We start from the raw sequence: 113,410 nt of genomic DNA, 5'->3' as shown, positions 1-113,410 counted from the left end.
CTGGACGGCCGGACGACGGCCCTGGACCAGCAGGTCCGGACCCTCGCCGCCGGAGCCCAGCAGGTCGCCGACGGCAACGCCGCACTCGCCACCTCCGCGGACGCCTTGGTCGGCGGGATCACCGCCGCCGACAAGGGCGCCCAGGACCTGGCCGCCGGCACCGCGAAACTCTCGACCGGCGCCACGGCGCTGTCCGCGGGCACCGGGAAACTGGTCGATGGCTCCCAGCGGCTCGCCGACGGATCGCGCACGCTCGCCGACGGCGCGGGCACCCTGGCCACGGGAGCCACCGACCTGCACGACGGAGCGGTCGCCGCGGACTCCGGCGCCACGGACCTGGCTACCGGGCTCGACACCCTCGCCGGCGGCGCCCACGCGCTGGCCGACGGGACGCACACCGCGCACACCGGTGCGACCACCCTGCGCGACGGGTTGGGCACCCTCGCCGACGGAACGCACGCCCTGGCCTCCGGCCTCGTCGACGCGGTCGGCCGGATCCCCGCCCTCGACAGCGGGGCCCAGCAGGCCAACGCCGACGTGATCAGCGCCCCGGTGTCGCTGGACTCCGCCTGGGTGCACCAGGCCGAGTCGAACGGCGAGGGGTTCGCGCCCTACTTCATGGGCCTGGCCCTGTACGTGGGCGTCCTGATCACCTGGATGCTGCTGCGCCCGGTCTCCGACCGCTCGCTTGCCGCGCCCGCCCCCGCACTGCGAGTCGTACTGTCCAGCTGGCTGCCCGGCGCCGTCGTCGCCGTGGTGCAGGTCGGCCTGCTCCTGGCCGTGCTGGTCGGCGCGCTCGGCCTGCACCTGGCCCACCCGCTGGCGACGGTCGGGTTCACCCTGCTGGTCGCGCTGGCCTTCCTGACGCTGCAGCAGACGATCAACATCCTCGTCGGCCCGGCCGTCGGCCGGGTGCTGGTCCTGATCCTGCTGATGCTCCAGCTCACCTCTGCTGGTGGCACCTACCCGGCCGACACCAGCCCCGCCTTCTTCCGGGCGATCCATCCCTGGCTGCCGATGACACACGTGGTGAACGGGCTACGCGGCACGATCACCGGGGACCTCGGTCCCCAGGTGCACCTCGCGGTGGCCTACCTTGGCGGGGTGATCGCACTCAGCCTGCTCGTCAGCACCTGGGGTGCCATGCGTCGCCGGGTCTGGACGATGCAGCGCCTCCACCCCGCGGTGACCGTCTGATGACCACTAGTCCGGGCAGTGCCGCGGAGACCGGCGCCGCGGAGACCGGCGCTGTGGAGACCGGCGCTGTGGGCGGTACCGCGCCGACCGGCGACGGGCGTACGGCCCGCCGGCTGGCGACGCGCGAGCGGCTGCTGGACGCCGCACTGGAGCTGTTCGCCGAACGCGGCTACAGCGCCACCTCGATGGACGACGTCGCCGATCGTGCCGGGGTCAGCAAGGGCACGGTGTTCTACAACTTCGGCTCCAAACAGGCCCTCGGCCTCGCGGTGGTCCAGCAGGCGGCGGCGAGGATCTCCGCGGTGGCCGACCAGGCGCGTACACCGTACGCCGGCTGGGAGGCACTGAACGCCACGATCCTGGCCATGCTGCGCGCCTTCGACGCCGACCCGGCCACCTGCCAGGTGCTGTTCACCGAACTGTTCCGGGCCGAACGGCCCTGGAGCGACCAGCTGCCCGCGGCGCGGGCCACCCTGGTCGCGCCGGTCGCCACGGTGATCGCGGAGGTGCACGCGGAGCGGGCCACGGCGGGACGGACCACCGCCACGCCCGACGCCGCCCAATTCGAGATGATCGCCGTCGCGGTGGTCGGCGCCCTGGTCTTCTCCGCCCTGGACCGGGCGACGTTCCATCCGGGGCGCAGCGTGGAGGACGTCCAGGCCGCCCTGATGGCGACGATCAGCGGCCTTCAGGCCTGACTCAGCCGGCAGCCAACTTCCGGCAAGCGCTACCGTGAACCATCGGAGCCGCCAGTAGCGTTTCGCACTACATCCGTCTGCAATGGAGGCCGCGGCATGCTTGTTCCCTGGTGGGGCCTGATCCCCTTCGTCATCATGCTCGCGAGCATCGCGGTCATGCCCCTGGCCCCGCAGACCCAGCACCTCTGGGAGAACGTACGGTTCCAGCTGGGCCTGTCCCTGGTCCTCGGCCTGCCGGTGGCGATCTGGATGTGGTTCCTGCTGGGGCCCACCGTGGTCTTCCACACCGTGGTCGAGTACGTCCAGTTCATCGCGCTGCTGTTCGCGCTGTTCGTGGTGGCCGGCGGCTTCTTCATGACCGGTGACATCCGGGCCACCCCGCGCAACAACACGGTCGCCCTGGCGATCGGCGGCGTGCTGGCCTCGTTCATCGGCACCACCGGCGCCGCGATGCTGCTGATCCGCCCGCTGCTCAACATCAACCAGGAGCGCAAGCTCCGGGTGCACACGGTCGTCTTCACGATCCTGGTCGTCGCCAACAACGGCGGCCTGCTGACGCCGCTGGGCGACCCGCCGCTGTTCCTGGGCTTCCTGCGCGGGGTGCCGTTCACCTGGACGTTCACGATGCTGCCGGAGTGGGCCTTCATCAACGGGATGCTGCTGCTCACCTACTTCGCCCTCGATCGTCGCGCCTACCGGGCCGAGGGCCTGGCCGACCTGGTGTACGACGACACGAACATCGAGCCGCTGCGCTTCCGCGGCCGGCGCAACCTGGTCTGGTTCGCGGTGATCATCCTGGGCGTCGCCCTCGTCCCCTCCCTCGACCTGCACGCGATCGAGGAGGGCCATGCCGCCTGGACGGCGTACGTCCCCTGGCGTGAGCTGTTGATGGGTGGCGCTGCCGGCGCGTCGTACTTCCTGGGCAGCCGGACGGTCCGCTACGACGACAACAAGTTCACCTGGGGCCCGATCGGGGAGGTCGCCGCCCTCTTCGTCGGCATCTTCCTGACCATGATCCCGGCGCTGCACTACCTGGGCGACATCGCCCCGAAGCTGCCGCTCAACGAGATCACCCTGTTCATCTTCACCGGCGGCCTCTCCTCGGTGCTGGACAACGCCCCGACGTACGCCACCTTCTTCGAGATGGCCTCCAAGCTGCCGGGCGAGACCCTGGTGGCCGGGGTACCCGAGATCTACCTGCTGTCGATCAGCCTCGGCGCGGTGACCTGTGGTGCCATCACCTACATCGGCAACGGCCCGAACTTCATGGTGAAGTCGGTGGCCGAGAGCGCCGGGGTGGGCATGCCCTCGTTCGGCGGCTACATCGTGTGGACCTTCCGGTACCTGGTCCCGGTGCTGGTCGCGATGGTGTGCCTGTTCATCGCCCAGCCGCTGTGGGCCAACGTCCTTGGCCTGGTGGTCACCGCGCTGGTCGTGCTCCAGGCGGTCGCCAACATCCGCGGCACCAAGGGTGCGGCGCGGATCCCGGCCGGTGTGGGCGTCGGCCGGACCGACTGAGCCCGAGCGCCAGGACGCCCCCTGCTCAGTTGAGCTCGAGGCCCTCCAGCGCGGCGGCGTCGAGGTTCCCCTTGGGCGGGGTGATGTCGCGAAGGGCCGCGGCGGTGTCGGAACGGATCGGGAAGCCCTTGTCGCGGGCCTGCCTCAGGTAGGTCTGGACCAGCAGCAACTGGTCGCCCCGGGCCCGGGCCGAGTCGATGTCGGACTCGGCGACCAGCCCGCGCAGGTCACGCTCGAGCAGTTGGGCAGCCTCGCGGTAGATGGACATGCCCTCATCGTAGGAGTCGCCGGGCCATCCCGGCAGAGCCACGCGGGCCCGTGCCGCAGCAGCCCCACGGGCCTCACCTGTGGCGCCTCACCAGCTGCCGCCGCCCCCACCGCCGACGCCACCGCCGACGCTGCCCCCGCTCATCCCGGACAGCCCGCCGGCGCCTCCGGAGCCGGCGGCCCAGACCCCGCTGTGGGAGGCGGCGTCCATGAACGATCCCTGCGCGCCGAAGAAGGCGTTGTCGCCGGCGAAGACCGAGACGCCCGCCCAGCTGTGGTACCAGTACGGCTCGGGCACCGGCCGCCCGGACGCGGCAATCTCGCGGAACACGCCGACCCAGTGGGACTCCGCCCCGAAGGCGATGGCCCAGGGCAGGTAGCGCGAGAAGACGTCCTGGTCCTCCTCGACCCTGATCTGGTCGGCCTCGGCGGTCAGCAGGTACTCCTTGAAGCCCTCGGCCTGGGCGAGCACGGCACTGCCCTCAGCGGTCCGGGAGGAGACGAAGAAGGCAGCGACGAACACGGCGATACCGGCCACGATCGGGCCGATGCCGGCCAGCCCCCAGCCCAGGCCCAGGCCGAGCGCGATGCCGAGCAGGACGCCGAGGGCGATCAGGCCGACGCCCGCCAGGAGCCAGATACCCTGCTGGACGGCCGGGTTCCGCCGGTACCAGCCGCGGGCCACCATGTCCTTGAGCAGCGCCGACTTGCTGGACATCATGATGCCGGCGATCGCCTGCTGCAGGTCGTCGCGCAGCAGCGGGTCGGGCTTCTTCCTGAACAGCTTCTCGTCCAGCACCTGCAGGTGCCGGGGCAGCACCGTACGATCCGCCTGGAGGCGGACCAGGCGCCAGTCGGTGTAGGTCCCGGCTGAGCCCTTCATGCCTGCGAGCGCCTTCTTCAGGGTGTTGTCGTCCTCACTCAGCGGAGGCGCCGTCTCGTCGATCCGCAGGTAGCCGCGGACCGCCAGGTCGACGATGCCGGCGACGACGTCGTTGGTGCCGGCCCGGCCGTCGACCAGCACGCCGATCTCGCCGGCGGTGACGCCCTCGGGCGGGGTGAAGCGTACGGCCACGGGGGTCCTGCGACGCGGTCCGATCGACGTCTGCTGGCCGGGTGCGGGCATCAGGCCAGGGGTCAGGCCGACGTACGCCTGGTCCCGGCCGAACCGGCGGAAGGCGAGCAGCGCGAGGGCGCCGAGCACCGCCAGGCTGCCCAGGCCGACCCCGAACGCCCCGGCGGTGGGCCGCAGGTAGTCACCGGCGGTGTGCCGCGCGACGTAGACCGGCTCGGCGCCGACGAAGGTACCGACCGGCCACTGGCCGACCACCGTCAGGCCCTGCCCGGCCCCGAGGCCGGCCTGGCTGAAGACGGCGCGGTTGCCCTCGCTGGCTGTCGCGGTGCAGGGTGCGCCACTCTGGGGGTCACCGGCGTAGCAGGCGGTGCCGGTCACGGCTGCGGGGCCCTCGATGGTGACGGTGACGTCCTGCATCGGGACCTCCCAGCCGGTGCCGATGACGTTCCAGTTGACCTCGTCACCGGCGCCGCCGGTGGCGTTCGGGTTGACCACGCCGGACAGGTCGTACGTGAGCACGTAGCGCTGGGTGCCCTTGACCGTCCGGTTCGGGTCTCCGATCCGGACCCCGTAGGTCGAGGCGGCCTTCTCGACCGTGACCTTGGCGGGCGCGCCGGTGGGGCTGGTGACCTTGGGGTTGCTGACCTCCAGCACCCGCCAGCGCGAGTCGTCCCCGGCGATGGCCTGCCGGGTGACCAGGTAGACGAAGGGCCCGTGGTCGCCGCCACCGGTGAACTCCATGTCGAAGTCCTGGGTGACGTGCAGGGTGCCGCCCTGGCGGTCGGCGACCGCGGTAACGTCCATCCGCCGGATGGGATCGGTGTCCGCGGCGTGCGCGGGTGCTCCAGCCAACAGGGGCGAGACCAGCAGCGGCCCGGCGACGAGCAGCAGGGCGGCCGCCAAGCGGCTCAGGAGGCGCAGGTGGACGTGGACAGGAATCCGGCCGAGCGACGTTGCCATACCTCCAAAGTAGGCTCGGCGGGGGGCAACCGGCTGCCCGACGCCGATGTCCCGCGGCAGCCGGTGGGCCGGTGATCGACGTCTCAGCGGTCCTGCGGCCTCCAGTGTCGCGACACCCAGCCGTACGCATCATCGACGTCCTGCAGCACCCGCAGCCCGGCCACCATCGGGGGCCGGGCGATCATCACCACGAAGATGCCCAGGTCCTCGGCCACGCGCAGCTTCGGAGCGTCCAGGGGGCCACCGGTGTCCCTGGTCACCATCACGCCGATCCGCCGGCTCGACAGCAGCGCGAACTCCGCTGCGTACGCGTGCGGCTCCCCGGAGCGGATCACCTCCCACCGGGAGGGGACCTTCCAGCGGGGCAGCCGGGCGACGCGGGCCAGCACGTAGCGATCCCGCCAGTCCAGGTAGGCGGCCAGCGCCTCGCTCCCGACGCTGAGGAAGGGCCGGACCACCCCGAGGGCCTCGACGATGGCCTTGGCATGCTCGTCGTCCTCCGCCCAGCGCCAGCGCGCGGAGCCACCTTGGGCGAGCCAGGTGGGTGGCGCCAGCCGGACGATCGGCACCGCGGCCGCCGCACTGGCAGCGGACGCCTCGTTCGCTGCCTCGGTGGCGAACGGATGGCTGGCGTCGACCACGCCGCGGATCCCGCGGGACTGCAGGAAACCGGCCAGGCCCTCCACTCCCCCGAATCCGCCACGGATGACCTCGACCGGCAGCAGCGGATGCGGGTCGTCGGAGCCCAACAGGCCGCAGACCACAGGGATGCCTGCCAGCTGCAGCCGGACGGCCAGCTCGCGGGACCAGGTGGTGCCGCCCAGGACGAGGAAGGTCACGGGAGCTCCAGCGGGCGCCCGGCGACCATCAGCACCAGCCGGTCGCTGGCCGCGGCGAGGGCCTGGTTGGTCCGGCCGAGCAGGTCGGCGAACGTACGACCCGAGGGGTAGGACGGCACGACGCCCCAGCCGACCTCGTTGGTGACCGCCACCAGGGTCTGCTCGCTCGCGGTCCAGGCGCCGAGCAGGTCGTCCAGGCGGTCGAAGAAGTCGTCCTGCCACTCGTCGCGGGGGACGTCCCAGGTGCCCAGGTCGTCGATGGTCCGGGTGACCCAGGTGCCCAGGCAGTCGACCAGCACCGGGGTCCGGGCCTCGCGGATCGCTGCGGCGACATCGGCGGTCTCCACGGTGGTCCAGGTAGCAGGACGCCGGGAGCGGTGGGCGGCGATCCTGGCCGCCCAGTCGGGGTCGGAGCCGGGATCGGGGACGGGGCCCGGAGCGACGTACGTCACCCGCGGCTCGGCCGACAGCAGGGCCTCGGCATAGGTGGACTTCCCGGACCGGACGCCCCCGGTGACGATGGTGCGAGGCACGTGCTTCAGTCTAGGGAGGCCGCGACAGGAGGGGACCGATGACCCAGCAGGTGGGCGTCCCGATGGAGGTGGTGTTCCTCTGCCTGGGGAACATCTGCCGTTCCCGATGGCCGAGCGGGTGGACCGGACGCGTCTGAGCGGCGTCGATGTCCCGCTTCCGGGGGAACGTCACGGTAGCGTGGTGTCGTCCTGCCCGCACCACGAGGGAGACCAGGCAGTCATCGTGTCGCACTCTCATTCCCATACCCACAGCGAGCCCTCGACGGTCGAGGGCCGCCTGCGCCAACGTCGCGCCTCACAGATCCTGATCGTCATCCTGGTGCCACTGGCCATCTGGACGCTGGTCGGGCTCGTGCTGCTGTGGCCGACGAACACGTCCCAGCACATCCAGAAGGACGTCGCCCAGTTCTCCGTCCCGGGCATGACCATGCCCAAGGGTGAGGTGATGGCGGTCAACGAGATCAGTTGTGCCGGGCTGGAGGGCTCGACGTCCTCGGCCGCCCAGACGTGCGCGGCCCTGACGGTCCAGCTGCTCGAGGGCGAGGACAAGGGCAAGGACGTCCAGGTCAACACGACCTCGGCGATCTTCAAGTCAGGGGTCCAGCCCGGCCAGCGGGTCGTCGTCTATCGGGTGCCGACCCTGAACGGCCAGGCGAACTACCAGTTCGCCGACTTCGCGCGGACCGGACCCGTGGTGTTCTTCGCGATCGCGTTCCTGCTGGTCACCGTGGCGGTGGCACGCCGACGAGGCCTGTTGTCGGTGATCGGCCTGGCCTGGGCGGCGTTCATCATGGTCGCCTTCATCTTCCCCGCGCTGATCTCCGGGTCGAACGCGATCCTGGTCACGCTGATCGGGGCCTCGGCCATCATGTTCGTGGCGCTCTACTTCACCCATGGCTTCAACACCCGAACAACCACGGCCCTGTTGGGCACATTGTTCGGGCTCGTGCTGGCGGCCGTGCTGTCGTACGTGGCGCTCAGCTGGGGGCACCTGACCGGCGTGGCCTCCGAGGAGGACTACACGCTGTCGGCCGCTGCCCCGGACATGAAGCTGACGGCGGTCGTCCTGTCCGGCATGATCATCGCCGCCCTGGGTGGCCTCAACGACGTGACGATCACCCAGGCCTCTGCGGTGTGGGAGCTGGCCGACGACCCGCGCCGGACCGGCCCGCAGATCTTCCGCCAGGCGATGCGGATCGGCCGGGACCACATCGCCTCGACCGTCTACACCATCGTCTTCGCCACGGCCGGTGCGAGCATGTCGGTCCTGCTGCTGCTGGCGATGTACGACCGCCCGCTCTACTCGACGATCATGACGGAGCAATTCGCCGTCGAGATCCTGCGGACCCTCGTCGGCGCCATCGGCCTGACCCTGGCGATGCCGTTGACCACGGGCATCGGCGCGCTGCTGGTCAGCCGCCGCGGGACCCCGTCCGAGGAACTGGACTCCGGCAAGGTGTACGCGCTGAACACCAGCGACGAACTGGTCGACGTGGACGACTACCACCCGCGGCCGGAGGGTTCGCTCTCGACCGACTGAACAGGTACGGCCATCGATCGCCGGGACCCGGGGTTGTCCACAACGACCCGGGGTCCCGGCGATCTGGCCTTGGGACAACGCCGACCCTTTCGTCACATTCCGGTCACGCGACGTTCATCTGGAGGGCGCAATTGCGTGGGCTATGGCGGGATGAGGCAGGCACCGCCCGTCCACACCACCCGCAAAGTTGTCCACAAGGGTTATCCACAATGTGGAGAATTACACCGGTGTCATCTGCTGTTCACGCGGCCGTCACCACCCCGCAATTCGGTCGCCGTCGCTGGTGCGAACCCTGCACGCCGCGGGCCTGGTCGACCGCTACACGCTGGTGATCTGCCTGCTGACCCTGGGCAGCGGCAGGCGGCTGTTCGAGGGTGCTGCCCTGCCGACCGAACTCGACCTCACCAGCAGCGTGGCGACCACCAAGGGCGTGATCATCGCGCACTGCCGCCGCCGGTGAAGGAAGGCACCGGTCCCACGTTCTCTTTCGGCCCCAGGACCGCTCGCGTTCTCGTCGGGAGAGGGCCCTGGCCCGTCCCGATCACGCGGTTGCCGAACAGGTAGGGAGACATCCCCACCGCTAGGATCGCCAGCGTGAGTCCGAACGCGGTAGTGACCACCCGGGACGGCCTCGAGGCCATCCGCCGGGCCCCGACGTTGTTGGCAGGGCTGGGGCTGGTCGAATCGCTGATCACAGCGGCACGTGCCGACGGGCCCACCGCCGAACCCCTCCTGGCCGCGGCCATCGCCGACTCCTCCGACCAGCTGACCGCGATCGCCGCCGTCCATGCCGCCGCTGCCGCAGGGACCACCGCGGCGTCCGCGCTCGTCGTGCCCCTGCTGGGATCGGGCCCGTCCTTCCTCCGCGACCACGCGGCCTGGGCGCTGGCGGCCTCGCCGCGCCTCCCCGAGGCCGTGGACGTGCTGGCCACGATGGCCGCCGCGGGGGACTTCACCGGCACGCTGGCGGAGGCGACCCTGGAGGCCTGGGGGGACGCGCCGGCCGAGCCGGATGGCCGGGAGCCCGATGACCTGGACGTCCCCGACGACCTGGACGCCCTCGATCACGACGGTGTTCGCGGCCTCACCGTCGCCCAACTGTTCCTGCACGCCGACATCGACGGCGACCTGCTGCACTCCGGCCAGGGTGACACGGGCGGCATCGCGACGCTCCTGGTCCACCTGGGCGATGCCCTGCTGGCCGAGGACGGGATCGGCCGGGTGCTCACCGTGTCCCGCGGACCCGCCGCAGCGGACCGCCCCCACCACGTCCCCGCCGGGCCCGGCCACCGGTACCTGTCCGTACCGCTGCCGGGGCCGGTCCGGGCCGCCCCGGACAGCTGGGCCCTCCGCGTCCCGGTCCGTCGCGGCCTGCGGCGGATCCTCCGCGCCGAGCGGGTCGACGTCCTGCACCTGCGGATGGCGGACGTCGGGTCGTGGGCCGCCGCCGACGTGGCCCGTACGCTCGGCATCCCGACCGTCCTCACCCTGGCCCCCGACCCGCACGCCCTGATCGCCTCGCGTGAGGCGTCCGGCGCCCTCACCCGTGGCACCTTCGGTGCGGCCGACCTGGCCGAGCACCTGGTGTTCCGGGTACGGCTGCTGCGCGACCTCGCCGAGCAGGCCGCCCACCTCGTGGTGTTCCCGCGGACCGACCTGGCCCGCGACCTGCGCGACCTGCTGCAGCTCGACCCCGACGACAGCAGGCACCGGGTCAGCGTCGTACCGGAGGGCGTCGACCTGGCCCCGCTGGAGCGCGCGTCGCGCGAGGTCCCGGACTCCCTGCACGGCGTCCCGGTGCCGGCCGCCACTACCGGGGCCCTCGCCTCGCTCGACGCCCTGCTGTCGGCCCTGCCGCCCGAACGCCGAGGTCTGCCGCTGGCGATCACCGTGGGCCGGCTGCACCGGGTCAAGGGCATGGCGACCCTGGTCGAGGCATGGGCCGCCCACCCCGGTCTTGCCGCCCGATGCAACCTGCTCGTCGTCGGCGGCGACCTGGACCGGCCAACCGACGACGAGGCCGGGCAGCTGGCCCGGATCGATGCCGCCGTCCCCCGCGCGGACGGGCCCGCCCGGGGCCTGCTGCTCGCCGGGCACCGCCCGAACGCGACGGTCGCCGTGTGGCTGGCGGCCGTCCGCCACGGCCGCCCGGGACTCAGTGCGCCCGCCGGCGTCTACGTATCGGCGAGCCTGAAGGAGGAGTTCGGGATCGCCATCCTCGAGGCGATGGCCTCCGGCCTGGTCGTGGTCGCCCCGCTGGAAGGGGGTCCGGCGACGTACGTGGACGACGGGGTGACCGGGTTCCTGGTCGACACCGGGTCGCCGACCGCCCTGGTCGCCGGAACGGCGTCCGCGCTGGACCTCGCCTCCGCCCCCGCCGCGGGCGAACGGGCCGACCGCGCCCGGCGCCTGGTCGCCGAACGCTTCAGCATCGAGGCGATGGCCTCCGCCCTTGCCGCCATCTACCTGGAGGTCACCCGTGACCCTGCTCGTCATCAGTCCTGACTACGCCTCGCACCTGTACCCCCTGGCCACGCTGGCGACCGCCTGGCAGCAGGCCGGCGAGCGAGTGGTCGTGGCCACCGGCCCGGCGACGGACGCCATCGTCCGCGGGTTCGGCTTCGAGCGCGAGCACCTGCAGCTGGGCCGGGGGTCCAACCCCGGGGTGATCCGCGCGGAGGACCAGCCACGCGGCGAGGACGAGTCGCTGCGCGGCTTCTTCGAGGCCACCCGGCGCGGCGCCGTCGAGACGCTCGCGTTCCAGGCCGCCGCCCGCGGCGACGACCTGCTGTGGGACCCGCTCACGGTGGCCCGGCAGGTGCAGCGGGTGGTCGAGCACGTACGCCCCGACCAGGTGATCGTCGACCACCTCGCGTTCAGCGCCCGGCTCGCCCTGACCGGGGCCGGCGTCCGCCACGGCGACGTCGTGCTCGGGCATCCGTCGGCGCTCACGGTGGGCGAGGAGGTGTACGGCTACCCGCCCGCGTGGCCGCGCGGCCTGCACCCCGACGCCGCAGCGCTCGCCGACCTGCACCGGCTCTGCACCCGGGTCCGGGACGACTTCACCACGCAGTGGAACCGGGCCCTGGCCGCCCTCGACCCGGCGGCACCCGCCAGTGCGGACGCCTTCGCCGAGACCGGGGACGTGCTCCTGCTCAACTACCCCGGCGAGCTGCACCCGCCGGCGCGTACCGCCCTGCTCGGCCGGCACGCCTTCCTCGGCTCGGCCGTCCGCACCGAGGATCCGGACCCGGAGGTGGAGGCCTGGCTGGCCGCCGGCGACGCTCCGGTCGTCTACGTCAGCCTCGGCAGCTTCCTGTCGGTGCGCTCCGACGTCCTGGCCACCATCGCCGAGGCCCTGCGCGGTCTCGCCGTCCGGGTCGCGCTCGCCAGCGGCTCCACGCCGCCGGAGGCCCTGGGGCCGGTCCCCGAGTCCTGGCTGGTCCGTGCGGTGCTGCCGCAGGTGACGCTGCTGGCGCACTCGGCGCTGGCGGTGTCCCACGGCGGCAACAACAGCGTCACCGAATCACTGACCGCCGGCGTCCCGCTGCTGCTCCTGCCGCTGTCGACCGACCAGTTCGCCGGCGCCGCGGCCCTCGAGGACGCCGGCCTCGGGGAGGCCCTCGACCCCAACACGGCCTCCCCGGACGAGTTGCGGGCAGCAGCCGTCCGGCTGCTCGGCCTCGGGCCGGACCCCCGCGACCGGCTCACCCGACTGGCCGACGAGCTGACCACCACCCCCGGGGCCCAGCGGGCCCGGGCCGCGATGCTGGCCACCGATGAACCCGACCCCGACCCCGACCCCGACCCCGACCCCGACCAAGGCGGTGCACGATGAGCACGACCACCCATCCGGTCGACGAGATCCCGGCAGCACCGAAGCTGCTCGCGCTCGGCCTGCAGCACGTGCTGGTGATGTACGCGGGCGCGATCGCCGTGCCACTGATCGTCGGCCGCGCGCTGGGGCTGGCGCCGCAGGACGTCGCCTTCCTCATCTCCGCCGACCTCTTCGCCTGCGGCATCGCGACCGTCGTCCTGCTCACCGTCGTGCTCATCGCGCGCTTCGGCAAGGGTTTCGTGGCCAACATCTCGGTGCTGCTCGGCATCGTGGTCGGCAGCATCATCGCCACCTTCGCGGGCAAGGTCTCCCTGGCCAAGGTCGTCCGGGCCGACTGGTTCGCCCTCGTCACGCCCTTCCACTTCGGTACGCCGCTCTTCGACCCGATCATGGTGGCGACCATGTCGCTGGTCATGGTGGTCGTGCTGATCGAGTCCACCGGCATGTTCCTGGCGCTCGGCGAGCTCACCGGGCGGCCCGTCACCCCGAGGATGCTCTCGGGCGGCCTGCGCGCCGACGGGCTCGGCACCCTGATCGGCGGCGTGTTCAACACCTTCCCATACACCTCGTTCAGCCAGAACGTGGGGCTGGTCGGGGTGACCGGCGTACGCAGCCGCTTCGTCTGCGTCGCCGGCGGCGGGATCCTGGTGGTCCTGGGGCTGATCCCCAAGATGGGCGCCCTGGTCGAGGCCCTACCCACCTCCGTCCTGGGCGGCGCCGGCATCGCGATGTTCGGCATGGTCGCCGCGAGCGGCATCCGGATCCTCTCGGGCGTCGACTTCGCGGCCAGCCGCAACAGCCTGTTCGTCGTCGCGATCTCGCTGGGCATCGGCATGATCCCCTTGGTGGCGCCGAACTTCAGCCAGTGGATGCCCGCCGAGATCCGTCCGCTGGTCGAGTCCGGGATCCTGCTCGCCGCCTTCTCGGCGGTGACGCTCAACGCGGTCTTCAACGGGCGCGGAGCCGGTACCGGCGCGTCGGCGGGAGCCGGCGCGCAGCACGAGGACCGCTAGTCCGCTGGGTCCGTACGTCGCAGGTCCTCGCCTCAGCCGACCACGGACCTGATCCAGGACACGGTCCCGTCGGTGAACCGGATCGACTCGGAGTCCCAGTCGCTGGTGCCGCCCTCGTTGGGACCGCCGGTCAGGCCACGGAGAACGCCATCGGCGCCGTACCACGGCGATCCGCTCGTCCCGTCCGGCAGGTTGCACGAATCGACCGAGAGCCCGTCGGCCGCCGCGCTCACCGTCAGGGCGTCACAACCGGTCAGTTCTCCGGTGGCCGACGGATAGCCCCAGATCGACACCATGGCGCCGTCCGCGGGCGCGGTCCCCACGACGAAGCCACCGCCGACAGCGGCCTCGATGTTCCCGTCCACCCGCAGGAGCCGGAGGTCCTCGGTGTCGGCGCCGGCGGAATCTACGTCAGCGGTGGTGACCTCGTCCACCACCGTCCAGGTCCGTCCCGCGGCCTGGACCGAGTCGCTCGCACCGCAGTGGGCGGCGGTGAGCAACCAGGATCCGGACGGGCTGTCGAGCACGTCGGCGGTGCAGGACGCCTGCACGATCCAGGCATGCATGTCCTTCAGCGTGCGCGTCGGCGTGGGGGTGGCGGATGCGGTCGGGGTGGATGCGGCCGGGGTGGATGCGGCCGTGGCGGCAGCGCCCCCCGGAGTGGGAGTCGTCGAGGCGCGAGCCGCGGTGTGGGTGGGTGGCCGCCGGAAGGCCGAGGGGAGGTGGCCCTGGGCGGCGATTGGAGCCACGTACGCCACCGAGACCAGGACGACGGCGACCGCAACGGTCGTGAGCAGACGCCTGTCCATGCGCAACCTCGTCAAACCAGCCCCCTTCGTCCCCCGCTTCTGGGAACAGTTTCGCATGCGTGGGAGGTGGCCGCCCGTGCCCGGGACGCGGGTCTCAGCGAGCGGTCGCCTTCTCCTGGGCGACCTTCTCCTGGTCCGCGTTGGGGACGGTGAGGGCGATGGCGACCAGCACGAGGATGGCCGCCAGCACGACGAAGCCCAGTCCCAGCATCGACCCGAATCGTACGGGGCCGGCAGCGACCGTCCACCCGCTGAAGATCCCCCATCGCTCGACCACACTGGCGGGCACCGCGGCGCCGACTGCCACGAGGGTCGCAGCGATCGTGACGCCGATGGAACCACCCAGGGACGAGCCCATCTTGAAGATGCCGGACGCGACACCCACCTCGGACTCGGGCACCGAACTGATGGCCGCGTCGGTTGCCGGCGTGGCGAACAGCCCCAGCCCGACCCCGAAGAGCGTGAAGCCGATGACGACGGCCACCACGTACAGGTTCTTGGGCAGGAACGTCAGGCTGTTCAGCACGATGCCGACCAGCAGGATCGAGGTGCCCCACCACATCGGCTTCTTGGTGCCGAACCGCTGCAGGAGCTTCTCACCCACGCGGATCATGCTCAGGATCGCCACGACGTAGCCGAGGGTCAGCAGCCCGGCCTCGAAGGAGTTCCACCCGCCGCCCTTCTGCATCAGGCCGAGGGTCACCATGATCGCCGCCACGCCGGTGTTGATCAGGAAGTTGGCGAGGACCGGGCCGGTGAAGCGCAGGTTCCTGAACATGGAGAGGTCGATGAACGGGGAGCGCCCGATCCGCTTGGCCTCGACCCTGAAGAACGCGACCGCGCCCACGACCGTGACGAGCAGCAGGACGAGGGACGGCAGACTCAGCCAACCGAGCTGCGCTCCCTCCGCGATGAAGACGTCCAGGGCGACGAGGGTGATGAAGAACGTGACCAGGCCGCCCCAGTCGAAGGCGCGCGCCGGGGCGTTCGGGGCGACGACGGCGCGGGACTCGGGGGTCTTGCGGGTCAGGAAGAGGGCGACGAGGGCCACCACGATGCTGAGCACGAAGATCGACCTCCAGCCGAGGAAGGTCGCTGCCAGTGCACCGCCGAAGAACGCGGTCAGCCCCGATCCCCCGAAGGTGCCGATCGAGAAGAACGAGACGGCCCGCTGGCGGTCGGCACCGTCGTTGAACGCCTTGATCAACGCCAGTGCCGTCGGCATGATGCAGGCGTAGCTGAAGCCCTGCACGATGCGGCCGCCCAGGATCAGCGTGGTCGTGAGGCCGCCCATCCGGGCCGGCGCCAGGACGACGAGCAGCGAACCGAGCATGCTCAGGACCAGGCCGATCCGGAAGATGCGGACCCGGCCCCACCGATCGGCGATACCTCCGGCCACCACGATGAAGATGCCGCCGAAGAGGGCCGTGATCGACACCGCCAAGGTGGCGATGGTGGATTGCAGCCCCAGCGACTTCGAGATGCCCGGGATGACGTTGAGCAGCGTCTGGGCGAACAGCCAGTAGGTGAGGACCGCGAGCACGATCCCTGCCAACCACCCGTTGCCGGGTCGGAATGCGAGGTGCTCTGCTGATGCTTTGGACATGGTGACTCCTAGGGCTCAGGACGCCTGTGTCCTGACGACACGACAGTACGAGCCCGGGGCGGGTCCCGGCGAGGGGGGGTGGGGCTACTCGGCGCGGGAGAACTCCGATGCCCGGGCGACCTGCTCGGGAGTCAGAGCCACCCCCGTGTAGCGTTCGAACTGCCGCGCGGCCTGCAGGGCGACCACCTCGGCGCCGGTGACCAGCTGCTTCCCGGCGTCCCGACCGGCCCGGACCAGCGGTGTCTCGGCCGGGAAGGCGACGACGTCGAACACCACCTCGGTCGCCTCGATCGCCTCCGGGCCGAACGACAGCGCATCGGAGTCAGGGCCGTTCATCCCCAGCGGGGTGACGTTGACGATGACCGCGGCCCCTGGGGCCGGGTCGTGGTCGGTCCAGGCGTACCCGTACTTCTCGGCCAGCGCCGGGCCGGCGGTCGCATTGCGGGCGAGCACGGTCAGGTCGTCGAAGCCTGCCCCGCGGAAGGCGGCGACCACCGCCTTCGCCATGCCGCCCGAGCCGCGGACCAGGACCGAGGAGGAGGGATCGACGGCGTGCCGCCGGAGCAGTTCGGCGACGGCCTCGTAGTCGGTGTTGGACGCGGTCAGGTGTCCGTTGTCGTTCACGATGGTGTTGACCGACTCGATCGCCGCCGCGGACTCCTCCAGCTCGTCGACCAGCGGGATCACCGCCTCCTTGAACGGCATCGACACCGAGCAGCCGCGGATCCCGAGCGCCCGTACGCCACGGATGGCGCCCTCGATGTCGTCGGTGCCGAAGGCCTTGTAGATGAAGTTCAGGCCGAGCTCGTCATAGAGGTAGTTGTGGAACCGGGTGCCGAGGTTCGATGGGCGACCCGACAGCGAGATGCACAGGGTCATGTCCTTGTTGAGAATCGGCACCTTGGTACTCCTGCGATAGGCCGGTCGGTCGGTACGACTCTACGGGCCGGACCCGATAGCCCCCAAGGACAGGTGGCGTACGCCGGTCAGCGGCCCATTGCGGCAGGGCGTCGCCATCGCACTCCCATGCAGCCAGATGGGGAAACTTGCAACTCTGGCACTTGGACCACTTTCAACGCCAGGTCTGAGACTTTTAAACTTTTACAAGTCTTGTTAGTCTTCAGTCCTGCCATGGAGTAGCGAACAGCTCGGGGACTTGCTTCTGCAACTCCAAGGTCACGGTGGTGACTTGACCGAGGTCGAAGTCAAGCTCGGCGCGGGCGGAGTACCGAGCCTCGGAGAGACCCTCTGCGCCTTCGGCAACATGCCCAACGGGGGAACAATCATCGTGGGCCTTGATGAGCGCGCGGGCTTCGCCACCGTCGGAGTGAGCGAGCCGGCGGCTCTCGAGGCCAGCATTGCCAGTCAGGCCCGCAATGGCATTTCTCCACCATTGCAGGTGGCCTTCGAGGAAGCCGAGGTGGATGGGGCCGTCCTGGTGGTCGCTACGGTGAACGGGCTCCCATCCGACCAAAGACCCTGCCGCTACGGGGGCAAGGCATATCTTCGGCAAGCCGACGGCGACTATGTCATGAGTGAACAGGAGGTCCAGCAGATCCTGGCACTACGCCAACGCCCCCGCCATGAAGCGGTCGCCATTGATGGCACGACGCTCGCAGACCTCGACGACGAGTTGCTTCACAACTTCCTCACGACCGCCAGATCAACGTCTCGGAGACTCTCCACTCAGGCGGACGAAGACGTCCTTCGGAGAAAAGCCGTACTGGCACCGGATGGCAAGAAGCTGACGCTGGCGGGACTCTACGCCCTGGGCTCCTATCCGCAGCAGTTCCTTCCCAGTCTGTCGATTACGGCCGCGGTCCAACTTGACCCACGCAGCGGGCAACGCACGAGAGACCTCGTCCACCTGGACGGCCCTGTTCCCGCACTGCTGGAAGGAGCCATGGAATGGGTTCAACGAAACACCAGGACGGCCATCCGCTTCGGTCCTGACGGTCATGGCCACGACGAGGCAGAGATTCCCCTGGTGGCCGTAAGGGAGCTTGTCGCCAATGCACTCGTCCACCGCGACCTTGGCGTACACACCCGGAGCAAGCGCGTCGAGCTGAGGTTGCGCGACGACCAGCTGATCATCGGCAACCCAGGGGGCCTGTACGGGGTCAGCCGCGAACAGTTGGGAACAGAGGGCGGCAAATCCGCAGTCAACGAGTTCCTCTACGACATCTGCAAACTCACTCGGACCAGTTCCGGTACGCGCGTGATCGAGGGCGAGGGAGGTGGCATCCGGGAAGTTCAGCGCGCACTGCGATCGGCCAGTATGCGACCACCCACCTTCATCGACAAGGGTGTCAGTTTCACAGTTCTTGTCCCCCGCCACGCCCTTCTGGCAACCGATGACATCACGTGGCTGGGCGAGACCAAGGCTGCGGCGCCGCTATCTGACGTGCAGAGGCAGATCGTCACGTCCATGAGACATGGGCAGACATGGACGAACAGCTTGGTCCGCAAAGAGTTCGCACCCATCGATTCCATCCAGGCTCGTTCCGAGCTCCGAGGTCTGGTGACGGCAGGGCTTGCTCAGACAAGTGGCCAACGAGCGCAGACGACCTACTCCATACGTCCGGAGTTCTTGGCTGCCCCTCCCGGATCACCTGTACCGCACGTCATCGTGCGTCCTCCGCACATCGCCGATGAGCCGGACCAGGACACCCTCCCCATTCCCGAGCTGTCTGGCGGTCCCGGCTCACATGTCAGCAGGAATGCGCCGGTCGTCTGGGAAGCGCTCGGCCACGGACCGGCGACGCTCGACCAGATCATGCAACGAGCCGGACTCTCGGAGTCGCAGACTCGCTACGCTCTCAGGACCATGATGGATGCAGGCTTTGTCTCAGTTCGAGGCGGGCAAGGGGTGAAAGGGACTCTGTACACACGGGGACAGGCCATCACTGGCACATGACGTGCGAACCTCCACGGCGAGCCGGCTACAGCAGCATGGCCCTCTTTCTGTATCCCTTGCAGTGAGTTCTCCTCCATGCGGTCTGAGTGATCTCACCCGGCGACCCCCAGCGCCAGGGGAAGCACACCCGGCGCCCCGGCCCGCCGCAGCAGCCTGCCGGCCACCGCCATCGTCCAGCGGGAGTCGACCAGGTCATCGACCAGCAGCACCGGGCCGGCGAGGTCGGCGAGCCGCTCCGCGAGCTCGGCCGGCACCTCCCACCGGTCCCACACCGAGGCCAGCCGGAAGGCGCTGTTGCCCGTCGTGGTCGGCCCCGCACCGGCATGGAGCGGCAGCACCCCGAGGTCGAGCAGCCGCCCCACCCGGGCCAGCCCGGCCACCGTGGAGGCGACCAGCTCCGGCCGGCCGACGGAACCGACCCCGATCACCGCGACGGGGCGGGCCTGCCAGTTCCACCCGCTGAGCACCTGGATGCAGGCCGTGGCGAGCTCGGTCGGGAGCGGCCGATCGACCGGGCGTCCCTCGGTGTCGGGGGCGAACATCTCCCGGAGACTGCGGCCGTGGCCCAGGTCGGTCAGCCGGGCGATCGCCCGCCCCTCCTCGAGGGTCTCCCCCGCCGGGATCCGGCCCTTGAGCGGGATGCCAAGCCGATCCATCCCGGAGGGCCACTGGCGGCGCGGCTCGATCGGTACCCCGGCGTGGGCCAGCTGGGCGCCGGCCTCGGCCAGCACCTCCCCCGGCACGTCCTGCGGATACCAGGCCGGCTCCCCGGCGGCGCGCAGGCAGACGTCGCACCGCCCGCACGGGTGTGCCTGGGGGTCGTCGAGCTGGGCGGTCAGGAACTCCATCCGGCAGACCGCGCCGGCCTCGTACTCGACCATCGCGCCCTGTTCGGCGGTCCGGGCAGCGGCGATCCGCCCGTACCGCTCGGCGTCGTACGTCCACGGCACACCCGTCGTCCGCCAGCCCTGCTGGACCTTCTCGGCCGATCCGTCCACCGCGAGCACCTTCAGCAGCAGTTCCAGCGGGGTCCGGCGGATGTCGACCCGGGCCTCCAGGGCGGCTGCGGACAGCGGCCGGTCCGCCTCGGCGAGGGCGGCCAGCACGGCGGAGGCCCTGGCTTCGCTCGGCATCGACGCGGAGGCGAAGTACTGCCAGATGTCGCGATCCTCCGGGCCCGGGAGCAGCAGCACGTCGGCCGTCTCCACGGCGCGACCCGCCCGGCCGACCTGCTGGTAGTAGGCCACCGGGGAGGAGGGCGCGCCGAGGTGGACGACGAAGCCGAGGTCCGGCTTGTCGAACCCCATGCCGAGGGCGCTGGTCGCAACGAGGGCCTTGACCTCGTTGTCCTTCAGCGCCTTCTCGGCGGCCTCGCGGTCGGCCGGGTCGGTCCGCCCGGTGTACGAGCGCACCCGGTGCCCGTGGTCGGCCAGCAGCCGTGCGGTGTCCTCGGCGGCGGAGATGGTCAGGGCATAGATGATGCCGCTGCCGGGCAGGTCATCGAGGTGGGCGAGCAGCCAGCCGAGCCGGTGCCGGGCGGTCGGCAGCCGGAGCACGCCCAGGCGCAGCGAGTCGCGGGCGAGCGGTCCCCGGACCACGAACACCTCCTCGGGGTCGGCCGGCCCGTCGCCCACGAGGCGTACGCCCAGCTGCTCGGCGACGTCGGTGATCACCCGGCTGTTGGCGGTGGCGGTGGTGGCCAGGATCGGCACACCGTCGGGCAGCTGGGCGATCAGGTCGCGGATCCGCCGGTAGTCGGGTCGGAAGTCGTGACCCCAGTCGGAGATGCAGTGCGCCTCGTCGACCACCAGCAGGCCCATGTTCGCGACCAGGGTCGGCAGTACGTCCTCGCGGAAGCGGGGGTTGGTGAGGCGTTCGGGGGAGATCAGCAGCAGGTCCACCGCACCGGTCCGTACCGCCTCGATCGTCTCGCCCCACTCGGTGGCGTTGGCGGAGTTGATCGCCGCGGCACGGATGCCGGCCCGCTCCGCCGCCGCGAGCTGGTCGCGCATCAGGGCCAGCAGCGGGGAGACGATCACGGTGGCGCCGGCCCCCTGCCGGCGCCGCAGCAGGCAGGAGACGAAGTAGACCGCGGACTTGCCCCAGCCGGTGCGCTGTACCACAAGGGCGCGGCGACGGTCGGCCACCAGCGCCTCGATCGCCTCGTACTGACCGTCGCGGAAGTCTGCCTCCGCGACCCCGGTCAGGTCACGCAGGATCGTACGGGCATCGTCACGCAGCGTCATGGGTCCAGTGAACCCGATGGGACAGACAACCCCGAACCTCACGTACGTCCGGGGCGCGGGACGGCGCTCCCGACTAGGCTGGCGGACGAGCCGGCGCCCCGGCCGACTCGACACCCGTCAGGAGACGACATGGGCTACGCACTCAGCACCACCGTGGACAAGGGCTTCGACGAGACGCTGGCCGCGACCCGGGAGGCGCTCGCCGGCCAGGGCTTCGGCGTACTGACCGAGATCGACATGGCAGCCACCCTGAAGAAGAAGCTCGACGTCGACATCCCCCCGCAGGTCATCCTCGGCGCCTGCAACCCGCCGAGCGCGTACGAGGCGCTGCAGGCCGAGCCCTCGATCGGGCTGCTGCTGCCGTGCAACGTGGTCGTCCGGGCGGCCGAGGGCGGGACCACGATCGTCGAGGCGATCGACCCCCAGACCATGCACGTGATCACCGGCAATGCGGCGATGCAGCCGGTGGCCGACCGGATCAGCGGCATGCTCGAGGCGGCCCTGGCCAGCCTGAACGGCTGACCCGGGTCCGAGCAGCCGCCCTCGATCAGGCGGCTCCTCGATCAGGCGGCTCCTCGATCAGGCGGCTCCTCGATCAGGCGGACACCGCCCGGTCCAGCTCGACCACCTTCGGGAACAGCACGTTGTTCTCCTTGTGCACGTGCAGGTGCAGGTCCTGCTCCATCTGCTGCAGGCCGGCCAGCATCGCCGCGTACGAGGCGCAGCCGTCCTCGGGGGTGGTGTAGCCGCCGGTGGTCCGGTTGATCTCGGCGAACAGGTCACCGACCACGTCGTGCTCCTCGACCAGCCGCTGCACGGCCTCGCCGAGCGAGCCGTCGCCGAGGCGCACCGGCGCCTGGGTCCGCTCCAGCCGGGTGATCGCGGGGAAGACCACGCGCTCCTCGCGGGTCAGGTGCGGGTCGAGGTCGGCGACGGCCCGGGCGTACAGGTCACCGACGTGGGCCAGCTCGGGGTGGCGTCCACCGTGGACACCGACCACCTTGGTGACCAGGGCCTCCAGCCGCGGCATCTCCTCCCACAGGTAGGCGTGGTGGGTGTCCACGATGTCGTGCGCCAGCCCGGACAGGTCGGAGGACTCCCAGTGCAGCGGCGCGGTCGCGCCCTCCAGTTGCAGGTCGGCGGCGACACGATCCGGGTCCAGGCCCTGGGCGGTGGCCGCCTCGGACAGGCTGCGCTGCCCCCCGCAGCAGTAGTCCAGCCCGTACGACTCCAGGACGCGGGTCCGGCGGGGGTCCTCGGTGACCAGGTCGCCGATCAGTGCTGCGGTGTCGATGCTCATCGCTCTTCCTTCATCCGTGGCGCCGGCCGGTCCGCCGGCGCTGCTCAGGTCCGTCCCCACGACCGATCCGTGGGGGGATGGACCCAACGTACGGAGCCGTGGCCGATGGCTCCTTGACGCGGATCAAGTCGGTGCCCGGCCGGGTGGGGGCCCTAGGATCAGCGACATGGAGATGGTCATCACCATCGGTCTGGTCGCCCTCGTCGTCGTCGCGACCTCCGTCGTGGCCGACCGCCTCCACGCCTCCGCCCCACTCCTGCTGATGCTGGTGGGTCTGGTCGGATCGGTGCTGCCGTTCGTCCGTGTCCCGGCACTGTCACCCGAACTGGTGCTGGTCGGGCTGCTGCCGCCGCTCCTGTACGCGACGGCCGTCAACACCTCATTGGTCGACTTCCGCCAGAACCTCCCGTCGATCGGCCTGTTGTCGGTCGGGTTGGTGCTGTTCACCGTCGCCGGAGTGGGGCTGGTGGTCCGCCTGGTGCTGGACGTGCCGTGGGCCGCGGCCTTCGCCCTCGGCGCCGTCGTGGCTCCGCCCGATGCCGTGGCCGCGTCCGCCGTCGCCCGCAGGGTGGGCCTGCCCCGACGGATCGTGACCGTGCTGGAGGGTGAGTCACTGGTCAACGATGCCACCGCCCTGACCAGCCTGCGCAGTGCCACGATCGCCCTGACGGTCTCCCTGAGTGCGGTCAGTGTAGGGCTGGACTTCCTCTGGGCGGTGCTCGCCGCCGTCGCCGTCGGGCTGGTGGTCGCGAGGCTGGCCGGGCTGGCGTTCCGGCACCTGGACGAGGCGCCGGTCACCACGGCGCTGTCGTTCATCGTGCCCTTCGCCGCCTACGTCCCCACGGAGCTGGTGCACGGCTCGGGGGTCCTGGCCGTCGTGGTGGCCGGCCTCGCGCTCGGCCACCGGTCACCCCGCGACCAGGGCGCCGAGGAACGGCTGGCCCAGCGGATCAACTGGAGCACCGTCCAGTTCCTGCTCGAGAACGCGGTCTTCCTGCTCATCGGCCTGCAGGCGACGAGCATCGTACGGGCTGCCGCGGACTCCGGCCACGACGCCAGGGTCGTGGTCCTGTCGTGCGTCTCCGCCCTGGCCGCCGTGATCGTCCTCCGGATGGTCTGGGTGCTCGCGACCCGCGCGATCCTGCGCGGACGGACCGCGTTCACACTGCGGGAGAGCCTGGTGGTCGGCTGGGCCGGGATGCGCGGTGTGGTGACCCTGGCCGCCGCCCTCGCCCTGCCCGCGACGACGCCGGGCCGACCGGTCCTGGTGCTCGCCGCGCTGGTGGTGACGGTGGGCACCCTGCTGCTCCAGGGGGCGACGCTGCCGCTGCTCGCGCGCCGGCTGGGACTGCGCGGCCCGGATCCTCGCGAGGACGCGATCAGCACCGCCGTCGTCCTGCAGAAGGCCGCCGGCGCAGGGATCGCTGCGGTCGAGCAGCTGGCCGGCCCCGAGGACCGGGCAGTGGTCGACGAGTTGCGCGCCGAGGCCCGCCGCCGGGTCAACGGCGTCTGGGAACGTCTCGGCCGCCCCAGCAGTGAGCACGGAGCATCCCCCCAGCGCACCCGGCACGACCTGCGCCTGGCAGGCCTGGCCGCCGAGCGGGAGGAACTGCTGCGGATCCGCGACGAGGCGAGGGTGGACCAGAGCGTCGTGAGCAGCATCCTCAACGGCATCGACCTGGAGGAGTCCCTGGCCGGTTACCTGAACGGTGAGGACCTCGCCACGTCCGAGGTCCCGTTCCATGCTCAGCTCCCCGACGAGCCGTGCGAGCACCTTCGTTCAGCCCCGCAGGTGGTGGCGCCCAGCTCGCTCACCGGCTGCCCGGACTGCCTGCGGGCCGGTCTCACCTGGGTCCACCTGCGGATGTGCCTGGACTGCGGCAACATCGGCTGCTGCGACTCCTCACCGGGGCGACACGCCGCCGCGCACTTCCGCGCCACGGGGCACCCCGTGATGCGCTCGTTCGAGCCCGGTGAGTCGTGGCGGTGGTGCTTCGTCGACGAGATCCTCGGCACCGAACCGACCGAGGAGACGCCCACGTCACTGGGGTGAGCACCTGATCCGCGCGGCCCGGGACGCGAACACGCCCCGCGGGCGGGAGCCGGCGGGGCGTGGTGGGAAAGAGCCACGAGAGGGGACCGGGGTGGCGGACGATTCGCCACCCCGGTCAACGCCTGTCAGGTGAAGATGCTGACGCCACCGGGGCCGACGAGCAGCCCGACGACGATCAGGACGATGCCCCACAGGATCTGCCTGCGGAACAGCGCCAAGATGCCGGCAATCACGAGGACCGCGGCGATGATCCAGAGGATCGTACTCATGTCATGCCTTCCTGTTGATGCCTTTGAAACCCTGTCGAAGCGGCCCCGATCGGCCGCCCGGATACCCAAAGTCTACTGTGACAGGCCAAGACTGTCGACAATGCCAAGCGGCAGTCCTGACGCCCGGCCCGGCGTGACCGGCAGGAGCGGGCCGCCCGACAACGCCCGGCAACACAGCGGGCGCACAAGCTCTCCGGCGTAGATTCGCGGGTCCGTACCAGAGAAGAAGACTCGCGTCCGCGGCGGCTCGTCCCGGCCGGCGAGGTGCAGCCCCCACGGGGGGCATCGCTCCCCGCCGGCCGCCCGGGTGGGGCGCGCGGAGAGGATGCCCACGTCATGCACACCCACCCCACCCCGGCCGTCGGGGCGGCACCTCTCCGTTTCCGTGCGGTCGGCCGCGGCGGCGCCACCGGTCCACTGTCGCCGTACGCCCTGGGGCGTGGCCTGGTCGTGGGGGCCGCCTACGGCTTCTTCTGCGTCGTCGCCTACCTGCTGTCCCACCAGGTGTCGCTGGGTGCCTCCCTGTTCCCGGCGGCAGGGGTCTCGCTCGCCGGGCTCCTTCTCTCGCGGCGCCATGCGTGGCCGGTCATCCTGCTCTGTGTCGGGCTGACCGAGTGGGGCGTCGACCTGTGGCACGGCGCACCGTTCACGGTCGCCGTCACGTTCGCCGTCGCCAACACCGTCGAACCGCTGGTCAGCGCCCTGATCGTCGAACGCCTGGCGGGACGTCCGTTCTCCTTCCTGCAGGTGCGGTCGATCCTCACCCTGACCTTCGCCGCCTGCCTGTCCCCGGTGATCTCGGCGACCATCGCCTCCGCCGGCGTCGCCGCCGCCGGCCTGGCCCCGTTCTGGACGTGGTGGGAGCGCTGGTGGGCGGGCGACCTCCTCGGCGGGCTCGTCGTCACCGCGGCGCTGGTCACCTGGGCGGAACGCGAACCGACCAAGAAGATGCGACCCCGGGCCGCCTTCCTGATGTGGATGTCCATCATCGTCGGCGCCACGGCGTACGTGGTGGGGGGCCAGCGGATCCCGGTGGTCTTCCTGGTCGCACCGCTCATCGTGCTGCTCGCCGTGCAGGGCGGCGCCAAGGGCATCGGGGTGGCGGCGCTGACCCTGGGGGTCCTGGGCGAGTTGGCCGCCTGGGCCCACACGGGTCCTTTCTGGGTCGGCTACTCACGCCCGGTCGGGGTCCAGCTGGACCAGCTCTTCGTCGGCGCCTCACTGTTCACCATGCTGGTCCTGCACGCCGCGTCGGCACAGGCCCGCCGGGCGGAGTCCCAGGAGCGTGACCTCGAGACCATCGGCCGGGTCGCCAACCAGGTCGCCCACGACATCACCCACCTGCAGTCCCTGATGCTGGCCAACTGCGAGCTGCTCTCGGTCCAGCTCGATCCGCGCGGACAGCACTGGGGCGCGCTCGAGCGGATCGTCCAGGGCGCCAACCACACGGCCGAGCTGACGGCGCAGCTCCAGAGGGTGATGGCGCCCTCGTCCGACGCCGGCGCCACCGATGTGAACGGGGTGCTGCGTTCGATGGAGCCGTTGTTGCGCACCGCCGCCGGTCGCCACGACCTCACGGTGGAGACATCGACCCGCTCGGACCTGGTGGACGTGCCGGCGACCAGCGTCGAGCAGATCGCCCTCAACCTGGTCCTCAACGCACGTGACGCGATCGGTTCGGAGGGCCACATCGGCATCGCCACCCACCTCGAGGGACCAACGGGCGGCTCCCCCGCCCGGCTCGTGCTGGTCGTGGCGGACGACGGGCGGGGGATGGACGAGCGCACCCTCACCCACGCCTTCGATGCCTGGTTCTCGGACAAGCCCGGCGCCTCGCGAGGCGTCGGCCTGGCCGGTGTGCAGCGCATGGTGGCGGCCTCGCACGGGACCGTGGGGATCAGCAGCATGCTCGGCCAGGGAACGGTCGTACGGATCGAGTGGCCGCTGGCCGGCCCCGCCGCGGAAGCCCCGATCGACGGCCCGGTCGACGGTACGGCGGGTCCCGGGGGGAAGGCGCCCGCTCCACCCTCCGGCCCGCAGCGCGGGAACGTCCTCGTCCTCACCTCCCACAAGGAGCTCGAGGACCAGCTCACGGGGGTGCTCGGCGCCGTCGGCTACACACCGCACGTCGCCTCGAGCACCGGCCAGGCCCTCGAGCTCAACCGTTCTCTTCCGTCCCTCGAGGCGGCACTGGTCGAGTCGACGCTCACCGGTCTCAACGGAGCCTCGGTCGCGGTCCGGCTGGACCACGACCGCTCCGGCCTGCCGGTCCTGCTCCTCGGCGACGTCCCCCCGGCGATCGGCTACGAGATGCCCGACCTCACGGCACACTGCCCCCTGCCGGCAGCGGACTCGAGCATCCGCCAGTGGCTGGGGGCAGTGGTACCGGAAACGGGTGTGCGGTAGCAGGTCGGTCAGACCGTGGAACCCTCGCCGGAGGCCCGGTGGCCGTCGTCGTCATCCTCGGCCCCATGGACGTACGCCCGCTCCAGCAACTCGGAGATGTCGAGCCCCTTGCTCTCCTGCTCCAGGGAGACGCGCAGCCCCATCGTCCTGTGGATGGCGAAGGCGATGACCAGGGTCAGCACGAAGGCGAAGGCGAACACCACGGCGACCATGAGTGCCTGGACCCCGAACAGATGCCATCCGCCACCGAAGAACAGGCCGTTCTCGATCCCGGGACTCATCGCGGAGTCGGCGAACAACCCGACCGCGATCGTGCCGAACATGCCGCCGACCAGGTGCACCGCGACGACATCCAGGGCGTCGTCGTACCTCAGCACGAACTTCAGGCCAGTGGCGTAACAGCAGATCGCACCGGCCAGGATGCCGATCGCCAGCGCGGAGAACGGATCGACGTAGCCGGCTCCCGGGGTGATGGCGGCCAGACCCGCGATGGCACCCGAGGCCCCGCCCAGGCTGGAGATCGAACCTTCCTTGATCTTCTCGACGATGAGCCACGCGGTCATCCCGGCCGCCCCCGCCACCTGCGTGTTGACCAGGGCGTGTACGGCGTGCGGATTCGCCCCGAGGGAGGATCCGGCGTTGAAGCCGAACCAGCCGAACCACAGGATGCCGGTGCCCAGCAGGACGAGGGGCATCGAGTTCGGCCGCTGCACGCGCCACTTCACCGGCCAGCCGGTGCGGGGGCCGATCACCCACAGCAGTGCCAGTGCGGCCGCTCCGGCCGTGGTGTGGACGACAGCGCCGCCGGCGAAGTCGAGGCCACCCATCTTCGCGATCCATCCGACCGGGCTGAAGATCCACTTGACCACCGGCGGATAGACGACGATCGACCAGATGGTCACGAACACGGCCCAGCTCGTCAGCTTGAGCCGGTCCGCGGTGGCACCGGTGATGAGGGCCGGCGTGATGATCGCGAACATCATCTGGAAGTGGAAGAACGCGAAGTTGGGCACGGTGAGCGCGAGGCCGCCGACGAAGCCGGGCAGGGTGATCGTGTCGAGCCCCTGGACGCCGAACTGCGACAGGTCACCGATCAGGCCGCTGGAGCCGGCGAAGGACAGGCTGAAGCCGATCACCAGCCAGGTGACCGTGACGATCCCGATGCACAGGACGTTCTGCAGGATCATGTGCAGCATGTGCTGGCTGCGGACCATGCCGCCGTAGAAGAGGGCCAGGCCGATGACCATGAACAGGACGAGGCCGGTGGATATGAGGACCCAGGCGGTGTCCCCGGTGTTGAAAACGTGCACAGTCGTGCTCCTGTGGTGCGTGGGGTGCTGCGGGCGTGACGATCAGCGGCTGCGGGATGCAGCCGGGGTGCCGAGCAGGTGGAGGTGGACCGGCGGCGCCGGTCCCGAAGGTGCTAGCGGCCGTCCGAGAGCCTGCCGCCGCGCCAGCGGCGGAGGTTGTCCTCCGGGTAGGTCGAGTCAGCCGGATCGATCGGGACGACCCCGAGGAAGCCGGCCTTGGCGAGGATGAAGAACCAGCCGACGATGACGAAGGCCGAGGTGAAGGTCGGCATCCCCAGGGGACTCAGCAGGACGCTCATCGTCGCCCACGCCCACACGGTCACCAGCGTGCCGAAGAGCGTGTAGAGCGCGCCCATCCGGTTGAGGACGAAGAAGACGCCGCCCAGGGCCATCGCGGTCAACGCCGCGTTGAAGCCGTAGAGGCCGAGCGCGACGGGAGTCTCGCTCGCCCCGTAGAGCAGGGCCACGGCGACGCCGGAGAGGGAGCCGAGCAGCCCCATCAGGGCACTGACCCGGCTGTTCAGCGCGATGCCGATGACGATGACGATCCCGCTGAGGGCGTTGTCCTGGAAGAAGATCTCGGCGATGCCCTTGAACGTTCCCTCGTACCAGGTCTCGATGGTGACGGGTTCGGTCGCGATGAGGTGGGAGGGCAGGATGGCCTGCAGGAGCGGGCCCGGGTGGAAGTCGCCGAACTGCAGGGTGGCGAAGATGAACATCCAGGCGGTGAAGACGAACGGTGCGGTGAGCGCTGGTACCTTGCGGGAGCCGAGCAGGGACGAGATCGCGGCGAGCATCACCGTCGTCATGGCCGCGCCGACGACGATGTAGACGTACAGCAGGGCGTCGGGCCACTGGCCGGCGGTGAAGTCCTGGCTCAGGTAGGCGTTCAGGCCGATGCCCAGCAGTACCCCGTTGAAGCCACACAGCCCGGCGTCGACCAGACCGCGATCCATCCGCAGCAGCAGGGCGGTGCCGGTGGAGGCAACGACGCCCACGAGGGCGGCGACGAGGTAGACGCGGGAGTTGATGCCGATCGCCACCAGGATGAACAGGCCGGTCAGCCAGTTGCCCTGGAAGACGACCTGGCCGGTGCCGCGCAGCACCCGGTCGACCCACCGGAGGGCGATGTTGCTGCCCGCGCCGGGGAAAGGTGCCCGCAGCACGTCGAGCATGGTGTCGAGAGCCGGTGTCCTGATCGGCTCGTTGACTGTCGTTGGCATCGTGTTCGTGTTCTCCTAGTCCTGTTCCCGCTCGTGGACGGCCGGCGGGAAGCCGTGCTTGGCCACGTGGATCGGCGCCACCGGTGCGTCCAGCAGTACCCTCCGGACGCCTTCCCAGCAGCGGTGCAGGGCACCTTCGACGTGCCGGGTGGCGCTGCCGAGGACGCGTACGTGCACGCCGCAGCCCGAGGGCATCACGCTGGCCGCTGCGGCCACGTCGGCCAGCCGGTCCAGCCGGTCGTTGAGCTCACCGGCCAGCACGGTCGGGTCGGGCAGGTCCTGGGCGATGACGTACATCGTCCCCACGTCGGTGTGCGGGCCGAGGATGCCGGCACGCTGCGGATGGGCCCGGTCGGGCTCGAGCACCGTGGTGTCCGCGACGACGAGCCGGCCGTCCTCGTCGGTGCAGCGCATCCGGGTGTAGAGGCAGTCGTACGCGAACTCCTCGCCGAGCGCGACCCGGCCCGGAGTGACGTGGTCCTGGTAGACCAGCACCGCATCGCGAGCCACGGTGAAGTTCAGCTCGGTGTAGACGCGGGCGCCCCGGTAGGGGATCAGTGCGTCGAGCAGTACCTCGCAGTACGCGCCCGAGCCGACCACCAGGTCGATCCGTTGGGTGGCGTAGTTCGCCTCCGTCGTGTACGCCTTGCTGGCCGCCTGCGTGGTGACCAGCACCCGTGCCCCCTCGCCGACGACGATCTCGGTGCGGAGGCGGTCGCCCTGCAGGATGCCGGCCCCGACCGACTGGATGAAGACGACCGCCATGTCGTCGAGGTACTCGTCGAGGTACAGCGCCCGGTGGACGACCTGGGGCCCCGAGCAGAAGGTCTCCGTCATCCGCGTACGGCCGTCGATCGCCTCGAAGCACAGCCGCAGGAAGCCGGTCTTCCCGCGGGAGGCGGCCGGCAGCTGGCGGAGTTCCTCCTCGTAGCGGGCGAACTCCGCAGGCAGCCGCTTCACCTCCGGCCAGTGCTCCGGCGCCAGGTCCTCAGGCGCGATCAGGTCCGTGGCCATCGATCAGGCGCTCGGCACGCGGTCGGGCAGGTCGGTGAAGAGGGTGTCGTGGGCGATCGTCCGGACGACCTCGAGGATCCCCTCACCGGTGTGGCAGTTGGTGAACAGGAGGGGGCGGTCGCTCGGGCGCATCCGGCGGGCGTCGCGGTCCATCACGGCGAGGTCGGCGTTGACGTACGGCGCCAGGTCCATCTTGTTGATCACCAGCATGTCGGAGTGGGTCACGCCCGGACCGTTCTTGCGCGGGATCTTGTCCCCCGCCGCGACGTCGATGACGTAGATGAAGTAGTCGACGAGCGCCGGGCTGAAGGTCAGGGTCAGGTTGTCGCCGCCGCTCTCGATGAAGGCCATCGAGGCGTCGGGGAAGGCGCGCTCCAACTCCTCCAGGGCCCCGAGGTTCATCGTCGGGTCCTCGCGGATGGCGGTGTGCGGGCAGGCGCCGGTCTCGACACCGACGATCCGGCTCGGGTCGAGGATCCCGTCCAGGTTCGCCCGGACGTGCTTGGCGTCCTCCTGGGTGACGATGTCGTTGGTGATCACGACGGGGTTGTAGCCGTAGCTGAGGAAGACCGGGATGATCGCCTCCAGCAGGCTGGTCTTGCCGGACCCGACGGGGCCCCCTACTCCGATGCGCGGCATGCTCATGGTGGTCGGCTCGATTCTGTGACGTGGTTCTTGGAGAAGGTGTGGTGTTCCGGTGGCCCCTCGTGGGAGCGGCCGGGAGGGCGGCTCAGCTGGCGAAGAGCCGCATCCGGGAGCGTTCGTGCCGCATCTGCATGATGTCGATGGTCGGCGCGAAGGCGCGCATGTCCTGGTAGGGCATCCGGAGGGCGAGGTCTGCCGAACGTACGATCGCCGGCTGGATCCGCCGCAGGATCACCTGGGCCTCCAGGTGGTCCAGCCGCATCAGCCGCAGGGCGGCTCCGAGCAGGGCCGCCGTGTAGGCGTACAGCTCGCCCAGCACGGCGGTGTGGGCGTCGATCCGGAAGGCTGCGGAGACGATGCCGAGCACCACCGCATGGCTGCCCACCGCACGGCCGTCGTCGATCGCGGCGCCGAACGCCGGGAGCACCGTGGAGTCCGGCGCCAGCCGCTTCCCGGTGGCGACCAGTTGGCGCCCCGTACGGACGGAGGACGAGGAGACCTCCCACGGCAGGCGCATCGCGTGGACGAGCCGGTCCAGGTCGACCAGGGTGGCGAGGTCGCCGGACCCGGTGGCCCGTACGGCGGTGGCCACGGCCACCGCCTCACAGGTCGCGACCGATTCGGACAGGTAGTCGATGACGACCTGCTCCAGTGTGCCGGCGTCGTGCACCAGGCCGCTCTCGACGCACATCTCCAGCCCGTGTGAGAGGGTGTAGCGCCCCGACGGGAAGAGGCTGTCCGCGAGCTGGAGCGCCCCGAGGAACGACTCGGGAGTGCCCGTGAAACCCGTCGGGGTCACCGGCCCGTCACTCGTGGACATGCAGCTCGTGTTCGAGGGCAGGCATCCCGGTGGGCAGGTCGCCCGGCTGCACCGGCACGAAGTCCCACTCGATGCCCTCGAACCCGTGGGTCCGGACGACGGTCTCCATCACGAGGCGATCGATGTTGACCGGCGTCAGCACCACGTCGTTCTCGACCTTGATCGGCCAGTGCTGGTTGCCGAGCATGTGGCCCAGCCGTACGCCGAAGGCGAAGAGCTCCTCGGGTGGCAGGGTCTTGCCCATCCGCAGGGCCATCGCCTCGCTCGGCGCGACGTTGACCAGGAAGAGCCGGGAAAGGTCGTCGCCGGGCACCAGGACGTCCCCGTCCTTGAGCACCTCGGTGTCCAGGTCGATGCCGACTTCGGTCGACGCGGAGGAGGTCGTCCGCAGCCGGCGCCGGCCGGCGTCCGCGAAGGCGATGTCGAGGTGTTCGACCTCACCGAGCTTCTCCCGGCGCTGGACCTCGAACTCGACGATCTGGTCGGTCGTGGTGTTGCCGTAGATACGGTTGAGCACAAGCATGCTGAATCCTTGGGGGTAGAGGGGTCTTACTTCCGGTGGGCGGCGGCGAGCCAGTCCGACCGGCGGGCGCCGAGGTCGACGCGCCCGAGGGACTTCTTGGCCCCGGGGCGTTGGGACGCCCGCAGGAAATGGCCCTCGCCGTCCAGCAGGACGGCTGAGCCGACCACGAGCTCCTCGGCGACGACACATTCGCCGAGCTCGTGCTCGTGGAAGTCACGGTTGAGGTGGGTCAGGGGGTCCACCGGCCCGGCCAGGGCGGCGATGACGCCGCCCTGGACCGTGCCGTGGCAGACCTGTTCCGCATCGATGAGGAGACCGGCCTCGTCGACGTTGCGCCGATGGGTGATGTGGCGGACATTCACGGGTGATCACTCACTTCGCTGCGTCAGACGCAGTAGTAGGCCTGCGTCAGGGGCAGGGACTGGGCGGGCTCGCAGGTGGCGATCTCGCCGTTCACCCGGACTTCGTAGGTCTCCGGGTCGATGGAGATCCTGGCGGTGGTGTTGTTGCGCACCATGTCGCGCTTGGAGATGGCCCGCGTCTTGCTGACCGCGTGCACCTTGCGCTGCAGGCCCAGCTTCTGGGCCACACCGGCCTCGACGGCTGCCTTCGACATCAGCGTCACGCTGGTACGGGGCATCGCCAGCCCGAAGGATCCGAACAGCGGCCGATAGTAGACCGGTTCGGGGGTCGGCAGGGAGGCGTTGGGATCGCCCATGATGCCCCAGTTGACGAAACCGCCCTTGACGATCATCTTCGGCTTGGCGCCGAAGAAGGCGAACGGCCACAGCACGATGTCGGCCATCTTGCCGACCTCGAGCGATCCGAGGATGTCGGAGCAGCCGTGGGTGATCGCCGGGTTGATCGTGAGCTTGGCGAGGTAGCGCAGCACCCGGGCGTTGTCGTTGCCCGAGTCGTCACCCTCGAGGGGTCCGCGCTGGTCCTTCATCTTGCTGGCCGTCTGGAAGCAGCGGATGAAGTTCTCACCGAGCCGGCCCATCGCCTGGCTGTCGGAGGAGTACATGCTCAGCAGTCCGAGGTCGTGGAAGACGTCCTCCGCGGCGATCGTCTCGGCCCGGATCCGGCTCTCGGCGAAGGCGACGTCGGAGGGCACCTTCGGGTTGAGGTGGTGGCAGACCATCAGCATGTCGAGGTGCTCGTCGATCGTGTTCACGGTGAACGGGCGCGTCGGGTTGGTCGAGGAGGGCAGGGCGAACATCTCCCCCGCGATCCGCATGATGTCGGGGGCGTGGCCACCGCCGGCACCCTCGGTGTGGAAGGTGTGGATCGCCCGTCCGTCGATCGCGTCGATGGTGTCCTCGAGGTAACCGGACTCGTTGAGGGAGTCGGTGTGGATGGCGACCTGGATGTCGTAGTCGTCGGCCACGTCGAGGGCGGCGCGGATGACGGCCGGGGTGGCGCCCCAGTCCTCGTGGACCTTCAGGCCGCAGGCGCCCGCCTCGATCTGCTCGATCAGGGTGCCGGGCAGGGAGCTGTTGCCCTTGCCCAGGAAGCCCATGTTGACCGGCAGGCCCTCGGCGGCCTCGAGCATCCGGGCGATGTTCCACGGGCCCGGGGTGCAGGTGGTCGCGGCGGTGCCGTCGGCGGGTCCGGTGCCGCCGCCGATCATGGTGGTGATGCCGTTGGACAGTGCGTCGTACGCCTGCTGCGGGCTGATCATGTGGATGTGCGAGTCGATACCACCGGCGGTGGCGATCAGGCCCTCGCCCGCGATCACCTCGGTGCCGGCGCCCACCACCAGGTCGCGGTGGACACCGTCCATCACCTGCGGGTTGCCGGACTTGCCGATCCCGGCGATCTTGCCGTCCTTGACGCCGATGTCGGCCTTGATCACGCCGAGCATCGGGTCGAGCACGACCACGTTGGTGATGACCAGGTCGAGCACGCCCTGGTCGTTGCGGAGGCCGGGCATCTGGCCCATGCCGTCACGGGCGGTCTTGCCGCCGCCGAAGACGAGCTCGTCACCATGGACGAGCAGGTCCTGTTCGATCTCGATGTAGAGCGAGGTGTCGGCGAGGCGCACCTTGTCGCCGGTCGTCGGCCCGTACAGCGCCGCGTATTCCTGCCGAGAGATCCCAGCCATGGAGTTTCCTCTTTCGTTTCTTGTCCGTTGACCGGGTTACTCGGCCTGGGCGCCGCGGAAGCCCTCGGCGTACGCGGCTCGGCGGGCTCGCCGGCCGGTGGCCCCGGCATCGACGCCACCGTCGACCAGGCCGGCGAAGCCCTGGATCCGCCGGGTGCCGCCGAAGGGCACCAGGGTGACCTCGGCGTCAGTGCCCGGCTCGAAGCGCACGGCGGTGCCGGCGGGGATGTCCAGTCGCATACCCAGGGCCGCGTTCCGGTCGAACTCGAGCGCCTTGTTCGCCTCGAAGAAGTGGTAGTGGGAGCCCACCTGCACGGCCCGGTCGCCGGCGTTCTTGACCGTCAGCGTGACGCGTTCGCGGCCGGCGTTGAGCTCGACCTCACCCTTCCCGGTGATGACCTCTCCAGCCTTGCTCATGCCGTGGCCCCCTTCTCGGAGTGGTCGGACTTCGGGGACTGCTTGGGGGGCTTCGGCTTGTGCGAGGGCTGGATCGGCTCGTGCACGGAGATCAGCTTGGTCCCGTCCGGGAACGTCGCCTCGACCTGTACGACGTGGACCAGGTCGGGTACGCCTTCCATGCACTCCTCGGCGGTGACGACCTGGCGGCCGTACGCCATCAGGTCGGCGACGGACCGGCCGTCGCGGGCACCCTCGAGCAGCTCGTCGCAGACGATCGCGATGGCTTCCTCATAGTTCAGCTTCGTGCCGCGATCGCGGCGACGACGGGCGAGTTGGGACAAGGCATAGATGTGCATCTTGTCCATCTCGCGCGGGGCGAGCATCATGATTCGGTTTCTCCTTCGCTTCGGCCATGGCCGGCGCGCATCCGCGGTGACCGGTCGTCGTGCAGACCGGTGACGGCCAGGAACGGCCGACCGGTGCTGGGCAGATGCGGTGCAAAGGCGACTGTCTCGGACGCATCGCAGAGCCCCATTGGTTTCACGGCTTCAGCTTTGCGGACCGTTGTCAAACGCGAGGGAAACTGCGGTCAACTCTCGGTCAATTCACGGAGGCCTGCCGATCGGCCGCTGCCCGCGGGGTGGAGGAACCGGCTCGGCTCAGGCCGGGTCAGTTCAGGTCAGGCCGGGTCCGGTCAGGCCGGGTCCGGGTCGAACCGGTAGCCCATCCGATGCACCGTCACGACATGGCGTTGCGCCGTGGGGCTCAGGCTGAGCTTGGTGCGCAGCCGATGGATGTGTTCCTTGACGGTCGAGGTCGACTGCCAGCCAGGTTGGGCGGCCCACACGTAGAGCAGCAACTGGTTGGCCGTGAACACGCGGCGCGGGCTCGACGCCAGGCAGACGAGGAGATCGAACTCCTTCGCCGTCAGCGGGACCAGCACGTCTCCGACCGTCACCTCGCGGGCGGCCACATCGATCGTGAGGTCGCCGAAGTCCAGCGGCGCGGAGGTCTCCGGGGTACGTGAACGACGCAGCACGGCGTTGATCCGCGCCACGAGTTCGAGAGCGGAGAAGGGTTTGGTCAGGTAGTCGTCGGCACCGAGGTCGAGGGCGACGATCCGATTGCTCTCGTCGTTACGCGCCGACAGCACGATGACCGGCAGCGAGACGGAGAGTTCGCGTACGCGCCTGATCAGCTCGTGGCCGCTGATGTCGGGAAGCCCGAGGTCCACCAGGACCACGTCCGGCTCCTCCACCTCGATGCGGGCCAGCGCGTCCTGGCCGGTCGCGGCCGACCAGACGTCGACGTTGCCGAAGACGCGCAGCGACTCACCGAGGGTCGCCTGGAACTCCGGGTCGTCATCCACCAGGAGCGCGGTCAGATGGGTGGCGTGCCTGTTTGCGCCTATGGATCCCACAGCCCGGCCTCCTCTCCGCCATGACGTACGCGTCTGGGACCACATCATCGCATGCACGTCGCCGAGGGATCCGCGTCTCCGGCGCCGGGGCCGGGGTGGCCGGTGCTGCCCCGACTCTGGCCACGGATGAGGTTGGGCTGTTAGGCTGCCCACGGTTTCACAGCCCCCAGGTCCCCTCGCCGTGCTCCGCGGCGGTCATCGGGTCCTGGTGGGGATCCTCGGATGCGCACGTTCCCGACTGAGAAACCTGGAGTGGACATGACCACTGACACGCTGCCCGCCGCCTCCCCGCCGCGCGGGCGGTGGCGCCGGATGCGTGCCGTCCTGACCCCGGCCGAGTGGCGGAGTGTGCTCGGGATGGGGTCGGTGATTCTCGCCCTCACCGTGATCGGCTGGTTCGTGGTGCTGGTCCTGGTGGCCCCGCACCACTACGCGCTCGGGCAGGGTGGGACCTTCTCCGTCGGCATCGGGCTGACGGCCTACACCCTGGGCATGCGCCACGCCTTCGACGCCGACCACATCGCCGCGATCGACAACACGACCCGCAGGTTCATGGCCGACCGGAACCGCCCGCTGTCGGTCGGCTTCTGGTTCTCCCTCGGCCACTCGAGCGTCGCGTTCCTGCTGGCGCTGCTGCTGGCCGTGGGGGTGACGACGTTGCTGGGGCCGGTCCGGGACGGCGGGTCGGTGTTGCACCGGTACGCCGGTGTCATCGGCACCGGGGTCTCGGGCGCCTTCCTGTACCTGATCGCGGCGATCAACATCGCCGTGCTGTGGAGCATCATCGGGATCTTCCGGCGGATGCGCCAGGGGAACCTGGACGAGGCGGCCCTGGAGGAGCAGCTCGACAAGCGCGGCCTGATGAACCGGATCCTCGGGCGGGCGACCCGCTCGGTCGGCAAGCCGCGGCACATGTTCGGGGTCGGGTTCCTGTTCGGCCTGGGCTTCGACACCGCGACCGAGGTGGTCCTGCTGGTGATGGCCTCGACGAGTGCCCAGGCCGGCCTGCCGTGGTACGCGATCCTGGCGTTGCCGGTGCTCTTCGCGGCCGGGATGAGCCTGTTCGACACCCTCGACGGGTCGTTCATGAACTTCGCGTACGCCTGGGCCTTCGCCGATCCGGTCCGCAAGATCTACTACAACGTCGTCATCACCGGACTGTCCGTGGCGGTGGCGCTGCTGATCGGGACGGTGGAACTCTTCGGGCTGCTCGCCCAGAAGCTGCACCTGGTGGGCCCCTTCTGGGACATGGTGCAGGGCGCCGACATCAACACCCTGGGCGGCCTCGTCGTCGGGCTGTTCGTGGTCACCTGGCTGGTGGCCATCGCCGTCTGGAAGTTCGGCCGGTTCGGGAAGGGCCGGTCGGTGCCGACCGGCCCTTCCCTCTGACGTGGCGATCGCCGGCTATGGCCGGCAGCCGTCAGCTGGCGGCCGCGACGGCGTAGTCGGTGTAGCCGTGCGCGCCGCCGAGGTAGAACGTCGCCATGTCCGGGACGTTCTCCGCGAGGGAGTCGTGCCAGCGCTCGACCAGGTCGGGGTTGGCGATGAAGGCGCGGCCCACGGTGACGGCGTCGGCCAGGCCGTCCTCGACGATGTGGCGCGCCTGCTCGTTGTCCGTGACCGCGGAGAAGCCGCTGTTGAGCAGGAAGGCACCCCCGTCGTAGCCCTCGCGCAGGTGGCGGACCAGGTCGCCGTCGATGTCCTTGTGCAGCACCGAGAGGTAGGCCGTCCCGAGACCGCGGAGGCCGGCGAGCAGGGCGTCGTACGTGGCGAGCACGTCCGTACGATCCTGCTCGAGGACGCCCTGGATGTTGTGCTCGGGCGAGATGCGCAGGCCGACGCGGCCGGCGCTGATCTCGGCCGCCACGGCGCGCATGACCTCTACGACGAAGCGGGCGCGGTTCTCCGGCGAGCCGCCGTACTGGTCGGTGCGGGTGTTCGAGGCCGGGCTGAGGAACTCGTGCAGCAGGTAGCCGTTCGCGCCGTGCAGCTCGACACCGTCGACCCCGGCATCGATGGCCCGGCGGGCGGCGGTGACGAACTCGTCTCGTACGCGCATCAGGTCCTCGGCGTCCAGGGCGTGCGGGACGGGGGCGTCAGCCTTGCCCTCGGGCGTACGGACGGGAACCCCGGCGGCGATCGCGCTGGGTGCCTCCGGCTGCTCGCCGCGGGTCAGGCCGGGGTGGGCCATCCGGCCGGCGTGCATGACCTGGATGACCAGGGTGCCGCCGCGGGCGTGGACGGCGTCGGCGACGCGGCGCCAGCCATCAGCCTGCTGCTGGTCGGCGATCCCGGCCGCGCCCATGAAGCCGCGGCTGCGGAAGGAGGGGAACGTCCCCTCGGTGACGACCAGGCCGGCGGAGGCGCGCTGGGCGTAGTACTCGACGAGCAGGTCGTTCGGGACGCCGTCCTCGGCGGCACGCTGGCGGGTCATCGCCCCGATCGTCACACGGTTGCGCAGGTGCAGGTCTCCGGCGTCGATGGGGTCGAACAGTTCGGTCACGGCAGGTCCTCTCGGGTCAACATCGGTCCGCAGGATCGACGCTGACCCGCACGGGCTCAACCACCTCGTGGGGGACGGCTATTCCCGGGGTTCCGTTCCGGTGCCCACGCCGCAACGGGCGAACGCTCAAGAACCGGTCAAAGAATCCGGTGCAGGGGTCCGTCGAGCCATCGTTGGTGTCACGATGAGGTGGTGGCGGCAGGCGGTCTGTTGCCCGTGCTGAAAGGTGAGGCTGATGCGCAAGATCTTCTCGTTCGCGGCCGGCGTCGCACTGGCAGGTTCCGGGCTGCTTGCTGCAGTGCCCGCGCAGGCTGCCGACTCGAATGCCGATTTCGGGCAGCACGTGCAGATGTGCGCCCAGATGATGGGGATCGACGGTGTGCACAACCCCGGCATGCACCAGGGCAAGTCCGGCTGGGAGGACCACACTGACATGTGTCCGATGTCCTGACACCGCCGGGGCGGCGACACGGCTCCCACCGCCCGAGAGGGGTCAGATCCTGTGGGTCACGGGCTCGGTTCCGGACGACTCTGCCGCCCGGGGGACTTGTGGCGCCGGTACTCGCGATAGGTCAGGTACAGGATGAACACGTCGAACAGCGTCAGGAGGAGCAGCCCCCACGTGTAGTGCACGACGAGTTCGTAGCTCTGGTAGCCGACGAAGGCGACCAGGAAGCCGATCAGCCACGGATAGGCCCACAGCCGGTCGCGGAGCACCGCACCGACGAGGAGGACCTTCACGACGCCGTGCACGAGGAGGTACCAGGCACCGAACAGCGTCAACGAAACGTTGAGCTGGCCGGCGTAGCGGACCAGCAGGGTGGCGACCAGATCGTTCGGGTCCTCGGCAAACTCCCCCCGGGTCACCGCAGCGACGGCCAGCTGGATCTGGCTCGGAGTCACGACCAGGAGCACCACACCCCCGATGAGCTCGAGAACACCATCCAGCCCTTTCAGGATCAGGCTGACGAAGAACGTCCGATCCAACAGCCTGTCGCCCGATGAGATTCTCACGGTCCGATCCTAGGGCCGGTGACTCGGCCCCGGCCCCCTGAACAGGCCTAGGCTGACGGGTGGTCCGACGTCGCGAGGGGAAGTCGATGGTAGTCAACAGCAGGGTGCTGGATCGCGACACGGTGATCCGCTACAACAGCCGGGCCGCCGGACCGTTCCTGATCTTCTTGCTCGTCGTGGCGTACGCCGAGCTCTGGCTCGTCGAACACACGAAGGGACAGCACTGGGGAACATACCTGGGCCAGCTGGTCGGCTCCGAGGCCGTGCTCCTGTTCGCCGTCGCCCTGGTGCTGATGAGTTCCACCCGGTGGGTGGAGTCCCTGTTCGCGGGCCTCGACCGGGCAGCCATCTGGCACCGCACCAGCGCGATCACGGGCACCGTCCTGCTGGTGGTCCACGCGCTTGTCACGCAGAGCAGCCATGCGACCAGGCTGGGCAAGCCACTGGGCGTGGTCGGAGCCTTCGGCATCTTCGGGCTCGTGGCCTGGGCCATGCTGCCCCGCTGGCGCCAGATCGTCCCGCGGTTCCTGCAGTCGCCCATCAACGCGCTGACCTCGACCCGCCCAGGACGCTGGGTGGACAGGATGTTCAACGGCTACAACCTGTGGCGCAACGTCCATCGGCTGTTGGGCCTGTTCGTCGCCGCCGGCATCGTCCACGCCGTGATGGACTCCACCGTCTTCGGCGGCAATGGCGTCCTGCGCTGGAGCCTGATCGGAATCGGCGCCGTCGGCATCGCCTTCTACCTCTACCGCGAACTCTTCGCCCGCTTCTTCATCCAGGTCCACCGCTACAAGGTCACCTCGGTGACACCCATCGTCGGGCGCGACGCGCACGTGATCACCCTGGAGCCGCAGGCCCGGCCAATCGAGTTCGTCGCCGGCCAGTGGGCGATCATCTCGATCGAGACGAAGGAGGGCTGGTCCCGCAACCCGTTCACCATCTCGAGCTCGGACCGCGACGGCGACCTCAGCATCACCGTCAAGGCACTCGGGGACTTCACCAGCACAGTGGACCAGCTGGTCAAGCCCGGGATGCCGGCCGCGGTGGACGGCCCGCACGGGCGTTTCGACCGTCAGAAGGGGACCAGTCAGCAGGTGTGGATCGGTGCCGGCGTGGGGATCACGCCGTTCCTGAGCTGGGCGCGGTCGCTGGAGGACGACCTGGGGGTCAATCGCGTCGACTTCTACGTCACCTCGCGCGGTCGCTCCCCCTTCGCCGACGAACTCGAGGCCATCGCGGCCGACCACCCGAATCTGCACCTGCACGTCATCGACACCTCCGTCGACGGGCACCTGACGCCCGAACCGGTCCTCGACCAGGTCCCAGACCCGACCCGGCTGAGCGTCTTCCTGTGCGGGCCGCAGAAGATGACCGCCCAGTTCGGCGATGCCTTCCGCCGGGCCGGCGTGATCCCGGTGAACATCCACTTCGAGTACTTCAACTGGCGCTGATCGGGGGAAGGCAGGAATCCTCCACCCCAGCCGAAGGGCCGTACGGGTGGGCCGCCGATGAGCACGGGCCGGCTCAGGACCCCTCCGATGAGGACGACCCGAGCAGGCGCACCTCCTCGGCGTCCAGTTGCGACTGGATCTCCCGCAGCACCGTGTCGTCGATGGTGTGCTCGTCGCGGAGCCGCACGATCGTCGCACGCTTCCGGGCAATGAGTTCGAGGGTGAGCCCCCGGCGCTGCTCCATGCGCGTGGCGGCCTGGGCCTCGTCCCCCTCGGATTCCTGCAACGCGGCCAGCTTCTCCTCGTACTCCTCGGTCAGGCGCTCCATCACCTCATCGGCGGCGCCGGCGGCCTGGCCGAGTTCGGGCAGCGCCTCCAACGCCTCGCGGGTGGCCGCGACGCGCGCCGTACGCAACTCCTCCACCACCGACGAGTCGTCCGGGAGCCGGGCCCAGCGAATCACCCGCGGCAGGGCGACCCCTTGGAGGACCAGCGAGACGACGACGAACGTCCCCGTCACGAAGACGATGAGGCCCCGGTCGGAGAGCGAGCCGGGCACGGCCAGGGCGACGGCCAGGGAGACCGCACCACGGAAGCCCGCGACAGTGCTGACCACCCGGGCCCGATGGGTGGTGCGCAGCGTGCGCTGGTACGGACGCCGGTCCACCAGCCGGATGACGGCGATGGACAGGTTGAGGAAGCCGTAGCGGGCGACCAGCATCGTCAGGTAGGCGGCGGCCACCAGCACCAGCGCGTGGCCGGCGGTGTCAGTCGTGAGCTCGCCGGCCGAGTGTGGCAGTTGGATCCCGACCAGGACGAACAGGGCGCCGTTGAGGATGAAGGTGCTGAACGTCCAGAAGGCAGCGCCCTGCTGGCGGGCGGGCGCAGCGATGGCGCCGGGGGTCACCTGCGACATGTACAGACCCGCCACGACGACGGCGAGGACCCCCGACGCGTGGATCTCCTCCGCCAGCAAGTAGGCCAGCAAGGGGGTCAGCAGCGAGTTCAGGTTGACCAGCGCCGGCTCGTGCAGGGCGCGACGTACGCGGAACAACAGCCATCCCGTGACGAGACCGACAGCGATACCGCCCACGAACGACAGCGCGAGGCGCCCGGCCGCGTTGGCCGGCGTGGGGTCGATCTGTCCGGTCGCCGTCCCTATGGCGAGGGCGTAGATCACGAGCGCTGTGCCGTCGTTGATCAGGCTCTCCGCCTGCAGGACCACAGAGGTCCGGCGTGGCAGGCCGTGGCCCAGGGCGGCGACCACGGTGGCATCCGTGGGGCCGAGCGCCGCCCCGATGATCCAGGCCGCCCCCCAGGAGACGCCCAAGGCATGCAGGACGACGGCGATGGCCGCAGCGGTGACCCCCACCAGCAGCGTCCCGTTCAGGATGATGCCGCGCAGCAGCCGGCGGATCTCGCGCAGCGAGGTCGTCAGGCTCTCCCAATAGAGCAGGACCGGCAGGAAGATCAACAGCACGGCCTCGGGCGGCAACCGTACGCCGGTGAGACCGGGCACGAGGCTCAGCAGCGACCCGAGGCCGACCAGTAGTACGGGGGCGGGCAAGCCCAGGCGTGGCGCCACCACGCTGCCGACACCGATGGCGATCAGCAGCGCGACGACGAGGGCGAGGGCGAGCACGGCTCTTCCTTCCCGGGCGTCTCAGGAACGCGCGAGCGCCCACTCACGGGCTCCCTGAACGTGAGCAGCAGGGCCTGATCCATCTCGGACTCCGGAGGCCGGACGTCTGGGTGAGCCATGAGGACATCTTGGCCCATCCAAAGGCATTCCAGCACCACCTGGCCGATGCGAAGCGCTGAGCCGCGACACACGCCTGTCGGCTCAGCCGTTACGAACGGTGAACCGCAAGTTCCGGTGCGCGGGTGCCTCGATCTCGTCGAGAACCGCGACGGCCATCGTGCCGGTGGTGACCCGGGAGACACCGTCCTCGTCGACGAGCAGGTCGTCTGCGCCGAGTACCGGCTCGGTCGCCTCCCCCGGCTCGAAGACGGCCGACGGGGAGATGCCGACCCAGTCGATCTCGGCGGCCCGGAGGAACTCGAGCTCGGCGAGTTGCTGGACGGGGATGTTCACCCACGCCGAGGAGCCGGGCATCTTCCGGATGTCCTCGACGTAGAGGTGCCGGTCCTCACCGGCGCGCAGACTCCCGGCGCCGAGGATGAAGAGCAGCCGCGGCGCGTCGGGGCCGAGGGTCGCGGCCTGCTCGACCAGCCGGTGTGCCAGCTCGACCTGCCGGTGGGCCTCGTCGGGTGCGGTGCCGAAGGCATCGACGACAACGTCGTACGGTGCCAGGTCCGCGGCGGTGAGCCCGAGGGCGTCACGGACGACGACGTCAGCCCCGGCGCCGAGGATCTCGTCGGCCCGCTGCCGGCTGCGGACGATGGCGGTGGGCAGGTGTCCGCGTTCGGCGGCCAGGGCGTGGATCGCACGCCCGGCCCGGCCGGTGGCTCCGATGATGCCGATCTTCATGGTTCTCCTGGGTCGGATGCGGCCGGCACGGGTGGGCCGGCCTGGGTGGGTCTGTCGCCGGGCGGTCAGGCGAAGGGAGCGGAGGCCTTGTCGAGCGCGGCGACCTGGGCGTCGGTGAGGGCGAGCGTCGCCGCGGCCATCAGGTCGGGGAGCTGTTCGGTCGTCCGGGCCGAGGCGAGCGGCGCCGTGGCGCCCTTGGCGAGCAGCCATGCGAGGGCGACGGTGGCCGGGGCAGCTCCGTGCTCGTCGGCGACGGCGACGAGGGCGTCCACGACGCCCAGTCCCTGGGCGTTCAGGTGCCCCTCGGCCCGGCCCCCGCGCACCGATTGTTCGAGGTCGGCGGGGGTGCGGTACTTGCCGGACAGGAAGCCGGAGGCCAACGCGTAGTAGGGGAAGACGGCCACACCGGCGGAAGCCGCGATCGGCGCGTAGTCGGTCTCGTAGCGGTGGCGGGCGACGAGGTTGTACTCCGGCTGGATGGCGACCGGGGCGGTGAGACCCTCTGCCGCAGCCGCCTCGAGCCAGGCCCGCATCCGCTCGGGGGTGAAGTTCGACATGCCGATCGCCCGGATGCGGCCGTCCCTGACCAGGCCGTCGAAGGTGGCAGCGATCTCCTCGATCGGCCGGTCCTGGTCGTCGTAGTGGGCGTAGTACAGGTCGATCCGGTCGGTCCGCAGTCGGCGCAGCGAATCGTCGACGGCTGCCCGGACGTTGTCGGGGGCGAGTCCCTTGCGCCCCTCGAGGGCGCCGACCTTCGTGGCGATGACGAGTCCGTCGCGGTTGCCGCGGGCGGCCATCCAGTCGCCGATGATCGTCTCGGACTCGCCACCCTTGTTGCCGGGGGCCCAGGCCGAGTATGCGTCGGCGGTGTCGACGAAGTTGCCACCGGCGGCGACGAAGCCGTCGAGAACGGCTTCTGATCCCACCCGGTCGGAGGTCCAGCCGAAGGTGTTGCCGCCCAGGTTGAGGGGGAAGATCTCTGTCTCGAGTGTCGGGATGCTTGCCATGTTCCTCACCCTGCCACACGTATTTCGGGATTCAAGCATCCAGCCTGAGGGCGCGTACGTCCCAGCCCGCCTGACCTTCCCGAGGGAGTGGACCTCTGTCATCCGCGAGTTCGAGAACGGCAGCCGCATGGTGACGTTCGCGAAGTGGCGTGATGGCGCCATCGTCGAGGCATACATCTGGGCCTGAGCCTCCCCCTGCCGCGGCATCGAAGGCGCCCTCCGCAAACACCATGTCCTTCCTCAACTCCTCGAATGGGACGCGGCGCGCTCTCTCACCACCAGCCCTGACGTTTGGTCCACCTGAGCAACCAGAGGGACATGACGGTCATCACTGCGAGCATGACGATCGTCCAGGGCCAGTCGACCGCGTTGATCTGGATGGTCTGCATACCCATCACGCCCGACACCGCCGAGACCGGCAGCGTCACGGCCGCGATGACCGCGAGCTTCTCCCCTGCGACGGCCATCTTCTGGTCGGTGCTCGCCCGGTAGTACTCGGTCACCCCGGCGAGGAACTGCAATTGGCTGTCGCTGATACGCCCGACCCGTTCGTATTGGTCCTGGAGATCGCGCAGGGTCGGCTGCAGCCAGGACGCCTGCTCGTAGAGCCTCGTCGCGCGCCCGAACACCTCCGCGCCCTGGGCGGCCATGGTGTGCACGGTGAGCAGGGAGTGACGGACCCGGAACAACTCGTCCAGGAACCCATCGCCGGCGCGGATCTGGGTTTGCGCCATCACCTTCTGTTCCAGCAGGCCGACGTCGTGGGCGACGGAGTTCACGAAGCGCTCCTCCTCCTGACACAGCCGCGACACGATGGTGTGCGCGATCTGCGCCGGCCCGGTCACGCCGACCTTGCCGGCGAGGAGCCGCTCGGCGACGACGTCGGTCTCGACCAGCATCTGCCCCACCGGCACCTGCTCGCTGTGGGGGCCGTGGGTGGTGATCAGGAAGTCCGGTGCGATGAACTGGTCGAGTTCGAGGTAGTGGACGTGGCCCTGTTCGCCCGGTTCTGGGCGGTGCAGGACGAGGAACAGCAGCGAGTCACCGAAGGCGTACAGGCGGGACACGTGGTTGCGCTGCAACACGTCCTGGATCGCCGTCAGCGGGAGCCTGAAGACGTCCCGCAGCCACGCGCCGGTCGCCGCGTCGGGCTCAGGGAAGTCGAGCCACAGCCAACCGGAGGAATCCTCCCGGAGGGCGGCGACGGCCTCCATGGGACGAACTTCTGCCGTCCCGGTCGCATGATCGACCCAGATGACGCGTGGCTCCGCCATGCCGGCAGCATAGTCGGCGGCCATCGTCGTACGGGTCCGCCGAACCACCACCCCGAACACTAGTAGCCGGGACCGCCGATGAGGAACCACATCGCCGAGGTGAGCCAGACGACCACGATGACGGTGAAGAGTGCACCCCCCAGCAACGGCACTGCCCAAGCGGGTACTCGGCGGCTGCGTAGGACCAACATCTTGGTGACGAAGACGCCGTAGAAGGCGCAGCCGAACAACGAGTGCGCGAGCACTCGGGCCGAGTAGGTGCCGAAGCCCAGCGACCAGAGGCAGTGGAACGCGACAGGCACCGAGACGAGCACAGCCGTCACTCCCGAGATGCGGTGTGTCGTGGCCACGGCGCGGGGAGCGGGCCCATGCCCGATGCGCCCGTACATGCGCAGGGCCGTGACGATCTGGACGACGCCAAGCACCGCCGCGGCGCTGGCGAGTGTCACCTTCATCGAGACCAGGCTCGGGAAGCCGAGGGTGGCGAGCGCGCGACGGGTGGGCAAGTGGAGGCCGCCGTAGACCCCCAGGGCCACGGAGACCGCCGCGCCGACCAGAATGAACGCGACCAGCAGGCGGATCCCCCCACCAGGAGCGGGGTCGGCTGGACGCCCGCCAGGCACGAGTGTGTTCACGGCACCCCCCTCCACCGACACAATCCCCCAGCCAAACCAGATCTGTCTCCGGTTCCTGGGGATTGTCATCTCCGGTCGGAGCGGTTCTCCTCACATCCAGGACCGTCCCGCCATCACATTCAGTTGACACCCCTCGTTCACCAGCAGTGTTGCTTCGAGGCCATGAGGCCGCCTTGTACCGTGGAGGGATGAAGGCCCAACGCGTGGTCCTGCTGGTCGGCGGACTGGTCCTGGTATTGGTCGGCGTCCTTTGGTCGCTGCAGGGGCTGGGCATGGTCGGGGGGAGCGTGATGTCTGGCGTGACGCTGTGGGCGATCGTCGGGCCTGTCGTCGCTGTGGTCGGCGCGTACCTCATGTGGAGGGCGCGACGCTGAAATTCGGGCACGCTTCTCCGCCTCTCCGGCTCTCCGCCCAGAAATCAGCAGTGCCTGCCCGTCGGCGTCAGGGTCATCGGGCAGTGGTCCGAGGTTTGGTCGGGTGGGGGAAAGTGCTCGGGACCTGTGGCGCCGGTGCTGTATGCGCTCCCCGCAGCTTCAGGCTCCCTCCCGCGCGCCCGGCTCAACTTCCCGGTGACCGGTCGGTCGCGTGAGGAACACGAAACTGGCGGCACTGATGGCGGACCCGGCCAGCATCACCGCGATCATCGGGACTGCCGAGTCGCCACCGCCGGAGGACGCCAGGGGCGCTGCTGCGGCCATCGCCAGCGCGCTCGCCACGCCCTGGACCGCGGCGGCCGAGCCCGCGATGTGGGTGGCCTGCATCGAGGCCAGTGCGCCGCTGTTGCCGAAGACCAACCCCTGGGAGGCCATCAGCACCAGGAAACCGAGACAGGTCAGCACCAGCGGCGTGTCCCAGACGAGCACGCCGAGGGTGAGGGCGATGACGGCGACGGCGGACGCGATGAGCCCGACCGTGATCATGGCGTGCGGCCGGAACCGTCCGATCAGGCGGGCGTTGACGACCGACACCACCACCTGCGCCAGCGCGGTGGACGCGAAGAACAGCGAGAAGGCGATCGGCGGGATGCCCTTCATGACCTGGAGTACGTAGGAGGAGTTGGCGATGTAGGCCATCATCGTGAAGCCGGAGAAGGTGGCGGTGAGGGCGTAGCCGACGAAGGGCGGGATCCTCACCAGCTGCCCCATTCCCGCGAGGGATTGGAGCACTCCCCCTCGATGGCGACGCTCGGGAGGCAGTGTCTCGGGGACGAACCAGACGGCTGTCAGCACCATCAGCGCGCCGAAGCCGGCCAGCGTCCAGAAGATGTCGCGCCAGGATCCGACAGTGATGACGAGGGCTCCCACGACGGGGGCGATCATCGGAGCGAGTCCGCCGATGGCCTGCAGCACCGACATCAGCCTGGCCAGAAGGTCACCCCTGGCCACGTCGACGACCACCGCCCTCGCCACGGCCGCAGCGATACCGCCCCCGATCCCTTGGACGACCCGAGCCACGACCAGAACGCCGATCGAGGGCGCCAGGGCGCAGCCGATCGCACCGACATGCAGACCACACCCCCGACGATCAGCGGCATCCGCCGACCGTGCTGGTCCGACCACGGCCCGCCTGCCAGTTGGCCGGCGGCGAACCCGAGGAAGAACGCGGTCAGGGTGAGCCCGACCAACGCCGCCGTCGTGTCCAGACCAGCGGTGACATGGGGAAACGCGGGCGTGTACATGTCGGTGGCGAACGGCGGCACCGCGGACTGCAGGGCGATCGTGCCGATCAGGAGCGCGGTGACCGGTACGGCGCCGGTCGGGGGCGTACGTCGGCGGGTCAGGGAGAGGCTCATCCGCGTACGCCTTCTGCCTCCGTGAGGACGACCAGCTTGCCGCTCGCCTCGCCCGCCTCCATCCGGCTGTGCGCCTCACGGATCTGCTCGAGGGCGAAGACGCGGTCGATCGGCACCTGCGCACGGCCGGCTGCCACGTCGTCCAGGAACTCCTGCAGGACGGCACCGGGCAGGTCGGCCGCATCCCCGGAGTAGGCGGTGAGGCGTACGCCCTGCGGCAGGTAGTCGATCGGGTAGAAGTCCTTCACTGTCCAGGTGTCGGAGAGCATGCCCGTGAAGCAGACGGTGCCGTGCACCCTGGTCGCCCGCAGGGTGTCGGGCAGGGTGGTGGTGCCCACCAGTTCGATCGCCGCATCCACGCCCTCGGGGAGGATGGCATGGACCTGGGCGGCGACCTCGCCATTGTCGATCAGCACGTGATCAACGACGAGCGCAGTCAATGAGCGGGCCTTGGCCGGGTTGCGGGTCGTGGAGAGGACAGTGAGGCCCCGCCGCTTGGCCAGAACCGCAGCGCACATTCCCACCGACGAGGTGCCGCCGCGGACCAGCAGCGACTGTCCCGCCTGCGCGTCCAGGACGACGGTCAGGGAGCCGTACGCCGTCCGCAGCATCTCGGGCACCGCGCCGATGACCGACCAAGGCAGGTGCGATTCGAAGGGGATCACCTGCGTGGCCGGCACGCAGGTGTACTCGGCGTAGCCGCCGTCGAACGTACGTCCCATCCCGCCCATCAGTGCCACCACCTGCTGGCCGGCCTCGAACTCGCCGGCGGGCGCCGACACGACCACCCCGGCCGCCTCGATCCCCAGGATCCGGGGGAACGTGACGTCGTCGCCGGAGTATCCGCGGCGGGTGAACAATTCGGACCGGTTGAGCCCGAAGGCCTGCACCCTGATCAGCACCCAGCCGGGCTGCGGGGTGGGGATCGGCACCTGGGTGAGCCGGAGCTTCGACACGTCCCCGGGACCGTCGAGCACCACTGCGCGCATCATGGCGTTGACTTTCAAGGCGCTCATTCGTTGCCTCCATCGGTTCCCGCAGTCACCTGTAGCTGTTCGCGGAGCCAGGCCCGTTCGGCGCGGCTGGTGGCCCGTGCGGAGATCAGGATCCCGCACCGGTAGGGGTCGGTGATGTCGTCGACCCTGAGGGGCCGGTCGCCGTCGTAGAAGAAGCTGGCCGGCTGGGACAGGAAGTCGAGCCGACGCTGCAGCACCGCGTCCCGCTCGGCCTGGTCGGGCAGCAGCGACAGGAAGGCGAGCACCACCATGAAGTGGTGGCCGTCGGTCACGTCCTGCCCGGACACCGATCGCAGCCGCCCCAGCAGCTCGGCGCGCCCGGCGTCGGTCAGGTGCAGCGTGACCGGCGCAGCCCCCGCCTTCCGTGGGCCCGACTCCTTGCGGAGCAGTCCGGCACGCTCCAGGCGATTGATCGCCGGGTACACCGTCCCGTAGCTGATCGGGCGGGCGTGGCCGAACAACTGCTCCATCCGCCGGCGCAGCTCGTAGCCGTGCAGTGCCTGCTCGGCGAGGAAGCCGAGGATCATCATCTCGATCACGGCACCAGCCTAGTCCTACGATTCGCTATATAACGAAGCGCAGGAGTTGCCCGTTCCCGCCGCGTCGCGCGCGTGCTAGCGTTCAAGTGATCGTGATCCATCGGCAGGAGGTGAGTCCCATGAACGCAGTATCCACAATGGGTGCTCCCCTGCAGTCCACGATCGCGCGGCTGAGCTAGTCGCCACCGGGAGCGCCTGACAGGCAAATCGCGAAAGACGACTCCCATGAACACCACACCTTCTTCACCTCTGCACTCCGTTTCGACGACGGCCTCCGACCGGCCGAGGTCCGACCAGGACCAGCCGCAGGTTGACCCCACCCAGCGGCCAGGCGCCGCTGGCAAGCGAGCGTTGGTCCTCGGCGGTGGCGGATCGGCGGGCAACGCCTGGCTGATCGGCGTCATCGCCGGCCTCTTCGATGCCGGATTGGATGTGACCGAAGCCGATCTGGTCATTGGCACGTCGGCGGGATCGACTGCCGCGGCCCAGCTGGCTGGCGCGACCCCGCCCCAACTACTTGCCGCCATCCTTGCCGCTGTCCCCCAGCAACGGACCGGTCCGGCAGGATCCGACCGTGGACGCGCTCCCATCGGGCGGGTGTCCGACCAGATGCGGAGGACGAGCGAGATCATCGCCTCCGCTGAGGATGCTGCCGACATGCGCCGCAAGATGGGCGCGGCGGCGCTCGACATGGTCGCGGCGTCGGACGGGTCCTGGCAGACGCAATGGCGCACCACCGTCGCCTCCCGGCTGCCCAGCCAGCACTGGCCGCAACGAACGATGCTCATCACAGCGGTCGACGCCCATACCGGTGAACCGGTCGTGTTCGACCGCCACAGCGGAGTCGACCTGGCGGACGCCGTCGCCGCCAGCTGTGCCAGTGGCCTCCCCTATGGCATCGGCGACAGCCACTACATCGATGGGGGCTACCGACGCAACGAGAACGCCGACCTGGCAGCCGGATATGAGCGGGTGCTCGTGTTGTCACCACTTGGCGGCAGAACACGGCACCCGTTGGACTGGGGCATGCAACTCGCGGCGCAGGTCGACGAACTCCGCGCAGCAGGCAGCAGAGTCGGGACCATCCTTCCGGATAGCGAATCCCTCAACGCATTCGGCGCCAATCTGATGGATCTGTCGACGCGCCAGCCCGCTGCTCGAGCCGGGTACAACCAAGGCAGCACCCTTGCCGAGCAGCTCAGCGAATTCTGGCGCTGAGGCCCGACCCGATCGACGGATTCGAGTGATCGTCGCAACACTGCCAGAAATTTGCGCGTCTCCTGGCTGGAAGACGTGAGCCTGTGTGCGCCAGCCGAGTGTCTTGCGTGGGCGGTCGTTGAGGCGCTGGGCGACGGCCTGCAGAGAATCGGCCGTGTGGAGGCGCAGGTCGGTCCCTTTGGGGAAGTACTGACGCAGCAGCCCATTGGTGTCTTCGTTGCTGCCTCGCTGCCACGGCTTACCGGCATGGGCGAAGAACACGCCCTCATCGAACAGGTCGGCGATTCGGTCATGGGCGCCCGTCTCCGTGCCCTGGTCCCAGGTCAAGGCGAACCGGGCGGCGGTCGTGTGCCCGTCGGGCAGGTGAACCGACCTAGATCAGGGGCCAGAAAAGTGACACGGGTCATATGACGCCGAAGAAGCTCACCTGGTCAGGCCTACGGAACGCCGGATCACGTCTGCTGTCCGCCCCGGCGGCAGGCGCCGAATCGTCGACGGCCGATCCCGATGGAGCCCAAGGAGACTGCGGCTGCGACGACTGGCGGTTCTGCACCCAGGGGCGGCAGCCAGCTTCCTGCGTCTCGCCCGGTCATCCGCGGGCCCCGGTACACACGCATCGAGGCGCCGTTGCCGGACGGCGGCCCGCTGAGCACTAACGAAGGGGAAGACCGATGAGCGAATCCACGACGTACGGCAACTGGACCCGGCCCCAGATCAAGGGCATCGCGGGGGTAAGCATGGCAGCGACCGCGCTGCTCGCCCTCGGAGCGGTCGCGATGATCATCGCCGCCATGACCCAGGGGTTCCTGGGCGCGGTCGTGGTCTTCTTCGCCACGGGAGCGCTCATGCTCCCCCTCCTGGCCAAGAGTCCGGCCACGGGGATGACCCTCTACGAGAAGTTCTTCGTCCGGGCCGCCAAGGCCCGGATGGCGCACACCGGATCGGCGGTGCTGCTGCAGGGCCCCTGCGGCATGACGCGTGACGGGCAGGCCCGCCTGCCCGGGCTGCTGGCCGCATCGGAACTGATCGAGGCCACCGATGCCTACGGGACCCCGTTCGGGATCGTCCACGTTCCCTCCACCGACCATTACAGCGTGGTGATCGAGGGAGCCTCCACCGGAATGGACCTGGTGGATGCGGACAAGATCGACCGCCAGGTCGCCATCTGGGGTCAGTGGCTGGCGATGCTGGGCCAGGAGCAGACCGACATCGCCGGCGCCCAGGTCTCGATCGAGACCGCGCCCGATCCGGGGGTGCGGCTGCGCCACATGATCGAGGCGCGCCGCGCGACTCACGGCCCCTCGGCCGCCTTCGCCGATCAGGTGATGGGCGAGATCAAGGCCGCCTACCCTGCCGGTCAGGCACAGATGACCACCCGGATCTCCGTGACGTTCCGCTCCCGCACGGCTCCGGGCGGCCCCAAGCGGCCGACCGAGGAGATGATCAGGCGGATCGGTAACGCTCTGCCGTCGATGCTGGTGATGCTGCGGGAGTCGGGGGCCGGCCAGCAACCCACCCCGATGACGGGCCAGGACCTGGTCGATGCCGTACGGGTCGCCTACGATCCCTCGGTCGCTACCGACGTGGAGGAAGCGCGTGCGGCGGGCGGGACGGGCCTGACCTGGCAGCAGGCCGGGCCGACGTTCGCCGATGACCGCCGCCCGGACGTCTACCGTCATGATCGCGCGTGGAGCATGTCGTGGGAGATGCTCCAGGCTCCTCGCAGCATCGTCCACTCCGACGTGCTGGCACGTCTGCTCGCCCCGCACCCGGAGATCCCGCGCAAGCGCGTCACGCTGGTCTACCGGCCGCTGACCATGGAGACCTCCGCTCGCGTCGTGGAGGGCGAAGTCCAGAACGCCCTGTTCGTGCTGAACAACAACAAGCAGGCCACATCGCGGGACTCCCTGCGGCTGCGTCACGCCCAACAGACCGCGAACGAGGAAGCGACCGGCGCAGGCATGATCCGCTTCGGCGTGATCATCACCGCCACGGTGCTCGACCCGACTGATCTGTCGAAGATCATCGAGACGATCCGCCAGCTGTCCGCGGCCTCTCGGCTCAAGCTGCGCCCCGCGACCTGGACACAGGCCGCCACGTTCGCCGCCGGACTGCCTCTCGGCTTGGTCCTGCCCGAACACACCGCGATCCCGGCCGAGTGGAAGGACGCCCTGTGATGGCCAATCTGACGTTGAGCAAGGACGAGCAGAAGGACTTGCGGGCTCCGCGCCACGCGGCCGGGCCGGCGGGCACCAAGAAGCGCCTGGGCGGTCGGCCGGGCGCGTGGGGGTGGGGTGGGCGTGGTGGCGGCGCGGCCGGGCCGATCAGCCCGACCCCCGAATACCGCGGCACCACCGTCCAGGTCTGTGGCCTCTACCCCTTCGCTGCCGGCGCCGGGACCCCGCTGGTCGGGGTGCCCCTGGGCAAGCATTTGATGAACGGCCAGACGATGTGCGCCGACCCCATCTCCTGGTTCGAACGTCGCCTGGTCGATACGCCGTCGGCGTTCGTGCTGGGCCGGCCCGGCAAGGGCAAGTCCTCCCTGGTGCGGCGCCTCGTGGTCGGCCTGACCCACGCCGGGGTCGTGCCGATGATCATGGCCGACCTCAAACCCGACTACGTCGACCTGATCGGTGCCATCGGCGGCGACGTGATCCGGGTGGGGCGCGGTGTCGGGTCCATCAACCCGCTCGACCCCGGCCCCGTCCGCGGGCTGCTGGAACAGATGAGTCCGCGGGCCAGGGAACGCGCCAGCGCTGATCTGCGGGCCCGGCGCCTGGCGATCCTGGCCAGCCTGATCGAGCTGGTCCGCCATACCGCGATCACGGCGCGGGAGCAGAACATCCTCAACGTCGCGATGCGGCTCCTGGATGAGCAGGTCACCGACCGGGAGCTCCTGGTCGGTGACGTGCTGGCCATCATCCGCGCCCAGCCCGCCGAACTGCGCTACGTCGCCCTGGACCGGGGCAGCGAGGACAAATACCAGCAAGAGACCGAGGGCCTCGAGGAAGGGCTGATGGCCCTGGGTGAGGACGGCCCCTTCGGGGCCGTGTTCGCCCGCCCCACGTCGCAGCCGCTGCGCCTGGGTGTTCCGACCTGCTTCGACGTCTCGGCGGTCACCGACGACGACACCCTGCTGCAGGCCGCCGCCCAAGCCGTCTGCTGGAGCTACGGCTCCTCAGCCGTCGCCGCCGCCCAGTACGCCGCCGACGACCACATCATCGACCAGGTCATCCACTTCCTGGTGATGGACGAACTGTGGCGGATGCTGCGCGCCTGGGAAGGCATGGTCGACCTCTGCGACGCGATCACCCGCCTGAACCGCCAGATGGGCATCGGACAAGTCATGATCACCCACACCATGGCCGACCTCAAACTGAGCCGAGACGACCTCACCCAGCGCGCGTGGGGGTTCGTCGAACGCTCCTCCATGGTCTTCCTCGGCGGCCTGGCCGACAAAGAAATGGGCAACCTGCGCGACGTCTTCGACCTCTCTGAGCGTGAGGTCGCGCTGATCGCGTCGTGGTCCGAACAGGCCAACATCGACCCCCGCACCCACACCGCCACAGCACCACCCGGCCAGGGCTGCTTCCTGCTGAAGACCGGCAAGGCCCCCGGCACCCCCTTCCAGGTCCACCTCACCGCCTCCGAACGCGCCGTCAACGACACCAACAAACGCTGGGCCGCCCTCACCCACACCCCCAAGACCGCCACGTCGAGCCATGACCAGACCAGGGGTGACCGATGACAGGGCGTCTGAAGGACAACCGGGCCCGCCGTCAGGATCCAGCCCGAGAGGACCGCTGGCTGCCGGCAGCGACCAGCACTCGACCACACCCCGCACCGAGGAGGTGAAGCCATGACGAATCGCCTGAAGGACAACCGGGCCCGCCGTCAGGATCCGGCCGGCGAAGAACGCTGGCTCTGGGCCCTCGGCGCCGTCGCCGTGATCATGGTCATCTGGGGAACCCTGTGGGGCAGCGGCCGGCTGCTGGGATCAACCAAGGCCTCCCCCGGCGCCTACCTGGCCGAACTGACCCGCGGCCTCACCCGGATCGGGCCGGGCCAGGCCGCCCTGACCCTCCTCGTCCTGACCGGAATCAGCGCAGGCGTCGTGGTGGGCATCCGTGCGCTCCGCTCCCTGACAGCAGGGCGGACCCGCGTCGATGGGAAGGCCGCCTCGATGGCCCACGAGAAAGACCTCATCAGCATGTTGCCTGCCGGGGCGCGCGCCGACGCCGAACGCCTCGGCGCGACGCGGGCCTCCGACGGCGTCCCCGTCGGCAAGCTGATTCCCGGCGGGGCCGAGTTGCGGTCCTCCTGGGAATGGGTCCAGGTCTGGATCATGGGCCCCCGCGCCGGCAAAACCTCCTGCGTCTGCGTCCCCCAACTCCTCGAAACCGCCGGCCCCGCCCTCGCCACCACCAACAAACGCGACCTCGTCGACCAGACCCGCGGCCCCCGCGCCCTCACCGGAACCGTGTGGGTCTTCGACCCCCAAAACATCATCGGCGAGGAACCGTCCTGGTGGTGGAACCCGCTCTCCTACGTCACCGGCATCGCCCAAGCCGAGGAGATGGCCGCCCTGTTCGCCGCCGCGAGCAAGGACACCGATGCGCGCACCGACGCCTACTTCGACACCGCCGCCACCAACTACCTCGCCTGCCTCCTCCTGGCCGCCGCCACCGGCGATGAGCCCATCACCACGGTTTACCGGTGGGCGTCCAACCCCGACGACGAAGATCCCGCCCTCATCCTCCGGATGGCCGGACATTCGGGCCCCGCGACCACCCTGTTCGCCATCATCGCCCTCTCCGAACGCCAACGCGACGGCGTCATCGGGACCGCCGCCAAAATGATCACCTGGCTCACCAACCCCGACCTGCTCCCCTGGATCACCCCCAGCACCGGCGGCACCGAGAAGGACCGGCCGCAGTTCCGGCCCGACCAATTCGTCCGCTCCACCCAGACCCTCTACCTGGTCTCCATGGAAGGACGCGGCACCGCCCGCGCCATCGCCGCCGCCCTCACCGTCGCCGTCGTGCGAGCCGGCGAAACCTACGCCTCCCACTCCCCCGCCGGCCGGCTCCCCGTCCCGCTGATGGTCATCCTCGACGAGGCCGCCAACGTCGTGCGCTGGCCCGACCTACCCGACCTCTACTCCCACTTCGGGTCCCGCGGCATCGTCATCTCCACGTTCCTGCAGTCCTGGAACCAAGGCGTCGCCGCCTGGGGACGCGACGGCATGGAAAAACTCTGGTCCGCCGCGAACCTGCGCGTCATCGGCGCCGGCATCGCCCAAGCCGACTTCCTCACCAACACCTCCCGCCTCATCGGGGACCACGACATCATCCGCCACGACACCTCCACCTCCGGCAAGTCCGCGGGCCTGTTCGACTCGGGCCGCTCGACCTCCACCCGCCTGCAACGTGAGGCGATCCTCGAACCCGCCGAACTCGCCTCCCTCCCCCGCGGCCGCGCGATCATGCTCTCCTCCGGCGCCCCCGCCGCCCTGGTCGAACTCGTCCACTGGAGCCAAACCGACCACGCCGAGGCGATCCGCGCCTCCGAGACCTACTACAGCAAGCTCGCAGCAGTGCAGGAGTGATCATGAGCGAGACCACGACCAACGACCAGACGACCAGCGACGAGGCCGCCAGCCAGGAGGCGACCGGGTCCCCGCTGCAGGCGGCCGAACAGGAGCTCCGCGCTGCCCAGGCCGTCCTCGACGGCGCGATCGCGACCGGGTCCTCGGCCGACGTCCTCGCAGCCCAGGACGCCCTCGACCGGGCACAGGGCAAGGTCGATGCCCTGCGGGCCGGCGCCATCGAGGCCGACGCCGAGGCGTATGCGACCACCGTCACCGACGACCTCGAACAGGCGGCCGCCGCCGACGACCGCCCCATGCTCTACGCCACCTCCGCCGACTGGCTGACCGGCTACCTCCTCCCCATGTGGCGCCGCGGACCCGAAGCCCGCTGGTGCACCAAATGGTGGCTCCACGCCGAGGCCTACACCCGCATCGAAGCCCTCTGGCGCACCTGGGAAGCCCTCCGCTACGAAGGCCCCCTCGGCATCGCCACCTGGCTCCTCACCTACGCCGACCCCCTCATGCACCAACTCACCGCCCCCACCGGCCCCTTCCGCAAATGCCACCCCATCACCGGCGAACACGACCAACTACCCCCCTGGACCGTCGAACCACCACCCGAGGGCATCTTCACGTGAGAGGGGAAGCAGCAGAAGCCGCACGTGAACGCCCAGGGAAGTCGGACTGCGTATCTTTACCGTCCGCCCGGTTTCACACCTTGACGAGACAGGAACGGATACCCGGCATAGCCGGCCTATCTGGCTTAGCTGGCTTAGCTGGCCTATCTGGCCTATCTGGCTTAGCTGGTATAGCGGGATAGCGTGTCACCCTCCCGGACCCCGACCAGGGCGTCGGCCTTCGCTGCCCGCTCACCTCGGGGAGGAGTCAGTCTGACGAGTCGAGCCAAATGCCAGCTACCGCCAGTCTGTGTCAGGCATCACCTTGATCCAGCAACGCAGTTGGACGATCGACTCACTACACTGAGGCGGGCCTTGAGGAGGCGCTCCCCCCATGCGCCTCCTCAAGGCTTAGATGTTCAGCTCGTGCATGTGTACGTCCATGCCGGGATTCAGTTCTCGTCGCGGACGAGGCGCAGCACGGGGCGCTGGTCGGCCTCGCCCAGCAGGTCACGGACCTGTCCCGGGTTGAGCTTGAGGACTTCGGCGAGAGCAGGCACTCCCCCACCATGATCCGCGGCAAGGTCGACGGCCTTCCTCAGGAGCGTCGGCACCTCCCCTGGATAGGCGCTGGTCGGGTCGGCTGAGGGATCGTCGGCCATAGCCAGGCGCTGGTAGGCCCGTCGGGCCGATGACTCGGTGGTGCGCCCCCTCTCGACCATCCGACGGACCAGCGATTGAGGCGAGACACCCCAGGTCCTCCCCAGTCGGTCCAGAGCCGCCAGGTCGAGCCGCTGCGGAAGCGCGGCATCCATTGAGGCCGCGGGCGTCAGAAACGCCGCAGCGAACTCGTCGGCTTCCCGCTCGATCGCCGCGCTGTGCTCACCGGCCTCCCCGTGCAGGAGCAGGTGCCCGATCTCGTGCGCGATCGAGAACCTGTGCCGGAAGACGTTCTGGCTCCGGCGCGGCGTGGTGATGATGATGGGGCGATCCACGATCACCACCGAGAAGGCGTCCACCGCGTCGATCTCTCCCACAGGCCTGATCACGGTGATGATGCCGTGGGACTCCGCCGCGGCAACCAGGTGCTTGACCGGCCCCTCTGGCAGCCCCCAGTGCCGTCGCAGAATCATGGCGGCATCAGCGGGTGCGGATCCGGGCTGGACCTTGGGAAGATCCACCTCAGGAAGCTTCACGAACCGCTCGAGCGCGAACGTCAGTTCCCACACCAGGGTCGCCGTGGCCAGTGCCTTCTGACGGTCGCTCACACGGGCCGACCGCAAGCTTCGAAAGTGCGCGTTCACGGTGTCGATACGTGCCAACGGGCGACCGGCGCTGAAGAACCCAGGGCGGACCTTCAGTGCCCGCGCCAGCCGCTCGAGCACCTCGGCTCGAGGCGAGTTGACGCCGGCTTCGTACTGTCCGATAGCGGCAGCCGACACGCCGACCTCGGCAGCAAGATCGGTCTTGCTCATCCCGAGGCGGACGCGGGCCTGGGTCAGCCGGGCCGGTTCGAACCGACCCTGACCCCTCCCGGTAGTCGACAGGTCAAACAGGGTGGGGGTGTCCTCACGCATCAGAGTGTGGCCCCTCCTGCTTCTGCAGTTCCACCACGGGCGCGACCGGTGTGCCGCTGTCGAACGACTCCACCTCGGAAGCCTGGCCAACGACGGCGAGCTCCGGTTCCCAGATGCTTTCCTGCCCGTACAGCTGAACCTTGCCGGCCTCGTCGAGGACGGCGATCGCCCACTGGATGGACTGCAGCTGCCGCGGCGACGAGTCGACGATCACCAGCACCAGCGTCATCGGGTCGTCGACCTGCCTCAGCACAGTCTGAGGGTTGGGCACCGACGTCTCGCCAGACTCATCGATCGACTCACCCCAGTCAGCGAAGCTGGGCTCGATCAGCATCGCCTGCGGCAGGGGCACTGCACCGAACCCGCTCTGCCGGGTCGGGCTCGAGGCGAAGTTACTCGCCGTGTCCGCGTTGCCCCGCCACACGTAGATCAAGCAGCTCCCGACGACCGGGAGCCGATATCCCGCCGGAGCCAGCTTCTGCGACCGGAAGCCGCGCGATGCGAATGCCTCATGAGCATCATCCAACAGGTCGCGCCACTGGCTGCCGAACCCCATCGCGTACCGCGACCCCGACACCTGATGCGCCTCCGCGAAGCGTTCATGAACAGAACGCACAACCTCAACGAGAACATCACGGGCACCGGCGGCGTCCGCGCCAAGAGCCTGGGCGGGCGAGTCCTGAACCATACGCGGAACCTCCTGAAGGATCGTCCGGCATCGCGGAAGGCAGCCAGAACTGACTTCAGTATGGCACATGATTCGCGCATCAATGCTTCAGCCAATCATCCGGAGCAGGCCCTCTGTGCACACTTGCCCGCCGAACCGTCGCCCGCCGGAACCTTCACCTGAACGGAGACGGCAGCAGAAGGCCCGCCGATTTGTGGTGGGGAGGCGGCGAGCCCTACGCTGCCGAAGCAAGGTTAGGTTAACCTAACTTCCACGCTTCGAGAGGACGTGCAATGAGCTCCACCAATGTGGTTGCGCTTGGCCTGATCGCCGGGCTGACCATCTTCCTGGGACTGCCCTTGGGCAGAGTCAAGGCCGCACTACCCAGGACACGCGTGTGGTTGAACGCGCTGGCCGTCGGCATCCTGGTGTTCCTGCTGTGGGACGTGCTGGCCCACGCCTGGGAGCCCATCGACAAGGGCCTGACGGACAAGGACGTCACCGGGGTCCTCGCCACCTCCATCGTCTTCGCCGTCGGTCTCGCGGTCGGACTGCTGGGCCTGGTGTACTTCGACCGCTGGGTGGCCGCACGCGCGAAGCCCTCGGGGCGCCGCGAAGGACCCGGGGCCACCACCGCGACCGGAGTGATCGCGCACACCTCCTCGGCCCACGCGCTCTCGCTGATGATCGCCGTCGGGATCGGCCTGCACAACTTCGCCGAGGGGCTCGCGATCGGCAACAGTGCCGCGACCGGCGCCACCCAGTTGGCGATCCTGCTGGTCATCGGTTTCGCCATCCACAACGGCACCGAAGGCTTCGGAATCGTCGCCCCGATGGCCGCCCAACACGAACGTCCCTCCTGGGGCTACCTCGCCCTCCTCGGCCTGATCGGCGGTGGTCCGACATTCCTCGGCACCATCGTCGGCCAGCAGTTCTCCAACGACCTGGTCAGCGTGGCGTTCCTGACACTGGCCGCGGGCTCGATCCTCTACGTCGTGATCGAGCTGCTCGCCGTCGCGCGTCGCCAGAACATGAAGATCATCACGACCTGGGGCGTCTTCATCGGCCTGTTCCTCGGCTTCGCCACCGACGCAATCGTGACCCTGGCCGGAGCCTGAGCCACGCGCAGCCCCTCCCCCTGACGAACCGCTCTCGTACGCCAGCAACATGACCTGGGCGTCGACTAACCGCCGTGGTGGGCTTCATGGTCGGCGGGGGTACTGGTCGCCGGGAGGGGTGTCTGGGGTGCGGGCCCGGTTCCCGCGCGATTGATGGCTGGTCCGATGATGAGGGCGGAGAGCAGGAACATGGCGGTGAAGACGGCGACACCGATGGCGGGTGCCTTCCAGGTGCCGAACCGCTTCCGGAGGCGGTTGAGCAGGGGGATGCTGAGGAGCAGCCCGGCGGCGTAGAGCACGGTATTGCCGAATACGCCGGTGAGGAGGGCGGCGCCGGCGAGGATGCCGATGTGGTGCATGACGTGGGGGACCAGGCCCAGCAGGGCACCGATCGCGGCGCGGATACTTGCCCAGGCGGTGCGCCACCGGCTTGGGCGGCGTGCAGTGTCGAGGGATGCTGAGGCCCCGACCGGGGTCGGTGGTCCGGAGGCGGGCGCGGTCGTGGTGTCCATGGCAGCTTCCTCTTCTGTTTCTGCGGGGGGCGGGAAGGTTCGGGGACAGGTCCGGTCCGTCATCGCGCTGCCGCCGTTACCGGAACGGGGTCCAGATCGGTGGGTGTGGGGCGAGCCCGCAGCTGGTCCCGGGTGATCAGGATCGCGCCGAGGATGATGCTGAGGATTCCGAACAGCTGGGGCTGGGTGAGGCCCAGCAGTACCGGGTCATTGATGCGCAGGAACTCGACGAGCAGTCGGGCGAGTCCGCTGAGTGCCAGGTAGGACCCGAACACCGCCACCTGGGGCCAGCGGCGTCCGAGGGCCCACAGGATCGCAGCGATCGCGAACGCGCCCGCGGCCTCGTAGAGCTCGGTGGGGTGGACGCGGAGGTAGACAGGGACCACCCCGTGGGGATAGGCCACGCCCCAGGGCAGGTCGGTGGGTTGGCCGTAGGTGCCGTCGCCGGCCAGGAAGCAGCCGATCCGCCCGATGCCGTACGCGATCGACAGGGGCATCGCCATCGCACCGGCGACCGTGCCGAGGGGGAGTTGGTGGCGACGGGTGTACACAAGGACAGCGAGGGTGCCGCCGATCAGTCCGCCGTACCAGGTGAATCCGGAACCACCGAGGTGATGCCAGGTGAAGTGCTGCCAATGTTCGGCCAGGAAGTAGATCTTCGCGCCGACGAATCCCCACAGGACCGCCCACAGGACCAGCGAGTGGGCCTGCTCCTTGTCGTAGCCGATCCGTTGGAAGGCCCGCCCCAGCAGGTACCCCCCGACGAGGGCGGCCAGGGCCTTGCTCACCCCGTAGGACTGGATCTGGACCCCGAAGATTGAGAACAGGACGGGCCACACGATTGGACTCCCTCACCGACATCGTCGCCGCCCCGACCGGGGCGAGCGATCCCACAGTGGCCCGCCCACATCAAGAGAACCGGTCGCGGATGAGCAAGGTTCGATCAAGACGCGCGTAGCCACCGCAGCGTGGACCGAGGGCGAGGGGATCTTGCCGGGATCTTGACCGTCCCGACACCGCCCGGCTATCCCCCGCACCCACGCTGGGTACCAGGAGCAGAGAGGTGGGACGATGACCCAGACCTACGGTGTGCGCGGCCTGACCTGCGTGCAGTGCCTGGTGAGCGTGATCGACCAGGTGCGGGCGCTGCCCGGCGTGGACGGGGTCCGGGTGGACCTGGTGCCGTTCGGGGAGTCACGGGTGAGCGTCGTCCCCGACGGAGCCGTCACCCGTGACCAGGTGCGTGGCACCCTGGACCGGGCAGGGTTCAGGATGGTCGGTAGGCACTCCGGGGGCCACAAACAACCACATCCCGGGACCTCCTAGGAAGAGCGGTGCCAGATGAGCCCGGACGGACTGCTGATCGCCGGCACGCTCCTCGCGCGCCGCCGGATGCATCAACGCGACCGGTGGAGCCGCGACCGAATGCTGGAGTTCCAGGGCGTCGAGCTGGACCGGCTCCTGGCGTATGCGCGGACCAGCTCGCCCTACTATCAACAGGTACTGCCAGGGGCCGCGCACGTCCCGCTCACCGATCTGCCCGTCCTGACCAAATCCATGCTGATGGATCAGTGGGATCGGATCTGCACCTCCCCAGCCCTCCGGCTGGCACAGGTGGAGGGGCGCCTGTCCGAGATGGAACGCACCGGCGCCGATCCTGGCCATCCGTGGCGTGGCCGATGGTGGTTGGCGGGCACGGGCGGCACCACGGGACGCCGCGCCGTCTTCGCCTGGGACCGGCGGGAGTGGACCCAGATCCTCACGTCCTATGCCCGGGTCAACGACTGGGCCGGAGTGGCGGTGGGTCTGCGCCACCCACTACGTACCGCGGTCGTGAGCTCACTCAATCCGACCCACCAGTCTGCCGTCGTGGGGGCGAGTCTGCGCTCGCGCCTTGTTCCGGCGCTACGACTGGACGCGCGGACTCCGGTGGCCGACCTGACAGGCGAACTGGATCGCTTCGAGCCCCGTCTGCTGGTCGCGTACGCGTCGATGATCGGCCCGCTGGCGCAGGCCCAGCTCACCGGCCAGCTGCACATCCGACCCGAGAAGGTCGTGGCCGCCTCCGAGGTTCTCACCCCGGCCAGCCGTTCGGCAGCGCAAGCCGCGTGGGGCCCATCGGTGATCGTGGACAGCTACGCGGCCACCGAAACCGCCAGCATCGCCTCGACCTGTTCGCAGGGTGGGTGGCATCTGTATGAGGACTTCGTGATCGTCGAGCCGGTGGATGAGGACTACCAGCCTGTCCCGGCGGGCGCCACCGCGGACAGGGTCCTGGTGAGCGTGCTGTTCTCCCGTACGTTGCCGCTCATCCGCTACGAGCTGACCGACTCCATCCGCCTCTCCCCCGAACGTTGCACCTGCGGACTGCCCTTCGCCCTGCTGGAGGCGGTGGAGGGCCGCACAGAAGACACGATCACCCTGCCCGGCCGCCACAGCAGCGTGCGCGTCCACCCCAACGTCTTCCATAACGCCCTGGAGGCTCTGGCGCCGAACGGTTGGCAGGTCGAGCAACAGCCGAACAAGCTGGTCGTTCGCCTCGTCGCGCCCGCGGGGGGCACCGAGCTGGTGCGTCGCCGCGTCCAGGAGGCCCTCGCCGACCTCACCATCGACCCCGTTGCCGTCGATGTGGTCAGCGTGACCGCCCTGGAACGGACCCGGCTGGGCAAGGTCCCACTGGTGAAGGCCCTGCCCGCGTAGCCGATCTGCCAGGGGCCAGCACGGGTTGAAGAACCTCCGTGTCAGATCGAGAGCCCAGTCCGGCGACGGCCTTGATCAGGCGGTCGGCGCAGCCTCGCTCACCACGGATCTTGTCAGGATCTTGACCGTTTCTTCACCGACCGGGCACTCCCCTCCAGAAACATGACCCCCGGGGGGGCCGCCCGCGTTGTCCGATTCGTCGGGCATGACAACCCGTGCCGCGACCTGCCCCCGGTCCCAGAAGAAGAAGGTGGTCATCGCCGATGCACGATTCCCGTACACACCGGGGCCCCCGTTCGGGCCGGGTGGCCCGCGCACTGGCAGCCGTCGCGCTGTCCGGCGGGCTGGTCGTCACGCTGGCCGGCTGCGGCTCCACCTCCACCCCCACCGATTCCACCCAGAGTGGGTTCGTCAGTGGTGACGGTGGCGTCACCATCCTGCCGGTGGGCAAGCGCCCCACCGCCCCGGTCGTGACCGGTCCGGTACTCGGCGCCCTCGACACCACGATGACCACCAAGGCCTCCGACGGCAAGGTCCTGGTGCTCAACGTCTGGGGGTCCTGGTGCGCGCCGTGCCGTGCCGAGGCCCCCGACCTCGTCCGCGCCGCCGCGGCGACCTCGGACCGCGCCGAGTTCATCGGGCTCAACACCCGCGACCTCGACCCGCTGCAGGCCGAGGCCTTCGTGCGTTCCTTCGCCATCCCCTACCCGAGCATCTACGACCCGGCCGGCAAATTGCTGCTGGAGTTCTCCGACCAGCTGCCACCCTCCGGTATCCCCTCCACCCTGGTGGTCGACCGCGAGGGCAAGGTCGCGGCGCGGATCATCGGCAAGACCACCGAGGCGACGCTTGTCGGCGTGATCGACGACGTCGCCGCGGGCAAGTGAGCGGGGCGACGATCATGATCCCCCTCGACATCGCCAGCTGGGCGACCCAGGCGGTGGGCGGCTCGATGCTGCTCGCGATCCCTGTCGCCGCCCTCGCCGGTCTGGTCTCGTTCTTCTCCCCGTGCTGCGTGCCGCTACTACCCGGCTACCTGTCCTACACGACCGGGCTGGGGGCCTCCGACGTCCTGACCGACGCCCGGCGTCACCGTGCGCGCATGCTGGCCGGCGCCGTGTTGTTCGTCCTCGGTTTCGGGGTCGTCTTCGTGGGTGCCGGCGTCGCCGCGGGCACCATGGGACGGGCCCTGCTCACCCACCAGGTACTCATCTCCCGGGTGATCGGGGTCCTGACGATCGTGCTGGGCCTGATGTTCGCCGGAGTGATCCCCCTGGGCAACCGCGACGTGCGGTTCACTCGCCTCCCCAAGGCAGGGCTGGCGGCCGCACCTCTCCTCGGCTTCGTCTTCGGAGTCGGCTGGACCCCCTGCATCGGCCCGACCCTGTCGATGGTGCTCACCTTGGCGATGAACGAGGGCAGCGCGGTGCGCGGGGGCTTCCTGGCCTTCGTCTACGTCCTCGGACTGGGCATCCCGTTCATCCTCGCCGCCCTCGCGTTCTCGCGGATGCAGCGGGTCGTGGCGTTCGTGCGACGCCACCAGCGAGCGGTGCTGCGGATCGGCGGGTACAGCATGGTTCTCGTCGGCATCCTGCTCGTCTCCGGCCTGTGGGAGCAGCTGATGGCCCTCCTGCGCGTGTGGGCCGCCGGCTTCGGAACGGTGCTTTGAGCTACCTGGCTGGTCACGACAGACGGGCTCGCGAACCCTTCATCGAACCTTGACCACGGGCCAAGAGTTCCGCACATGTACCCGACCTACCGTGGACCCAGAACATACCCCGTGGGGGTATGGGGTCTCGAGTGAGAGGTGTGTGCCATGGACTGGCTGATCATCGGTGGGGGCGTGGTCCTGACCGGTCTGCTGGGATGGTTCTTCTTCGGTCCCAAGCGGGCCGGACAGGTGGAGGTGGAGGACGGCGTCCAGGTCGTCCGGGTGAGTGTGAACGGAGGCTACTCACCGGATCTGCTCGAGGGGGTCCGACCCGGCCTGCCGGTACGGATGCTGTTCGACCGCCAGGAGAGCGGGGAGTGCACCTCCCGTGTGGTGATGCCCGACTTCAAAGTCAACGCGACCCTTCCCGCCTTCCGCACCACCGCGGTCGACTTCATCCCGACCCAGGCCGGGGAGTACCGGTTCGCCTGTGGCATGAACATGGTCTCCGGCACCATCCGCGTGAGCGGGGACCCGCCCGAGGAGCCCGCTACCGCGGACACGCCGGGGCACACGGACGGCCTCGCCGGGGGCCAGGTGACAGCGGAGGGCCACGGCGCGTCGCCGGACCCCGATGCCGAGGCTGCTGAGCGGGCCGTCGAGATCCGCGACCTGAATCGTCGTCTGATCCTCGGCACGGTGCTGACGGCTCCGGTGTTGTTCGCGGTCATGGGTGGTGAGCTGTTCCGCGCCGCCTGGATGCCCCAGATCCTGATGAACCCGTGGTTGCAGCTGGCGTTGATCGCTCCGGTGATGTTCTACACCGGTTGGCCGATCCACCGCACGGGGTGGCGTGCCCTGTCCCACCGGACCGCTGACATGAACTCCCTGATCACGCTGGGCACGGTGGCGGCGTTCGGTTACAGCCTGGTCGTGACCTTCCTGCCGGGCCTGCTCCCCGAAGGCCTGCGACAGGTCTATTTCGAGGCTGTCGGGGTCATCCTGACCCTGATCCTGCTGGGACGGCTGCTCGAGACGAAGGCGAAGGCCAGTACCGGTGAAGCCATCCGCACGCTGATCGGCCTGCAGCCGCGCACGGCCAGGGTGCAGCGCGACGGCCGCGAACTCGACATCGGCATCGACGAGGTCCGTGTCGGTGACGTCGTGCTCGTACGACCCGGGGAGAAGCTGCCGGTCGACGGGGAGGTCGTCGCCGGATCCTCGGCGGTGGATGAGTCCATGGTGACCGGTGAACCCATTCCGGTCACCAAGAGTGCCGGGGACATCGTGATCGGCGCGACGATCAACACGACCGGCGCGCTCAGCTACCGGGCCACCAAGGTCGGCGCGGACACGATGCTCGCCCAGATCATCAAGATGGTTCGGGAGGCCCAGGGCTCCAAGGCCCCGATCCAGCGGCTCGCCGACAAGGTGTCGGGCTACTTCGTGCCCGTGGTCATCGCGATCGCGGTGTGGACCTTCGTCGCCTGGATGCTGTTCGGGCCGCCACCGGTGTTCATCTTCGCTCTGGTCGCGTTCGTCTCGGTGCTGATCATCGCCTGCCCGTGCGCCCTGGGCCTGGCCACCCCGATGTCGATCACCGTCGGCACCGGCAAGGGCGCCACCCACGGCATCCTGATCCGGTCGGCCGAAGCACTGGAGACCGCGCACAAGCTGGATGCGATCATCCTGGACAAGACCGGCACCATCACCAAGGGTGTCCCGGCGCTCACCGACGTGTTCCCGGCCGCCGGGATCGACGAAGACCGCCTGCTCGCGACCGTCGCCGCGGTCGAGAAGGCCTCCGAACACCCCCTCGCCGCCGCCATCGTGGCAGGCGCGGCCGACCGCGGCCTGGCGCTGCCCCAGGTCAGCGACTTCGACTCGATCACGGGCCAGGGCGTGCGGGCGAGGGTGGAGGGGCAGGTCGTCCTGGTCGGCAACCGGCGCCTCCTCGACTCGTTCGAGGTGAACGTGGAGCCGCTCCTGGCCTCGCACGACTGGCTGGCCGGTCAGGGCAAGACGCCGATCCTCGTGGCCTTCGGTGGCCGGGCGGCGGGCGTGATCGCAGTGGCCGACACCCTCAAGGAGGGCTCCGCCGACGCGGTCGCCGCGCTGGAGCGTCGGGGCATCGAGGTCATCATGATGACCGGTGACAACCGTGCCACGGCCGCGGCGATCGCCGCCCAGGTCGGTATCCGACGGGTGGTCGCCGAGGTCATGCCCGAACACAAGGCTGCCGAGGTCAGCCGACTCCAGGCCGAGGGAAAGGTCGTCGGCATGGTCGGGGACGGCATCAACGACGCCCCTGCGCTGGCCCAGGCCGACGTCGGCTCAGCGATCGGCACCGGCACCGACGTGGCGATCGAGTCCTCCGACATCACCCTGATCTCCGGGGCCCTGTCGGGGATCGTCACCGCCGTCGACCTGTCCCGCGCCACCATGCGCAACATCAAGCAGAACCTGATGTTCGCCTTCCTCTACAACACCCTGGGCATCCCGATCGCCGCCGGCGCCCTCTACCCTGCGTTCGGGATCACGCTGAGCCCGATCATCGCCGCCGGCGCGATGGCGCTCTCCTCGCTGTCGGTCGTCGCCAACGCGAACCGGCTGCGCCGCTTCTCCCCCCGACCCATCCCGCCGGCCGACCGCCCCACCCTCACGCCCGTGGTCGAGATCGGCGGAACCACCGAACCGATCCATCACACCCAACGAAAGGAAACATCCATGTTCGGCAAGAAGAAGTCCACCACCGCCAAGGTCGTCGACCCCGTCTGCGGCATGAGTATCGACCCCGCCACCGCGGCCGCCACCCGCGAACACGAGGGCACCACCTTCTACTTCTGCTCCACCGGGTGCGCGCAGACCTTCGACTCCGACCCGCACCGCTACGGCCACGGCCAGGCGCACGCCGGCCACCAGCACTAGCCCGCCACCAACCGCAGGAGGTGATGAGCGTGCCCCCCATCCATGATGAGCGCAGCGCGCTCATCACCCGCCTGCACCGCATCGAGGGCCAGATCCACGCGATCGCGCGGATGATCGAACAGGACGCCTACTGCATCGACGTCCTCACCCAGATCTCGGCGGCATCAGGTGCCCTCCAGTCCGTTGCCCTGATTGTGCTCGAGGACCACCTCAGGCACTGTGTGGCCGAAGCAGCCGCCGGTGGCGGCCCTGTCTCCGACGTGAAGCTGCAGGAGGCCTCCCAGGCCATCGCCCGTCTGGTCCGCAGCTGACTCCTCCCCCGAATGGGCGCCCACCGACCGTCCGTCGGTCGTCTCAGCAGCCCGGGGGCGAGTGTCGTAGGAGTCGGTCGTGGGCGTGTACGGGTGCGGCCGGATCACGCAGAACCAGCATGGAGTGCCCGGCGGCGACGATCGCCTCCCCCGGGGACAACACCGGGCGCCGTGCCCGGCCACCGGCCGTGTCGATCTCGACGATCCCAGGCCGGGGTGTAGCCGGCAGGCGGCAACCTGAACGACACCGGGCCGGGCCCGGAGTTGAAGCACAGGAGGAAGTCAGAGTCGATCATCAGGCTTCCGGTCAGGTCGGACAGCGAATACCTCGCCCGTTCAGGTACAGCGCCAGGGCGCGACCACGGGGAAGGTCCCACTCATCGACCGTCATGGGGCGCCCGTCGGATGGAACCACACGATGTCGGGGATCTGGCTACCCGCCACAGGCACCGGTTTGCCGGAGAAGAAACGTCGGCGGTGGAAGGCCGATCGCGAACGCCGGCCGGCATCTCGTGCAGAGCGAAGGAGACACAGGCGGCGTCGAAGCTGAGGTCCTCGAAGGTGGCCGGGCGGCATCGGAAAGCGACGTTCGGGGCGCGGCCCTTCCTGCGCGCGACGCGCAGCATCGCCTCGGACAGGTCGACGCCGACCACCTCCTGCGCCACGTCCGCAAAAACGCGCGCCTGGCCGCCCGTTCCCGTGGCCACGTCCAGAAGCCGGGCACCAGGGGGCAGTTGCACGCAGCCGGCGACCCTGCGCCGCAACGTCAGGAAAGGCAGGAAGACCGCGGGTTCGAAGAAGAATGCCAGGAAGGGCCACACGCGCTTCTGGAAGGCGTGTGGCCCTTCCTCCTCGGTCCGATCAGCTTTTGGGCCGGGTCGTCCATGGCAGTTCTCCCTGGTGGTCACGCCATGCGGTTCGGATCCGACACTCACGGTGACGTGGGGGTTGGCGGCGCAGGGGTCGGCGGAGACTGCGGTCCCCTCCGCCGCCAGCATCAGTTTCTCCCGGTGCGCCTCACATCAGAGTCGGCTCTTGGCTTCCTTGAGCAGCGTGGCGGGGTCGAGCCACATGGAGGGGTAGTCCCCTTGCCAACGCTGAACTCCGTTGCCGTCGATCAGTACGAAGCCGTGGCCGGGCAGTCCTTCATGCATGCCCTTGCCGAGGGTGTCGTAGGCCTTGGACACGGTTCCGTCATCGAGGAGGTAAGGCGTCTTGACCCCGAAGGTGTCCAGGTCGGGCTGGATCTGGTCGGCCGTGTTCATCACGATGGGCAGGACGGTGATGCCTGCCGCGGCGAAGCCCGGGTTCTTCTCGATCTGGGCCATCTGCTGGGTGCAGGAGCCACAGCCTGCTCCCTCGTTGAAATACAGGATGACAGGCTTGCCGCGGAAGTCGGACAGGGAGACCGTGGTCCCTGCGGTCGTCTGGAGGCTGAACGCGGGCGCCTGTCCGGAGGCGGTGGTGTCCGTGGCACGTGCGCTCCACAGGCCGAAGGCGACCAGGGCGGCGACCACGATCACGCCGACACCCGTGAGGATACGGGTGAGGCGGCGGCGCTTGGCCTTCCGCGCCTTCTCCTCGGCCAGCTTCTCCTGGAGCAGCTGCCGGTTGGTCGCCTGGGCGGTGGTGTGTTGCTTGGTGGTCATCGTCAGTTCCTGGGGACGTCGTTGCGGTGGGCGGTGTGCTCATCGATGGGAGAGGCGTGGCACGAAGGGGTGTCGGCCTGCGGATCGGGTGTCGCGTCGGTTTCGCCGGCCTCGGAGGGCGGCACCGGTCGGCGGCGGTCGCGCAGGGTGAACCAGATGAAGACCGCCGCGAGAGCAAGGAGTCCGAGCCCGAGGACCGCGTCGGGCACCGGCGTGAGCCAGCCCAGGACGGTCTGCGCGAAGCGGGTCACCCCGGCACCGGCGGCCCGCTGGAACCAGGTCGCGTTGCCGGTCATCGTCGTGGAGCCTGCCAGCGAGATGACGCCGATACCCATCGCGATGAATGCGAGCGCCACGATGATGTTGACCGTGTTGGTGTGCACGGTCAGTGTGCCTGCGCGCAGGGTGACCGGCTTCGCGCGGCCCCAGCGTCGCCGGTCGAGGTGGGCCGCGTCCCAGACCAGGGCCATGACCAGCAGCGGGATCACCATTCCGAACACGAAGGCCAGGCCGAGCAGCAGACCGCCGGCCGGGTTGCCCGACAGTGCCGACAACGTCATCACTCCGACCAGGACCGGGGCGCAGCAGCTGGAGGCGATGCCGGAGAAGACGCCCAGGCTGAAGAACGTCGCGGAGTCGCCGCGGGTGGTGTCGGGGGCCCGTAGGACCGACGGCATGGACCACATCCGCCCGGTCAGCGCCAGCATGCCCAGACCGATCATCAGCAGGCCACCGGCCCAGTACAGCGGCCCGTGGTACTTCGCGATCGCGCCCGCAAGGATGCTGACGCCCAGCGTGATCGGGACCAGGACCAGCGCCAGCCCCCCAGCGAACACGAGCGTCAACGGCAGCAGGCGCCACCGGTTGTTCTTCACCGCCGCCGCGAGGTAGGAGGGGGCCAGGAAGACGATGCAGCACGGCGCGAACAGGGCGACCGTCCCGGCGAAGAAGGCGGCGAGGATACTGCCGGTGCCCAGCAGTTCGGCGCCCATCAGCGGGCCGCCCTGCGCGCCAGCGTCCGGTCCAGCTTGCGTCGAGGCAGCCGTCCCACGCTGAACCGCTGCCCCTCGAGAAGGACCAGCGGAAACATGCCCGGCCGGTGAGTGGTCTGGAGCGTCCGGCCGTAGGCCGACTCGACGAAGACGACTTCGAGTTCCAGCTCGCCCAGATCGGCGCGGGCGCTGAGTTCAGCCAGGGCGTCCTCGCAGTACTGGCAGCCGGTGGTGACGAGCAGGGTGACGCTGGGGGACGGCCTCACGCCGGTCTCCAGGCTGGCCTCGGAGGACTGGGATGTGTTCACGCTGTCCAGCGTCGCGCGGCCAGATGTTGCGCGCCGTCAAGGCACCGTCAAGATTCGGTGTCCATCTACGTCGCCCGTAGTATGCAGTACCTGTCGGGCGCAGTTCGCCACAGGGGGCGGCTCAGTTGTGGGTCGGTTCGTGGCGGACCACGGCGGGCAGGCGCAGGCGCTTGAGCAGGAGTGCGTTGACGGCGACGATGAGGCTGGATCCCGACATGGACAAGGCGGCGATCTCGGGACGCAGGGTGAGTCCCCAGGCGGCGAACACGCCCGCGGCGATGGGCAGGGCGATGGTGTTGTAGCCGACGGCCCAGCCGAGATTCTGGTGCATCTTGTGCAGGGTTCCGCGCCCGATCGTCAGCGCGGTCGGAACGTCGAGCGGGTCGGAGCGCATCAGCACCAGGTCGGCGGTCTCGATCGCGACGTCGGTGCCCGCCCCGATGGCGATCCCCAGGTCGGCCTGGGCGAGGGCGGGGGCATCGTTGACGCCGTCACCGACCATGGCCACGCTTCGGCCTTCAGCCTGCAGGCGGGTGATCTGGGCGGCCTTGTCCCCGGGCAGGACGTCGGCGATGACGGTGTCGATGCCGAGGTGATCGGCGATCCGGTCGGCGGTGGCACGGTTGTCACCGGTCAGCATCACCACACGTACGTCCTGCTCGTGCAACGCCCGCACCGCCTGCGCGGAGGTCTCCCGGGGTGCGTCGGCCAGCCCGATGACAGCCGCCACTGCCCCGTCCACTGCAGCGAACACGGCGGTCTGGCCGGCCTCGGCGATCCCGTCACGGATCGGGCCTGCCGCGGCAAGGTCGATGCCGAGGGATTCCATCAGGCGCCGGTTGCCGACGGCCACCCGATGCCCCTCGACCACGGCGGTGGCGCCATGGCCCGGGACGTTGCGGAACTCGCTCGCGGAGCGCACCGCGATGCCTTGCGCTGCGGCGTACGCCACCACTGCCGCGGCCAGGGGGTGCTCCGACTCCCGCTCCACGGCAGCGATCAGGTCCAGACGTGGATCGGTACCGACAGACACGACCTGGGTCACCTCGGGTTCGCCCTTGGTCAGGGTGCCGGTCTTGTCCATCACCACGGTGTCGATACGTGCCGAGGTCTCCAGCGCGGTCGCGTTCTTGAACAACACGCCACGCTTGGCGCCCAGACCGGTGCCGACCATGATCGCCGTGGGGGTGGCCAGCCCCAGCGCATCGGGACAGGTGATCACGACCACGGTGATCGCGAACAAGAGCGCCACCTGCACCGACGGTCCGATCAGCCACCAGACCACGAACGTCGCCAGGCCGCCGATGATGGCGACCAGGACGAGCCAGAACGCGGCCCGATCGGCAAGGCGCTGCCCGGGCGCCTTCGAGTTCTGGGCCTGCTGGACCAGGGCGACGATCTGGGCCAGTGCGCTGTCGGCGCCCACCTTCGTGGCCTCCACCCGCAGGGTGCCGGTGGTGTTGATGGAGGCTCCGATCACCTCCGAACCCGGGCCCTTGGCGACCGGCAACGACTCGCCGGTCACCATCGACTCATCCACCTCCGACTCGCCCTCACGCACCAGCCCGTCGACCGGAATCTTCGCGCCCGGCCGCACCATCACCAGGTCCCCGACCAGCACCTCGCTGGTCGGAACCTCGACCTCGGCACCGTCGCGGATCACGATGGCCCTGGGCGGGGCCAGGTCGAGGAGGGTACGGATCGCGTCGTTCGCGCCGCCGCGGGCCCGCATCTCGAACCAGTGACCGAGCAGGACGAATGTGGTCAGCACAGCCGCGGCCTCATAGAACACCTCACCGCCACCGGTGAGCGTCACGAACAGGCTGTAGAGCCAGCCGGCGCCGATCGCGATGGCGACCAGCACCATCATGTCCAGGGTCTTGTTGCGCAGGGCGCGGACCGCACCGTCGAAGAAGATCCAGCCGGCGTAGAAGACCACCGGCAGCGACAGGATCAGGGCGACGACATCGTCGCGCAGCCCGAACGGCGCCGCCAGGCTGAAGCCCAACATGCCCCGGCCCATCGGGGAGTACAGCGTGATCGGCACCGACAGGACGGCCGCGGTAAGGAACCTGTTGCGCATATCGGCCACCATCGCGGCCATCGACATGCCGGCGTGCCCGCCATGGCCCATCGCGTCATGCGGCGACGTCGCCGGGGCCGGGTGACCTGCATGCTCACCGTGGTCCGGCGCGACCACGACGGGGATCTCCTGTGGTGTGCCGGGCGCGCCATGGTGGCCGGCGTGGGCGCCGTGACCTTGGTGGCGGCTGGGCGCGGTGACCTGGTCTGCGGGGGCGCACACGTGGGTCGGGAGGGACTCCCCGGCACAGTGGTAGCCGCATTCACGGATCCAGCCCTGCAGGTCCTCCCGGCTCGTGTGGGCGGGGTCGAAGGTGACCGTGGCGGTCTGGGAAACCGCGCTGGCCTCGACATCGAGCACGCCCGGCCGGTCGGCGAGGGTGTGTTCGACGCCGCGGGCGGAGGTGGCCCACTGCAGGCCGCCCACGTGCAGGACGGTCGTCCGAGCCTGTGCCGGGGTCTGCTGGGTGGTCATCTTCTCCTCGATTCGTCAGGACTTCAGGGCCTCCGCAGGATCGTGGCCGCCCGGCCGCCAGCGCGCGGATGCCTCACGTTCGGCGAGGGCGCCCGGTTCAGTGCCGATGTCCGGAGGGGTGGTTGCCCGAGCTGTGGGCATCCGAGGTGTTGTCGCCCGAGCCGTGGTTCATCATGGCCATCATCACGCCCATCATCACCAGGCAGCCCACCGCATAGAGGATCGCGCCTCCGCCGACCTTGCCGGCCAGCACCAGATAGCCCACGACCAGGACCATCGGGGCGCACATCAGCAGATGCATCCAGTGGTTGTGGCCCTTGTGGTGCCCAGGGGCGGTTTCGGTTTCGGTCCCGGCCTGCGGGGGGTCGACGGGTCGGGGAAGGTCGGTGGGAGGGGTGAGGCTGCGGGCGGCGTACCTGTCGGGGTCGGTCTGGGTACCGGGGCTGTAGGGGAAGGTGGGATCGCTGTACGGGAAATCGGGATCCATGATCGCTCCTTGGTGCGATGGACTGCTTGTCCTTCGAGAGTCGCGCACGAAAGTGGTGGCCTGTGATCGGAGCGGTCAAGGTCTTGTCAAGCCTGCACCACCGGGGCGACGAGGGGGTCGCTGGCCGGTGGTGCAGGCAGATGGGTGGGGGACCGGCTAGCTGACGTAGTTGAGGCCGATCATCATGCCGGCCTCGGCGTGGTAGATGTTGTGGCAGTGGACGGCCCACTTGCCGGCATTGTCGGCGTCCAGGTCGATCGGCAGCTGTTCCATCGGCCCGAGCAGGACGGTGTCCTTGCGCAGCCCCGAGGGCAGGGCGAAGGTGTGGCCGTGCAGGTGCAGGGGGTGGGTCATCATCGTCATGTTCATCACGTTGATGCGCAGCCGCTGGCCGGCCTTCACGGTCAGGGGCGTGTTCTTCCCGAACGGCGCGCCGTTGATGGCCCAATGGTAGGGCTGCATGGAGCCCTCCAGGTTCAGTTGGACGGTGGCATCGGGTGACTTGGCCGGCAGCTTGGCCGACTCCGCGGGCTGCAATTGGGAGCCGATCAGCACCTGCCCGCCCAGTTCGGCCGGTGTGATGTCGGGGCCCGGGGCGGTGCCGGCGCCGGTGCGGATCAGGCCCAGGGCCTGACCGCCCGAGGTCTTGGCGAACGGTCGGGCGACCAGCGGGAAGACCCCCTCACCCAGGGTGACGATGGCGTCGTAGCGCTCACCCATCCCCATGTAGAGCGCGGAGACCTCCTGGGGGACCACCGGATGGCCGTCGGTATGGGTGATGGTCATCTTGTGTCCGCCCAGCGCGACGGTGAAGATCGTGTCGGAGGCGGCGTTGATGATGCGCAGGCGCACCTTCTGCCCCGGCTTGGCGGCGAATGTCTCGGGTGCGGCCGGCACCTTGCCGTTCAGCAGGAAGTGCGGGTAGGTCACGTCACCGGCATCCCCCCACGGCTGAGCACCCGTGGAGGAGCCCATCGCACCGTGGTCCATCCCGCCCATCCCTCCCATCCCGCCCATGCCGCCGCTCGAGGACGGGGAGGCCGACCCGCCTGCAGCGATGAGCTGCTTGAGGACCTCATCGGGGGTGCGGCCCGTACCGTCGACCCAGTCATCGAGCACGACCACCCATTCGGCGTCATAACCGCCCGGCTCGCGCGGGTCGTCGATGATCAGCGGCGCGTACAGCCCGCGGTCGAGTTGGACGCCCACGTGCGGGTGGAAGAAGTAGGTGCCGGGGTCGGGTGCGGTGAACTCGTACACGAATTTCTGTCCGGGCTTGACGGGATCCTGCGTCATCCCGGGCACGCCGTCGGCGGCGTTGTGCAGCCGGATGCCGTGCCAGTGGATGCTCGTGTCGTCCGGGAGTTGGTTGTCCAGGGTCAGGCGCAGGAAGTCGCCGGCCGTGGCGCGGATCAGGGGTCCGGGCAGCGTGTCGCCGTAGGCCCAGGTCGCGACCTTTGGGCCGCCCAGGTCGATCGTGGTCGGCTTGGCCGACAGCGACTTCTCCACCACCGTCTGTCCTGGCGAGGGAGTCGCTGCGGAGACGGGTCCGAGTGCCGCAGATCCTGATCCCCTGCCCCCTCGGGTGGAGCAGGCGGTCAGGGCTCCGGCGCCCAGGCCGAGGCCTCCGATCAGGACGGCCCGACGTGAGAGTCGTTGCATGGTGATGCCTTTCCTCTATCTCAGCGGTGAGGTGGTCGGGACGGAGGCCGAACGGGGACGGCATCGCTCTCGGCACGCAGGTACTCATACTCCTGGACCGTGATCTCCCCTCGAGCCAACCGCTCCCCCAACCGATCAGCCGCCCAGGCAGCCTCAGGGTCCGGGGAGCCAGCCGTGTCCCGACCGCTGTACAACGCACGTACCGCCAGGAAGACGGCGGCCCAGAAAGCTGCGGTGCCGACGATCATGACGACCCACATGCCCCAACCGGGCAATCCACTCATCCCGTCCACCGTGCTCTCCTTTCCTGGTCGTACGAGCGCTCACTGTCGACTCTCGCCCGCCCACATAGGGAACTCGTCACAGGTTCGTTCAGGTTCGATCAAGATGGCGACCAGGAGGCATCCGCGGTCAGGAGAGCCGTCAGCGCGCGGCGCACACTGGGCGTGTGAACCCAGCAGACGCCGAACCGGCGGCACGGATCCAGGTCCTGGTGGTCGACGACGAGAAACCGTTGGCCGGGATGATCGCCGCCTACCTCTCTCGCGAGGGCTACCAGACCCGCCTGGCCCACACCGGCCCGGACGCCGTGGCTGCCGCGCAGGAGGATGCCCCCGACGTCGTGGTCCTCGACCTCGGCCTGCCCGGCATGGACGGGGTGGAGGTCTGCCGCAGGATCCGCACCTTCAGCGACTGCTACATCATCATGGTGACCGCCCGCACCGACGAGGTCGACAAGCTGATCGGCCTGTCGGTGGGGGCAGATGACTACCTGACCAAGCCGCTCAGCATGCGCGAACTCGTCGCCCGGGTACAGACCGTGCTACGTCGGCCCCGCACCCCCACCGGAACCACGCCCCGGGTGGAAGAGCCGGCCCGCGTCTTCGGGGACCTTCGGGTCGATGTCGCCGGCCGTGAGGTCCACGTGGGCGGGGTCCTGATCGACCTGACCCCCACCGAGTTCGACATCCTCGCCACCCTGGCCTCCCGGCCCAAGCTCGCCTTCTCCCGGCGCCAGATCCTCGATGAGGTCTGGGGCGAGAGCTGGGTCGGCGACGACCACGTCGTCGACGTCCACGTCGCCCACCTGCGACACAAACTCGGCGACGACTCGACCGCACCCCGCTACGTCCGCACCGTCCGGGGCGTCGGCTACCGCATGGGCCTGGGATGAAACCCCTGCGATGGGCGCGCGAAACCCTGGCCGGCAGGCTCATGGCCGGCCAGACGATCGTCCTGCTGGCCAGCGTCCTGACCGCCGGCCTGGTCGCCTCGATGGTGGGCCCCCAGATCTTCCATGACCACCTCCTCCAGTCCGGGCATACCGCCAACTCTCCTGAGCTGGGCCACATCGAACAGGCCTACCGGGAAGCCAGCGCCCTGGCCCTGGGGGTCGCCCTGCTCATCTCACTGGTCTGCGCGGTCCTGGTGTCCTGGTTGGTCAGTCGCCGACTGCGCCGGTCCCTGCATGAACTGACCGACGCCGCCCGCGAGTTGTCTCGCGGCCACTACGCCCGCCGGGTCCCGGCGGTCGGAGGTGGATCCGAGCTGGACACCTTCGCCACCGCGTTCAACTCCATGGCCGGCCGGCTGGAGGACGTCGAGGCCACCCGCCGGCGCCTGCTCTCCGACCTCGCCCATGAGCTACGCACCCCCATCGCCACCCTCAGCGCCTACCACGAGGGACTCTTCGATGGAGTCACCGACCTCGACGCCGACACCCGAACCGTCCTCACCGCCCAGACCGACCGGCTGGCCCGCCTCGCCCAGGACATCAACGACGTCTCCCGGGCAGAAGAAGGCCGTCTCCACCTGGATCGCCAGCCCTACCAGGTCGCGGACCTGATCGCCATGGCTGCCGACAGCGCCCGGGCCCGCTACGACGACAAGCACGTCGAACTCGCCACCGCCACCGCCGACGGGGCCGGAGCGGCTGTCGACGTCGACCCCAACCGCATCGGCCAGGTCCTCGGCAATCTGCTCACCAACGCGCTGCGCCACACCCCCGCTGGCGGACGGGTCACCCTCAGCGCACGGTCGGCATCCGATGAGGTCGCCATCATCGTCAGTGACACCGGCGAAGGGCTCCTGGCGTCCCAGCTGCCCCATGTCTTCGAACGCTTCTACCGCGGCGACACCGCCCGCGACCGGGACAGCTCCGGGTCCGGTATCGGCCTGACCATCAGCAAGGCGATCATCGACGCCCACGGAGGCACCATCACCGCCCACAGTGAGGGCCCCGGGCAAGGAGCCACCTTCGAGATCCTGCTACCCCGATCACGCCCATGACAGCGCCCACCGATCCGGCCGCCGATCCGCCCCAAGCTCCGCACCCCTGCCGAGACCCGGCGGCCGGAGGCCATCGGCGCACCGCCAGCAGTCTGCCCCCGTCCCGCCCCTTCACCGAACAGAGAACTCCCACCCATGACTAGTAGCAACGCACGGGCCAAGCTCGACGCGATCCGCAAGCAGGACGCCGCCCGCGCCCGCCGCCGACGCCTCATCGGCGCCGGTGCGGGCGCGGTCGCCCTGGTCGTCATCGCTCTCCTCATCACCTGGGCCGTCACCCGTACGCCGAGTCAGCCCACGGCGACCAGCGGCGCGCTCACCTACCCCAGCCTGTCCCGCGACCACGTGTCCGGCCCGGTCACCTACCAACAGACGCCCCCGGCCGGCGGCCCCCACGCCTCGGTCTGGCAGAACTGCGGGATCTACACCAGCCCCGTTCCCAACGAGAACGCCGTGCATTCCCTCGAACACGGCGCGTTCTGGATCACCTACCGCCCCGACCTGGCGGCCGACCAGGTCGCCGCCCTGCAGGCTGACGTCACCGGCCAGCCCTACGCCCTGCTCAGCCCCTACCCGGGACTGCCCGCCCCCGTCGTCGCCACTGCCTGGGGCGTCCAGCTCAAACTGCAGGACGCGACCGACCCCCAGCTCAAGACGTTCATCAACACGTACGCCGACGCGCGCAAGGCACCCGAACCCCGCGGCGAGTGCACCGGCGGCGCCGGCACCCCGGCCAGCCGCTGAGTCACCCTCGACCACTGACTGGCCTGGTCGACTCATCCCCGGCTGGAAGGAGAATCCTGCCACCTGCACAGGCGGCACGCCCCCGCCGGTAGGTCAGCCAGCCGGGGGTGTGAGGGTGTGGGAAATCTTTACTTTGCCCCCACCTCGATCCTTACCGGCCGCTGGGAGGCTGGAAGACATCGGGCGATCAAGGCGATCGCCCCTGAAACCAGGAGGATCACCATGATGGGATGGGGCGGAATGGGATGGGGCGGCGCGGGATACCGCGGCGCAGGTTACGGCGGCGCGGGATGGGTCGGCATATTCGCAGGCTTCGCCTTGTTCATCCTCGCCCTTCTCGTCATCGCCGCGCTCAACTACCTGTATCGGCGCGCCCACCACGGGACCCCGCTGATCACAAAGCTTTCCGAGGGCGATCGGGACAGCCACAGCGCCGCACGGGCGTCCTACCGCGCCGGGCAGGGCGCCGCAACGAGCCCGGAAGATGAGGCCATGAGCGCGCTCGCTGCACGTCTGGCTTCCGGCGAGATCACCCCGGAGGACTACCAGGAGCGCGTGGCCACCCTACGTACCGTCCGCGACCAGGGCATCGACCCGACCGCAGGCATGCCCTACCTCGGACCGCAGGACACGGCCCGACCGGACCGGCGTGCAGCCTGATCGCACGTCGAGTCAAGCGCGCACCCCCCGGGACTGCCGTACGTGGCGTCCCGGGGTGTGCTCGCCCATTCCCGATCCGGCGCCCACTCCGCAGCCCGATCGAGACGAAGTCCTGCCACCCTCACCGGCGCCGCACCCCCGGCCCCGTGGCCAACGGGCCTCGATGGGCGGTGTCAGGGGCTGTGGGAAATCTTTACTTTGCCCCCACCACGATCATTACCGGGCGCTGCGAGGCTGAATGCATGGGGCGGTCAAAGTGATCGCCCCCTGACACCAGGAGGATCACCATGATGGGATACGGCGGTTGGGGCGGTATGGGATGGGGCGCCATGATCGGGATGGTGCTGGTATGGATTGTCCTGATCGCGCTCATCGCGTGGGCGGTGACCCGGCTCCTGCCTGCGCGCCGGGTGGAGGGCGGCTCCCCGCAGCCGCCGCAGGAAACTCCCGAGGAGATCCTGGACCGCCGCTTCGCCCGCGGCGAGATCGACCTGGAGACCTACCAGGCCCAGCGTGCCGCGCTGGCATCCGCTCGTAAGGAACGCCGATGACCAGGAAGCGTCTGACCCAGGCCGGCCCCCGGTGGCTGGCCTGGGCGGTGCTGGCCGTCGCCGGCCTGCTCCTGGTCGCGTCGGTAGCTTTCGCGGCGTGGGGATTCGGACGGGCCGCCGCGCCCGCGGGTGGCATCGCCCCGCAGGCGTCCGGGAGCGGCGGCCCGACCACCGGCGGCCCCCCGATGATGGGTCCCGGCGGTCCCCGGCAGGTCGGTGGCCCATCCGGCGGCATGATGGGCGGCCACGTGTGGCTGGCCGGCGACGGCGTCCGGGTCGAGACGATCGCCCAGGCCCGCGCCCGCGCCACCCAGGCCGCCGCTTCCAGCGGGCTACGGCCGGGTGAGGTGATGCAGTTCACCAACAACTTCTACGTCGAGTTGAAGGACACCTCAGGTGCCCCCACCACGGAGGTACTCGTCGATCCGGCCACCGGTACGGTCTCCACCGAGTACGGCCCTGCCATGATGTGGAACACCGGCAACCGCACAGCCAAGGTTTCCCCCGATCAGGCGGTGGCCATCGCCAACCGCTGGCTGCAGACCAACGCAGCCGGCCAGAGCGCGGCCACCCCAGAGGCCTATCCGGGCTACTACACGATCGATGTCACCTCGGGCGGCAAGAAGGTGGGCATGCTGTCGGTGAACGCCACCACCGGCGCGGTCTGGAACCACACGTGGCACGCCCAGTTCCTTGCGGAGGAGGACGCCTAGTGGCAGAGAAGAAGCTGAGCGCGCTGGTCGTCGACGATGAACCCAGCATCGTGCGGGTCGTGGAGGGCTACCTGGTCAAGGACGGCTTCGAGGTCCGCACCGCCGCCGACGGCCAGACAGCGCTGGCCCTCGCGCGGGAATCCGAGCCCGACGTCGTCGTGCTCGACCTCGGCCTGCCCGGCATGGACGGCATCGAGGTGTGTCGACGCCTGCGTACGTTCAGCACGTGCTACGTCCTGATGCTGACCGCACGCGCCGATGAGGTCGACATGCTGATCGGGCTCGCGGTCGGCGCCGACGACTACGTCATCAAACCCTTCTCCCCCCGCGCGCTGGTGGCACGGATCCACACCCTCCTGCGACGCCCCCGCACCCCGATAGCCGACCCCGCGTCGCCGGCAGGCGCGCAGACGCGCGTGTTCGGGGATCTTGTCGTGGACGTGCCGGCCCGCGAGGTCCGCGTGGCTGGGTCGGTGGTCGCCTTGACCCGCACCGAGTACGAGCTCCTGGAGGCGTTGAGCAGCGCTCCCCGGGTGGTGTTCACCCGGGCACAGTTGCTGGACCGGGTCTGGGAGGGTCCGGTGGGCTCAGCACCCGGTGATGAGCACCTCGTCGACATCCATGTGGGCCACCTGCGCCGCAAGCTGGGCGATGATCCTCGCGATCCGCGCTACGTGCTCACCATCCGTGGGGTCGGCTACCGGATGGGGCCGGGATGACCCGCCAGCGGACCGACGCCAGGCTGGCCCGGCTCGGACTGGCGCCCCGACTGCTGCTCAACAACCTGCTGGTCATCGTGGCCGGGGCCGGCACCGTCGTCGTGACTGTGCTGCTCATCGCACCGGTGGTGTTCCAGCTGCACCTGCGCAGGGCCGGCGTCCCGCTCGAAGCGGGGGTGCTGGAGCACATCGGCCGGGCCCTCGACGTGGCCGTCCTGGTGTCGGTCGGGGTCGGCGTGATCATCGCCACGCTCACCGCCTCCTCGATCAGCTGGCTGGTGGCCCGACGACTCGCGGCGGCCGTGAGGGAGGCCGCCGACACCAGTCGTCACCTGGCCGACGGGCACCTCGACGCGCGCGTCCCCGACCCGGGCATGGGACCCGAACTGGCCACCCTTGCAGCGTCACTGAACGAACTCGCCCAGCGGCTGCAGGCCACCGAGGCGACCCGACGCGAGCTCACCGCCGACCTGGCCCACCAACTCCGCACCCCGATCGCGTCGATCGAAGCCACCCTGGAAGCCGTACGCGAACAGGTCCTGCCCCCCGACGACCTGACCCTGGAAACCCTGACCGCCCAGAGCGCCAGGCTGCGACGCCTCGTCGCCGACCTCGAAGTCGTCTCCCGAGCCGAAGAACGCCAACTCCTCCTCGACGTCGAACGCGTCGCCGTCCCGGCCCTGGTGGAGGAGGCCCTCGCCGCGCAACGCGAGCGCTACCGGGCCGTCGGCGTCCACCTCAAGGTGTCCCTCACGGCCGCCATTCCCCCCGTGCTGGTCGACCCCGACCGGATCCAGGAGGCGCTGGGCTGCCTGCTCGACAACGCCCTGCGCCACACTCCGCCCGGAGGCACCGTGACGCTGACAGCACAACCGAGCGACACCACCAAGAGCGCAGCCGCGGTGATCGCCGTCAGCGACACCGGAGCCGGCTTCCTCCCGGCCGAAGCCGAACACCTCTTCCACCGCTTCACGAAGGCGCCGAACAGCCCCGGGTCGGGCCTCGGCCTCACCATCGCCCGGGCCATCATCGAAGCCCACCACGGGACCCTCATCGCCCACAGCGACGGCCCCGGACAGGGCGCCCAGTTCACCATCACGATCCCACCCGCCACCTCGACCAGTCTCCTCGCCAACCAACCGGCCCCCAGGCGTCCAGCATCCCCGCGATAGACCGTTGATCGAACGAACGACTCAACGAGAGCGGGATCGCTGCCCTGAAATGGCTACCCCACCGGCCCGCTTGAGTCCAACAATCTCGTTCACTTGACATACCTCGTAAGCAGGCTTTGGCCTTCTCCCGGCCGGCCCACGAATCCGAGGGGCAGCGAGCAGGCCGCTCTACAGGTAGCGGCAGATCTGGCCAGGAGGGCAGGACTCCGGTGCGGGCCGTGTTGCCTGTTGACGCAGTTCGGCGATGGTGGCCCGCAGGGTAGTGAGTTGTTGTAGCTGATGGTCGATGTCGGCCAGTCGTGCGTCGAGCAGGTCGCGGACATGCTCGCACGGCGCCTGCCCACGGTCACGGACATCGATGATCTGCCGGATCTGGGCGAGGGTGAGTCCGGCAGCCTGTCCACGGTGGATGAACTCCACTCGGGCGGCGGCGTCGGGGGTGTAGTCCCGATAACCCGACGGCGTGCGCTGTGCGGGTGGCAGAAGGCCGCGTTCCTCATAGAAGCGCAAGGTCTTGGTGGTCGCGCCTACAGCTTCGGCGAGTTGACCGATCCTCATCTGCTACTCCCGTCTCGAGGCCCGCTTGACCTTCCCCTGTGCTGGAAGGTCCAGTATGGCGGCATCAGGTGAGTTTCCCAACCGTCGGGAGGTATCGAGATGGGTCCCTCAGTGGATCTGGCAGTGATCGGCTCAGGTGGTGCGGCGTTCTCCGCCGCGATCCGAGCCACGAACCTGGGCAAGGCCGTGGTGATGATCGAACGCGGCACGTTCGGCGGCACCTGCGTGAACACCGGCTGCGTGCCCTCGAAGGCACTGATCGCTGCTACCGAGGCCCGCCACACCGCAGCCGACGCCCCCCACCGGTTCCCCGGGATCGCGGCGAGTGCGGGGGCGGTGGACATGGCCGGGCTGATCGGTGGCAAGCAGGCCTTGGTCGAGGAGTTGCGTGGCGAGAAGTATGTCGACGTGGCCGAGGCGTACGGCTGGCGCGTGGTCGAGGGTGACGCCTCGTTCACCGGCAGCCCGGAGGCACCCGTCCTCCGGGTGACCACACCCGACGGGCCCGTGGAGACGATTGAAGCCGCTCAGTATCTGGTGGCGACAGGTTCGCGCCCTTGGGCCCCGCCGATCCCCGGCCTGGATGATGTCGGCTACCTGACCTCCACCACGGCGATGGAACTGAACATGGTGCCGGAGTCGCTGCTGGTGCTGGGTGGCGGCTACGTGGCACTGGAGATGGCCCAGCTCTTCGCACGGCTCGGGTCGACGGTGACGATGCTGGTCCGGTCCCGGCTGGCCTCCAAGGAAGAGCCCGAAGTACACAGGACGCTGCGTGACGTCTTCGCCGATGAGGGTATCCGGGTCGTCCGGCGCGCCGAGGTCACCCACCTGCGGCAGGAGGCGGCGACGGGTCAGGTCGTCGCGACAGCCGCGGTCTCGGGTGGCCAGCAGGAGTTCCGTGCCGCCAGGATCCTGGTCGCGCTGGGCCGACGCCCGGTCACCCTGGGCCTCAACCTGAAGGAGGTAGGAGTCGCGACGAATGAGTCGGGCGCGATCCAGGTCACCGACCAGCTCCAGTCCTCCAACCCGAGGATCTGGGCGGCTGGAGACGTCACGGGCCACCACGAGTTCGTCTACGTCGCCGCCCGTCACGGTGCTCTGGTGGCCGACAATGCGTTCACTGGCGTGGGCCGTTCGGTGGACTACACCCACCTGCCGCGGGTGACGTTCACCACCCCCGCCATCGGGGCGGTCGGGCTGACCGAGGCCGCCGTCGTCGCCGCCGGCATCCGGTGCAACTGCAGCGTGCTGCCGCTCGAATACGTGCCTCGCGCGCTGGTGAACCGCGACACTCGCGGCTTCATCAAGATCGTCATCGACGACGACACCAAGCAGATCCTCGGCATCACCGCCCTCGCCAAGGACGCCGGCGAACTCGCCGCCGCCGGGGTGCACATCCTCGGCAGGACCATCGACGACGTCATCGACTCCTGGGCCCCGTATCTGACCATGGCCGAGGGCATCAGGCTCGCCGCACAGGCCTTCACGACCGACGTCTCCACACTCTCCTGCTGCGCCTGACCACATCACGCGACCCACTTATGAAGGGTGCGCCCTGAAGGGGGCAACCACATGTAACGGGACTGCTGCACCGATAGGTCTCACCTATCCGTGCAGCAGTCCCATCACGTTCCTTTGACAGACGGTTCGCCGGGGCTGGCCACCGCTACCAGGCAGTGGGCGAGCCACCGCCGCGGTGCTGAGCGGGGCTATCGCCACCGCGAGCGAGAAGTACGCCTCTCACTGCCCTGCAGGCCAGCTCCAGGTCCCCATGGTGGTCGTCCTCGACGAGGGCAAACGTCATGCCCTGGCACCGTCCCGACCGGCACAGCCGGGCCGACGCTCCGGTGCCGGGCCCGTCGAGCTGGACGCCGGACACGTTTGCCCCCGGCCCTTGGTCCGGGTCAGTGGTGGAGGCGTTCCTGATCGCGGTGGGAGGTGGTTTCGAGCTGGAAGGTTGAGTGCTCGACGGGGACGTCGAAGTGGTCGGCGACGCAGTCCTGCAGGTCGGAGAGGATCTGCTGGGCGTGGCCGTCGGTCAGGCAGCGGTCCTCGAGCGTGACGTGTCCGGTGATCACCGGGGTGCCGGTGCCGATCAGGGTCGCGTGCAGGTCGTGGACGTCGACTACGTGCGGCATGGCAAGGATGTGGTCACGGACACTGCGCAGGTCCAGACCCTTCGGGGTGGCGGCCAGGAGCACATCGATGGTCTCCTTCAACAGCCGAAGCGTCCGCGGGAGGATCAGTGCCCCGATCAGGAGCGAGACGAGGGCGTCGGCGCGGGTCCAGCCGGTCAGAGTGATCACGATCGCGGCGACGATCACGGCCACGGAGCCCAGCGCGTCGTTGAGGACCTCCAGGAATGCCGCCCTGAGGTTGAAGGAGCTGCGCCGCCCTGCGGCGAGTACGAGCAGGGAGACGGCGTTGCCCACCAGGCCGATGATGCCGAACCAGAGCATGGCGCCGGAGCCGACCTCGGGCGGTTCCACCAGCCGGCGGACGGCCTCGTAGATGACGAAGACGCCCACGACCAGCAGGAGCCCAGCCTGCAGGGCGGCAGCCAGGACCTCGGCTCGCTGGTACCCCCAGGTCCGCTCGGGCGTGCGGGGACGCAGGGCGAGCGAGGCGGCGATCAGGGCGATCAACAGCCCGGAGGCGTCGGTAAGCATGTGCCCGGCGTCGGCCAGGAGCGCCAGCGAACCCGACAGGACTGTCCCGACCACCTCCGCGGCCATGATCATCACTGTCACGCCAAGGGCCGCGAGGAGCCTGCCGCGGTCCCGCCCCGTGTCTGCAGTGTGGGAGTGGTCGTGTCCGCTCATTGCCTGGTCCTTTCCGATCTTCAACCACTGAGGGTCTTGTTTGCATGTGGCATGCAATACGCATTTCTTGCCGGCGAGGGAATCGTCGAAGGCGCCCGGGCTAGACCACAACCCCGATCACCGGTCATCACACAGTGCAGGCCCACGGTCAGCTGTGGGGGGCGACCCGGGTCGCCGGTGCCGACACGGGGCCAGCGATGGTGCGCAGGGCCCTCGACCTGCCGGCGCGCACGCCGTTGGCGATGACGATGACTTCCGAGACCTCGTGGACCAGGACCACGGCGGCCAGCCCCAGAACGCCCGTGAGGGCCAGCGGGATGAGTACCCCGATCAGCACCAACGAGAGGACGACGTTCTGCAGGATGATCCGCCGGGTCCGGCGGGCGTGGGCGAAGGCCCCCGGGAGGAGTCGCAGGTCATTGCCCATCAGCGCCACATCGGCAGTCTCGATGGCCACGTCGGTTCCCATCGCCCCCATCGCGACGCCAAGGTCGGCGGTGGCCAGCGCCGGGGCGTCGTTGACACCGTCACCGACCATCGCGGTCACCCGTCCGGAGTCGCGGAACTGGCCCACCAGGCGGGACTTGTCCTCCGGGCGCAGGTCGGCGTGGACCTCGTCAATGCCTGCCGCGGCGGCCAAGGCGTGGGCCGTGGCGTGGTTGTCACCGGTGAGCATGGCCACGGTGTAGCCCTGCTGGCGAAGGTCTGCGACGGCCTCTGCAGCCTCGGGGCGCAGTTCGTCGCGGACCGCGATCGCGCCGACGACGAGTCCGTCCACCTCGAGCAGAACCGCGGTCGCGCCGGCTTCCTGCATCCGGACCACGTCGCCGGCCAGGGTCCCCGGCTCGATCCAGCCCGGGCGGCCCAACCGCACCGCCACCTCGCCGACCGTGCCACTCAGACCGGCACCGGTGACCGCCTCCACGGCCTGAGCCTCGGGCACGGCCTGCGCGGCGGCGAGGATGGCGCGGGCCAGCGGATGCTCGCTGCGCGCCTCCAGCGCGGCGGCCAGGGCCACCACGTCCTGGCTGGTGTGGCCGCCGGTGGTTGCGACGTCGATGACAACCGGCTCGTTACGGGTCAGGGTCCCGGTCTTGTCCAGGGCGATGGTGCCGACCTTGCCGAGGGTTTCCATCGCGGCACCACCCTTGACCAGGACACCGTGCTTGCTGGCCGCACCGATCGAGGCGACCACGGTGACCGGCACCGAGATCGCCAACGCGCACGGCGATGCCGCCACGATGACAACCAGGGCCCGTTCGATCCAGAAGGCAGCCTCCCCGTAGATCGCGCCGACAACAGCGATGAGCAGACCGACGATCAGAATCCCCGGCACAAGGGGCCCGGCGATCCTGTCCGTCAACCGCTGGGTAGCGCCCTTGCGGGACTGTTCGGACTCCACGATCTGCACGATGCGCGCCAGGGAGTTGTTCTCCGCGGTGCTGGTGACCTCCACGTCCAGCACGCCGGTGCCGTTGATCGCACCCGCGAAGACCTCATCACCGGGACCCGCCTCGACCGGCATCGACTCACCGGTGATCGCCGACGTGTCCAACGCGGTGCGCCCGGAACGGATGATCCCGTCGGTCGCCAGGCGTTCCCCTGGTCGTACGACCATGTGGTCGCCGACAACGACCTCATCCGGATCGACCACGATATCCGCGCCGCCGCGCCGCACGGTAACCTCGCGCGGGACCAGGTCCAGCAGCGCCCGCAGGCTCTTGCGGGTTTTGGCGACCGAGTACTCCTCCAGCCCCTCACTCAGCGAATACAGGAAGGCGAGGGTCGCTGCTTCCTCGACCTGGCCGAGGAGCGCGGCACCGACCGCGCCGATCGTCATCAGCAGGTCGATGCCCAACTTGCCGCGGCGCAGCTTCTGCAGCGCCTCGGGGACGAACGTCGAGCCCCCCAGGACCAGCGCGGCCAAGCTCAGGCCCAGCGACCAGCCCTCCTGACCGGCCCGCCCCAGGAGGAACCCCACGAGCAACAGCAGGCCGGACACGACACCGAACTGCATTTCGCGGACCTGCCAGAAATGGTCGACGTCCGCGTCATCGTCGTCATCATCATCAATCCGGCCCCCGGGCCCCCCGACGAGTTCTTCGTCGTCATCGCGGCGGGTCATCTGGGAATCGCTCATCGGTCGGTCTCCTTGGCGTCATGGAACTTCAGGTCTTCGGGGGCAGGGTTCCCGGTGGTCCCGATGCCGTAGTTCGGGCACAAGGTGACTGCGTAGCCGGTCGCCGCGAGGAGTCTCTCGGCCGTCACGAGCAGCGCCAGGAGGGCCGGGGTGTTGGCCAGGGAGAACAACGAGGCCCGTCCCTGCGGACGCGACTCGACCAGACCGCACTCCCGAAGACACGCCAGGTGTGCGCTGACCGTCGACTGGGCCAGCCCCAGATGCTCCACCAGATCCCGTACGCGATGCTCACCCGACGTCAGGTGCTGCAGAATCGCCAACCGCGTCGGATCCGACAACCCGTGGAACAACGCCGCAGCAGACACCAAGTCCTCTGATCCCGCACCACCACTCTCAACGTCGGAACCACCCGACGCTCCCGATAGTATCGTCATTCGACGATGATAGCAGTCAGGACCGTTTTTGAAGACACCGCGCTCACCGCCGGCATCGTCCAACAATCACGTTGGTTTGATCGACACTTCTGCAGCCGGATCGGACATCGCATGGGTCTGTCAATCACGTTGGTTGGACAGACACCTCCGACGGACCCCGACTACCGGCAGATGCGTAGGGCGCTTGCGGCTTGAGGCTGGACCGGGGCCTGACTGCGGCGGCCTGTCACGGCCTTCCTCTCACCGGATCGAGCGCGCAAGACGCGGCACCGAGGCCTACACCCGGATCGAAGCCCTCTGGCGCACCTGGGAAGCCCTCCGCTACCAAGGCCCCCACGGCATCGCCACCTGGCTCCTCACCTACGCCGACCCCCTCATGCGCGAACTCACCAGCACCACCGGCCCCTTCCGCAAATGCCACCCCCTCACCGGCGAACACAACCAACTACCCCCATGGACCGCCGAACCACCACCCCCCGGCATCTTCACCTGAACGGAGAATCAGACATGGCTGTAGACCCCACTGGCGTGGTGACGACGTGGGTCGGGCGGGATGCGCTCATGTGGGCGTCCAAGACCCGAGCCCAACTTCTCAGGGCCCACCTGAAGGAATGGGACGACCTCGACCAGGTCGTCAAGATGGTCACCGACCTAGAAGAACGATCCGGCGTCGAGCTGCCCGCTGCGAAGGAGAACCTCCCTGAGGCCAGGCACGGCTACCCGCCGGTCGATGAGCGTCGGCGTGTCCGAGAAGTCCCGCTCGACCGGGGGAAGTCCATGGACCGGCGCACATCCCAGCGGTCAGCCCTCCAGGACCGTGCCGTCAGGCATGGAAGTGGGCTGGTCGCTGGTGATCTCGACGCTCCCCACGATCTGCACGCCCTTTCCGAAGGAGACGTCTCCGGAAACCGTCAGGGAGGTGGTGCGGCGCAGCCCCAGGGGGTGCGGTATGCGCCGGGAGAAGTCGCCCACCAGCTTGAAGTTCCCGTCGAGCGCGATCGACGGGGTCGGTGCCTGCGCGACGAGGCGGGCCCGGTCGTCCAGCTCGTACAGGTCCGAGCGTAGGAGCAGCAGCTCATTGGTGGTCTTGACGGGCAGGAAGCGGTCGCGGCCGACGCCGATCGCAGTCGCGCGCGGGAATACCTCGATCGCAGCCCCCATCGCCGTCTCCAGCTGGATGACCTTGGGCGATGTCGGGTCGGACGGGTCCACGGTCTTCTCGTTGCGGATCAGTGGCAGGCCCAGCACGCCACCTCGTTCGTCCATCAGGGAGTTCAGGGCCGCCAGGTCGACCCAGAGGTTGTTGGTGTGGAAGAAGGGATGGCGATGCTCGTCGGTGAAGTAGTGCATCTCGTCGGCAGGTGTCTGGGCCGTGTCCCGCAGGATCAGCTGGCCGTCGCTCCTGCGGATGGCAAGGTGCCCTCCCTTCCGGTCGTTGGCCGTGCGTCGGCACACCTCTGCCGCGTAGGGGGCACCCGTTGCGGCGAACCACCCGGCGACGCGAGCGTCGGGCGAGGCCCCGAGGTTGTCTCCGTTGCTCAAGGACGCGTAGCGGAACCCTCGCTCGATCAGTGCGTCCAGGATCCCCGACCCGTACAGGGCGGTGTAGACATCGCCGTGGCCCGGGGGGCACCACTCCAGGCCGGGATCTGCCGGCCATCGGACCGGGGCCAGGTCATCCGCGCCCAGCTTGGGCTCCTGGTTCTGCAGGAAGCACAGAGGGAGATCGCCGACCGGTAGGTCGGGGTAGTCGGCCAGCGCCGCGAGCGTGTCGTCATGGGTGCGGAAGGAGTTCATGAACAGCAGGGGCAGCTGCACGCCGTAGGTCTGCCGGGCCGACAGGACCTGCCGCACGATGATGTCGAGGAAGGTGAGACCGTCGCGGACCTCCAACAGGTTCTTGGCCCGGTCGAGTCCCATCGAGGTGCCCAGGCCGCCGTTCAGCTTGATCACGGCGGTCCTCGCGAGTGCCTCACGGCCGGCCCGGTCGTCCACGTCGACCTCGTCGAGCATCGGCGGTGCGATGAGCGGGCTGATGGTGTCCTCCGCGATGAGACCCGCGGCCCCACCTTCCAGTTGCGTGTAGAGCTGGTCGAAGACCTCGATCGCGGCGGTGCCCACTCCGGCCTCCCTCATCTTCGCCAGCGCCAGCCGGCGGCGGGTATCACTCATGCGACCTCTCCTCTACGTGACGGGTCCGGGACCATGGACGGCTGCCGTCGCGCGGCGCTGCTCTCGCGAACGACCAGGCGGGCGGGGACCAGGCGTGACTGCACCGCCGTGACATGTCTGGACCCATCCCGCCCCTCGATCTGTTCGACCAGCAGCTGAACGAGTCCTTCTCCGACGGCGCGGAAGTCCTGGTGCACGCTCGTCAGCGGGGGCCAGAGGCATTCGGCGCTGATGTCGTCGAAGCCGACCACGGCGACGTCGTCGGGGATTCGCCGGCCGGCCTCGTGCAGGGCCCGGAGCACCCCGGAAGCCATCTCGTCATTCCCCACGAAGATCGCTTCGACAGCTGGATCGCCGGCCAGCTCCTTGCCGATGCGGTAGCCGGAAGCCGGTGACCAGTCCCCGTACATCGGCTGCGGTGCGGGGCGGCCGGCCGCCGCCAGGGCCTCCCGCCAGCCGGCCTCACGCTGTTGCGACTGGACCGACTCCAGCGGGCCCGCAACGAGGTGCACCGTGCGGCGCCCCAGGCCCAGCAGGTGCTCGACGGCCAGCCGGGCACCGCCCACCTGGTCGAATCCCACGCCCGGCACGGACAAGGGTCGGGAGTCCGCCATCACCAGTGGCAGGTTCCTCGGGAAGCGCAGTCGCTCGACCTCCCTGGTCTCGAGGCCCAGGACCACGAGACCCGCTACTCCGCGGCGGGACTGGAGGATGGCGTGGTTCGTCTCCTCGACCGATCCGCTGCCGGCATCCGTGAGCAGGATGTTGTAGCCGCGGGACCGAGCCGTGGAGCACACCGCCTCGACGATGTGCGCCTCTCCGGTGCGGCTCAGGTGGTGCGCGACCACTCCGATGGTGTCGGAGCGTCCGGCCTTCAGCATCCGCGCAGCAGCATTGGGGGCGTAGCCGAGCGTCGCCATGGCGTCCTGCACCCGTTGCCGAGTGTCGGGTGAGACGTTCTGGGCGCCGTTGGCCACCCGGGAGACGGTCTGGGTGGACACCCCGGCCAGAGCCGCGACGTCGCGTGCCGTCGCACCCTGGGACCAGCTCACGCCTCCCCTGCGCGAGGGCTGGTCCTGCACGTCGTGGGTCATTCCCCTGCTCCTGTCTGAGGTGGTACGTCGTCCGGGCCGCATCCCTGCGCGACCATGATCACAGCAGCCGTTCCGCCGGGCCGGAAGCCGAGGCACGGTGGATGACCGGCGGAGGCGTTCCCTGGCGGCGGGCCTCGGCCATCACTGCACTGGCCACCGTCCGTACAGCGCTGGCGGGTACGAGCGCAACCGCGCTGCCCCCGAAACCACCACCGGTCATCCGCGCACCGAGGGCCCCCGCTGCCAGGGCAGCGTCCACCACCACGTCGAGCTCGCGCACACTGACCTCGAAGTCGTCCCGCAGCGACAGGTGGGACTGGACCATCAGCCGGCCGGCCCGCACCAGGTCACCCGCCCCGAGCGCGGAGACGAACGCGCCGACCCGCCAGATCTCCGTCACGACGTGGCGAGCCCTGCGTGCGAGGACGGGATCCGCCAGCATCGACAGAACGGCGTCCAGGCATTCGGGGTCCGTTCCCTCGGCGACCTGGCGCAGTGAATCCACGCCGAGCAGTGCCGCGGCCCGCTCGCAGGCGGCGCGGCGCTGCCCGTACTGCCCGTCACTCAGGGCGTGGGACGCCTGGGTGTCGATCACCAGGAGCTCCAGCCCCCAGTCCTCCAGCGGCAACCGGACGTGGGTCACGGTGTCCAACTCGCAGTCCAGCAACAGGGCGTGGCCGGTCCGGGCGCGCAGGGAGGCCGCCTGGTCCATCCCGCCGGTGGGGGCCCCGGCCACCTGGTTCTCGGCTTCGGTGCACAGCTGGGCGAGCCGGCTGCGGCCCGCGTCGTCCCCCATCGGATGGCCGGCGAGCTCGGCCAGGCCGAGCCCGACAGCGCACTCCACGGCGGCCGACGACGACAGGCCCGCCCCCATGGGCACGCACGAGGCGATGGCCAGGTCGAAGCCGGGGACGTCTATCCCGGCGCGGAGCAGCGACCAGGCCGGCCCCGCGCAATAGGCCACCCAGTCCGCCACCCCGCCGGGGCGGATCTCGCTGAGGGAACCGTCCCACCGCTGGCCGTCATCCAGCCCGGTGACCATCCGCACCCGCCCGTCCGAACGCGGCGCCAGGGCCACGTACGTGCGGTGGGGCAGTGCGATGGGCAGGCACAGTCCCTGGTTGTAGTCGACGTGGTCGCCGATCAGGTTCACCCGACCGGGTGCGGCCCACACGCCCTCCGGGGGCCGATCGAATGCCTCCTCGAAGAGTGCCTGTGCTCGCGCCACCCCCTCGTCGCGGCTCCACGCCACGTTCCAGTCATGCACATCAGTCCTGTGCTCCACGGCCGTCATCACCATTGATACCTGCCTCACTCCTGCTGCCGCCACGTTGCGTCCTGGCTGCGGAACTGCCCGAATCTGCCCGAATGTTTGCGTTATCACACATCTTGCCACCCGGCTTGACAACCCCGCTACTTGATGCCGATCATCGTAGATGTCACCCGATGATTGCGCAAACATCGCATGTCTCGGGGCCGGTGACAGGCAGCTGTCACCACTCGACGAGGAGATCGACTCGACGGTGAGCACCCACTCGACCCGATCGTCGACGTACGCAGGACACGGCGTGCGGCAGCAGTGCGACGGGCTGAAACCGGCCCGCGCTCATGCAGCCGGCACAGCCACCTATCGACAACGAGGTTGAGAAGGAAATCCACCCATGAACATCCCCAGGCACCACGAGGACCTGAGCGTCCTGCACGAGAACACGCTGCCGGCGAGGGCCTACTACATCCCGTCCTCGACGCGACTCGCCCCGGGGCCGAGGGCTCGCGAGCTCTCCGATCGGGTCCGGCTGCTCAACGGTGCCTGGGACTTCCGCTACTACCCCAGCATCCACGAGGTGCCCGAGCGCGTCGTCGCGCGCGACCACGCGCCGGAGGGGTTCGACCGGATCACCGTGCCGGGCACCTGGCAGCACCAGGGCCACGACGCGCACCAGTACACCAACGTTCGCTACCCGATCCCGCTGGACCCCCCGTTCGTCCCGTACGACAACCCCTGCGGGGTCTACCTGCTGGACTTCGACCACGTGCCCGACGCGGCGGCCCCTCGCCTGCACCTGGACTTCGAGGGCGTGGACTCGTGCTTCTACGTCTGGCTGAACGGCAGCTACGTCGGCTACAGCCAGGTCTCGCACGCCACCAGCGAGTTCGACGTCACCGGCATGGTCGAGGCCGGCCGCAACCGGCTGACCGTGCTCGTCCTGAAGTGGTGCGACGGCACGTACCTGGAGGACCAGGACAAGTTCCGCACCTCCGGCATCTTCCGGGACGTCTACCTGCTCGCTCGCCCCGAGTCGGTGCTCTTCGACTACTTCACCACCACGTCCCGGAACGGTCGGGCCTGGCAGGCCGAGGTGCGCGGGAGTTACGCCGGTGCTCCGGTCGCCACCACCCTCACGCTGCAGGACCCCGACGGACGTACGGTCGCGACCTCGACCCTGGAGCCGTTCGACGGTGACGACAGCTACAGCCACCGCGCCGTCCTCGAGGTCGTCGACCCGCTGCTGTGGACCGCCGAGCACCCGCACCTCTACACGCTGGTCCTCGAGTCCGCGGACGAGGTCATCATCGACCGCGTCGGGATGCGCGAGGTGGGGACGGCGGCCGCCGTGCTCCGTCTCAACGACCGCCCGATCACGCTGTGCGGCGTCAATCGGCACGACTCCGACCCCGTCACCGGGCCGGCCGTCGACCTCGACCACATGGCACGCGACCTGCGACTGATGAAGCAGCACAACATCAACGCCGTCCGCAGCTCCCACTACCCCAACGACCCGCGCTTCTACGAACTGTGCGACGAGTACGGCTTCTACGTCATGTCCGAGGCCGACAACGAGAGCCACGGCACCCAGACCCAGTACCTGGCCGACGACTCGTGGGACAACACGGTGGAGCACTGGAACGACCTGGTCGCGGACAACCCGGACTGGGTCGCGCCGACGCTGGACCGGGTGCAGCTCTGCGTCCAGCGCGAGAAGAACCGGCCCAGCATCATCGCGTGGTCGGCCGGCAACGAATGTGCGTACGGCTGCACCCTCGAGGTGGCCCTGGCCTGGATGAAGGCCTTCGACCCCGGACGGCTCACCCACTACGAGAGCTCCTACTACCGGGACTCCAAGCGGAAGTACGACTACTCCGCGATCGATCTCTACAGCCGGATGTACCCCGAGCTCGACGAGATCCGCCGATACCTCGAGGGCGACCCGGACAAGCCGTTCATCCTCGTCGAGTACTGCCACGCCATGGGCAACGGCCCGGGCGATCTGGCGGACTACTGGGAGCTCATCCGCGCCGACGACCGGCTCTGCGGCGGCTTCGTGTGGGAGTGGTGCGACCACGCGATCGTGCTCGACCACGCCGAGGACGGGACTCCTCGCTACGGCTACGGCGGTGACTCCGGCGAGACCGTGCACGACGGCAACTTCTGCGTCGACGGGCTGGTGGCTCCGGACCGTACGCCGCACGTCGGCCTGCTGGAGCTGAAGAACGTCCAGCGGCCCGCCCGGGTCACCGGGTTCGACCAGGACACGGGGCTGCTGCGCATCCGCAACGACCTCGACTTCACCGACCTGGCCGACCACCTCACCGTGACCTACACCGTGCTGCGCGACGGCGAGGTCGTCGAGGAAGGACCGGTCCCGCTCGACGTCCCGATCCCGCCCCACACCACCGTCGCGGTGCCCTGCGCGGCCACGGTCCCCGAGTCCGGCCGGTGCCACCTGCTCGTCAGCTACACCCTGCGCCGGCCGGACGCACTACGGGAGGCCGGCCACGACCTGGGGTTCGACGAGGTCCCCCTGCGTACGAACGACGACCGCAACCGGACAGCGGTTGCTCTGCTGGCGGCGCCGCGCCCACGGACGGCACCGGCCCTGGCGCAGGACGAGTGCGGGATCACGGTCTTCGGAGATCGGTTCGCCTACCGTTTCGACCCCGCGACCGGCATGCCGGCCTCGCTGCAGTTCGACGGGCGGGAACTTCTGGACCGCCCGATGCAGCTGAACATCTGGCGCGCCCCCACCGACAACGATCGGCACGTGCGGCTGGAGTGGGAGCGGGCTCGCTACCACCAGGCCCGGGAACGCGCCTACGACCACCGGGTCCAGCAGCACGACGACCACGTCGCCCTGCACGTCAGCATGGCGATGACGGCCCCGGTCATCCAGCCCATCTCCCGGATGAGCGCGGTGTGGCGGGCGTACGGCGACGGGACCCTGGCCGTGTCGGTGCACGTCCAGCGGGCCGACGGCTTCCCCTCGTTCCCCCGGTACGGGCTGCGGCTGTTCCTGCCCGAGTCCATGCAACACGTCACCTACTGCGGCCTCGGCCCGCACGAGAGCTACGTGGACAAGCACCGGGCCAGCCACCACGGGCTCTTCGCCACCGACCGCGACAGCCTGCACACCGACTACCTGCGCCCGCAGGAGAACGGCAGCCACGCCGATTGTGACCACGTGACCGTGGGCGACGCGACGACCTCGTTGACGGCGGTGTCCTCGTCCTCGTTCTCCTTCAACGCGTCGCGCCACACCCAGGAGGAACTGGCCGAACGAGGCCACAACCACGAGCTCCGGCCCAGTGGCTCGACCGTGCTGTGCCTCGACCACGCGATGGCAGGCATCGGGTCCAACAGCTGCGGTCCCGCACTCCTGGAGAAGTACCAGGTGGACGAGACCGACTTCAGCTTCGACTTCATGCTCATCCCCCAGACCAACAACTGACCCCCATCCACACGGGAACACGAAGAGGTGACCCAATGATCGAGACAACGACGACCCAGGCGGCAACGGTGACTCCACCGGAGAAGACGTACCTGAAGTGGTACAACAAGGTGGGCTACGGCTCCGGCGACATCGCAGGAAACGTCGTCTACGCCTTCATGTCGGCCTTCCTGATGATCTATCTCACCGACGAGATGGGCATGAACGCCGGCGTGATCGGCACGCTGATGATGGTCGCGCAGCTGTTCAACGGCGTGACCGACCTCGGCTTCGGGACCATCCTGGACCGCACCAAGACGCGGATGGGCAAGGCACGGCCCTGGATGCTGTGGCCCTACATCGGCTGCGCGATCACCCTCGTCGCGACCTTCGCCGTCCCGAGCAGCTTCGACGCCATCAGCAAGTACGTCTGGTTCTTCCTCGCCTACACGCTGCTGAACTCGGTGTTCTTCACCGCGAACAACATCGCCTACTCGGCGCTGACCGCCCTCGTCACCCGCAACAACGCCGAACGCGTCCAGATGGGCTCCATCCGGTTCATGTTCGCCTTCACCACCAGCATGCTCATCCAGACCTTCACCGTCCAGGGGGTCTCAATGCTGGGTGGCGGCACCCAAGGATGGCGCACCATCGCGATCATCTACGCGATCATCGGCCTCGCGGTCAACACGCTGTCGGTGATGTCGGTCAAGGAACTGCCGCCGGAGGAACTGGCCGACCGCCCCGACGCCCCCCAGGCCCGCGAGGAGCTCGAGCAGAGCGAGCGGTACACCTTCAAGGAAGGCGCGCGCCTCCTCCTCACCAACAAGTACTACCTGATCATCCTCGCCGTGTTCCTGCTGTCGCAGATCTTCACCGCCACCCTGAACATGGGCATCTACTTCATGACCTACATCCTGGGCGACGCGACGAAGCTGGGTGTCTTCGCCTGGGCGATCAACATCCCGCTGATCATCGGCCTGCTGTTCACCCCCGTGCTGGTGAAGCGGTTCGGCCAGATGTACAAGGTCAACATGGTCGGCTACGCGATCGCGGTCGTCGGCCGGATCGGCGTCGTCGTCGGCGCCTACCTCGGGAGCATCCCGCTGATGCTGCTGTTCTCCGCGGTGGCATCCTTCGGGATGAGCCCGCTGCAGGGCACCCTGAACGCGCTCATCGCCGAGGCGTCCGAGCACACCTACCTGAAGAGCAAGAAGCGCCTCGACGGGATGATGTACTCCTGCACAACACTCGGCGTGAAGATCGGAGGCGGCCTCGGCACCGCCCTGACCGGCTGGCTGCTCGCCGCCAGCGGCTACGTCGGCGGCGCCGCGGTCCAGTCCGCGTCGGCGATCAGCATGCTCCACTTCATGTACCTGGGGATCCCGGCGATCGCCAATCTCGTGATCCTGTTCTTCCTCACCCGGCTCGACGTCGAGAAGGCGAACCGGAAGCTGCGCGCCTCCCTGGCCGTCACCAGCTAGCACCTGCGCGGTGGCGGCTGCTCGACCAGGCGGCCGCCACCGTCTGCCGGCCCACCAGCAGCAACCGGGTCATCCCTGTCCGGGGCCCGGGCAACCCCACGTACACGAATGAGGAGGATCGCCACCATGTCCTTGGCCATCGGCGTAGACGTCGGCGGAACGAAGATCGCAGCCGGGGTCGTCGACGAGAACGGCACGGTCCTCGCGCAGATCCGTCGCGCCACGCCAGCCCGCGACGCCGACCGGACAGCCGACACCATCGCGGAGATAGCCTCCGCGCTCGCGGCGGAGTACGGAGCCAACAGCATCGGCATCGGCGCTGCCGGCCTGGTGGATGAGGACCGCTGCACGGTCCTGTTCGCGCCGAACCTGGCCTGGCGCAACGAACCCCTCGGACAGCGGATCGGCCGGGCGACTGGACTGCCCACCGTGGTCGAGAACGACGCCAACGCAGCGGGCTGGGGCGAAGCCAGGTTCGGGGCGGCCCGCGGCGCCTCGTCCGCCGTCATCCTCACCGTCGGAACCGGCATCGGCGGAGCCATCATCCTGAACGGGGAGCTCGTCCGAGGCACGCACGGCCTGGCCGGGGAATGGGGCCACATGGTCGTCCGCCCCGACGGCCGCCGATGCGGCTGTGGACTGCGCGGCTGCTGGGAGCGGTATGCGTCAGGCAGCGCCCTGGTCGCCGATGCGCGAGAACTGGCCACCCTCGACCCGGCCCGCGGGGCCGGCCTGCTCGAGTCGGCCGGCGGGCGAGCCGACCAGATCAGCGGGATCCACATCACTGCGGCGGCCCGCGCGGGCGATCCCGCCGCCCTGGAGTGCCTGCGCAATCTCGGCGTGTGGCTTGGCCGGGGCATGGCGGCCTTGGCTGCGGCATTCGATCCTGACGTCTTCGTCCTCGCCGGGGGCGTCTCGGAAGCCGGCGACCTGTTGCGCCGGCCCGCACAGGAGTCGTTCACGTCGCTCCTCTCCGCCCGCAGTTTCCGGTCGGAGCCGGAGGTCAGGCTCGCCAGGCAGGGCAACCTGGCCGGACTCGTGGGAGCGGCCGACCTGTCCAGGGCGGTGTGATCCATCGGGGAGCTCATATGCAATGGAGCTCTCACTCACCCTTGTCGACCAGCCGTCACAGCGCACCCCTCACCGGCCTTCTTCCGTGGAAGCCGTGGACCTCACCGGTCCGCATGGAAACGGAAGTCGAGGACGAGCCGTGATCTCTGATGTGGTGTCAACAGCTTGGCGGTCGGTGGCCTCCAGTCGACGTCAGTCGGTGCGCCGGCGACCGTGACCGGGGTGAGGCCCGTGGCGACCAGGCCGTGTCCGAGGGCGCGCCGCCGGCCAGTGGGAGGAACCGATGACCGAGGTTGAGGCTTCTTCGGGGGGCGCGGTGTCGCTGGCGGAGGAGAGAGCGGCGTACACCGCCGCGGCCGAAGCCGGCGATACCGACGCCATGTACAACCCGGGTGTCCTGCTCGCGGATGTACTGGATCCTCCCGACCTTGCCCAGGCCCGCCACTGGTACACCACCGCCGCCGGCCCTATCGACGCCATCGAAAGCCTTCGAAACCTGCCACTTGTACTGGTGTCGGCGTACGACCTCATGTTTCGTGGCGGGTACGACCTGATGTGTAGGTCGGTTCCGACAAGTTGGCCCCTTGCTCGCCCTCTGTGTGGGTGAGCCACCCTTCGGTTCGTCAACGGCCAAGAAGACGAGCCGGCGCAACATGACGACTAAGCAAGCTAAGACCATCAACGAGCTACTCGAGGACGACTCGGACAGTCCAACAGTCACGTTCGTTTGATAGACAGCCGACGTCTGTCGATCCATCACGTTCCTTCGACAGACGTTTCTGCGGGCATGGCCCGTCTGAATGAGCGGCTCGGCCTGCCCTGTACCGGTGGAACTGCAGGAACTCCGTGGAAGCAGTCAACGGCGTCCGGGGCCGTAGCGAGGGGCGGATCTTCGCCACTCGGTGGAGGCGACACAATGGAGACATGCGTGTGCTGATGGTCGAGGACGATCCGTCCCTGTCGAAGCTGGTCTCCGACGGCTTGCGGAGCGAAGGGTTCATCGTCGACGTGGCGTCGAACGGTCGCGACGGGCTGTGGATGGCCCTGGAAGGGTCGTACGACGTCGCGGTGATCGACATCATGCTGCCCGCCCTGAACGGCTACGACATCGTGAAGGGCATGCGGGGGCGCCGGGTGTGGACCCCGGTCCTGATGCTGACCGCCAAGGACGGGCCGTACGACCAGGTAGACGCCTTCGACCTGGGCGCCGACGACTACCTGACCAAGCCGTTCGACTTCGTGGTCCTCGTCGCCCGGCTCCGGGCGCTGATCCGCCGCGGCGCACCGGAACGTCCGACCGTACTCAGCGTTGGCGACCTGTCGCTGGACCCGGCCAGCCACCGGGTGTGGCGCGGGGAGGTGGAGATCGAACTGACCGCCAAGGAGTTCATGCTGCTGGAGTACCTGATGCGCCAGCGCGGCCAGGTCGTCACCAAGTCCCAGATCCTTGACGGCGTGTGGGACCCGGCGTTCGCCGGGGACACCAACATCATCCAAGTCTACGTCGGCTACCTACGCCGCAAGGTCGACGAGCCCTTCGGGCGACACTCGATCGAGACGGTGCGCGGCGTCGGCTACCGGCTGGTCGACAGCCCTCCGGTGTCCTGATCCAGCACGTCCTGACCCGGCCGGTCAGGAGCGGCGGGCACGGTCTGGCCGATTGAGTCTTCTTCTGGCGGGGCCTGCCTGTGGAGCGGGAGTCGGATGGTGAACCGGGCGCCGCCCAGCCCGGAGCGGTCCACGGCCACGCTGCCCCCGTGCAGGGCGACGAGTTCGCGGACGATGGCCAGGCCCAGACCACTGCCACCGCCGTCGCGGGTGCGGGCCTCGTCCAGGCGTACGAACCGCTCGAACACCCGCTCGCGCTGGTCGGCGGGGATGCCGGGCCCGTCGTCTTCGACACGCACCACCGCCTGGGTCCCCTCGGGGGCGACCGAGAGCACCACGCGTGAGGTGGCCGCCCGCACGGCGTTGTCCGCAAGGTTGCGCAGCACCCGGACGAGCTGCAGCCGGTCCCCGCGGACCCGTGCGGGGCGTACGTCGAAGGTCACCTCGACCCGGCCGGGAGATCGGGGGCGGCGGGCCTCCTCGACCACCAGGTCGTCCAGGTCGACGTCGCGCCACCGGGTTGCGGGCACCGTCCCGGCGTCACCGCGGGCCAGGGTGAGCAGGTCGTCGACGAGGCGTTCCATCCGATGCGTCTCGGTGGCCATCACCGGCGCCAGACTGCGCCACCGCTGCCCGCTCGGGTCGCCGGCACCCATGTCGAGGGCGGTGTGCAGGCTGGCCAGGGGTGAGCGCAGTTCGTGGCTGGCATCGGCGACGAACTGGTTCTGCTGCCGGCGGCCCCGCTCGAGCCGATCGAGCATCTCGTTCATGGTCAGGGCCAGGCGCCCGATCTCGTCATCGGTCCCCGACACCGGGACACGCGCGCCGAGATGTCGCGACGAGATCGACTCCACCGTCCTACGGATCCCCTCCACGGGTCGCAGCGAACGACTGATCAGCCACCAGGCGATGATCCCCGAGGCAAGGACGATGACCGGTGTGCCCAGCAACAACAGCTTGAGGACGGTGGTGACGGCCTCACGCTGGGAGACCTGCGGCAGGGCCACGACGGCGGTGACGGGGTGATCGTCGATGAGGACCCCGGTGGCGGCGGTGACCGGGCCGGGGATGTCCTTGAGGGTCGGTAGGGGGGTGATGCCCTCTACCAGGACCTGCCCGACGGCCGGGTGGAGGGTGGTCAGTGGGGCGCCGGGACGCGAACCATAGAGGAGGCGACCCTGCGCATCGATCAGCTGGACGACGGCGCCGACCTCGGCGCCGGTCTCCCCGTTGAGGCCCTCGAGCCCTTCCCGGCCGACCAGATCGACGATGGCCTGGAGTTGGGCAGTGGCCTGGGTCTTCAGTGACGACGTCAGCGCAGAGTAGAGCGCCAGGCTGACGATGCCGGTCCCCATCACCAACGCCAGACCGACGATCGCCATGGTCGCGACCGCCAGCTTGGCCCGCATGCCAACCGCGAGCAGGATCCGGCTCATCATCACCTCCTGGTTCCCGCCCCAGCCTAGAGGTGGGGGCGGGCGGGGTGGGACGTCCTCATCGGCTTCTCACAGCCGGCGGGGAAAGTGGAAGGGAATCGCTGACCGAGTGGGTGGCCGGAGCTTCACCTCGAGCGGCGACACCGGAAGGAACTCCCATGACAGACTTTGCCACCAACGAACTGCCGGACCGCCGGCGCCGGGATGGCGCTGCCCGGTCGGGGGTGGGCACCGGGCACCACAAGAACTTCCCACAAGGCCGCCGCCCCCGGCGTCGCCGCCGCTGGCTGGCGATCCCCGCCCTCGTACTCGCCACCCTTCTCCTGTGGAACGGTGTCTCGCTGGGCCAGGCGCTCACCGCTCCGGGCACCGACACCACCGCCGCCCGCGTCGCCGAATGGGCCCGCGACCACGGCATGAGCGGCCTCATCACCGTTCTGGAACAGTGGCAGTACAAGCTGAACCCGCCCAAGTCGGGCGGGGCGCCCGCCCGCGGCGCCATCCAGACCGGCCCGACCGGTGCGGTACGCACCGAGAGCGTCCGACCCGCCACGATCCGCTCGCAGGCCGGCCCGGCCCTGCCGGGCGAGGGCCAGTGGCGGCCGCTGTACTCCTACCAGGGCCACACCGCGGCGCTGGTCACCTCGCTGCGCCCCGACAAGGTGCACACCTCCTACGTCGTCCACGTGGTCTGGATGGACCCCCGGCTGAACTCGTTCGTGCTGCATCCCGGGACGAAGGAACCGGGCCCGGTCCCGCACGAGTCGAGCCAGCTCAGCGGCAGCGCCGCCTCGAGCGTCCTGGCCTCGTTCAACAGCGGCTTCAAGATGGTCGACGCCCAAGGTGGCTACTGGCAGGACGGGCATGCCGTCGCCCCCCTGCGGGCGAGCGGGGCCTCGATGGTGCTGGGCACCAACGGCACACTGAAGGTGGAGAGCTGGCCTGGCGGCCAGCCCGGCGCCGGCGTGGCCGCGGTACGCCAGAACCTCACCCTGCTCGTCGACAAGGGCAAGGTGACTCCCGCCGTCGCCAACCCGAGCCCCAGAATCTGGGGCAAGACGGTCGGCAGCGCCGCCGCGGTGTGGCGCAGCGGCGTCGGCACCCGCGCCGACGGCTCGACCGTCGCCGTGATCGGTCCCTCCCTCACCGTCGGCGCGCTGGCCCACATCCTCCACGACGCCGGGGCGGTCGAGGCGATGCAACTCGACATCAACAAGGACTGGACCAGCTACATCACCTACACCCACAACGCCAACGCCACCACGGCCAAGAAACTGACCAGCGACGAGACCGCCGCGGCCGACCGCTACCTGCAGCCCTCCAGCCGCGACTTCGTCGCCGTGATGCCGCGGCACGCCTGATCGCTAGCCGAACTCACACCGAAGTGGTGAGGCGCAGCGGTCCCCTCTGGTTAAAGGGACGATCGCGTCCACGAGATGGGGCCCTCGTCGGGTTGATGCGGGAGGCGACCCGTGCGGACTCGACGAGAAGCGGCCCACACCTGGTGTCTGAGGGCGGCCACGGCCGGCGGCAAGGGGGCCGGCATCCACCAAGCCCGCAACAAAGAGCGACAGCGCCCACCCGCGGCGTTGCTGGCGTATGTCCTGAAGCATTCTGATAGAGGAGTCGAGGCCCGAGTGGCGGGTCAGGCGGTCGAGTTCGATGGCCTGCTCCAACTCGCCAACAGCCTCCTCGAGGCGCCCCATACGTCGGTGGATCAGGGCGATGTCGTAAAGGGTCACCGCTTCACCGAACCGGTCACCGACGCGCCGAAAGAAGGGAAGGGCCCGCAGGTACCGGTCCAGGGACACGTCGGAGTGAACCCCAAACGGCCCACACTCTGGTCGAAGCGTCCCCGGCCCCTGGCCTGCGCGTGTCGAACCTGCCCTGACCCACCCGTCGAGACCCCCTCAGCGCCCCCGGCACGTGCCTGGGCCTGGCGGACCCACCGGCGCAGGAGCCACACATTCCCCCCAGCCTGGCCCCCACCGCCCGACACGCAGCGGTCAGATTCGCATACTCGCCCAGATGATCCACCACGAGCCGGACAGCAAGCTCCTTCGTCTCCCCAGAAGTCCTCTCCGGCATGCTCACCCTCGTCCCACCACAGAACCTGCAGGACCTGCGCTTCCTCCACTGAGGGAAGTCCTCGACAGCCTCGCCACCCTCCAGTGGGTAAGTTGATGGGACGACGACCGGCCGCATTCCGGGCCGGGCACCGCATCCGCGTGGAACTCGGCTCCGACTTCCATGTCGGCCTCGAACCCCATCGGTTCCCGACCTGTACAGCCGTTTCGGGTCGGGCCCGGTGTGAGCCACGCAGACGTCCTGACAGACAGGTCCACCCTGGTCACCCAGCGGGCTCGACGTCTCGTCGTTGAGGGTCAGAGTCTCTCGTCCTTCGAGTCAGGGCCCCCTCCTACCCAGGCCACCTGACACCCTCTCAGTCGGGGATCGCTCAGTCGGCGATCGCTGCCTGCTCACGGACGTAGGAGTCGACGTGGCGCTGGAACGCCCCGGCCCCCAGCTTGCCGGCGATGGCCCCGATGACCAGGACCACCGCCAACAAGACCCAGGCCGCCCCCGAGAACCACTTCCCGGCCACGGTCCCCAGCAGGTGGATCACCAAGGTGATCAAGCCGGCCCAGCAGGCCGCCCCCGAGGGATTCGCCAGCAGGAACCGGGGGTAGGACATCCGCATCATGCCCGCCAAGGGGCCGGCCAGGATCCGCAACACCGCGATGAACCGCCCCAGGAAGACCGTACCCATGCCATAGCGATCGAAGAGGTACTGGGCGTAGGCGATACGGTCCCGGGACACGTGGTGGGGGAAACGCTTCTCCAGGCGGCCCAGCAGAGAATGCCCGTAGCGCCGACCCACCCCGTAGCCGATGGAGTCCCCGACAACAGCCCCGCTGAACGCGGCGACGAAGACCCACAGCGACGAGACCCGCAGGTCCGGTTGGGTACTCATCACCGCTCCGGTGATCAGGGCTGTCTCACCGGGCACCGGCACACCCAGGCTCTCGACCATCACCAAGGCCCCGATCACCAGATAGACGGCGAGCGGGGGGACCGACTGCAGGAACGCGACCAACGACATGGACTTCCAGAAGAAAAGGGGGACAACAAGACCGACAACTCCCTCGACGCTATCCCGCCAGTCTGAAAGAAGCCCGAGGCCCCGACCCACTGTGGACCATGAAACCGACTACCCGGCACCTTCACCGGCAGGAGACTGCCGCGACGCCGTTCGCGCGGCCATACCATGCTGACCCCTGAAGATCCGGCCAACCCTACGGGACGTCCCCCACCGTGCCGGCGATCCTGCGTTGTGTCTCGGTGAGGTAGAGGCGGTGGGCAGTGATGACCATCGCGAGCCAGGCCGCGCCCAGGAACCAGGCTCCCAGAACGTCGGTGAACCAATGGTGACCCAAGAAGACCCGGCTGACGCCGATAGTGAACGCGAAAAGGGCCGCCACCGTGACGGTCAGGACCCACGCCCACCGACGCCGCTGGCGCAGCAGCAACAGGTAGGCGACAATGCCAGCGATCACCAGGGAGTTCAGGGAGTGCCCGGAGGGAAAGGCAGGAGAGTACTCGTAGGGCGGTACGGCGTCCACCAGCGGGGGACGCGCCCGGCCGATGAGCTGCTTGCCGGCGATCGTCATCAGCAAGGACCCGGCCCCGGCAGCGGTGATGAGAATGACCGGCGTCCAGGAGCGTCGCCGGATGGCCAGCATCACCATGATCGCGGTCGCCGCGATCGGCATGCCGACCGCACCTCCGAGGTTGGTGTAGGCGGTGGCGAAGCTGTCCAACCACGGAGAACGCAGACCCATCATGGCCGCCAGCAAAGGCTGGTCCAGCAGGGCCACCCCGTTCGCGGCCGCGACGGCCTCGTAGACCTCGGAGGCGGCCCACGTCATCGTCGCGGCGATCGCGACACCGATGGCCAGGATCAGGACCAGGATCTGCCTGGGGCCCAGAACCAGGCCCATCCGGTGCGCGATCCCGGCCAACCAGTGTCCCGGGGGTGATTTCCACCGTGTCAGGTCACGGCCGCCGACGAGACGGTCCTCCCCCAGTTCTCCCGCGACACCCTTACCGACATCCTCGGGCGGACCACCAGCCTGGTTCGACATGTTCACTCCCTCATTCCTGATCGCGCTTTGAATCCTCATCCGACCCGAACAGCAGGAGGCACCCCCACATTCGGCACCACCCCGATCCCGGGACGTCGACGGGCAACAGCGATTCCCTGACCTTCTCGCCGGGCTCCAGACGGTGTCCGATACGCCAAGACTCCACGGCCGTGGAGAGGGCCGTTCGGTTCAGGGCTGGATCGCCCGCTTAGCGCCTTTCGGGTCCAGGAACCGCAGCCGCGGCATGATCATGTCGACACCGATCACGCGTACCGCCGGGGCCACAGTGAGCGACCACACGACCGACGCGAGGACATCCGTCGGGAAATGCACGGCATCGATCACCAGGGACAGCCCCACGACCACAACGAGTACCGTGCCGAGGGCCACGCTCAGGCCCAGCCAACGCGTGTCCCGCAGGACGAACACGAGCGCGACAACAAGCACGACAACGAAGACCATGTGACCACTCGGATAGGACGCATCCACCTGCACCGGCACGAAATGGTGAGGCTGCAACGCCACGTCCGGGCGCGGACGATGCACGATCAACTTCACGATGTCGGAGGGCACCCAAGTCACCGCGACCACGCCGGCGAACGCAAGAGCAGGCCGGAAATCCTTACGGACCAACCAGATGATCCCCGCCACGACCAGGGTGATGAGGATCGCAGGCCCGGGGCTGAACACGTGGTAGACCCCCGAGGTCAGCGCCCCGACAAACCCGACGTGGAACCCGTTGAGCCACACTGCCAAGCCCGCGTCGACAGGGAAATACTTCAACAGGAACCCGACGACCGTGACGAGGAGCATCGCGATGACCGCAAGCGTGATCAACGCCCGCGGAGAGGGCGAGCGGCGGAAGATCCCCTCCCCGTTCGAGGATCTCGCGGGAACTGCTGGGACAGGATAGTCAACAGCTGACATGGATGAGACAGATCTTTCTCTCGGGGCTTGGCCATCGCGTTCGGCAACACCGGACGACCTGTCCATGATCCTCATGCTCGCTGAGAAATCTGTTGACGGCACTGGAAACCGCACGGTCCCGCGAGGGTGCCCGCCCGATGTGGGCGGCGATCGCTGCACCATGCCCAGGGGGACCGCATCGGTGGGTCGGGAGGAGATCGGGCCCGAATCTCACATCGTGTTCACATCGAGCCCGAGCAACTGTGGGCAGCATCAAGTCAGTCGGCTTGAGTGCATTGACCGAAGGAGTCAGCATGAGTATCAAGAAGCTTCTCGTCACCACAGCCCTGGTGGCCACGCCCGTTCTGGGTGGCTTGGCCGCGGCTCCGGCCTTCGCGGCCCCATCCTCCCCCGTCCCCAGTAGCAGCGCCCCGCAGGCCGCCGTTGGCGGGTCGGAGAGTTCCGAGGCCACGACTGCCGAACAGGCTACTCTCGAATCGGCGAACGACGGCCCCGGCGGTCACGCTGACGCGAACGGCGCGAACGTGGATCATCAGTTCAACGGTCAAGAGTAATCGCTCACCGTGGTGGGGCAGCCGGGAGGCGGCCCCACCACGCGGGGCTCCAGGAGGCTGATGCATGCACGTGCTGGTGGTGGAGGACAATCCGCGTACTGCCGAGGTCCTGGGCCGGGGGCTGCGTGAGGAACATTGGGTCGTCGACGTGGTCACCACCGGTCGGGAGGCCCTGCGATGGGGTCGGACTCTGCCGTACGACGTCATCGTGCTGGATATCAGGCTTCCCGATATCAGTGGCCATGATGTCTGCCGGCAGCTCCGTCAGCGGGGCGTCTGGACCCCGATTCTCATGCTCACAGCCTTGGGTACCGTCGGAGCGGGCGACGGGACTGGACGAGGGAGCAGATGACTACGTGGTCAAGCCGTTCACCTTCGTCGAACTTACTGCGAGGGTCAGGGCGCTCGCCCGCAGGGGCGGCGTCCCTCGTCCCACCGTGCTGACGGTGGGAGGTCTCACGTTGGACCCGGCCGCCAACCGGGCCGAGCGCGACGGGGTCACACTCGATCTGTCCGCCAAGGAGTTCGCACTGCTGGAACTGTTCATGCGTCACCCTGGAGATGTACTGTCGCGCACCTTCATCCGGGAGAAGGTCTGGGACTTCGCCTACGAAGGTGATTCCAACGTGGTCGATCAGTACGTAGGTTATCTTCGGCGCAAGATCGACCGTCCCTTCGGCAGGCATGACGTGGAAACGGTCCGGGGACGCGGTTACCGGCTCGCGGGACCTGCGACGGGCTGACATGAGTCTGCGGCTGAAGGTGATCCTGATCTTCACACTGGGCATGCTGATCGTCGTGTCCGTGGTGGGGTTGTGGCTCGTGAACTCCCTGTCCCACTCCGTTGATGTCGCGATGGACACCTCGCTGCGAGCACGCGCGGACGCCTTGGTCCAGCAGTACGGCGCCGGCACAGGGTTCCAGGACGGAGCCCTCCGGGCCTCCGGACTCTCACCGGTGGACACCCTCGCGCAAGTCGTTGACGGCTCGGGCCGTCTGGTCGAGACGTCGGAGGGTGCGGGAACCGATCCTCTGCTCACCCCGACTCAGCTGACCCAGGCGCGTACGGCACCGCTGTCGGTGAACATCACCCTGCCGTCAGGTGAACCTGTTCGGGTGTTCGCGATGTCGATGGAGGCCAGCGGAGGGCCTTCCGCGTTGGTGATCACCGGTACGAGTCGTCGCGCCACCTTGGCGACGCTCCATGACATGGTGCTCCAGCTGGTCGCCGGCGGCGCCGCGCTGATGGTCCTGGCCACGGTGGTCGAGTGGATGGCTGTCGGGGCGACCCTCAAACCCATTGAACGGATGCGGCGGACGGCCGAGCGGATCAGCGGGGACCCGGACTCCGCTGCCAGGCTCCCGGTGGGACGCCGTCACGACGAAGTGGCGCGGCTCGGCCACACGTTCAACGACCTGATCGAGCGGATGCAGCATTCGCTGAGCCAGCAGCGGCGCTTCGTCGCCGACGCCAGCCATGAACTGCGTACCCCGCTGACCATGCTGCGCGCCGAACTGGAGTTGGGCGCGCGAGCGGGCCGCCGACCCGAGGAGCTTCAGCAGTCTCTGCGATCTGCGCACGCGGACACTGAGCGCCTGGTCCGCCTGGTGAATGGGCTGTTGGCTCAGGCAACAGCCGATACGGCGGCGACCGGCCCGGATCGGGGGCTCGTTGACCTTGCCGCCACCGCCGCCGAAGCCGTCGATCTCATGGATCGGGCACACAACGATGTCGCGATCGCTCTGCAGGTCACCGATGGGCCTTTCCCCATGGTCGGCTCACATGACCGGCTGGTGCAGCTCGCGATCAACCTCATCGACAACGCCGTCAAGGCGTCCCCTGTCGGTGGTCGCGTGGACGTGCTCGTCCAGCCCGATGATCGGGATGATGGCGCGGGAGTCCTGCTGTGTGTCAGTGACCGCGGAGCAGGATTCGAGGAGGGGTTTCTGCCACACGCCACCGAGCGCTTCGCCCGCGAACATCCCACAGAGGTCGATACGGGCGCGGGTCTTGGGCTGGCGATCGTCGAGTCCATTGCCCGCGAACATGCCGCGACTCTGCAGATCGGCAATCGTGCAGACGGGGGAGCCCGCGTGTGCGTCCGCTTCCCGATCGCCCTCGCCCAGTAGCTCCTGGCCCGCCGGTTTGGCGGTGGGGCCAGGAGCGCGGGGCGGGTCGAATCGTCACCGGTTCGACCGACCTGTCCGGTCCGGTCCGGTCCGGACAACTGGCTACCTCCCGTGGATCGGATGAGCTGTGGTCGTTGGGGGATGCGATCATCTGGAGCGTCAGTCCTTCGTCGAGATCGAGTCGACCAGTTCGCGGGCGCCGGAGATGTCCATAGCGGTGTGGTCGATCGGCTTGCCGTACGGTCGTTCACCGTGAAGCTCGCCACGAGCGCGATCAGGGTGATGACGAAGATGTAGATCGGCACCGACATCACGGTTTGCGTACGGTCGGTGAGGGCCTGGGCGATCAGCGGGGCGAAGGCAGCACCGAGGATGGAGCCCAGGGCGTACGCGATCAGCATGCCGAGCGGGACGCCGATCTGGGGGAAGGCCCCGAACCTGCCATGCTTGGCGGCCGGCGCATGTTCGACGGCCCTCAGCGCAGCGCAGCGCCGCCCCACTCACCCCCGGCGGAGAAGCCCCAGCTGGCTCCAAAGTTGCCGAGCGTGTACAAGGTGTTGTTCGTGGTGGACCGCAAGGACCCAGTCTTGCCAGACCATGAGGCCATCCCCAGCTGCTGCAGCACGATCCTGGCGCAGACACCGATGGCTCTGCGACGCACCTCCCCCGCCCCGGAGACGGTCGTCCGTGGCGTGGAGACCATGGAGAGCGTTACCAGGTTGCGCTCCGGGGATGTCGCATTGCACCAGCTCGTGCTGACAGCACTCCTGTCCATTAATCTCGTTCGTTTGACAGACAATCCGCCGCAAGGGCGTGAAGGTCGAGCAGGAGGTGGGGAGCTGGGCGAGCCTCCGGAAGCCGGCACCCGTGGTTGACGCCCGTGGGACTCACCCTTCCGTTAGACGCGGAGAAGCCTACTGACCACCGTGCGTGTCGAACAACACATTGATCGAACACTCAAGTTGATCGAGCGTCTCACTACACTGGAATGGCCCTGAGGAGACGTCCCCCCCATACGCCTCCTCAGGGATCCATGCCGGGGGAAGACTCGCAGCCCCCGGGAGGGATCCACACCCGACCCGCGGGCCCTATCGGCCACGGGAGGGCGACACACCTACGCACCCCATGCCTGACGGGCTCGTTCTTGTGGCGGTCCCCGGGCTGGCGGTGTCACCGGATGGCCAGACTGCCTTCCAACAAGCGCCCGTTCAGCACCGGGTCTGGTCAGGGCCTGACAACAGACCGGGTGCCTCGACACTAGGACCAGCTGTGGATGCAGAACGCGACAGGGTTGTCAGCGGAATCATCGACGAGCTCTCTCCCTGCTATCGCGGAAGGCTCGACACCAAACAGATCGCGGCGGTGGTGAACGACACCTGGAACCTCCTCGAAGGTCGCTCCACCGTCAACAGCTACCTGCCGATCCTGGTGACCCGTCGGGCCCGTGAGCAGCTGGCAGCCCTCCCCCCGGGAGCTGACCTTCAGGTAGCTCACCGCACCCGGATGTAGCCGTCAGGCCACCTTTCGCTGCCCGACCGCTAGTCAGCGCCTCCACTCAAACACCAGGCGGCGGGAGTCGCCGCAGCGGCGCCCCTGACCAAAGCACATAGCTGGTCTGGCTGTTGTAGCTGTCTGTTGTAGCTGGTCTGGCTGTTGTAGCTGGTCTGGCTGTTGTAGCTGGTCTGGCTGTTGTAGCTGGTCTGGCTGTTGTAGCTGGTCTGGCTGTTGTAGCGTGACCGTGCGACGGCGGCCCGGGCCGAGGGCGCCATGACACCCACAACGTCAGCGAGCCGCTTGGCGGATCCCGGAATCCTTGGCGCCTTGGGGCGATCGGAGGCCTCGCCGTGACGGGGCAACCGGGCACTCCGTCACGACAAGAGCCCGGCTCCCCTGGCCCCTCGCCCCCACGCGCGGGATTCAAAGAGGGGCCGGGACCTTGTGGTCTCCAGCCCTGGCGGGTGTGGCCCACGGACGACACTGTCCGCGGGCCTGGGTGGTGCTAGATCAGAAGCGGAACCCCAAAGTCCTCGGCCTTGGTAGGGACGGACGCCGCCCTTCCCCGAACCGCACCACCCTTCGCGATGGTGTCGGGAATCGGTCGATTCCCGACATGGTCCGACAGGGGTCCATTGGACCGCGAAAACAGGCTCTTCACAGTTGGGGGTGTAGGGGCTCTGGGCGGGTGAGGGCTGGGACGGGGGCGTGAAGAAGGGCCCTGGGTTGGAAGATGGAGGTTCTCTACGCCGTCATCGCCAAGCCCAAGGCCCGTATGTCCCAGCTTACGTCACCCCTGTCCGCTCCGTCTCTGGACGAGTTCTGCCGCCTCGACCGGCTCGGCCTGACCGTGGTCGGCCAGCAGGTTGCTCCCGACCACACCGTTCTGGTCTGCCACGTCGTCGCGCCCGGTGACCTGTGTCCGGCCTGCGGCCGGCGCGGGGACCCGCGTGACTCGGTGACTCGGCGGTTG

105 protein-coding genes and 2 pseudogenes (1 of these 107 cut by a window edge) are annotated in these 113,410 nt (G+C 69.2%); 51 read left to right on the top strand and 56 right to left on the bottom strand.

The window, feature by feature from the left end:
• From GA0111570_RS14455 to GA0111570_RS14445, 3 genes are all read left to right on the top strand, one after another.
• Nucleotides 1-1,197 carry the 3' portion of a YhgE/Pip family protein gene (locus GA0111570_RS14455; RefSeq protein ID WP_092612836.1) on the top strand. Its footprint begins 1,119 nt before the window's first position, so 1,197 of the gene's 2,316 nt are visible here — the last part of the coding sequence; its start codon lies beyond the left edge, outside the window; its stop codon occupies nt 1,195-1,197.
• Nucleotides 1,197-1,895, top strand: a complete 699-nt coding sequence (locus tag GA0111570_RS14450; RefSeq protein ID WP_092612832.1) for a TetR/AcrR family transcriptional regulator — start codon at nt 1,197-1,199, stop codon at nt 1,893-1,895. Before GA0111570_RS14455 ends, GA0111570_RS14450 begins: the two co-directional genes overlap by 1 nt.
• A 96-nt stretch (nt 1,896-1,991) precedes the next feature.
• Nucleotides 1,992-3,413 carry a sodium:proton antiporter gene (locus GA0111570_RS14445; protein ID WP_092612830.1) on the top strand — a complete coding sequence of 474 codons (1,422 nt, stop codon included), beginning with the start codon at nt 1,992-1,994 and terminating at the stop codon, nt 3,411-3,413.
• 25 nt (nt 3,414-3,438) lie between these two features.
• Here the strand turns inward: GA0111570_RS14445 and GA0111570_RS14440 are convergent, their stop codons facing one another.
• The 4 genes from GA0111570_RS14440 to GA0111570_RS14425 all read right to left on the bottom strand — a co-directional run bounded on the left by GA0111570_RS14440 (nt 3,439) and on the right by GA0111570_RS14425 (nt 7,087).
• Nucleotides 3,439-3,681, bottom strand: coding sequence for a hypothetical protein (locus tag GA0111570_RS14440; protein ID WP_092612827.1), 243 nt, complete (start codon nt 3,679-3,681; stop codon nt 3,439-3,441).
• Between the two features lie 87 nt (nt 3,682-3,768).
• The gene (locus tag GA0111570_RS14435) at nt 3,769-5,715 is read right to left on the bottom strand and encodes a DUF2207 domain-containing protein (protein ID WP_092612824.1); all 1,947 of its coding nucleotides are present in this window, start codon (nt 5,713-5,715) and stop codon (nt 3,769-3,771) included.
• An 83-nt stretch (nt 5,716-5,798) separates the two neighbouring features.
• A complete protein-coding gene (locus GA0111570_RS14430) occupies nt 5,799-6,554 on the bottom strand; it encodes a precorrin-6A/cobalt-precorrin-6A reductase (RefSeq protein WP_092612821.1) in 756 nt (251 codons plus the stop codon).
• Nucleotides 6,551-7,087 (bottom strand): bifunctional adenosylcobinamide kinase/adenosylcobinamide-phosphate guanylyltransferase, encoded by a 537-nt coding sequence (locus GA0111570_RS14425; RefSeq protein ID WP_175557519.1) that lies wholly within the window; start codon nt 7,085-7,087, stop codon nt 6,551-6,553. Before GA0111570_RS14425 ends, GA0111570_RS14430 begins: the two co-directional genes overlap by 4 nt.
• A 223-nt stretch (nt 7,088-7,310) precedes the next feature.
• Between GA0111570_RS14425 and GA0111570_RS14420 the strand changes: the two genes are divergently transcribed.
• The 5 genes from GA0111570_RS14420 (at nt 7,311) to GA0111570_RS14400 (ending at nt 13,478) form a co-directional block, all read left to right on the top strand.
• Nucleotides 7,311-8,627 carry a YibE/F family protein gene (locus GA0111570_RS14420; protein WP_175557518.1) on the top strand — a complete coding sequence of 439 codons (1,317 nt, stop codon included), beginning with the start codon at nt 7,311-7,313 and terminating at the stop codon, nt 8,625-8,627.
• Between the two features lie 283 nt (nt 8,628-8,910).
• Nucleotides 8,911-9,087, top strand: coding sequence for a dihydrofolate reductase family protein (locus GA0111570_RS17885; protein ID WP_217634191.1), 177 nt, complete (start codon nt 8,911-8,913; stop codon nt 9,085-9,087).
• Between the two features lie 134 nt (nt 9,088-9,221).
• On the top strand, nt 9,222-11,132 hold the full coding sequence (locus tag GA0111570_RS14410; protein ID WP_139283266.1) for a glycosyltransferase: 1,911 nt from the start codon (nt 9,222-9,224) through the stop codon (nt 11,130-11,132).
• A complete protein-coding gene (locus GA0111570_RS14405; RefSeq protein ID WP_092612806.1) occupies nt 11,107-12,465 on the top strand; it encodes a nucleotide disphospho-sugar-binding domain-containing protein in 1,359 nt (452 codons plus the stop codon). The genes GA0111570_RS14410 and GA0111570_RS14405 overlap by 26 nt, the downstream gene beginning before the upstream one ends.
• Complete coding sequence (locus tag GA0111570_RS14400) at nt 12,462-13,478, top strand: solute carrier family 23 protein (protein ID WP_092612803.1); 1,017 nt, start codon at nt 12,462-12,464, stop codon at nt 13,476-13,478. Before GA0111570_RS14405 ends, GA0111570_RS14400 begins: the two co-directional genes overlap by 4 nt.
• Before the next feature lie 32 nt (nt 13,479-13,510).
• On the opposite strand, the gene GA0111570_RS14395 is transcribed toward GA0111570_RS14400, so the two are convergent.
• From GA0111570_RS14395 to GA0111570_RS14385, 3 genes are all read right to left on the bottom strand, one after another.
• Entirely contained in the window at nt 13,511-14,287 is a 777-nt protein-coding gene (locus GA0111570_RS14395) for a trypsin-like serine peptidase (RefSeq protein ID WP_092612800.1), read from the bottom strand.
• Between the two features lie 94 nt (nt 14,288-14,381).
• Nucleotides 14,382-15,893 (bottom strand): MFS transporter, encoded by a 1,512-nt coding sequence (locus GA0111570_RS14390; protein ID WP_092612797.1) that lies wholly within the window; start codon nt 15,891-15,893, stop codon nt 14,382-14,384.
• A gap of 84 nt (nt 15,894-15,977) precedes the next feature.
• Entirely contained in the window at nt 15,978-16,793 is an 816-nt protein-coding gene (locus GA0111570_RS14385; RefSeq protein WP_092612794.1) for a shikimate 5-dehydrogenase, read from the bottom strand.
• A 289-nt stretch (nt 16,794-17,082) separates the two neighbouring features.
• Here GA0111570_RS14385 and GA0111570_RS14380 point away from each other — a divergent pair, with 289 nt between their 5' ends.
• Nucleotides 17,083-18,810: an ATP-binding protein gene (locus GA0111570_RS14380; protein ID WP_139283265.1), complete on the top strand. Its 1,728-nt coding sequence runs from the start codon at nt 17,083-17,085 to the stop codon at nt 18,808-18,810.
• A gap of 92 nt (nt 18,811-18,902) precedes the next feature.
• Here the strand turns inward: GA0111570_RS14380 and GA0111570_RS14375 are convergent, their stop codons facing one another.
• Complete coding sequence (locus tag GA0111570_RS14375; RefSeq protein ID WP_092612789.1) at nt 18,903-21,056, bottom strand: RecQ family ATP-dependent DNA helicase; 2,154 nt, start codon at nt 21,054-21,056, stop codon at nt 18,903-18,905.
• 129 nt (nt 21,057-21,185) lie between these two features.
• Between GA0111570_RS14375 and GA0111570_RS14370 the strand changes: the two genes are divergently transcribed.
• Nucleotides 21,186-21,578 carry a DUF302 domain-containing protein gene (locus GA0111570_RS14370; protein ID WP_092612786.1) on the top strand — a complete coding sequence of 131 codons (393 nt, stop codon included), beginning with the start codon at nt 21,186-21,188 and terminating at the stop codon, nt 21,576-21,578.
• 73 nt (nt 21,579-21,651) lie between these two features.
• On the opposite strand, the gene ric is transcribed toward GA0111570_RS14370, so the two are convergent.
• A complete protein-coding gene (gene ric / locus GA0111570_RS14365; protein ID WP_092612783.1) occupies nt 21,652-22,356 on the bottom strand; it encodes an iron-sulfur cluster repair di-iron protein in 705 nt (234 codons plus the stop codon).
• A 166-nt stretch (nt 22,357-22,522) separates the two neighbouring features.
• Here ric and GA0111570_RS14360 point away from each other — a divergent pair, with 166 nt between their 5' ends.
• Entirely contained in the window at nt 22,523-24,409 is a 1,887-nt protein-coding gene (locus GA0111570_RS14360) for a Na+/H+ antiporter (protein WP_175557517.1), read from the top strand.
• A 125-nt stretch (nt 24,410-24,534) separates the two neighbouring features.
• On the opposite strand, the gene GA0111570_RS17755 is transcribed toward GA0111570_RS14360, so the two are convergent.
• A complete protein-coding gene (locus GA0111570_RS17755; RefSeq protein WP_175557516.1) occupies nt 24,535-24,678 on the bottom strand; it encodes a GPGG-motif small membrane protein in 144 nt (47 codons plus the stop codon).
• Between the two features lie 336 nt (nt 24,679-25,014).
• Here GA0111570_RS17755 and GA0111570_RS14355 point away from each other — a divergent pair, with 336 nt between their 5' ends.
• Nucleotides 25,015-27,084, top strand: coding sequence for an MASE1 domain-containing protein (locus GA0111570_RS14355; protein WP_092612780.1), 2,070 nt, complete (start codon nt 25,015-25,017; stop codon nt 27,082-27,084).
• Nucleotides 27,085-27,092: 8 nt separating this feature from the next.
• On the opposite strand, the gene GA0111570_RS14350 is transcribed toward GA0111570_RS14355, so the two are convergent.
• The 11 genes from GA0111570_RS14350 to GA0111570_RS14305 form a co-directional block, all read right to left on the bottom strand.
• The gene (locus GA0111570_RS14350; RefSeq protein ID WP_245703228.1) at nt 27,093-28,394 is read right to left on the bottom strand and encodes an ammonium transporter; all 1,302 of its coding nucleotides are present in this window, start codon (nt 28,392-28,394) and stop codon (nt 27,093-27,095) included.
• Nucleotides 28,395-28,507: 113 nt separating this feature from the next.
• Nucleotides 28,508-29,617 carry an urea transporter gene (locus GA0111570_RS14345; RefSeq protein WP_092612777.1) on the bottom strand — a complete coding sequence of 370 codons (1,110 nt, stop codon included), beginning with the start codon at nt 29,615-29,617 and terminating at the stop codon, nt 28,508-28,510.
• Between the two features lie 15 nt (nt 29,618-29,632).
• Nucleotides 29,633-30,631: an urease accessory protein UreD gene (locus GA0111570_RS14340; protein WP_092612774.1), complete on the bottom strand. Its 999-nt coding sequence runs from the start codon at nt 30,629-30,631 to the stop codon at nt 29,633-29,635.
• 3 nt (nt 30,632-30,634) lie between these two features.
• A complete protein-coding gene (ureG, locus tag GA0111570_RS14335) occupies nt 30,635-31,276 on the bottom strand; it encodes an urease accessory protein UreG (protein WP_092612771.1) in 642 nt (213 codons plus the stop codon).
• Between the two features lie 85 nt (nt 31,277-31,361).
• Entirely contained in the window at nt 31,362-32,096 is a 735-nt protein-coding gene (locus tag GA0111570_RS14330; RefSeq protein ID WP_092612768.1) for an urease accessory protein UreF, read from the bottom strand.
• A complete protein-coding gene (locus GA0111570_RS14325; RefSeq protein ID WP_175557515.1) occupies nt 32,083-32,619 on the bottom strand; it encodes an urease accessory protein UreE in 537 nt (178 codons plus the stop codon). The genes GA0111570_RS14330 and GA0111570_RS14325 overlap by 14 nt, the downstream gene beginning before the upstream one ends.
• 26 nt (nt 32,620-32,645) lie before the next feature.
• Complete coding sequence (locus tag GA0111570_RS17750; protein ID WP_175557514.1) at nt 32,646-32,981, bottom strand: hypothetical protein; 336 nt, start codon at nt 32,979-32,981, stop codon at nt 32,646-32,648.
• Between the two features lie 23 nt (nt 32,982-33,004).
• Nucleotides 33,005-34,723 (bottom strand): urease subunit alpha, encoded by a 1,719-nt coding sequence (ureC, locus tag GA0111570_RS14320; RefSeq protein ID WP_092612762.1) that lies wholly within the window; start codon nt 34,721-34,723, stop codon nt 33,005-33,007.
• A 36-nt stretch (nt 34,724-34,759) separates the two neighbouring features.
• Entirely contained in the window at nt 34,760-35,140 is a 381-nt protein-coding gene (locus GA0111570_RS14315; RefSeq protein ID WP_092612759.1) for an urease subunit beta, read from the bottom strand.
• Entirely contained in the window at nt 35,137-35,508 is a 372-nt protein-coding gene (locus GA0111570_RS14310) for an urease subunit gamma (protein ID WP_092612757.1), read from the bottom strand. The genes GA0111570_RS14315 and GA0111570_RS14310 overlap by 4 nt, the downstream gene beginning before the upstream one ends.
• Before the next feature lie 308 nt (nt 35,509-35,816).
• On the bottom strand, nt 35,817-36,491 hold the full coding sequence (locus GA0111570_RS14305; RefSeq protein WP_175557513.1) for a response regulator transcription factor: 675 nt from the start codon (nt 36,489-36,491) through the stop codon (nt 35,817-35,819).
• Between the two features lie 309 nt (nt 36,492-36,800).
• On the opposite strand from GA0111570_RS14305, the gene nicT reads away from it, so the two are divergent.
• Nucleotides 36,801-37,931, top strand: coding sequence for a Nickel transporter NicT (gene nicT, locus GA0111570_RS14300; protein WP_092612751.1), 1,131 nt, complete (start codon nt 36,801-36,803; stop codon nt 37,929-37,931).
• Nucleotides 37,932-37,962: 31 nt separating this feature from the next.
• Here nicT and GA0111570_RS14295 read toward each other — a convergent pair whose 3' ends face one another.
• On the bottom strand, nt 37,963-39,045 hold the full coding sequence (locus GA0111570_RS14295; RefSeq protein ID WP_092612748.1) for an alkene reductase: 1,083 nt from the start codon (nt 39,043-39,045) through the stop codon (nt 37,963-37,965).
• Nucleotides 39,046-39,280: 235 nt separating this feature from the next.
• On the opposite strand from GA0111570_RS14295, the gene GA0111570_RS14290 reads away from it, so the two are divergent.
• Nucleotides 39,281-39,496 (top strand): hypothetical protein, encoded by a 216-nt coding sequence (locus tag GA0111570_RS14290; RefSeq protein WP_092612745.1) that lies wholly within the window; start codon nt 39,281-39,283, stop codon nt 39,494-39,496.
• A 56-nt stretch (nt 39,497-39,552) separates the two neighbouring features.
• On the opposite strand, the gene GA0111570_RS14285 is transcribed toward GA0111570_RS14290, so the two are convergent.
• Nucleotides 39,553-40,059: a DUF2127 domain-containing protein gene (locus GA0111570_RS14285; protein WP_092612743.1), complete on the bottom strand. Its 507-nt coding sequence runs from the start codon at nt 40,057-40,059 to the stop codon at nt 39,553-39,555.
• An 86-nt stretch (nt 40,060-40,145) separates the two neighbouring features.
• On the opposite strand from GA0111570_RS14285, the gene GA0111570_RS14280 reads away from it, so the two are divergent.
• A complete protein-coding gene (locus tag GA0111570_RS14280) occupies nt 40,146-41,513 on the top strand; it encodes a ferredoxin reductase family protein (RefSeq protein ID WP_092612740.1) in 1,368 nt (455 codons plus the stop codon).
• A 73-nt stretch (nt 41,514-41,586) separates the two neighbouring features.
• Here GA0111570_RS14280 and GA0111570_RS14275 read toward each other — a convergent pair whose 3' ends face one another.
• From GA0111570_RS14275 to GA0111570_RS14265, 3 genes are all read right to left on the bottom strand, one after another.
• Entirely contained in the window at nt 41,587-43,155 is a 1,569-nt protein-coding gene (locus tag GA0111570_RS14275) for a Na+/H+ antiporter (RefSeq protein ID WP_092612737.1), read from the bottom strand.
• Between the two features lie 201 nt (nt 43,156-43,356).
• Nucleotides 43,357-44,004, bottom strand: a complete 648-nt coding sequence (locus GA0111570_RS14270; protein ID WP_092612734.1) for an NAD(P)-dependent oxidoreductase — start codon at nt 44,002-44,004, stop codon at nt 43,357-43,359.
• A gap of 65 nt (nt 44,005-44,069) precedes the next feature.
• Nucleotides 44,070-45,011, bottom strand: coding sequence for an aldo/keto reductase (locus GA0111570_RS14265; protein WP_092612731.1), 942 nt, complete (start codon nt 45,009-45,011; stop codon nt 44,070-44,072).
• Here GA0111570_RS14265 and GA0111570_RS14260 point away from each other — a divergent pair.
• Entirely contained in the window at nt 45,010-45,198 is a 189-nt protein-coding gene (locus GA0111570_RS14260; RefSeq protein WP_092612728.1) for a hypothetical protein, read from the top strand. The two genes, GA0111570_RS14265 and GA0111570_RS14260, sit on opposite strands and share 2 nt — an antisense overlap.
• An 85-nt stretch (nt 45,199-45,283) precedes the next feature.
• Here the strand turns inward: GA0111570_RS14260 and GA0111570_RS14255 are convergent, their stop codons facing one another.
• Nucleotides 45,284-46,285, bottom strand: a complete 1,002-nt coding sequence (locus tag GA0111570_RS14255) for a CorA family divalent cation transporter (RefSeq protein ID WP_175557512.1) — start codon at nt 46,283-46,285, stop codon at nt 45,284-45,286.
• Nucleotides 46,286-46,344: 59 nt separating this feature from the next.
• Nucleotides 46,345-46,920, bottom strand: a complete 576-nt coding sequence (locus GA0111570_RS14250; RefSeq protein ID WP_245703227.1) for a DUF6529 family protein — start codon at nt 46,918-46,920, stop codon at nt 46,345-46,347.
• A gap of 188 nt (nt 46,921-47,108) precedes the next feature.
• Between GA0111570_RS14250 and GA0111570_RS14245 the strand changes: the two genes are divergently transcribed.
• Nucleotides 47,109-47,294 (top strand): hypothetical protein, encoded by a 186-nt coding sequence (locus GA0111570_RS14245; protein WP_092612722.1) that lies wholly within the window; start codon nt 47,109-47,111, stop codon nt 47,292-47,294.
• Between the two features lie 159 nt (nt 47,295-47,453).
• On the opposite strand, the gene GA0111570_RS14240 is transcribed toward GA0111570_RS14245, so the two are convergent.
• Genes GA0111570_RS14240 through GA0111570_RS14230 form a run of 4 tightly spaced genes read right to left on the bottom strand, consistent with a single transcriptional unit; the run spans nt 47,454 to nt 50,258 of the window.
• Complete coding sequence (locus GA0111570_RS14240; protein WP_217634190.1) at nt 47,454-48,374, bottom strand: MFS transporter; 921 nt, start codon at nt 48,372-48,374, stop codon at nt 47,454-47,456.
• Nucleotides 48,275-48,712, bottom strand: a complete 438-nt coding sequence (locus tag GA0111570_RS18290) for an MFS transporter (protein ID WP_217634189.1) — start codon at nt 48,710-48,712, stop codon at nt 48,275-48,277. Before GA0111570_RS18290 ends, GA0111570_RS14240 begins: the two co-directional genes overlap by 100 nt.
• A complete protein-coding gene (locus tag GA0111570_RS14235) occupies nt 48,709-49,728 on the bottom strand; it encodes a zinc-binding alcohol dehydrogenase family protein (RefSeq protein ID WP_217634188.1) in 1,020 nt (339 codons plus the stop codon). The genes GA0111570_RS18290 and GA0111570_RS14235 overlap by 4 nt, the downstream gene beginning before the upstream one ends.
• Complete coding sequence (locus GA0111570_RS14230) at nt 49,725-50,258, bottom strand: PadR family transcriptional regulator (RefSeq protein WP_245703229.1); 534 nt, start codon at nt 50,256-50,258, stop codon at nt 49,725-49,727. Before GA0111570_RS14230 ends, GA0111570_RS14235 begins: the two co-directional genes overlap by 4 nt.
• A 234-nt stretch (nt 50,259-50,492) precedes the next feature.
• Here GA0111570_RS14230 and GA0111570_RS14225 point away from each other — a divergent pair, with 234 nt between their 5' ends.
• Entirely contained in the window at nt 50,493-51,485 is a 993-nt protein-coding gene (locus GA0111570_RS14225) for a patatin-like phospholipase family protein (protein WP_092612716.1), read from the top strand.
• A gap of 78 nt (nt 51,486-51,563) precedes the next feature.
• Here GA0111570_RS14225 and GA0111570_RS17745 read toward each other — a convergent pair.
• Nucleotides 51,564-51,821: pseudogene (locus tag GA0111570_RS17745) on the bottom strand (IS30 family transposase); the annotation flags it as partial.
• 335 nt (nt 51,822-52,156) lie between these two features.
• Between GA0111570_RS17745 and GA0111570_RS14215 the strand changes: the two are divergent.
• From GA0111570_RS14215 to GA0111570_RS14200, 4 genes are all read left to right on the top strand, one after another.
• A complete protein-coding gene (locus tag GA0111570_RS14215; protein WP_092612713.1) occupies nt 52,157-53,662 on the top strand; it encodes an SCO6880 family protein in 1,506 nt (501 codons plus the stop codon).
• Nucleotides 53,662-55,233 carry a hypothetical protein gene (locus GA0111570_RS14210; RefSeq protein WP_092612710.1) on the top strand — a complete coding sequence of 524 codons (1,572 nt, stop codon included), beginning with the start codon at nt 53,662-53,664 and terminating at the stop codon, nt 55,231-55,233. Before GA0111570_RS14215 ends, GA0111570_RS14210 begins: the two co-directional genes overlap by 1 nt.
• A gap of 111 nt (nt 55,234-55,344) precedes the next feature.
• Nucleotides 55,345-57,093, top strand: coding sequence for a type IV secretory system conjugative DNA transfer family protein (locus tag GA0111570_RS14205; RefSeq protein ID WP_092612707.1), 1,749 nt, complete (start codon nt 55,345-55,347; stop codon nt 57,091-57,093).
• Between the two features lie 2 nt (nt 57,094-57,095).
• Nucleotides 57,096-57,713, top strand: a complete 618-nt coding sequence (locus GA0111570_RS14200; protein WP_092612704.1) for a DUF4913 domain-containing protein — start codon at nt 57,096-57,098, stop codon at nt 57,711-57,713.
• Between the two features lie 431 nt (nt 57,714-58,144).
• On the opposite strand, the gene GA0111570_RS14195 is transcribed toward GA0111570_RS14200, so the two are convergent.
• Nucleotides 58,145-59,269, bottom strand: a complete 1,125-nt coding sequence (locus tag GA0111570_RS14195; protein ID WP_092612701.1) for an XRE family transcriptional regulator — start codon at nt 59,267-59,269, stop codon at nt 58,145-58,147.
• Nucleotides 59,262-59,957 (bottom strand): hypothetical protein, encoded by a 696-nt coding sequence (locus GA0111570_RS14190; protein ID WP_092612698.1) that lies wholly within the window; start codon nt 59,955-59,957, stop codon nt 59,262-59,264. Before GA0111570_RS14190 ends, GA0111570_RS14195 begins: the two co-directional genes overlap by 8 nt.
• A gap of 272 nt (nt 59,958-60,229) precedes the next feature.
• Here GA0111570_RS14190 and GA0111570_RS14185 point away from each other — a divergent pair, with 272 nt between their 5' ends.
• Nucleotides 60,230-61,054: a ZIP family metal transporter gene (locus GA0111570_RS14185; RefSeq protein ID WP_092612695.1), complete on the top strand. Its 825-nt coding sequence runs from the start codon at nt 60,230-60,232 to the stop codon at nt 61,052-61,054.
• A gap of 65 nt (nt 61,055-61,119) precedes the next feature.
• On the opposite strand, the gene GA0111570_RS14180 is transcribed toward GA0111570_RS14185, so the two are convergent.
• A complete protein-coding gene (locus GA0111570_RS14180; RefSeq protein ID WP_217634187.1) occupies nt 61,120-61,566 on the bottom strand; it encodes a CPP1-like family protein in 447 nt (148 codons plus the stop codon).
• 59 nt (nt 61,567-61,625) lie between these two features.
• Nucleotides 61,626-62,405, bottom strand: a complete 780-nt coding sequence (locus GA0111570_RS14175; protein ID WP_092612693.1) for a prolipoprotein diacylglyceryl transferase — start codon at nt 62,403-62,405, stop codon at nt 61,626-61,628.
• A 232-nt stretch (nt 62,406-62,637) separates the two neighbouring features.
• On the opposite strand from GA0111570_RS14175, the gene GA0111570_RS14170 reads away from it, so the two are divergent.
• The 6 genes from GA0111570_RS14170 (at nt 62,638) to GA0111570_RS14145 (ending at nt 69,156) form a co-directional block, all read left to right on the top strand.
• Nucleotides 62,638-62,892: a heavy-metal-associated domain-containing protein gene (locus GA0111570_RS14170; RefSeq protein WP_092612691.1), complete on the top strand. Its 255-nt coding sequence runs from the start codon at nt 62,638-62,640 to the stop codon at nt 62,890-62,892.
• 15 nt (nt 62,893-62,907) lie between these two features.
• Nucleotides 62,908-64,266, top strand: a complete 1,359-nt coding sequence (locus GA0111570_RS14165) for a phenylacetate--CoA ligase family protein (protein WP_092612688.1) — start codon at nt 62,908-62,910, stop codon at nt 64,264-64,266.
• Nucleotides 64,267-64,529: 263 nt separating this feature from the next.
• The gene (locus GA0111570_RS14160; RefSeq protein ID WP_092612685.1) at nt 64,530-65,153 is read left to right on the top strand and encodes a TlpA family protein disulfide reductase; all 624 of its coding nucleotides are present in this window, start codon (nt 64,530-64,532) and stop codon (nt 65,151-65,153) included.
• A 14-nt stretch (nt 65,154-65,167) separates the two neighbouring features.
• Nucleotides 65,168-65,935, top strand: a complete 768-nt coding sequence (locus GA0111570_RS14155; RefSeq protein ID WP_425438628.1) for a cytochrome c biogenesis CcdA family protein — start codon at nt 65,168-65,170, stop codon at nt 65,933-65,935.
• 147 nt (nt 65,936-66,082) lie between these two features.
• Complete coding sequence (locus tag GA0111570_RS14150) at nt 66,083-68,845, top strand: heavy metal translocating P-type ATPase (protein ID WP_175557511.1); 2,763 nt, start codon at nt 66,083-66,085, stop codon at nt 68,843-68,845.
• Nucleotides 68,846-68,868: 23 nt separating this feature from the next.
• Nucleotides 68,869-69,156: a metal-sensitive transcriptional regulator gene (locus tag GA0111570_RS14145; RefSeq protein WP_092612679.1), complete on the top strand. Its 288-nt coding sequence runs from the start codon at nt 68,869-68,871 to the stop codon at nt 69,154-69,156.
• A 377-nt stretch (nt 69,157-69,533) separates the two neighbouring features.
• Here the strand turns inward: GA0111570_RS14145 and GA0111570_RS14140 are convergent, their stop codons facing one another.
• The 7 genes from GA0111570_RS14140 to GA0111570_RS14110 all read right to left on the bottom strand — a co-directional run bounded on the left by GA0111570_RS14140 (nt 69,534) and on the right by GA0111570_RS14110 (nt 76,811).
• Nucleotides 69,534-70,064, bottom strand: a complete 531-nt coding sequence (locus GA0111570_RS14140; protein ID WP_175557510.1) for a class I SAM-dependent methyltransferase — start codon at nt 70,062-70,064, stop codon at nt 69,534-69,536.
• Nucleotides 70,065-70,178: 114 nt separating this feature from the next.
• Complete coding sequence (locus GA0111570_RS14135; protein ID WP_092612673.1) at nt 70,179-70,805, bottom strand: peroxiredoxin family protein; 627 nt, start codon at nt 70,803-70,805, stop codon at nt 70,179-70,181.
• Nucleotides 70,806-70,807: 2 nt separating this feature from the next.
• Nucleotides 70,808-71,797 (bottom strand): cytochrome c biogenesis CcdA family protein, encoded by a 990-nt coding sequence (locus tag GA0111570_RS14130; RefSeq protein ID WP_092612670.1) that lies wholly within the window; start codon nt 71,795-71,797, stop codon nt 70,808-70,810.
• Nucleotides 71,797-72,105, bottom strand: a complete 309-nt coding sequence (locus GA0111570_RS14125) for a glutaredoxin (RefSeq protein ID WP_217634186.1) — start codon at nt 72,103-72,105, stop codon at nt 71,797-71,799. The genes GA0111570_RS14130 and GA0111570_RS14125 overlap by 1 nt, the downstream gene beginning before the upstream one ends.
• Before the next feature lie 121 nt (nt 72,106-72,226).
• Nucleotides 72,227-74,662 carry a heavy metal translocating P-type ATPase gene (locus tag GA0111570_RS14120; RefSeq protein WP_092612667.1) on the bottom strand — a complete coding sequence of 812 codons (2,436 nt, stop codon included), beginning with the start codon at nt 74,660-74,662 and terminating at the stop codon, nt 72,227-72,229.
• A gap of 97 nt (nt 74,663-74,759) precedes the next feature.
• Nucleotides 74,760-75,149 carry a hypothetical protein gene (locus GA0111570_RS14115; protein ID WP_139283262.1) on the bottom strand — a complete coding sequence of 130 codons (390 nt, stop codon included), beginning with the start codon at nt 75,147-75,149 and terminating at the stop codon, nt 74,760-74,762.
• 156 nt (nt 75,150-75,305) lie between these two features.
• Complete coding sequence (locus GA0111570_RS14110) at nt 75,306-76,811, bottom strand: multicopper oxidase family protein (RefSeq protein ID WP_092612664.1); 1,506 nt, start codon at nt 76,809-76,811, stop codon at nt 75,306-75,308.
• A 448-nt stretch (nt 76,812-77,259) separates the two neighbouring features.
• On the opposite strand from GA0111570_RS14110, the gene GA0111570_RS14100 reads away from it, so the two are divergent.
• From GA0111570_RS14100 to GA0111570_RS14065, 8 genes are all read left to right on the top strand, one after another.
• On the top strand, nt 77,260-77,985 hold the full coding sequence (locus GA0111570_RS14100) for a response regulator transcription factor (protein WP_092612661.1): 726 nt from the start codon (nt 77,260-77,262) through the stop codon (nt 77,983-77,985).
• Complete coding sequence (locus tag GA0111570_RS14095; protein ID WP_092612658.1) at nt 77,982-79,100, top strand: sensor histidine kinase; 1,119 nt, start codon at nt 77,982-77,984, stop codon at nt 79,098-79,100. The genes GA0111570_RS14100 and GA0111570_RS14095 overlap by 4 nt, the downstream gene beginning before the upstream one ends.
• Before the next feature lie 135 nt (nt 79,101-79,235).
• Entirely contained in the window at nt 79,236-79,844 is a 609-nt protein-coding gene (locus GA0111570_RS14090) for a thioredoxin-like domain-containing protein (protein WP_092612655.1), read from the top strand.
• Nucleotides 79,845-79,961: 117 nt separating this feature from the next.
• Nucleotides 79,962-80,504 (top strand): SHOCT domain-containing protein, encoded by a 543-nt coding sequence (locus GA0111570_RS17740; protein ID WP_175557509.1) that lies wholly within the window; start codon nt 79,962-79,964, stop codon nt 80,502-80,504.
• A 287-nt stretch (nt 80,505-80,791) separates the two neighbouring features.
• Entirely contained in the window at nt 80,792-81,055 is a 264-nt protein-coding gene (locus GA0111570_RS14080) for an SHOCT domain-containing protein (protein ID WP_092612649.1), read from the top strand.
• Nucleotides 81,052-81,768 carry a PepSY domain-containing protein gene (locus GA0111570_RS14075; protein ID WP_217634185.1) on the top strand — a complete coding sequence of 239 codons (717 nt, stop codon included), beginning with the start codon at nt 81,052-81,054 and terminating at the stop codon, nt 81,766-81,768. The genes GA0111570_RS14080 and GA0111570_RS14075 overlap by 4 nt, the downstream gene beginning before the upstream one ends.
• Nucleotides 81,768-82,487, top strand: coding sequence for a response regulator transcription factor (locus tag GA0111570_RS14070; RefSeq protein ID WP_217634184.1), 720 nt, complete (start codon nt 81,768-81,770; stop codon nt 82,485-82,487). The genes GA0111570_RS14075 and GA0111570_RS14070 overlap by 1 nt, the downstream gene beginning before the upstream one ends.
• Nucleotides 82,484-83,659 (top strand): sensor histidine kinase, encoded by a 1,176-nt coding sequence (locus GA0111570_RS14065; protein ID WP_092612646.1) that lies wholly within the window; start codon nt 82,484-82,486, stop codon nt 83,657-83,659. The genes GA0111570_RS14070 and GA0111570_RS14065 overlap by 4 nt, the downstream gene beginning before the upstream one ends.
• Before the next feature lie 168 nt (nt 83,660-83,827).
• On the opposite strand, the gene GA0111570_RS14060 is transcribed toward GA0111570_RS14065, so the two are convergent.
• On the bottom strand, nt 83,828-84,217 hold the full coding sequence (locus tag GA0111570_RS14060; RefSeq protein ID WP_092612643.1) for a heavy metal-responsive transcriptional regulator: 390 nt from the start codon (nt 84,215-84,217) through the stop codon (nt 83,828-83,830).
• A gap of 99 nt (nt 84,218-84,316) precedes the next feature.
• Here GA0111570_RS14060 and merA point away from each other — a divergent pair, with 99 nt between their 5' ends.
• Complete coding sequence (gene merA, locus GA0111570_RS14055; protein ID WP_092612641.1) at nt 84,317-85,741, top strand: mercury(II) reductase; 1,425 nt, start codon at nt 84,317-84,319, stop codon at nt 85,739-85,741.
• Between the two features lie 383 nt (nt 85,742-86,124).
• Here merA and GA0111570_RS14050 read toward each other — a convergent pair whose 3' ends face one another.
• From GA0111570_RS14050 to GA0111570_RS14040, 3 genes are all read right to left on the bottom strand, one after another.
• Nucleotides 86,125-87,042, bottom strand: coding sequence for a cation diffusion facilitator family transporter (locus GA0111570_RS14050; RefSeq protein ID WP_092612638.1), 918 nt, complete (start codon nt 87,040-87,042; stop codon nt 86,125-86,127).
• Nucleotides 87,043-87,190: 148 nt separating this feature from the next.
• A complete protein-coding gene (locus tag GA0111570_RS14045) occupies nt 87,191-89,182 on the bottom strand; it encodes a heavy metal translocating P-type ATPase (protein ID WP_092612635.1) in 1,992 nt (663 codons plus the stop codon).
• A complete protein-coding gene (locus GA0111570_RS14040; protein WP_092612632.1) occupies nt 89,179-89,616 on the bottom strand; it encodes an ArsR/SmtB family transcription factor in 438 nt (145 codons plus the stop codon). The genes GA0111570_RS14045 and GA0111570_RS14040 overlap by 4 nt, the downstream gene beginning before the upstream one ends.
• Nucleotides 89,617-89,644: 28 nt before the next feature.
• On the opposite strand from GA0111570_RS14040, the gene GA0111570_RS18445 reads away from it, so the two are divergent.
• Complete coding sequence (locus tag GA0111570_RS18445; RefSeq protein ID WP_092612629.1) at nt 89,645-90,109, top strand: DUF4913 domain-containing protein; 465 nt, start codon at nt 89,645-89,647, stop codon at nt 90,107-90,109.
• Between the two features lie 308 nt (nt 90,110-90,417).
• Here GA0111570_RS18445 and GA0111570_RS14030 read toward each other — a convergent pair whose 3' ends face one another.
• From GA0111570_RS14030 to galK, 3 genes are read right to left on the bottom strand one after another with little or no spacing between them, the layout of a single operon-like run.
• A complete protein-coding gene (locus GA0111570_RS14030) occupies nt 90,418-91,788 on the bottom strand; it encodes a UTP--glucose-1-phosphate uridylyltransferase (RefSeq protein WP_092612626.1) in 1,371 nt (456 codons plus the stop codon).
• Nucleotides 91,785-92,882, bottom strand: a complete 1,098-nt coding sequence (locus GA0111570_RS14025; protein WP_092612623.1) for a LacI family DNA-binding transcriptional regulator — start codon at nt 92,880-92,882, stop codon at nt 91,785-91,787. The genes GA0111570_RS14030 and GA0111570_RS14025 overlap by 4 nt, the downstream gene beginning before the upstream one ends.
• A gap of 58 nt (nt 92,883-92,940) precedes the next feature.
• Nucleotides 92,941-94,182 carry a galactokinase gene (gene galK, locus GA0111570_RS14020; protein ID WP_425438627.1) on the bottom strand — a complete coding sequence of 414 codons (1,242 nt, stop codon included), beginning with the start codon at nt 94,180-94,182 and terminating at the stop codon, nt 92,941-92,943.
• Between the two features lie 361 nt (nt 94,183-94,543).
• Here galK and GA0111570_RS14015 point away from each other — a divergent pair, with 361 nt between their 5' ends.
• From GA0111570_RS14015 to GA0111570_RS13995, 5 genes are all read left to right on the top strand, one after another.
• Nucleotides 94,544-97,609, top strand: a complete 3,066-nt coding sequence (locus tag GA0111570_RS14015; RefSeq protein ID WP_092612620.1) for a glycoside hydrolase family 2 TIM barrel-domain containing protein — start codon at nt 94,544-94,546, stop codon at nt 97,607-97,609.
• Between the two features lie 35 nt (nt 97,610-97,644).
• Nucleotides 97,645-99,072 (top strand): MFS transporter, encoded by a 1,428-nt coding sequence (locus GA0111570_RS14010; protein WP_092612617.1) that lies wholly within the window; start codon nt 97,645-97,647, stop codon nt 99,070-99,072.
• Nucleotides 99,073-99,198: 126 nt separating this feature from the next.
• Complete coding sequence (locus GA0111570_RS14005) at nt 99,199-100,143, top strand: ROK family glucokinase (protein WP_092612613.1); 945 nt, start codon at nt 99,199-99,201, stop codon at nt 100,141-100,143.
• A 283-nt stretch (nt 100,144-100,426) separates the two neighbouring features.
• Nucleotides 100,427-100,750 carry a hypothetical protein gene (locus tag GA0111570_RS14000; protein ID WP_092612611.1) on the top strand — a complete coding sequence of 108 codons (324 nt, stop codon included), beginning with the start codon at nt 100,427-100,429 and terminating at the stop codon, nt 100,748-100,750.
• Nucleotides 100,751-101,067: 317 nt separating this feature from the next.
• On the top strand, nt 101,068-101,751 hold the full coding sequence (locus tag GA0111570_RS13995; RefSeq protein WP_092612608.1) for a response regulator transcription factor: 684 nt from the start codon (nt 101,068-101,070) through the stop codon (nt 101,749-101,751).
• On the opposite strand, the gene GA0111570_RS13990 is transcribed toward GA0111570_RS13995, so the two are convergent.
• Entirely contained in the window at nt 101,718-103,187 is a 1,470-nt protein-coding gene (locus GA0111570_RS13990; protein WP_175557507.1) for a sensor histidine kinase, read from the bottom strand. The genes GA0111570_RS13995 and GA0111570_RS13990 overlap by 34 nt on opposite strands.
• Nucleotides 103,188-103,345: 158 nt before the next feature.
• Between GA0111570_RS13990 and GA0111570_RS13985 the strand changes: the two genes are divergently transcribed.
• Nucleotides 103,346-104,548 carry a phosphodiester glycosidase family protein gene (locus GA0111570_RS13985; protein WP_092612602.1) on the top strand — a complete coding sequence of 401 codons (1,203 nt, stop codon included), beginning with the start codon at nt 103,346-103,348 and terminating at the stop codon, nt 104,546-104,548.
• 3 nt (nt 104,549-104,551) lie between these two features.
• Here the strand turns inward: GA0111570_RS13985 and GA0111570_RS18440 are convergent, their stop codons facing one another.
• From GA0111570_RS18440 to GA0111570_RS13970, 4 genes are all read right to left on the bottom strand, one after another.
• On the bottom strand, nt 104,552-104,998 hold the full coding sequence (locus GA0111570_RS18440; protein WP_139283261.1) for a tetratricopeptide repeat protein: 447 nt from the start codon (nt 104,996-104,998) through the stop codon (nt 104,552-104,554).
• Between the two features lie 647 nt (nt 104,999-105,645).
• Complete coding sequence (locus GA0111570_RS13980; RefSeq protein WP_092612599.1) at nt 105,646-106,290, bottom strand: DedA family protein; 645 nt, start codon at nt 106,288-106,290, stop codon at nt 105,646-105,648.
• Between the two features lie 193 nt (nt 106,291-106,483).
• Nucleotides 106,484-107,332 carry a phosphatase PAP2 family protein gene (locus GA0111570_RS13975; protein ID WP_092612869.1) on the bottom strand — a complete coding sequence of 283 codons (849 nt, stop codon included), beginning with the start codon at nt 107,330-107,332 and terminating at the stop codon, nt 106,484-106,486.
• 189 nt (nt 107,333-107,521) lie between these two features.
• Nucleotides 107,522-108,169, bottom strand: a complete 648-nt coding sequence (locus tag GA0111570_RS13970) for a phosphatase PAP2 family protein (protein WP_175557506.1) — start codon at nt 108,167-108,169, stop codon at nt 107,522-107,524.
• Nucleotides 108,170-108,552: 383 nt separating this feature from the next.
• On the opposite strand from GA0111570_RS13970, the gene GA0111570_RS13965 reads away from it, so the two are divergent.
• The 6 genes and pseudogenes from GA0111570_RS13965 to GA0111570_RS13945 form a co-directional block, all read left to right on the top strand.
• A complete protein-coding gene (locus GA0111570_RS13965) occupies nt 108,553-108,813 on the top strand; it encodes a hypothetical protein (RefSeq protein ID WP_092612593.1) in 261 nt (86 codons plus the stop codon).
• Between the two features lie 64 nt (nt 108,814-108,877).
• Nucleotides 108,878-109,165 (top strand): response regulator, encoded by a 288-nt coding sequence (locus GA0111570_RS18145; RefSeq protein ID WP_245703225.1) that lies wholly within the window; start codon nt 108,878-108,880, stop codon nt 109,163-109,165.
• Between the two features lie 4 nt (nt 109,166-109,169).
• Nucleotides 109,170-109,556 (top strand): winged helix-turn-helix domain-containing protein, encoded by a 387-nt coding sequence (locus tag GA0111570_RS18140; protein WP_245703224.1) that lies wholly within the window; start codon nt 109,170-109,172, stop codon nt 109,554-109,556.
• A gap of 1 nt (nt 109,557) precedes the next feature.
• Nucleotides 109,558-110,943 (top strand): sensor histidine kinase, encoded by a 1,386-nt coding sequence (locus tag GA0111570_RS13955; protein ID WP_175557505.1) that lies wholly within the window; start codon nt 109,558-109,560, stop codon nt 110,941-110,943.
• A 1,269-nt stretch (nt 110,944-112,212) separates the two neighbouring features.
• Nucleotides 112,213-112,452, top strand: coding sequence for a three-helix bundle dimerization domain-containing protein (locus tag GA0111570_RS13950; protein WP_092612587.1), 240 nt, complete (start codon nt 112,213-112,215; stop codon nt 112,450-112,452).
• Between the two features lie 718 nt (nt 112,453-113,170).
• Nucleotides 113,171-113,410, top strand: a pseudogene (locus GA0111570_RS13945) (hypothetical protein); the annotation flags it as partial.

This window comes from Raineyella antarctica, from assembly GCF_900092135.1.
Lineage (GTDB): Bacteria > Actinomycetota > Actinomycetes > Propionibacteriales > Propionibacteriaceae > Raineyella > Raineyella antarctica.
Note: the sequence above shows the minus strand (reverse complement) of the source record. Positions and strands in the feature narration are given on the sequence as shown.

Excerpts from the sequence above, each read along its gene's own strand:
- GA0111570_RS14180 (WP_217634187.1), bottom strand. The coding sequence starts at position 61,566 with ATGGACACCACGACCGCGCCCGCCTCCGGACCACCGACCCCGGTCGGG.
- GA0111570_RS14050 (WP_092612638.1), bottom strand. The coding sequence starts at position 87,042 with ATGAGCGGACACGACCACTCCCACACTGCAGACACGGGGCGGGACCGC.
- GA0111570_RS14290 (WP_092612745.1), top strand. The coding sequence starts at position 39,281 with ATGCGCAAGATCTTCTCGTTCGCGGCCGGCGTCGCACTGGCAGGTTCC.
- GA0111570_RS14115 (WP_139283262.1), bottom strand. The coding sequence starts at position 75,149 with ATGGATCCCGATTTCCCGTACAGCGATCCCACCTTCCCCTACAGCCCC.
- GA0111570_RS14155 (WP_425438628.1), top strand. The coding sequence starts at position 65,168 with ATGATCCCCCTCGACATCGCCAGCTGGGCGACCCAGGCGGTGGGCGGC.
- GA0111570_RS14215 (WP_092612713.1), top strand. The coding sequence starts at position 52,157 with ATGAGCGAATCCACGACGTACGGCAACTGGACCCGGCCCCAGATCAAG.
- galK (WP_425438627.1), bottom strand. The coding sequence starts at position 94,182 with ATGGTGATGACGGCCGTGGAGCACAGGACTGATGTGCATGACTGGAAC.
- GA0111570_RS18290 (WP_217634189.1), bottom strand. The coding sequence starts at position 48,712 with ATGAGCCTCTCCCTGACCCGCCGACGTACGCCCCCGACCGGCGCCGTA.
- GA0111570_RS14345 (WP_092612777.1), bottom strand. The coding sequence starts at position 29,617 with ATGCCAACGACAGTCAACGAGCCGATCAGGACACCGGCTCTCGACACC.
- GA0111570_RS14435 (WP_092612824.1), bottom strand. The coding sequence starts at position 5,715 with ATGGCAACGTCGCTCGGCCGGATTCCTGTCCACGTCCACCTGCGCCTC.
- GA0111570_RS14340 (WP_092612774.1), bottom strand. The coding sequence starts at position 30,631 with ATGGCCACGGACCTGATCGCGCCTGAGGACCTGGCGCCGGAGCACTGG.
- merA (WP_092612641.1), top strand. The coding sequence starts at position 84,317 with ATGGGTCCCTCAGTGGATCTGGCAGTGATCGGCTCAGGTGGTGCGGCG.
- GA0111570_RS14090 (WP_092612655.1), top strand. The coding sequence starts at position 79,236 with ATGACTAGTAGCAACGCACGGGCCAAGCTCGACGCGATCCGCAAGCAG.
- GA0111570_RS14015 (WP_092612620.1), top strand. The coding sequence starts at position 94,544 with ATGAACATCCCCAGGCACCACGAGGACCTGAGCGTCCTGCACGAGAAC.
- GA0111570_RS14170 (WP_092612691.1), top strand. The coding sequence starts at position 62,638 with ATGACCCAGACCTACGGTGTGCGCGGCCTGACCTGCGTGCAGTGCCTG.
- GA0111570_RS13995 (WP_092612608.1), top strand. The coding sequence starts at position 101,068 with ATGCGTGTGCTGATGGTCGAGGACGATCCGTCCCTGTCGAAGCTGGTC.
- GA0111570_RS13985 (WP_092612602.1), top strand. The coding sequence starts at position 103,346 with ATGACAGACTTTGCCACCAACGAACTGCCGGACCGCCGGCGCCGGGAT.
- GA0111570_RS17755 (WP_175557516.1), bottom strand. The coding sequence starts at position 24,678 with ATGAGTACGATCCTCTGGATCATCGCCGCGGTCCTCGTGATTGCCGGC.
- GA0111570_RS14030 (WP_092612626.1), bottom strand. The coding sequence starts at position 91,788 with ATGAGTGATACCCGCCGCCGGCTGGCGCTGGCGAAGATGAGGGAGGCC.
- GA0111570_RS14195 (WP_092612701.1), bottom strand. The coding sequence starts at position 59,269 with ATGCGTGAGGACACCCCCACCCTGTTTGACCTGTCGACTACCGGGAGG.
- GA0111570_RS14205 (WP_092612707.1), top strand. The coding sequence starts at position 55,345 with ATGACGAATCGCCTGAAGGACAACCGGGCCCGCCGTCAGGATCCGGCC.
- GA0111570_RS14190 (WP_092612698.1), bottom strand. The coding sequence starts at position 59,957 with ATGGTTCAGGACTCGCCCGCCCAGGCTCTTGGCGCGGACGCCGCCGGT.
- GA0111570_RS14080 (WP_092612649.1), top strand. The coding sequence starts at position 80,792 with ATGATGGGATACGGCGGTTGGGGCGGTATGGGATGGGGCGCCATGATC.
- GA0111570_RS14370 (WP_092612786.1), top strand. The coding sequence starts at position 21,186 with ATGGGCTACGCACTCAGCACCACCGTGGACAAGGGCTTCGACGAGACG.
- GA0111570_RS14400 (WP_092612803.1), top strand. The coding sequence starts at position 12,462 with ATGAGCACGACCACCCATCCGGTCGACGAGATCCCGGCAGCACCGAAG.
- ureC (WP_092612762.1), bottom strand. The coding sequence starts at position 34,723 with ATGGCTGGGATCTCTCGGCAGGAATACGCGGCGCTGTACGGGCCGACG.
- GA0111570_RS14160 (WP_092612685.1), top strand. The coding sequence starts at position 64,530 with ATGCACGATTCCCGTACACACCGGGGCCCCCGTTCGGGCCGGGTGGCC.
- ureG (WP_092612771.1), bottom strand. The coding sequence starts at position 31,276 with ATGAGCATGCCGCGCATCGGAGTAGGGGGCCCCGTCGGGTCCGGCAAG.
- GA0111570_RS14355 (WP_092612780.1), top strand. The coding sequence starts at position 25,015 with ATGCACACCCACCCCACCCCGGCCGTCGGGGCGGCACCTCTCCGTTTC.
- GA0111570_RS14280 (WP_092612740.1), top strand. The coding sequence starts at position 40,146 with ATGGTAGTCAACAGCAGGGTGCTGGATCGCGACACGGTGATCCGCTAC.
- GA0111570_RS13980 (WP_092612599.1), bottom strand. The coding sequence starts at position 106,290 with ATGTCGTTGGTCGCGTTCCTGCAGTCGGTCCCCCCGCTCGCCGTCTAT.
- ric (WP_092612783.1), bottom strand. The coding sequence starts at position 22,356 with ATGAGCATCGACACCGCAGCACTGATCGGCGACCTGGTCACCGAGGAC.
- GA0111570_RS14095 (WP_092612658.1), top strand. The coding sequence starts at position 77,982 with ATGAAACCCCTGCGATGGGCGCGCGAAACCCTGGCCGGCAGGCTCATG.
- GA0111570_RS13975 (WP_092612869.1), bottom strand. The coding sequence starts at position 107,332 with ATGTCGAACCAGGCTGGTGGTCCGCCCGAGGATGTCGGTAAGGGTGTC.
- GA0111570_RS14360 (WP_175557517.1), top strand. The coding sequence starts at position 22,523 with ATGGAGATGGTCATCACCATCGGTCTGGTCGCCCTCGTCGTCGTCGCG.
- GA0111570_RS13965 (WP_092612593.1), top strand. The coding sequence starts at position 108,553 with ATGAGTATCAAGAAGCTTCTCGTCACCACAGCCCTGGTGGCCACGCCC.
- GA0111570_RS14025 (WP_092612623.1), bottom strand. The coding sequence starts at position 92,882 with ATGACCCACGACGTGCAGGACCAGCCCTCGCGCAGGGGAGGCGTGAGC.
- GA0111570_RS14065 (WP_092612646.1), top strand. The coding sequence starts at position 82,484 with ATGACCCGCCAGCGGACCGACGCCAGGCTGGCCCGGCTCGGACTGGCG.
- GA0111570_RS14390 (WP_092612797.1), bottom strand. The coding sequence starts at position 15,893 with ATGTCCAAAGCATCAGCAGAGCACCTCGCATTCCGACCCGGCAACGGG.
- GA0111570_RS14440 (WP_092612827.1), bottom strand. The coding sequence starts at position 3,681 with ATGTCCATCTACCGCGAGGCTGCCCAACTGCTCGAGCGTGACCTGCGC.
- GA0111570_RS14130 (WP_092612670.1), bottom strand. The coding sequence starts at position 71,797 with ATGGGCGCCGAACTGCTGGGCACCGGCAGTATCCTCGCCGCCTTCTTC.
- GA0111570_RS14210 (WP_092612710.1), top strand. The coding sequence starts at position 53,662 with ATGGCCAATCTGACGTTGAGCAAGGACGAGCAGAAGGACTTGCGGGCT.
- GA0111570_RS14145 (WP_092612679.1), top strand. The coding sequence starts at position 68,869 with ATGAGCGTGCCCCCCATCCATGATGAGCGCAGCGCGCTCATCACCCGC.
- GA0111570_RS14185 (WP_092612695.1), top strand. The coding sequence starts at position 60,230 with ATGAGCTCCACCAATGTGGTTGCGCTTGGCCTGATCGCCGGGCTGACC.
- GA0111570_RS14010 (WP_092612617.1), top strand. The coding sequence starts at position 97,645 with ATGATCGAGACAACGACGACCCAGGCGGCAACGGTGACTCCACCGGAG.
- GA0111570_RS14270 (WP_092612734.1), bottom strand. The coding sequence starts at position 44,004 with ATGAAGATCGGCATCATCGGAGCCACCGGCCGGGCCGGGCGTGCGATC.
- GA0111570_RS14120 (WP_092612667.1), bottom strand. The coding sequence starts at position 74,662 with ATGACCACCCAGCAGACCCCGGCACAGGCTCGGACGACCGTCCTGCAC.
- GA0111570_RS14000 (WP_092612611.1), top strand. The coding sequence starts at position 100,427 with ATGACCGAGGTTGAGGCTTCTTCGGGGGGCGCGGTGTCGCTGGCGGAG.
- nicT (WP_092612751.1), top strand. The coding sequence starts at position 36,801 with ATGACCACTGACACGCTGCCCGCCGCCTCCCCGCCGCGCGGGCGGTGG.
- GA0111570_RS13990 (WP_175557507.1), bottom strand. The coding sequence starts at position 103,187 with ATGAGCCGGATCCTGCTCGCGGTTGGCATGCGGGCCAAGCTGGCGGTC.
- GA0111570_RS14225 (WP_092612716.1), top strand. The coding sequence starts at position 50,493 with ATGAACACCACACCTTCTTCACCTCTGCACTCCGTTTCGACGACGGCC.
- GA0111570_RS14075 (WP_217634185.1), top strand. The coding sequence starts at position 81,052 with ATGACCAGGAAGCGTCTGACCCAGGCCGGCCCCCGGTGGCTGGCCTGG.
- GA0111570_RS13955 (WP_175557505.1), top strand. The coding sequence starts at position 109,558 with ATGAGTCTGCGGCTGAAGGTGATCCTGATCTTCACACTGGGCATGCTG.
- GA0111570_RS14150 (WP_175557511.1), top strand. The coding sequence starts at position 66,083 with ATGGACTGGCTGATCATCGGTGGGGGCGTGGTCCTGACCGGTCTGCTG.
- GA0111570_RS14245 (WP_092612722.1), top strand. The coding sequence starts at position 47,109 with ATGAAGGCCCAACGCGTGGTCCTGCTGGTCGGCGGACTGGTCCTGGTA.
- GA0111570_RS14165 (WP_092612688.1), top strand. The coding sequence starts at position 62,908 with ATGAGCCCGGACGGACTGCTGATCGCCGGCACGCTCCTCGCGCGCCGC.
- GA0111570_RS18145 (WP_245703225.1), top strand. The coding sequence starts at position 108,878 with ATGCACGTGCTGGTGGTGGAGGACAATCCGCGTACTGCCGAGGTCCTG.
- GA0111570_RS14135 (WP_092612673.1), bottom strand. The coding sequence starts at position 70,805 with ATGACCACCAAGCAACACACCACCGCCCAGGCGACCAACCGGCAGCTG.
- GA0111570_RS14235 (WP_217634188.1), bottom strand. The coding sequence starts at position 49,728 with ATGAGCGCCTTGAAAGTCAACGCCATGATGCGCGCAGTGGTGCTCGAC.
- GA0111570_RS14315 (WP_092612759.1), bottom strand. The coding sequence starts at position 35,140 with ATGAGCAAGGCTGGAGAGGTCATCACCGGGAAGGGTGAGGTCGAGCTC.
- GA0111570_RS14330 (WP_092612768.1), bottom strand. The coding sequence starts at position 32,096 with ATGTCCACGAGTGACGGGCCGGTGACCCCGACGGGTTTCACGGGCACT.
- GA0111570_RS14375 (WP_092612789.1), bottom strand. The coding sequence starts at position 21,056 with ATGACGCTGCGTGACGATGCCCGTACGATCCTGCGTGACCTGACCGGG.
- GA0111570_RS14325 (WP_175557515.1), bottom strand. The coding sequence starts at position 32,619 with ATGCTTGTGCTCAACCGTATCTACGGCAACACCACGACCGACCAGATC.
- GA0111570_RS14395 (WP_092612800.1), bottom strand. The coding sequence starts at position 14,287 with ATGGACAGGCGTCTGCTCACGACCGTTGCGGTCGCCGTCGTCCTGGTC.
- GA0111570_RS14040 (WP_092612632.1), bottom strand. The coding sequence starts at position 89,616 with ATGACGATACTATCGGGAGCGTCGGGTGGTTCCGACGTTGAGAGTGGT.
- GA0111570_RS14200 (WP_092612704.1), top strand. The coding sequence starts at position 57,096 with ATGAGCGAGACCACGACCAACGACCAGACGACCAGCGACGAGGCCGCC.
- GA0111570_RS14450 (WP_092612832.1), top strand. The coding sequence starts at position 1,197 with ATGACCACTAGTCCGGGCAGTGCCGCGGAGACCGGCGCCGCGGAGACC.
- GA0111570_RS14230 (WP_245703229.1), bottom strand. The coding sequence starts at position 50,258 with ATGATGATCCTCGGCTTCCTCGCCGAGCAGGCACTGCACGGCTACGAG.
- GA0111570_RS14445 (WP_092612830.1), top strand. The coding sequence starts at position 1,992 with ATGCTTGTTCCCTGGTGGGGCCTGATCCCCTTCGTCATCATGCTCGCG.
- GA0111570_RS14110 (WP_092612664.1), bottom strand. The coding sequence starts at position 76,811 with ATGCAACGACTCTCACGTCGGGCCGTCCTGATCGGAGGCCTCGGCCTG.
- GA0111570_RS14265 (WP_092612731.1), bottom strand. The coding sequence starts at position 45,011 with ATGGCAAGCATCCCGACACTCGAGACAGAGATCTTCCCCCTCAACCTG.
- GA0111570_RS14060 (WP_092612643.1), bottom strand. The coding sequence starts at position 84,217 with ATGAGGATCGGTCAACTCGCCGAAGCTGTAGGCGCGACCACCAAGACC.
- GA0111570_RS14005 (WP_092612613.1), top strand. The coding sequence starts at position 99,199 with ATGTCCTTGGCCATCGGCGTAGACGTCGGCGGAACGAAGATCGCAGCC.
- GA0111570_RS14255 (WP_175557512.1), bottom strand. The coding sequence starts at position 46,285 with ATGGCGGAGCCACGCGTCATCTGGGTCGATCATGCGACCGGGACGGCA.
- GA0111570_RS14310 (WP_092612757.1), bottom strand. The coding sequence starts at position 35,508 with ATGATGCTCGCCCCGCGCGAGATGGACAAGATGCACATCTATGCCTTG.
- GA0111570_RS14260 (WP_092612728.1), top strand. The coding sequence starts at position 45,010 with ATGTTCCTCACCCTGCCACACGTATTTCGGGATTCAAGCATCCAGCCT.
- GA0111570_RS14045 (WP_092612635.1), bottom strand. The coding sequence starts at position 89,182 with ATGAGCGATTCCCAGATGACCCGCCGCGATGACGACGAAGAACTCGTC.